The sequence below is a fragment of the Methylobacterium sp. SyP6R genome (assembly GCF_019216885.1).
Lineage (GTDB): Bacteria > Pseudomonadota > Alphaproteobacteria > Rhizobiales > Beijerinckiaceae > Methylobacterium.
The window spans coordinates 4524258-4637185 of record NZ_JAAQRC020000001.1; the positions used below are offsets into that span (position 1 = coordinate 4524258).

Consider the following 112928-nt stretch of genomic DNA (forward strand, 5'->3'; position numbering starts at 1 on the left):
CCCGGGAACCTATTCGACCTGCGACACCACGATCGCAACGGGCTTTCCTATCCTACCCTCCCACCTCATCCTGAGGTGCGAACGCAGCGAGCCTCGAAGGAGGGCTTCAGGGAGCTCGGAGACTTCCGGATCTCGCCTTCGAGGCTCGCTTCGCTCACATCTCGGGATGAGGTCGCGAGTGGAGGAGCCCCATGCCGACGCGCGCTAGCCGCGGCGCTCGGCGTTCCAGCGGCCCTTGCAGGAATTGGAGCCGGAGGTGGTCCAGTTGCCGAAGCCGGTGCCGTCGCCCAGGCGGCCGACGACCTGCGCCGCGGCATCGCCCCGGCTGATCGTCGCCCGCACGGCGCCGCTCGGTTGCACCCGGCCCGACACGGTGAAGTCGCCGCCGCCAGCGTAGCGGGCCTGGCCGTTCTGGATGATGACGCCGTAGCGGTAGGCCTTGTCGCAGGTCCCACTCTCGGTGATGACCTCGACGCTCCAGGTGCCGTCGAAGCGATTGGGTGCCTTGGCGCTGGTTCTGGCAGCGGCCGGCGCCACGGCACCGGCCAGACAAGCTCCCGCCGCGAGGGCGGACACGATCAGCCTCATGATCCTCGTTTCCCGGTTCGGTCTGGCGTCAAACTCGGCAGCAGGCGGTTGGTTGCCGCAATGCAGCGTTTCCGCGCGTTAACCGGCCACACTCACGCGGCCCTCGCTTCCGCCGCCAGGGTCGCCGCCCGCCGCAGGTCGTCGACGAAGCCCACATACGCGTCCTCCCGCGCCCCGTCGGGCAGTCGCAGCAGGTAGGAGGGATGGACCGTGACGAAGCCCCGATACGGCTTGTCGCCGAAACTCGCCGGTCCGCGGGCGCGGGTGATCGGCACCTGCCGGCCCGACAGCGCCAGCATCGCGGTGGCGCCGAGCGCCACGACGACGCGTGGCGCCACGAAGGCGAGCTCGCGTTCGAGCCACCAGCGGTAATGCGCCACCTCGCCGGCGCCGGGCTTCTGGTGGATGCGCCGCTTGCCCCGAACCTCGAACTTGAAGTGCTTGACCGCATTGGTGAGATAGGTCCGCTCGCGGTCGATCCCGGCCTCGCGCAACGCCCGCGACAGGAGCTGGCCCGCCGGACCGACGAAGGGCCGCCCGTGCACATCCTCCTGATCGCCCGGTTGCTCGCCGACGAAAGCGATGTCCGCGCCGAGCGGACCTTCGCCGAGGACGGCCTGCGTCGCGCCCGGCACCAGCGGCTCGGAGGCGCGGATGATTGCGTTCAGCGCTTCCAACGAGTCGGGCTCCTGCGCCGCCATCGCGGCGAGCGCCCGCGCCGGCACGCGCTTCATCGGCGCCTCGGGGGCGCGGGCGATCATCTCGCCCACGCGCCGGCCGGCCTCGCGGACCAAGCCGGGGATCGCCGCGGCCTCGGGCAGGTTGTGCCAGTATTTCTTCGGCATCTCGGCCCGCATCGCCGCCAGGTTGGTGCGGGCAGGATTGAAGGTGCTGGAATAGTAGTCGGTCCAGCCGGCCTCGAAGGCGTCCGCATCCGGCACGTCCTCGCGCCGGCCCGGCGGCCCGAAGGTCAGGGCCCGTCCGTCCCAATGGGCCGAACCGTCCGGCGTCAGGATCGACCAGTCGAAGGAGGGGAAGCGCGCGGAGAAGAACGGCGCCGCCTCGGCCAGGATGTGATGCTCGGGCTCGAACCAGGCGGCGAATCGCTCACGCCCTCCCGCCCCCGCCCCGGCGCGGCGGAAGCGCAGGAAGGCGTGCATCTTGTGCAGGTCGCGCGCCACGCTTTTCCGCATCAGGTACAGGCGATGGACCAGCGGGTCGCTCGCCACCTCGGCAAGATGCCGCTCTCCCCCCGCCACCCGCCAGACCAGCCGGTGCAGAAGCGCATAGCGCTCGGGATCGCGGTGCATGACGACAGATGGGATCAGGGCCGCCACCGCCCGCGGCAGTGCGAGGGCCGGGCCGGGCTCCGTCAGTTCCGCCTCGGCAAACAGCGAGGCAGCCTCACCGTCGATCCAGGTCACCGCCTCCGGTGGGATGCCTGCCGGGACGAGGCGCCGGATCGCCACGCGGAACCCCGCGAGGTCGGCGCCGGCCTGGAGCCGGATGGTGTGGGCGCGCATCCAGAGCATTTTCCGATGAAGTGGAGACCGGTTCGTCGCAGGCAATGCGGCAAACCAAAGACCTAAGCAGATTTCGCAAACGTGGACGCCGGTTTTGCGGAAAAAATCTGCGACAAACAAGGATCTAAGCTGACGAAGCGTCGGCCTGCCAACGCAAGTCTGCTCTAGAGCACTTCACGATCGCGTTGCCATCGCGAAGCTCTCTAGGACTTTGATTTTGCCGCATTTTCTGCGACGAACCGGCATCCACTTCGTCGGAAAATGCTCTAGAACAGGCTCAGCTGGCGCGGCGGCTCGGCGAGACGCGCGCGCAGGTCGAGCCGATCGGTGAGCCGCGTCGGCGCATAATCGGCCGCGATCAGGAACGGCCGGGCCCGCTTGAGACCCGATGTCAGGCGGGCGACATCGTCGAGGCGCAGCGTCGCATGGCGGCGCGCCGCCACGATCTTGTCCACCGCCCGCACGCCGAGGCCCGGCACCCGTAGCAGCATCTCCCGGTCGGCCCGGTTGACGTCGACGGGGAAGCGGTCGCGGTTGCGCAGGGCCCAGGCGAGCTTCGGGTCGACGTCGAGGGCGAGCATGCCGGATTCGGTCGCCCCGGCCACGTCGTCGGGCGAGAATTCGTAGTACCGCATCAGCCAGTCGGCCTGGTACAGCCGGTGCTCGCGCTGGAGCGGCGGCGATTGGCTCGGCAGGATCGAGGCCGCGTCGGGAATCGGGCTGAAGGCCGAGTAGTAGATCCGCTTCAGGCCGTAATGGTCGTAGAGGCGGGCGCTGGTGCGGATCAGCGATTCGTCGGTGCTGGCATCCGCCCCGACGATGACCTGCGTCGATTGCCCGGCGGGGGCGAAGCGGCGCTTCTCCTCTTTGGCCTGCAGGATGCGCTCGCCCATCTGCCCCATCGCGGTCTGGATCGCGGCGCCGTCCTTCTCCGGCGCCAGCCGTTCCAGGCTCGCCTCGGTCGGAAGTTCGAGGTTGATCGAGAGCCGGTCGGCGTAGAGCCCGGCCTGCTCGATCAGCCACGGGCTCGCCTCGGGGATGGTCTTGAGGTGGATGTAGCCGCGAAAGCCGTGCCGCTGGCGCAAGGTCTTCGCCACCCGGATCAGCTGCTCCATCGTGTGGTCGGGCGAGCGGATGATGCCGGAGGACAGGAACAACCCCTCGATGTAGTTGCGCTTGTAGAACTCGACCGTCAGCGTCACCACCTCGTCGACCGAGAACTTCGCTCGTCGCACATTCGAGGAACGCCGGTTGACGCAATAGGCGCAGTCGAACAGGCAATAATTGGTGAGCAGGATCTTGAGCAGCGAGACGCAGCGCCCGTCCGGCGTGTAGGCGTGGCAGATTCCCGCCCCCGTCGTCGAGCCGAGCCCGCCGGCCTCGGCCTTGCGCTTCGGCGCCCCCGACGAGGCGCAGGAGGCATCGTATTTCGCCGCGTCGGCGAGAACCGTCAGCTTCTTCTTGAGGGCGTCATCCATTCCTGCAAACTGGCTTTCGTTCGTGATTTGTTCAAGGTGGAAGGTGCCGTCCTCCCGTGGTCGAAAGCCGCATCAGGGGGCGCAGGAACCCATCGCGCCGCCCCTCGTTGTCTGCCCGATTGGAATTGTTCTGATTTGCAAGGAGGCACACGATGGCGACGAACCCGTCCGCGAACTGCCGCAGCTGCCGCTACTTCGACGACCACAAGCTGAACGGCGCCGCCGCGCAGGGTGAGGAGGGCCTGTGCCGCTTCAACCCTCCCGTGAGCCAGCCCGAGCCGCAGGGACACGGCCTGTGGCCGGTGGTCTCGGCGCAGGATTGGTGCGGGCATTTCTCGCCGGAGATGATGGCGGGCGAGTAACAGCGCTCACGCCCAGGAGTGTCCGGAAGGCCGGTCCCGCGAGGGCCGGCCTTTCTGGTTTCAGGTTCAGGAGAACCCGGGCGAGCCCCGCCGGGTCTACGATCGGGCGCCTGCCGACGGCGGAACCCTCCCATCCCGGATACGTTGCGCAGGCTCTTCAAGTCCCAACGGATGGTTGCCCGATGCCGGACGATGTCACCGCCCTCTCGCGCCGGAGCCTGATGATGGCCGGCGGCGCCACCCTGGTCGGCCTCGGCAGCGGGGCTGCGCAGGGGGCACCCGGGCAAGGTACGCCCGGACCCGAGCGTCCGGTCGATACCGGCAAGGTCGAGAACGGCAAGGTGACGTTTCCGAACTGGCGCGGCCCCTCCGACCGGCCGTCCGCGCCGCCACCGGCGCCGCTGCCGCCGGGCGAGCGGGTCGGCTTCGCGATCGTCGGCCTCGGCCGGCTGTCGCTGGAAGAAATCCTGCCGGCCTTCGGCGAGTGCCGGAAGGCGAAGCCGGTCGCCCTGATGTCGGGCTCGCCCGAGAAGGCCAAGGCGGTGGCGGCGCAATACGGCGTCAAGCCGGAGGCGATCTACGGCTATGACGGCTGGGATGCGCTCGCCCGCAATCCGGAGGTGAAGGCGGTCTACATCGTGACCCCGAACGCGCTCCACCGCGACCAGGTGATCGCCGCCGCGAGCGCCGGCAAGCACGTGCTGTGCGAGAAGCCGATGGCGGTCTCGTCGGGCGAGGCGCGGGCGATGATCGATGCCTGCGCGAGCGCGAAGGTGAAGCTGATGATCGCCTATCGCTGCCAGTACGAGCCCCATAACCGCGAGGTCGTGCGGCTGGTGCGCAGCGCCAAGTACGGCAAGGTCAAGCTCATCGAGGCGACCAACACCCAGACCATGAGCCTGCCCGAGCAGTGGCGGATGAAGGCGGCGTTGGCCGGAGGCGGCGCGCTGCCGGATATCGGGCTCTACTGCCTCAACGGGGTGCGGGCGCTGATGGGCGAGGAGCCGGTTTCGGTCCAGGCGCAGGTCCATTCGCCGGACGATCCGCTCTACCGCGAGGTCGAGGAGACCGTGGCCTTCACCTTACGCTTTCCCTCGGGGGCGCTGGCGCTCTGCTCCACCAGCTACGGCGCGCACGAGACCCGCTCGCTCACCGTGCAGGCCGAGGGCGGCGCGATCCAGCTCCAGAACGCCTTCGCCTACGAGGGCCAGCGCCTATTCCTGAACCATCGCGAGGGCAAGGCCGAGGCGAAGGAGGAGCGGGTGCTCGGCGCCAAGAACCAGTTCGCCCTCGAGATCGACCACATGGCGACCTGCATCCTGGAGAACCGCACGCCCCGCACCCCGGGCGAGGAGGGCCTGCAGGACCAGATCCTGATGGAGGCGATCTACGAGGCCGCCCGCACCGGCAACGCGGTGGCGCTGAAGGGCCCGGAGCGGATCGTCGGCAAGGGCGAAAAGGACCAGGGCAAGGATCAGGCGGGCAAGGCTCTCGACCAGACCCGCGGTCCGGAGCCGGAGGAGGCCGGTTAGGGCATCGTCTGACGGGGCGGGGCCGGTTCGGCGTCGCGGAGCAGCCTGGGCCGTCGCGGCGGGCACCGGCATACGCCCGACCCCCGATCATGGCACGGCCGCGGTCGCCGTCGAGGCGCGCCACGGCACACCCCCGATGCGCTCCTCAAGCTGGACAAGACCCGCCCGCTCCTGCCACTCTCCCGCGAAACAACATTTCGCAGGGTGGAAACTCCAATGATCAGTGCGGATCTGCGCGGGCGCTGCGTGCTCGTCACCGGCGGCGCCTCGGGAATAGGGCTGGCTGCCGTCACGCTGTTTGCCCGCTGCGGCGCCGGCGTGGTGCTCAATCATCTCGCCGAGGATGCCCGCGGGCCGGAAGCCGCCGCGCGGCTGGCGGCCGAGGGCCTGAAGGTCCAGGCGCTCGCCGGCACCGTCTCGGTGCCGGGCGAGGCGGAAGCCATGGTGGCGCGGGGGATCGACGCGCTCGGCGGCCTCGACGTGCTCATCAACAATGCCGGCACCCCGGCCACGACCACGCCGATTGACTTTGCCGACCTCGACGCCATGACCGAGGAGTTCTGGCAGACCATCCTGGCGACGAACCTGATCGGCCCCTATCGCTGCGCCCACGCGGCGGCGCCTGCGCTCCGCCGCGCCAAGGGCGCCATCGTCAACACCGCCTCGGTGGCCGGGCTCGGGCAGCGCGGCTCCAGCATCGCCTATTCGGCGAGCAAGGCGGGGCTCATCAACCTCACCCGCAGCCTCGCCCGGGCGCTCGCGCCGGATGTCCGGGTCAACGCCGTGGCGCCGGGCCTGGTCGAGACGCCCTGGACGGCGCCATGGTCGCAGGAGCGCAAGGCCGATTCCGTCGCCCGTACCCTGCTCGGCCGCATGGCGAAGCCCGAGGACATCGCGCAGGCCATGCTGTTCCTCGCCGCCGGCGCGCCTTACGTCACCGGCCAGACCCTGGCGGTCGACGGCGGCATGCTCTGAGGGAGGGACGGATGTCTCGCAAGACCGTCATCACCTGCGCCCTCACCGGCTCGTTCGATACGCCCGCGAAGAACCCCGCCGTGCCGGTGAGCCCGCAAGGGATCGCGCAGTCGGCGCTCGAGGCTGCCGCGGCCGGCGCCGCGGTGGTGCATATCCACGTCCGCGATCCGCAGACCGCCAAGCCCAGCATGGAGCTTGCCCTCTACCGCGAGGTGGTCGAGCGGATCCGCGACAAGAATGCCGACGTGATCCTCAACCTCACCACCGGGGCCGGCGGGCGCTACGTCGCCGGCGATCCCGACCCAGGCGTGGCGGGCCCCGGCACGACCCTGGCCTCGCCGGAGGCGCGCACCCGCCACGTCACGGCGTTGCGGCCGGAGGTCTGCACCCTCGACGTGGCGACGATGAATTTCGGCGAGCACGCCTTCATGAACACGCCCGCCCATCTGCGGGCGATGGCGGCGCTGATCCGCGAGGCGGGGGCGAAGCCCGAGATCGAGGTGTTCGACCTCGGTCAGATCGAACTGGCTCGCCATCTGATCGCGGAAGGCCACCTCGACTCCCCGCCCTTGTTCCAGATCTGCCTCGGCATCCCGTGGGGCGCGCCGGCGACGCCCGAGACCCTGCTGCAGATGCGCGACCGCCTGCCCAAGGACGCGGTGTGGTCGGCCTTCGGCATCTCGCGGGCCGAGTTCCCGATGGTGGCGCTCGCCGCCACGGCCGGGGGCCACGTCCGTGTCGGGCTCGAGGACAACCTGTACCTGTCGCGCGGCGAGCTCGCCCCGAGCAACGCGGCCCTGGTCGAGAAGGCCGTGAGCCTGCTCGCCCATCTCGATTGCGCCCCCGCCAGCCCGGCCGAGGCGCGGACGATCTTCGGGATCGCGGCCTGATCCGGCGGGCGTGGCCGAAAGGCCACGCCCGCCAGATCGTTGTCCTGTCGCGCCCTTCGAGGCCCTACATCCCGTTCGACCAATCCGGCCGCGTTTTGCACATGGCGGGCCGGAGATAGGTCGGGTTGCAGTTCCGCCGTAAAGATTCCGCACAGGGCTACGCTGTAGCGTCGCCCATCGGGCGGGCATGACTTGCTGGAGAACGGGATCCGCGGCGGCCACCGACCCGAGGCTCGGCGCGCGGCTCCCAAGGGAGTATTGGGGATGATCGGAAGCGGTTACGGGAGGGCGCTCATCGCCGCGGGCCTCGCGGTGCTGGCCGGCGGCGCGCACGCCGCGCAATGCGGCAACTCGGCCGCCGGGTACGAGGCCTGGAAGCGGGAATTCGCCGACGAGGCTCGCGGGCGCGCCAGCCCCGCGGCGATCTCGGCGCTGATGGGCACCTCCTACTCGTCGGCCACCATCGCGGCGGACCGGGGCCAGAAGAGCTTCAAGCTCTCTCTCGACCAGTTCATGGCCAAGCGGGGCGCCGCCTCGATCATCTCCCGCGGCCGGGCGATGAAGCGCTCGCAAGCCGCCCTGTTCGACTCGATCGAACAGCGCTACGGCGTGCCCCCGGGCCCGCTGCTGGCGATCTGGGGCATGGAAACGGCGTTCGGCGCCGTGAAGGGCAACGTCAACACCCTCTCGGCGGTGGCGACCCTGGCCTACGATTGCCGCCGCTCGGCCTATTTCACCGACCAGCTCTACGCCGCCCTGACCCTGGTGGATCGCGGCATCCTGAGCCCGAACACCCGCGGCGCCGCCCATGGCGAGGTCGGCCACACCCAGTTCCTGCCGAAGAACGTCCTGAACTACGGCACCGGCGGCAGCCTCGACAACGCCTCGGTGGCGCTGAACTCGACCGCGAACTTCCTCAAGGCCCATGGCTGGCGCGCCGGCGCCGGCTACCAGCCCGGCGAGCCGAACTTCGCGGCGATCCAGGGCTGGAATGCCGCTTCTGTCTACCAGCGCGCCATCGCGATCATCGGCGCGAAGATCGACGGGGAGTGAGTGGGATTTAAGTGAATCGGCCTCCGGGAACTTGTTCCGGAAGCCGATTTCTCCATAGGCTGTCCAGCCTGACATCCTCCATGTCATTCCGGGGCCGTGCAGCGGAACCCGGAATCCAGACACTCAGGCGGTGGAGGATGAAGCGGAACGAGAGCTGCTTTGTTCTGAACCATCCGCGGTTCTGGATTCCGGGCTCCGCTGCGCGGCCCCGGAATGACATGGTGGTTATGACCATCGTCGATTGCAGACCGAACAGGTCTCTCAACCCCGCGTCGCCCGGTCCGACGGGCCGCCCCGCCCGATCCGCGGCAGGTCGCTCGCGCCGCTGCCCGGCACCACGACGACGCGGCGGACCTCGCCGCGCAGGAAGGCCTGCAGGAAGCGGTCGTAGTTGCGGAACGAGATGCAGCCGTTCGAGGCGCCGCTCGGTCCGAGCATGTAGGTATGGGCGAGCAGCCCGACCCGGTTGTGGATGGCGCCGCTGCCGCCGACCGGGTTGAGCCGGATCGCCCGCACGCCGTGGAACAGGGCCTCACGCTCGGTGAGGTCGTAGGTGCCCGGGGGCGTGGCGCCCCGCATCTTCAGGTGGACGTTGCGGGGATCGTCCATGTGCGGCCCGAGGCCGGAATGCGCCTCCAGCGACTCGCCGCTCGGCAGGGTCACGGTGCGGGCGCTGATGTCGTAGATCGCGATGCCCGGGCTGGCGCTCAGGCGCGGCCGCGGGCTCGGGTCGAGGCCGCCCGGCGCGGCATAGGCGAGGGTCTGGGACGGGGCGCTCGTGCCCCCTCCCCCGAAGATCCGGTCGAACAGCGACGGCTCTTCCGGCAGGGCGGCCTTGAACACGCTCTGGGTCGAGGCCATCGCCTGGTTCTGGCGCCGCGGCAGGCGCGTCGCCAGCACGGTCGGCGCAGGCCGCGTCTCGGCGGGGCGCAATTCGGGCGGGCGCGGCACCGGGAGGGGCACGGCGACGAGCGGCGTGGTGGCGGGCTGCACCGCCTCGGACGGCGCCGCCGGAGGCGGCACCAGGGCGGCCGGCGCGGCCTCGGCGAGGCGCAGAGGCTCGGGGGCAGGCGACGGCGCGGGCGAAGCCGCCGCGAGCTGTTGCGGCGCCTCGGCCGGGAGGTCGCGGGTGAAGCCCGTCGCCTCGCCCCTCAGGGTCGGCAGCGGCGCCAGCATCCAGCCGAGCTCGGCCGGGGCAACCCGGGCTTCGCGCAACGGCGCGGCCGGCTCCGCGGCGATGCCGGCGACCGGCGGATGGGTCTCCTCGCGCGGCACCAGGCCGGCCGCGGCCCCGATCCCGCCGAGGACAGCGGCGATGCCGAGGAGCCGCCGGTTGCGGCGGCGGCGACGGATGGAGCCCGGGGCGAGGCGACCGGACGAATACGCGACGAGGTCCATGCGGCCTGTACTCGATGGCTTGTCCCGCACGGACCCGCACGCTCGGCCGCCGGCGCGCGAGGGCGCAGCGGGCCGGTGAGTTCGGCCGTTTAGGAAAGGATCAACCTTAAGCCCTCGTATTGAGCGGCCTCTTGGTTAATCCCGGCTAAATGACATCGAGGGAATCCGAAGAATTCGTGGCACCGTGATGGCGGCCGGGCCGGCCGGCGTCCGGCCTTGTCCCGAAACGCGACGGCGCGCCGCCCGAGCCGGGCGACGCGCCGTTAAATCCTTGTTCCCGCCGCGGCGGGCGGGCTCACTCCACGGTGACGGATTTCGCCAGGTTGCGCGGCTGGTCGACATCTTTCCCGAGCACCACGGCGGCGTGGTAGGCGAGCAGCTGCACCGGCACCGCGTAGACGATCGGGGCCACCACCGGGTCGAGGTCCGGCATCATCAGGGTGGCGAGCGTGTCGAGGCCGGCGGCGTCGGCGCCGCGGGCGTCGCCGATCAGCACGATCCTGCCGCCCCGGGCCGCCACCTCCTGCATGTTCGAGACGGTCTTCTCGAAGGTGTTGTCGTGCGGCGCGATCACGATCACCGGCACCGCGTCGTCGATCAGCGCGATCGGCCCGTGCTTCAGCTCGCCGGCGGCGTAGCCCTCGGCGTGGATGTAGGAGATTTCCTTGAGCTTCAGCGCGCCCTCGAGCGCCATCGGGTAGGCGGTGCCGCGGCCGAGATAGAGCACGTCCCGGGCCTTGGCGATCTCGCGGGCCAGGATCTCGATCTCGTCCTCGCGCTTCAGGGCCTCGGCCATCAGGCCCGGCACCTTGATCAGCGCGTCGACCAGGCGCTTCTCTCCCGCCGCGTCGAGGGTGCCGCGGGCGCGCCCCGCCGCGAGCGCCAGGCAGAGCAGCACCGTGAGCTGGCACGTGAACGCCTTGGTCGAGGCCACCCCGATCTCGGGGCCGGCGAGCGTCGGTACCACGGCGGAGGCCTCGCGGGCGATGGTCGAGGTCGGCACGTTGACCACCGCCAGGGTGTGCTGGCCTTGCGACTTCGCGTAGCGGAGCGAGGCCAGGGTGTCGGCGGTCTCGCCCGATTGCGAGATGACGATGGTCAGCCCGCCCTTCTCCAGCGGCGGCTCGCGGTAGCGGGTCTCGGAGGCGACATCGATCTCGACCGGCAGCCGGGCCAGCGTCTCGAACCAGTACTTGGCGACGAGGCCGGCATAATAGGCGGTGCCGCAGGCGGTGATCGAGATCCGGCTGAGATTCGCGAAGTCGAAGGGCAAGGCCTCCGGCAGGGCGACCCGGCCGGCGGCGAGGTCGACGTAATGGGCGAAGGTGCGGCCCACCACCTCCGGCTGGTCGTAGATTTCCTTCGCCATGAAGTGGCGATAATTGCCCTTGTCGACCAGGAAGGCCTGCGTGGCGATCTTCTGGCGCGGGCGGGCGACGACGTTGCCGGCCTGATCGCGGATCTCGGCGCCGTCGCGGGTCAGGATGGTCCAGTCGCCCTCGTCGAGATAGGTGATCTCGTCGGTGAAGGGCGCGAGCGCGAGCGCATCGGAGCCGAGATAGGTCTCGCCGTCGCCGAAGCCGACCGCGAGCGGCGCACCGTGGCGGGCACCGATCAGGAAATCCTCCTCGCCGGCGAACAGGAAGGCGAGCGCGAAGGCGCCGCGCAGGCGCGGGAGCGCCGCCTCGACGGCCGAGACGGGGCCGAGGCCGCCGCGCATCAGGTGGGTGACGAGCTGGGCCACCACCTCGGTGTCGGTCTCGGTCTCGAAGACGCAGCCCTCGGCGGAAAGCTCGGCCTTCAGCTCGCGGAAGTTCTCGATGATGCCGTTATGGACCACCGCCAGCCGCTCGGTGGCATGGGGATGGGCGTTGGTCTCGTTCGGCCGGCCATGGGTGGCCCAGCGGGTGTGGCCGATGCCGATCGCGCCGGAGAGCGGGCTCTGGAGCAGCTTCAGCTGCAGGTTCGACAGCTTGCCCTCGGCGCGCCGCCGCTCCAGCCGCCCGGATTCCAGGGTGGCGATGCCGGCCGAGTCGTAGCCGCGATATTCGAGCCGGCGCAGCGCGTCGACCACCTGTCCCGCCACGGCATTCCGGCCGACGATTCCCACGATCCCGCACATGCTCACCGCCTCAACGTCTCGCCCGCAGAGTGTCCCGCTGCGGGACGCCCCGGCCTTTATGCGGAGCATTGCGGCAGGATTCCTGCCGGAGATCTCTCACCGGAGGAGTCCTGCTGCACCGCACCCGCCATGCTCGCCGTCCTTCTAGCGGACCGGCGGGCGACATGGCGAGTCAACTTGCGTAACGGATTATAACGGCCAAGGTTCACGGAGAGGTTTCACGGATCGGCTGCATCGGGCGGCGGCCGGGCGGTGCTCCCGCCCGGCCGCCGGTCCGGTCAGGGCATCATCACGGTGTCGATGACGTGGATGACGCCGTTCGACTGCATCACGTTTCCGATCGTCACTCGGGCGGTGTTGCCCTTGTCGTCGGCGACGAACAGCCGCTTGCCCTTCTGCATCACCGTCAGGTTGTCGCCCTCGACGGTCTTCAGCTCGGCCTGGCCGCCGCCCTTCTTCACCAGGGCCATCAGGTCCTGGGCGGTGTAGGTGCCGGGCACGACGTGATAGGTCAGGATCTTGGTCAGCGTCGGCTTGTTCTGCGGCTGGACCAGGGACTCGACCGTGCCGGCCGGCAGCTTGGCGAAGGCGGCGTTGGTGGGGGCGAACACCGTGAACGGGCCGGGGCCGGCGAGCGTGTCGACGAGGCCGGCTGCCTTCACGGCGGCAACCAGCGTGGTGTGGTCCTTCGAGTTGACCGCGTTCTCGACGATCGACTTCGACGCGTACATCGGCGCGCCGCCGACCATCGGGTTCTTCGCCTGGGCGGCACCGGCCGCCGTCGCCAGCGCCAGGGCGAGGACCAGGGTGCGGGCGTGATTCCGGATCGTCATGGGGGTCGTCCCGTCTCTCGTGTCGGCCCCGCTCTCGTCGGGGTCGAGGGCCGGTACGGAGGGCCGGACGGGAAAGTTTCGGAGGAGCGCGATTTTTTTGCCCGCCCTCGAATTTTCTCGTGCCTATTCGCGGATCAGGCGGCCGCTATAGACCACCGGCCCGGTCGGGGCGCCCGAGGGCGAGCCGCCCGGCGGCTCCACGGTGACGGCAAGGCTCGCCCCCTCGATGAGCCCCCGGTCGCCGGCCGGCAGGGGGAACCGGGTGCCGGCCTCGTGCCGGACGAGGCCGAGCGAGCGGGGCGCGCCCGCCGCCGGCACCACCCAGAGTTCGAGGCTGCGGTCGCGGGGAGCCTCGGCGGCGAGCGGCCGGACCTGGACCGTGCCGGCCCGGGTATCGACCCGCACCACCAGGGCCGGCAATTCGCCGCCCCGGTTCACCACCGCGAGGTACTGCGCCGTCTCGGGACGCGGCGCCAGGCGCTCGACGGCGATGAACACGGCGAGGCCGGCGGCGAGCGCGCCGGCGGCCAGGGCGGCGCGGCGCCAGCGCCGGAGCGCCGGGCGCAAGTCCACCACCGGGGCGGCGGGACGCGGCCCCTCGGCGGCAAGGCGCGCGGCGATGCCCTGCCAGGCGCCGGGCGGGGCTGCGACCTCCGGCACGGCCCCGGTGAGGGGCGCGAGGCGCGCCTCCCAGGCCCGCTCGGCCGCCTGCAGCGCCGGAGAGGTCGCCCGGTCGCGCCGATAGGCCTCGCGCTCGGCCGCGCTCAAGGTGCCAAGCACGTATTCGGCGGCCCGCAGGTCGGGTTCGTCGGAGGCGCCCATCGCGTCGGGAGTGTTCATGCGGCTTCATCCAGGCAGCCCCGCAGCACGGCGAGCCCGCGATGCAGCCAGGTCTTCACGGTGTTGACCGGTCGGTCGTAGCGCACGGCCAGCTCCTCCCGCGACAGGCCCTCGCAATAGGCCCGGACCACGCAGTCGCGCTGCGTCGGCTCGAGCCGGTCGAGGCAGGCGAGGAGCGCGTCGCGGTCCAGGAATTCCGCCTCGCGGTCCCGCGGATCGGCGACGCGCTGGAGCCAGTTCTCGTCCTCGTCGTCGCTCGCCGGCATCGGCACCTCGCCCTTCCGCCGCACCCAGTCGATGGCGCGGTGGCGCGCGATCGCGGCGAGCCATGCCATCGGCCGGCCCGCCTCCGGGGCGTAGCCTCCGGCATGCTGCCAGACCCGCAAGTAGGAATCCTGCAGCACGTCCTCGGCGGCGCCCCGGTCCCGGACGATACGCAGGATCAGGCCGAAAAGTTTCGGGGCCGTGCGCTCGTAGAGCGCCCGCAGGGCGTCCTGCCGTCCCGCCGCCACCCGGGCGATCAGCTCGGCCAGGACAGCGACATCACTTTCGGCGACATCGCGGTCGGCGGGCGGGTCTCCGGGGGGCAGGTCCTCGCCGCGTAGCATCGCTCGTGCCTCCCCCCGGGGGCAGTAACCCCTATCGGCCTCCGCCATAGATCAATCGCGCGCGAAGGACCACGGGGCTGCACGATCTCGCTCCGTCGGATCGACGGTGCGACGCGCGTCTTCCGGTTCGCCCGCGATCTGCGCCATGATGCCGGCGCCCGGGCCCGGACGACGAAGAGGCACCGGCGAGGCAGGAGTGCCATGATCGCCGCAACGCCTGAGGCCACCGCCCTCCCGTTCCCGAAGACGCCGTCCGAGACCATCACGGTCCTGGCCCATTACCACCGGGCCGAGATCGCCCGCATGGCCGGCTGGCGCGACCGGATCGACCGCACCACCAACTGGGCGATCACCGTCATCGCCGCGATGCTGTCGGTCTCGCTCTCGACGCCGACGGCGCATCACGGCGTGCTGCTCTTCGCCATGCTGCTGGTGATGCTGCTGCTCGGCATCGAGGCGAGGCGCTACCGCTTCTTCGACGTCTACCGCACCCGGGTGCGCCAGCTCGAGCGGCACTATTACGCCGAGGTGTTCGCGCCGGGGAGCGTCGTCGATCCCGGCTGGACCCGGATGCTCGCCGACGACCTGCGCCACCCGGTGTTCCACGTCAGCCTGCGCGAGGCCTTCGGCCGGCGGCTGCGGCGCAATTACGGCTGGATGTTCGCGATCCTGCTGCTCGCCTGGGTGCTGAAGATCACCTCGGCGCGCCTCCAGGAGACCGGACCGCAGGCGGGTGTCGCCGAGACCGTCCACGGCATCCCCGAGATCCTGGCCGGGGCCGGCCTCGGGCCGCTGCCGGGCTGGCTGGTGCTCGCGGGGGTGGCCGCGTTCTACGCCTGGCTCCTCGCGGCTGGCCTGCGGGCGGGCCGCCGCGATCCCGACGACGGGTCCGTGCACGTGTGATGCCTGCTTGTTTGCTTCGGCATGCGTTCCCACGCGCGACCTCATCCTGAGGTGTTAGCCCATCGAAGATGGGCTGACCTCGAAGGAGGGCTGCGGGGCTCGCAGCGACATCTGGAGCTCTCCTTCGAACCTGCTTCGCAGCACCTCAGGATGAGGTCGCGAATGGGACGATGGAATTCGACCGTGATGCTTATATCCGAAGTCAAACTGTCTCTGGGTGCGCGTCCTCACCCCTTCGCCGGCTTCGCCCACCCCGCCTTGATCACCTGCCGCCCGCGCCCGATCGCCAGGGTGCCGGGCGGCACGTCCTCGGTGATGACCGAGCCGGAGCCGACGAAGGCGCCGGCCCCGACCGTCACCGGCGCGACCAAAGCCGAGTTCGAGCCGATGAAGGCCCCGGCCCCGATCACCGTGCGGTGCTTGTTCACGCCGTCGTAGTTGCAGGTGATGGTGCCGGCCCCGAGATTGGCGCCCTCCCCCACCTCGGCATCGCCGACGTAAGTCAGATGATTGACCTTGGCGCCGGCCCGGATCGCCGCGTTCTTCACCTCGACGAAGTTGCCGATGCGGGCGCCCTCCTCCAGCACCGCGCCGGGGCGCAGGCGGGCATAGGGGCCGATCTGGACGCCGTCCGCGAGCCGGGCCTTCTCGAGGTGCGAGAAGGCGTGGATGGTGCAGCCATCGCCGACCACCACACCGGGGCCGAACACCACGTGGGGCTCCACCACCACGTCGCGGCCGAGCACGGTGTCGTGGCTGAAGAACACCGTCTCGGGGGCGATCAGCGTGGCGCCCGCCAGCATGGCGCGGCGGCGCAGGGTCGCCTGCACGGCCGCCTCGGCGGTCGAGAGCTGCACCCGGTCGTTCACCCCTTGCGCCTCAGCCTCCGCCACCGGAACCACTGCGACCCGGTGGCCGTCGGCAACCGCCAGGGCGACCGCGTCGGGCAGGTAGTACTCGCCGGCCGCGTTGGCGTTGCCGACCCGCTCCAGCAATCCGAGGGCGTGGGCGCCCGACAGCGCCATCAGGCCGGCATTGCACAGGGTGACGCGGCGCTCCGCCGCGCTCGCATCCTTCTCCTCGCGGATGGCGACGACCCGGCCGTCCTCGACCAGCACGCGGCCGTAGCCGGTCGGGTTCGCGGCCTCGAAGGCCAGAACCGCCACCGCGGCGCCCTCGGCCAGCGGCGCGCGCAGGCGGGCATAGGTCTCAGGGCTGATCAGCGGCGTGTCGCCGAAGGCCACCACCACGTCGTCGGCGCCTTGCGCGAGCACCCGGCGGGCCGCCAGCACCGCGTGGGCGGTGCCGAGGCGCTCGGCTTGCGGAAAGATCTCCGCGCCGGCAAAGCCCGCCACCACCGTCGCGACGTCGCCGCGGCCGGGCTCGACCACCACGGCGAGGCGTCCGGCCCCGGCCTCGGCCACCGCCGCCAGCACGTGGGCGAGCATCGGCCGGCCGGCGATCGGGTGCAGCACCTTGGGCAGGTCGGAGCGCATCCGCGTGCCCTTGCCGGCGGCGAGCACCACGGCGAGGAGAGAGCGCGCCCCTGGGGGCTTCTGGGTCGAGGTCATCGGCGGCCTGTCGCGTCCGGGGGAAGCTGTCTGGTCCCGACCGTCTAGCCGATCGCTGCGTCATAACAAGCGCCGGTGCGGCTTTCCGAAGGGGCACGAGCTTCGCGATTCTTAACCCCCGGTTCAGCCCGGATCGTGGTAAACGGCCGGCGCCCCCTTCCCGCATCCGGACCGGTACCCCTCCCCACGATGACGCAGAGCCCCACCGCCCCGCCCGCCCGCACAGCCCTCGACCGACGCGCGGTACTGGCGCTCGCCGGTGGCCTGGCCGCGACCACGGCGGCGGGCGCGCAGCCGACGGAGCCCGCGCCCCTGTCGGACGGCCAGCGTTTCGATCCCGGACAGGTGGTCGAGCTCGCCCGCGCCCTGGCGAAGAAGCCCTACGCGGCGCCGCAGGCCGACCTGCCCGAGCCGTTCAAGGATCTCACCTACGACCAGTATATCGGCGTGCGGGCACAGCCCTCGGGCCTGCTCTGGGCCGGCGAGGGCCGCGGCTTCGTGGTCGAGCCGCTGCATCGCGGCTTCGTCTTCACCACGCCGGTGGCGCTGCACGCGGTCGAGGACGGGGTGGTGCGCCGCATTCCTTACGACCGCAACCGCTTCAATTTCGGCAAGCTGAAACCCCCGGAGGAGGGCCGCGACCTCGGCTTCTCGGGCTTCCGGCTCTATGCTAGCTTCAACGGCGCGGCACCGTCCGATTGCGCGATCTTCCAGGGCGCCTCGTTCTTCCGCGCGCTCGCCGCCGGCCAGAGCTACGGCGTCACCGCCCGCGCCCTCACGCTCAAGCCCGCCGAGGCGAAGGGCGAGGAATTCCCGCTGTTTCGCGCCTTCTGGCTCGAGCGGCCGGGGGCCGGCACCGGGCAGATCGTGATCCACGCCCTGGTCGATTCCGAATCCGCCACCGCAGCTTTGCGCATGACCCTGCGGCCCGGCGACGCCACCATCGTCGACATCGAGGCGACGCTCTGCCCGCGCACGGCGCTCGAGCATGTCGGCATCGGCGGCATGACCGGCGCCTTCCTGTTCGGCCCGACCGATCGGCGCGGCGTCGACGATGCGCGGCTGGCCGCCCACGAGGTCGACGGTCTCCAGATCCGCAACGGCTGGGGCGAGGCGATCTGGCGCCCGGTGCAGAACCCCGAGACACTCCAGATCTCGGCCTTCATGGACCAGGACCCGAAGGGCTTCGGGCTGGTCCAGCGCGCCCGCGCCTATGGCGATTACCAGGACGACGTGCAGCGCTGGGAGAAGCGCCCGAGCCTGTGGATCGAGCCGCTCGGCAGCTGGGGGCCGGGAGTGCCGCAACATGGCTGGGGCGCCGGCGCGGTGCAATTGATCGAGATCCCGAGCGAATCCGAGGTCAACGAGAACATCCTGACCTATTGGCGCCCCAAGGAGCCGGTCGCCAAGGAGACCGCCTTCAGCTACCGGCAGTTCTGGTGCTGGACCGTGCCGGGCGCGCCGCCGCTCGCCGCCTGTTCCGGCACCCGGGTCGGCAAGGGCGCTGGCGGTAAGCGCCGGCTCTTCCTCGTCGACTTCACCGGGGAGGCGCCGTTTGCCGAGGGCATCGACCCGAACGCGCTCCAGCTCGCCGTGAGCACCGCGCCCGGCACCATCGCCCGCCAGCGGATCTACCCGTATCCGGAGCGCAAGACCGTGCGGGCGGTGTTCGAGCTCGATCCGGGCAACGACACCGCCTGCGAGCTGCGCCTGGTCGTCAAGGCCGGCGACAAACCCGTCAGTGAGACATGGCTGTACCGGTGGACCCCGTGACCCTCGCCCAAAATCTCGACGCCCGAAATCTCGACGCCCCGCCCCACGCCGCCTTCACGGTCGCGCCCGCGGTGCCGGAGGAATCCCCCCTCGCCATGCCGGTGCAGGACCTGCGCCGGTGGTCGGAGGCCGACGCGCACAAGGTCCCCGGCCGCCGCGCTCCTTGGGCGGCGCGTGCCTTCGTCTTCGGCGGCGGCCTGGCGCTGACCGCCTACGGCGCCGTGCAGATGTACGAGGTCGTGTCGGTCGCCGGCTCGACGACCTGGCTGCAATGGCTGCTGCTCGCGCTGTTCACCCTCAACTTCTCGTGGATCGCGCTCGCCTTCACCTCGGGGCTCCTCGGCTTCCTGGCGCTGCTGCGCCGGCGCCGGCCGGAGGTGCCTCACGGTCCGCTCACCACCCGCACCGCCGTGGTGATGCCGGTCTACAACGAGGCCACCGCCCGAACCTTCGCGGCGGTCGAGGCGATCCGCGACTCGATCGAGGCCACCGGCGAGGGTGACGCCTTCGATTACTGGATCCTGTCCGATTCGACCCAGGCCGATGCCTGGGTCGCCGAGGAGCGGGCCTATCTGGCACTCCGCGCCCGCCTCGGCGACGGGGCGCGCCTGTATTACCGCCACCGGCAGAAGAACCACCACCGCAAGGCCGGCAACATCGCCGATTTCGTCACACGGTGGGGCGGCCATTACGACCACATGCTGGTCCTCGACGCCGACAGCCTGATGAGCGGCGACTGCGTGGTGACCTTGGCCCGTGCGATGGAGGCCGATCCGGATTCCGGCATCATCCAGTCGCTGCCCTTGATCATCAACCGCAACACCCTGTTCGCCCGGGTGCAGCAATTCGCGGCCCGCATCTACGGCCCGGTCATCGCCACGGGCCTCGCCCTGTGGTCGGGCCGGGACGGCAATTACTGGGGCCACAACGCGATCATCCGCACGCGTGCCTTCGCCGACCATTGCGGCCTGCCCGACCTCTCCGGCAAGCCGCCCTTCGGCGGCCACGTGCTGAGCCACGACTTCGTCGAGGCGGCGCTGATCCGGCGCGCCGGCTGGAGCGTCTACATGCTCCCCGAACTCCAGGGCTCCTACGAGGAGAGCCCGCCCTCGCTGATCGACGTCGCGATCCGCGACCGGCGCTGGGCGCAAGGAAACCTGCAGCACAGCCGCATCATCGGCACGGCGGGCCTCAAGCTCGCCTCGCGCCAGCACTTCGCCACCGGCATCGCCGGCTACCTCGCCTCGCCGCTCTGGGCGGCACAGCTCGTGGTCGGTATCGCGCTCGCCCTCCAGACCGCCTATATCCGCCCCGAATATTTCTCGACCGAGTTCCGCCTCTACCCGGTCTGGCCGCGCTTCGACCCCGTCCGCGCGCTCCAGCTCTTCGGGATCACGATGGCGATCCTGCTCGCCCCGAAGCTGTTCGGCCTGATCCTCGGCCTCCTCGACGGGAAGGTGCGGCGGGCGAGCGGCGGGGGATTGCGTCTCGTGCTCTCGGCGCTGATCGAGACCCTGCTCTCGGCGCTCATCGCCCCGATCGCCATGCTGGTGCAATCCGGCTCGGTGATCCAGATCCTGCTCCGGCGCGACGCCGGCTGGAACCCTCAGCGGCGCGACGACGGCTCGATCCCGTTCGCGGACATCGTGCGGCGGCACCGTTTCCACACCATCCTCGGTCTCGTCGCGGGCGTCGCGGCCTTCGCCATCGCCACCTCGCTGTTCCTGTGGATGTCACCGACGATCCTCGGCCTCGTCCTGGCGATCCCGATCTCCTGGGCGAGCGGGCAGCTCTTCATCGGCCTGGCGCTGAAGCGCGCCGGCCTGCTGATGACGCCCGAGGAGCGCGAGCCCCCGGCGATCGCCACCGCCGCCAAGGCGATCGAGGCGCGCAACGCGGCGCTCGCCTACGACGATGCCGACGGGTTGCGGGCGCTCCACGCCGATCCGGACCTCCAGGCCGGCCACCTCGCCTTCCTGCCCCCGGCCGAGCGCCGGCCCCGCGGCGCGCCGCAAGCAGACCACGTCATGGCCCAGGCCAAGGTGGTCGAGGCCGAGACCATCGACGAGGCGGCCGACTGGCTGAACGCCAAGGAGAAGATGGTGCTGCTGCACGACCGGGCGCTGCTGGACAGGCTGGCGCGGCTGGGTGGGTAGAGTCCGGTCAGATCGCGCGTATTTGCGCGACCGTCAGAGTGGGAAACTCTTTCATCCCACCCGCGACCTCATCCTGAGGTGTCATACCAACGGTCGTTGAAAACGACCTTTGGTTCCGTTCTCGAATTTTCGCCAAGCCTCTGGCTTGAGATCGAAAATTCGAGATGGGTCAACGGCCCCGTCGATCTCGGGCTTGCCCGAGATCGAATCGATGCGTCAGCATCTTGCGCCGTTGGTATCAGTTCGTCACCGGCTTCGCGGTCCCTGGCGAATGACGCTGTTTCGCTATCCAGGGTGGCAAATGCCAACCTGGATCGTGAGTTTCTATTTAACCCTCCCGCTCGGCCAGGCGCAGGGACCAGATCAGGTTCCCGCCCTCGTCGACCAGCCACAGGGCGTTCACCTGCTCGTCGTCGGGCGTGCTCTCCCGGGCATTGGCGAGGCGAACCGCCTCCTGCCGGTCCGCGGCCTGGATGATCTCGTCGATCAGCGGGGGACCGATCGCCCCGTCCATGGCGCGGACCGCCCCGCGCAGTCGATATGCCGGCATCCGCCCTGTCGCTCCTCGATCGCGTCCCGCTCGATCGCCCACGACTGAGACGCGGGCTGCCCCCGTTTTCGGGCGGGAGCGGGATACATCAAGGGCCGGGCCCTGCCGACGTCGCAAAACTGGCCACCGGTCTTGCGACAAAAATCGGCGGCAACCGGGAGCCCGAGCGGACGAAGCGTGGGCTTGCATACGCTTCGTCCGCTCGGGTGCGGCGCATCGGCGCTGCTCGCACTCAGCCGGTGCGCCGTGCCGTTCAGCGCCCGGCGCAGGCGCTGATCCCGGCGAGTCTCCAGCGCCCGCTGCCGGCGCAGGGCTGTCCGGGGAAAGACGAGGCGCAGGAAATCCCCCCTCCCCGCGGGCGGGGAGAGGAGAGAATTCGCGCTACACCTTTCCCCGGACAGCCCTGCCGCAGAGTGGGGAAAAGCCCGCGCCTCTTCTTTTTTGGGATAGGCCCGGTGGAGGCAAGGCATTCGCCCCGCCTCCTGCCCTGATTTCAGAAGAACCCGAGCTTCTTTGCCGAGTAGCTGACCAGCAGGTTCTTGGTCTGCTGGTAGTGGTCGAGCATCATCTTGTGGGTCTCGCGGCCGATGCCGGATTGCTTGTAGCCGCCGAAGGCCGCGTGGGCGGGGTAGGCGTGGTAGCAGTTGGTCCAGACGCGGCCGGCCTGGATCGCCCGGCCGAAGCGGTAGGCGCGGGTGCCGTCGCGTGTCCACACGCCGGCGCCGAGGCCGTAGAGGGTGTCGTTGGCGATCGAGAGCGCCTCTTCGTCATCCTTGAAGGTCGTGACCGACAGGACGGGCCCAAAAATCTCCTCCTGGAAGATCCGCATCTTGTTGTGGCCGCGGAACACCGTCGGCGTCATGTAGTAGCCGCCGGCGAACTCGCCCTCCTTGACGTTGCGCTCGCCGCCGGTGAGGCATTCGGCGCCTTCCTGCTTGCCGATCGCCACGTAGCTGAGGATCTTCTCCAGCTGCTCGGAGGAGGCCTGGGCGCCGATCATCGTGGCGGGATCGAGGGGCGAGCCCTGGGCAATCGCCTCGACGCGCTTGATGGCGCGCTCCATGAAGCGGTCGTAGATCGATTCGTGCACCAAGGCCCGGCTCGGGCAGGTGCAGACCTCGCCCTGGTTGAGGGCGAACATGGTGAAGCCCTCGAGCGCCTTGTCGAGGAAGTCGTCGTCTTCCGCGGCCACGTCCGAGAAGAAGATGTTCGGCGACTTGCCGCCGAGCTCCAGCGTCACCGGGATCAGGTTCTGCGAGGCGTATTGCATGATGAGGCGGCCGGTGGTCGTCTCACCGGTGAACGCGATCTTGGCGATGCGGGGCGAGGAGGCCAGCGGCTTGCCGGCCTCGAGCCCGAAGCCGTTGACGATGTTGAGCACGCCCGGCGGCAAGAGGTCGCCGATGAGTTCGGCGAGCAGCAGCACCGAGGCCGGGGTCTGCTCGGCGGGCTTGAGCACCACGCAATTGCCGGCGGCGAGCGCGGGCGCCAGCTTCCAGACCGCCATCAGGATCGGGAAGTTCCACGGGATGATCTGGCCGACGACGCCGAGCGGCTCGTGGAAGTGGTAGGCGACCGTGTCGTGGTCGATCTCGGAGAGCGAGCCCTCCTGCGCCCGGACGCACCCGGCGAAATAGCGGAAATGGTCGATGGCCAGCGGGATGTCGGCGTGGGTGGTTTCGCGGATCGGCTTGCCGTTGTCCCAGGTCTCGGCGAGCGCGATCAGGTCGAGGTTGTCCTCCATCCGGTCGGCGATCTTGAGCAGGATGCGGGCGCGCTCGGCCGGGGCGGTGCGGCCCCAGGCCTCCTTGGCGGCATGCGCGGCGTCGAGCGCGCGCTCGATGTCCTGGGCGTCCGAGCGGGCGACCTCGCAGATCACCCCGCCGGTGATCGGCGAGGTGTTCTCGAAGTAGCGGCCCGCCGCCGGGGCGACCCACTGGCCGCCGATGAAGTTGTCGTAGCGGGCCGAGAACGGCGACTTGGTCCTGGCGTCGGCGAAGAGTTCCGGCTTGTTCATGTGTTCCTCCCAGTCGCCCCGCGACGGGGCGTGGTGCACATCCCTCGGCAGCCGGCGTGCCATCCGGGCCCCGGCCGCCCAGCTCCCGCCGCCTGTTCGCTGCAACGATCTGGCGGATCTGGATTTTCTCGCTCGTCGCGCCAAGCCTTCGACCAAAATCCGGCCCCGTCCGGCCACCATCGGCCTGGACCGCGCACGCGACACCTGCGACACCTGTCGCAAACAGCGACACTCCGCCCGCAGGGGCGGTGACATGGGAGGAGGCCGCGCATGCAGAGCCGCGTGACCACGCCCCGCACCCTGCTGGCCGCGCGGCGGCAGGCCTTCGGGCCGGGTGTGGCCGAGCCGCCGCCGCCGATCCTTCGCTCCTGGGAGCGCTGCGCCGCCCTCGGGCTCGATTTCGGGCAGCGCCCCCGGGTCGAGCCGCTGAGCGGCGCCGAGATGCGCGCCGCCTTCGACCGCAGCGAGGCGCTGCGCCAGACCTGCCGGCCCGAGATCGAGGCCCTGCACGCCGATGCGCAGGCGACCGGCAGCCTCGTGATCCTCACCGATGCCGACGGGCTGATCCTCGACACCCTCGGCAGCGATTCCTTCGCCGGCCGCGCCGCGCAGGTGGCGCTCCGCCCCGGGGTACCCTGGAGCGAGAGCCTGACCGGCACCAACGCCATCGGCACGGCGCTGATCGAGCGCCGCCCGGTCGAGGTGCGGGGGGCGGAGCATTACTTCGAGCCGCACCGCATCCTGAGCTGCGCCGCCATGCCGATCCTCGGGGCGGACGGCTCGGTGCTCGGCGTCCTCGACCTGACGGGACCGGCGGCGATCCACCAGGGCCACGCGCTGGGCCTCGTCGGACTCGCGGTCGCCGCCATCGAGCACCGGCTGCTCGCGACGGTGCCGCCGGGCTGCGAGGTGCTGCGGCTCCACCGCGACGCGGGGCTCCTCGGCACCCCGCGCGAGGGCGTGCTGGTCTTCGAGGGCCACCGCCTCGTCGGCGCCAACCGGCACGGGCTGGCGCTGCTCGGCCTCACCTGGGGCGATCTCGGGACCGAGCGGGCCGGCTTCCATGGCGGCGACACCGCGCCCGGCCCACTCGCCCTGCGGGACGCGACCGGGGCCCCGCTCTACGGCCGCCTGCAGGGCGCGCCGGCCTCGATCCGGCGCCGGTCCGCGGCCGAGCCCGCCCGGCAGAACCCCGCGACGCCGAGCCCCACGACGTCGAGCCCCGCGGCGCCGATTCTCGACCCCGGTACCGACAAGCTCCTCGCCCGGGCCGTGCGGCTGATCGATGCCGGCATCCCGGTGGTGGTCGAGGGGGAGACCGGCACCGGCAAGGAGGTGTTTGCCCGCGCCGCCCATGCGGGCTGCGCACGATCGCACAAGCCGTTCGTGGCGGTGAACTGCGCGGCCTTGCCCGAGACGCTGATCGAGGCCGAGTTGTTCGGCTACGAGCCCGGCGCCTTCACGGGCGCGGCGCGCCACGGTGCCAAGGGCCTGCTGCGCCAGGCCGAGGGCGGCCTGCTCTTCCTCGACGAGATCGGCGACATGCCGCTCGCCCTGCAATCGCGGCTGCTGCGGGCGTTGCAGGAGCGCGAGGTGCTGCCCGTCGGCGGCACCCGTCCGGTCCCGGTCGATTTCGCCCTGATCTGCGCGACCCACCGCGACCTGTCCCGCATGGTCGAGGAGGGGGCCTTCCGGGCCGACCTGTTTTACCGCATCGCCCCCTACCGGGTGCGCCTCGCCCCCTTGCGCGACCGGCCGGACCGCCTCGCCCTCGTGCGCGGCCTGTGGGCCCGTACCGACGGCCCGGCCCGCGGCGTGACCCTGTCGCCGGATTGCGAGGCGGCACTCGCCGCGGCGGAGTGGCCCGGCAACCTGCGCCAGCTCGCGGCGTGCCTCAAGGCGCTGGCGGCGCTCGCCGAGGCGGGCGAGGTGCTCGGGCCGGAGGACCTGCCGGAGGGAGTGGCGAAGTCTTCGGCCGTTGCACCGGCGCCCCGACGGGAGCCGGAGGCGGGCCGCCTCGACGCCATCGCGCAGGATGCGATGCGAGCGGCGTTGGCGGCCCATGGCGGCAATGTCAGCCGGGCGGCGAGGAGTCTCGGGGTCAGTCGGAGCACGCTGTACCGGCGGTGCCTGAGGGAGAGGGCGGAGGCGTGAGGCCGCCTCCGTGTCCCTTATGGTGTATATAATGTTTCCAGCGGCGCCTCGTCTCGGTCTATCGGAGTTTTGAGAACGACGTAGCTAAAATACTTGTCGATTCCAATATCCATTTCGATCAATCTCTCCATCGTCGATTGATAATGCTCGATGCCGCCAACCAGGAATTTTATCAAATAGTCGTAGCCGCCGGATATATTGTGGCACTCCATGACCGATTTTTCTTTCTCGATGACGGCCAGGAACCGGGAAAAATCCGAGTGACGATGGTTTTTCAGTGTGATTTCCGTGAAAATCGTCAGGGACTGGCCCAGCTTCGCGATATTGATTTTTGCAAAATAACCACTGATGTATCCCGCGGACTGCAGTTTTTTCACGCGCATGAGGCATGGGCTGGGCGACAAATTGACCAGCTCGGACAGTTCCACGTTGGTAATTCGGCCGTTTCTCTGCAATTCGGCTAGAATTTTGATGTCCATGCTATCGAGCTTCATCGCGTGCGCTCTCTCGTCGGCGGGCGGACATCTCGGGCCGGCGGCATGCTAGAGCATTGTCCGACGAAGTGGATGCCGGTTCGTCGCAGGAAATACGGCAAAATCGAAGACCGAGAGAGCTTCGCGATTGCAAGGCGATCGTGAGGTGCTCTGGAGCAGCGCCAGATCGCATTGCAATCGCACGCTGCTCTGGTCGAGAGTTGCGCAGGCGAGGACATCGCCGGCCTTCAGTAGCCGCACGCCGCCAGCAATTCCTGCCGGCACGCGCTCCTGTCCTGTCGAGAGAAATGAAACAGCCCGAATGTCGCCGTGGGATTGTTGCGCAGGATGTATGACGCCTTCTCGGGATACAGCTTGGATCTCCATTCCGAGATCGTCACCGTCATGGCATTGCGGGCATCGATCAGATCGAGCAGCAGGGCCACCTCGTCCGGCCGCAACGGATCGACCGCGTGATAGGCAGAGAGAAAATCAGCCGCGCACAGCAGCGGTTGCTCGTCTTTCATGAGCTGGAACGACAAGGCAATCGCGATGTCGTAGATCAACGGCGTCCGGACGATGTCGCCGAAATCGATGATGCCGCTGACGGCGTCGTGGTCGTCGGGATCGAGCAGCACGTTGTGGAAGTGGAAGTCGTTGTGGACCACCTGCTGCCGGAGCCCGTCGCCGCTGGCCGCGATCTCGCCGAAGCGCCGGATGGCGTCGCGGGCGAGACGGCGCTTCTCGGGGTCGTCGATGTGGATCGTGCGGTCCTCGATCTCGGCCGCGCGCTTCAGGTCCCAGATGATCGGCCGCCCATCGGCCGGATGCCGGAAATCGCGCAGCGCCCGCGACAGCCGGGCCAGTCCCCGCCCGAACGCCCGGCGTTGCGCGGGGGAGCGCCGGGCGCGGTGGGCGGGAAAGCCCGACAGGAAGCTCTGGAGGCGACCGACATGACGGTGGCCGTCCAGGTCGATCGCCACCTCCGTCCGCCCGTCCGGCGCCGCGACGACGACCGGGACCGGCAAGCCGGGATCGGCCGCGTGGACGTGCTGGAGCGCGCGGTTCTCGAAGGCCAGCACCTCCGGATCGTCGGCCGCGTTCCCGAGCTTGAACACGAAGCCGCGTCCGTCCCGGGCGGCGACGTGGGCGGTCAGGTCCCGCTCGCTCGCCAGGGGCTCGACGCGGTCCACCGCGATCCCGAAGGCGGTGGCGACGATTCCCGCGAGGCGGTCCGCATCCGCCCTTGGCGCCGGCGTCTGGTAGGGAGAGGGGGCGCTCATCGGGCTGCAAGCGCCCGGTCGAGCACCTCGACGAAGGTGTCGGCGTTCTGGCGCGTGAAAACGAGCGGCGGGCGGATCTTCAGGATGTTGTAGCCGGGACCGCAGACGCTGATCAGCACGCCGTCCTGGCGCATCCGGTTGACCACGCGGGTGGTCAGGTCGCGGTCGGGCCTGCGGCTGGCGCGGTCGGTCACGATCTCGACGGCGGAAAAGAGCCCGGCGCCGCGCACGTCGCCCACCGCCTCGTGCCGCTCGCCCACGCGCCGCAGGCCCGCGAGCAGGTAGGCGCCGACGTCGCGGGCATTCGCCATCAGGCCCTCGCGCTCGATGACCTCGAGCACCGCCAGGGCGGCGGCGCAGGAGACCGCGTTGCCCGCGAAGGTGTTGAAGTAGCGGGCATTCCGGCCGAACGAATCGACCACGTCGGGGCGGATCACCACGCCGGAGATCGGCTGGCCGTTGCCCATCGGCTTGCCGAGGGTGACCATGTCCGGCACCACCCCGTGGCGCTGGAAGCCCCACATCGTGTCGCCGGTACGGCCGAAGCCGGGCTGGACCTCGTCGGCGACGAACAGGCCGCCGGCCTCGTGGATCGCGTCCACGGCGCCCTTCAGGAAGGCGGTCGGCTCGGTCAGGATGCCGTCGCTGGTGAACAGGCTGTCGACGATCAGCATCGCCGGCTTGAGGCCGTGGCGGTGCAGGTCGGCGATGGCCCCCCGCACCCCGGCCTCGAAGGTGGCGGCGACGTCGCCGTCGGTCCGGTAGGCGGCGGGGGCCGGCACCCGGCGGACGTGGGAGCCGAGATTGACCGCGTTGCCCAGCGTCGGCGAGTACTCGGAGACCGCCTGGGTCAGGCCGTGATAGGCGAAATCCGTGATGATGATGCCGGTGCCGCCGGTATAGGTCCGGGCGATGCGGGTCGCGAGGTCGTTGGCCTCGCTGCCGGTGCAGGCGAACATCACGTGGCCGAGCGCGTCGGGAAAGGTCGCGAGCAGCTTCTCGGCGTAGTCGAGGATCAGGCCGTGGAGGTAGCGCGTGTTGGTGGCGAGGATCCCGGCTTGGCGGCGGATCGCCTCGACGACATGCGGATGGCAATGGCCGAGCGAGGCGACGTTGTTGTAGGCGTCGAGGAAGGCGCGGCCCTCGGTGTCGTAGAGCCATACGCCCTCGCCGCGCTCGAAATGCAGCGGCTCTTCGTACATCAGCCGGTAGGCCGGACCGAGCACCTTGGCGCGGCGCGCGACCAGCGCCTCGTCCTGCGCCGAGAGCGCAACGCTGCCCGGCACGAAGGCGTTGGGCATGGTCATGTCGACGATCTTGGTCATGGGAGAACTCCAGGACGGGAGGGCGTGGGGTACGCGCTGGTTTTCGGGGCGACGGCCGAGAGCAAGAACCCTCGCCCCCTCTGCGGCAGGGCTGTCCGGGGAAAGACGAGGCGCAGGAAATCCCCTCTCCCCGCGGGCGGGGAGAGGCTTTCGTCCCCCTTGTCGGAGGCGAAAGCCGGAGCGAGGGTGAGGAGGTGTTTCCGGAGAAGCCTCACTCGTCGAGCCCCCTCACCCTCGCCTTCGGGCTTGCCGTGCCCCCTGAACGGCGGCACGGCCCTCTCCCCGCCCGCGGGGAAAGGGGAAACCCGCGCTTTTTCCTTTCGCCGGACAGCCTTGCCGCGGAGGGGGAGGGTTGTTGCGCGGCAGCCATCGCTCCCGCACCATCGGCTTCGTCGGCAGGTGGTCTAAGCAGATTTCGCAAAAGTGGCCGCCGGTTTTGCGGAAAAAATCTGCGATAAACCAAGGATCTAAGCGGACGAAGCGTTGGCCTGCCAACGCAAGTCTGCTTAGGCGAGGCTCGTAAGGTCGTTCAGAGCCCAAGCAGCCCCGGCAAACCACCGAGATCCTTGATCTGGTGGGTGGCGTAGCCGCTGCACAGCGGCTCGTGATTGCGGTCGACGTGGACGCGGGCACCGAAATCCATGTCGGCGGCGGTCATCAGGTCGTAGCGGAACGACGAGGAGACGTGCATCACCTCCTCCGCCTTGGCGCCGAGCTTGTCGAGCATGTATTCGAAGCCCTGCATGTGAGGCTTGTAGGCGCCGGTCTCCTCGGCGGTGATGACGGCGTGGAACGGGGCCTTCAGGCTCCTGATGCCGGCCGGGATCAGATCGATCATCGAGTTGGTGAGGCCGACGATCGGGAATTCCTTGGCGACGCGCATCAACGGCTCGACCACGTCCGGATGCGGACCCCAGCTCGGGATCGCGGCGTAGATCGTCTCGGCGTCGCTGTCACGGTATTCCACGCCGTTGCGCTTGCAGGTGCGGATAAGGGCGTTGGCGACCACGTCCTTGTACGGCTTGAAGTCGTGGAGCACTTCGTCGAGCCGGTAGTTCGAGAAATCCCTGACGAAGCGGCCCATCGCCTCGGGCCGGACGCGATCGGCGTAGAGTCCCCGCGCCGCCGGGGCCATCTCGAAGTAAATCAACGTGCCGTAGCAATCGAAGGTGATGAACTTCGGCTTGAATGAGGTCATCGGATTGGTCCTGAAACAGCGATGAGGCGATGCAGCGCATCAACTGATTTTCAGGATAAGGATCGGGGCGAATACTCGTGCGCTCTTTTCGCGCGCATCGCGGCATGCCGCTGCCGTCGCGCCCCCCGCCGGCGGCAGGTTCTATCACCCCTCGCCGCCGGCCCCGCCCGAGGACCGTCGCTCCCGAGGAGCCAGGGTCAGAGCTGCGGATCCTCCGCCGCCTCCAGCCGCCCGGACGCGATCGCATCCAGGAACAGCCGGTGATCCTCCGCATTCCGCTCGCCGTAGTCCCGCGCCCAGTCCGCGAGGGCCTCGCGGAAATCGGCGTGGCGGTCGCGGCCGCAATAGCCGGCGATGGCCGCAGCATCGCCGGTGCGGGCATGCGCCCGGGCCAGCAGCGCACCGTAAGCCCAGGAGAAGTAGACGAGCGGCTGCCCGCGCATGCAGGTGAGCGGGATCTCGCCCTTCATGTTCTTCATCTGGCGGACGTAGAACGGGCGATCGTCGATCGTGGTCCAGCCGAGCAGCGGGTCGCCGACCGCCTGGAGGAGGCGCTGGCCGTAGATCACCCGCTCGCCTTCGTGCGAGGCGTAGGGTTCGGGCATGCCGGAGACGTACGGCGCGTGGGCGGGGCGAACCGCCTCCTTGACCTGCAGGAAGAGGACGTCCTGATCCGAGTTGCCGCACAGCAGGGCGACGTAGGCCCGGGTGCCGACGCTGCCGACGCCGACCACCCGGTGGGCGACGTCGACGACGTGGTAGCGGCTCAGCATGAACCGGCGCTCCCGCGGCAGGGTCTCGGCGTAGTGCTCGAGCCCGGCCGTCACCGCCTCGCGGGTCTCGTCGTCGACCCAGGTCAGGATCGGCGGGTCGTGGCGCAAGCGCCAGCCGCCATCGACCCGCCGCTCGCCGACCCGGGCGAGCAGGCTCTTGTTGTGGCGCTTGCGCGCCTTCTCGACCGCGCGCTGCACCACCGCGTGCGATTCGTCGTCGATCGTGATGCCGCTGAAATCCAGATCCTCGGCCCGCGCCGCCCGGTGCCAGACGTCGAGGGGCCCTTGTGGCGCCAGCTCGGTCATGGTGTGCTGGTAGCCGTAGGCCGCCGCGGTCACCGCCTCGCGCCGCTCGGACCCCGGCACGTCGAGGTCGCGGGCGGCGACCTCGATGCTGGCGCAGAGCCGCTTCAGGTCCCATTCCCACGGGCCGATCGTGACCTCGTCGAAATCGTTGAGGTCGAGCACGATGTCGCGCTGGGGCGTGCCGAACAGGCCGAAATTCGAGAGATGGGCGTCGCCGTTCATCACCACGTCGATGCCGCTCGTCGGGGTGCGGGCGAGATCCCAGGCCATCACGGTCGCGGCCCCCCGCAGGAAGGCGAAGGGCGAACTCGCCATCCGGGCGACCCGCAGGGGGATCAGCCGCTCCTGGCGCCCGCGTTGAGCCTCCTCGATCAGCCGCACCGGGTCGGGCCTGTCCCTGGGGAGGGGCACCGGGCCGTGGCCGTCATGCGGGACCTTGGCGCGCAGCGCCTTGCCGGCGGCGCGGCGCTTCTCCCACGGCTCGCCGGGCGTGCGCAGGTCGATATGCGGGAAATCGGCCAGCGGCTCCAGCACGATGTCCTCGGCCGGCACGTCGTCGGAACCGGCCTCGTGACGTGTATCGGGAGTGGGTCTATCCATGGGGCGCGGCTCGTCGGCGGACCCGATCCGGGCATGACACTCGAAAACCTTGGCCGTGGGCGATCGTTCCGGACGCCGGATGAAAAGCCGGCGCCGGACGTGTCGTCAGCCTTGATGGTCGCGGGCCTCCTGGATCCGCTGCAGGAGCTCGGCCGCCGTCTCGCCGCGCCGGTCCGGATCGTCGCAAGCGCGGCGCAGGATCAGCCGCCCCTCCCGGGCGGTCAGGTCGTCGCCGAGCGGCATCGCGGCCGGCGCGCAGCCGGGCCGGAAATCGACCGCCAGCCCCTGCGGCCCGCCGGTCAGCCGGGCGATGCCGAGTGCCAGGCAGGCGACGCGTAGGTGGCCGAGGGTGAACAGGGCCTGCACGCCGGTCGGCAGCGGCCCGAACCGGTCCTCGACCTCGCCGCGCAAGGACTCGACCTCCTCCGCCGAGCCGAGGCGCAGGAGGCGGGTATGGAGGCTCAGCCGCAGTTCCGGCTCCGGCACGTAATCCTCCGGCACGTCGCCGGCGAGGCCGAGGCGGATGTCCGGAGCCCAATCCTCCGCAGGCTCGCCCTTGGCGGCGCGAAGCGCCAGCTGGAGCAGGTGCTGGTAGAGGCCGAGGCCGATCAGCTTGACGTGGCCGGCCTGATTCTCGCCGACGAGATCTCCGGCGCCGCGCAGATCGAGGTCGCGGGCGCTGATGGCGAAACCCGCGCCGAGACGGTCGAGAGCCTCCAGCGTGCGCAGGCGCTTCTCGGCCGCCGGAGGCAGCTCGCGGTCGGGCCGGGTCAGCAGGTAGGTCACGCCCCGGCGCTGGCCGCGCCCCACCCGGCCGCGAAGCTGGTGCAGCTGCGCCAGGCCGAAGCGCTCGGCGTCGACGACCAGCATGGTATTGGCCCGCGGCACGTCGAGCCCGCTTTCGATGATCGAGGTGGCGAGCAGCACGTCGCCCTCGCCATCGGCGAAGCGCACCATGATCTCGTCGAGTTCGGCCGGCTTCATCTCGCCATGGGCGACGACGGTCGCGAGTTCCGGCACCAGCCGCTTCAGGCGCTCGGCCACCGGGCCGATCTCCTCGATGCGCGGGCAGACGACGAAGCTCTGGCCGCCGCGGCCCTTCTCGCGCATCAGGGCCGCGCGCAGGGTGTCGTCGTGCAGCGGCGTCAGCAGGGTGCGGATCGGCTGGCGCACCGCCGGCGGCGTCGCGATGACGCTGAGCGACTTGAGACCCACCAGGGCCGATTGCAGGGTGCGGGGGATCGGCGTCGCGGTGAGCGTCAGGACGTGGGCGTCGCCCGCCATGGTGCGCAGGCGCTCCTTCAGGGCGGCGCCGAAGCGCTGCTCCTCGTCGATCACCACGAGGCCGAGATCCGCGAACGCGACGCCGCGGCCGGCGAGCGCATGGGTGCCGACGACGAGGCGGATCGAGCCGTCGGCGAGTCCCTGGCGCACGCGCTTGGCCTCGGCCGGGCCTGCGAGCCGCGAGAGCTGCGCCACCCCGATCCCGAAGCGGGCAAAGCGCCGCTCGAAGGTGCGCAGGTGCTGGCGTACCAGCACCGTCGTCGGTGCCACCACGGCGACCTGCTTGCCGGCAAGGAGTGCCGCGGCGGCGGCGCGCAAGGCCACTTCGGTCTTGCCGAAACCGACATCGCCGCAGACCAGCCGGTCCATCGGCTGCGTGCCCGCGAGATCGGCGAGCGCGCCGTCGACGGCCTTCGCCTGATCGGGGGTGAGGGGGAAGCCGAAGCCGGCGCCGAACCGCTCCATCTCGCGCTCCGGCGGCACCAGGGCGGGGGCCTTGGCCTGGCGGCGTTCCTCCGCCGCCGCCAGCATGGCGCGGGCGGCCCGCGCCAGGCCGGCTTCGGTGGTGAGCCGGCGCTTCGCCCAGGTGCCGCCCTCGAGGGTGTCGAGGGTGACGGCGTCTTCCTCCGAGCCGTAGCGCCAGATCCGGTCGGCCTGGGCCATCGGCACCATCAGGATCGCTTCGTGGGCGAAGCGCAGGCGCAGGGCCTCGGTGCTGCCGCCGTCGCCGGTGGCGATGCGCTCCAAGCCCTCGAAGACGCAGAGGCCGTGGTCGCGGTCCACCGCCACGTCGCCGACGCGCAGATCGACCTCGCCCATCGGCAGGATCACCGGCTGGCCGGCGCTCGGGCGGGCCGAGGTGCCGCCATACACGTCGGGCGCGGCGATCACCGTGATGCCGAGATCCGGCACCCGGAATCCCGCATCGAGGGGAGCGGGCATGGCCAGGATCTCGCCCGCCTTGGCGGCGACCGCCTCCGACCAGTCGGCGACCGGGCGCACGCTGCGCTCCGCCGTCCGCGCGGCCTGGCGCGACAGGCGCTTGAGCCCGGCAGGATCGCCGCCGAGCACCACCCGATCGCCGGCCTTCAGGCGCTCGCGCAGGTAGGCCGAGAAGGCTGCACCCGGCCGGCGCTCGCGCTGGAAGGCCGGGACCGCGACCGATTCCGCGTCGGCATCGCTCGCGACAGCGATCTCGCGGGCCTCCCGCACGTCTTGCCACTCGGCGGGCGTGAGGTAGAGCGGCACCGCCTGCCCACGTGTCGCCACTTCCGGCCGACGCCCCTCGGCGATCTGTTCGAAGAAGGCCTCGGCGCGGGCCTCCGCCCCGGCCTCGACCACCAGGCGGGCCTCCGGCACGTAATCGAGCACGGTCGTGAGCCGGCCGTAGAGGGTCGGGAGCTGGTGCTCCTGTCCGGTGAACGGCCGCAGGCGCAAAGGCGAATCCGGCGCCAGGACGATCTCGGTCGCCGGATCGACCACCAGGGTCTCGACCTCGACGAGGGAGCGCTGCGACACCGGATCGTAGGTGCGGATCGCCACGACCTTTCCGCCCGCATGCTCGATGCGGCAGGGGCGGGGGGCGGCGGCCGGGAAGACGTCGATGGTCCGGCCGCGGAGCGCGACCTCACCGGGCTCGTCGACCCGGTCGTCCAAGATGTAGCCGAGGCGCTGCATCTCCGCCGTGAGGCGGCCGGCGTCAAGAGCGTCGCCGGCCCGGATCTCGACCCGGGCCTCGGCCCAGGTCTCCGGCGGCGGCACGCGCTGGATCAGCGCCGGGGCGGTGGTGAGCAGGATGTCGGGCAGGTGGTCTGCGTCGGTGAGCCAGCGCAGCACCCCGGCCCGGGCGCCCATCGTGCCGCGGGAAGGCGAGGCGCGGTCGAAGGGCAGGCAATCCCATTCCGGATAGATCGCGACGCCGATCCCCGGGCCCAGGCCGCGCAGCAGCGCGGCGATCTCCTCCAGCCGGCGGGTGTCGCGGGCGACGTGGACGAGGGGCCGGCCCCGTTCGCGCAAGGAGAGCAGCGCCACCGCGAGGGCGCCCGGCGGCACCAGCGGCGCTACGGACTCCTCGACTGCCGCCGTCGCGCGCTGCCTTGCCTTGCGCTTTGCCATCGGCCCCCGCTCCCATTCTCTGGACCGGGAAACGCCCAGCGGCTGCGCTGGGTCCAGGCGATGGCTGTCGCATGCACAGGAATGCGGTGGGGGAGTGCGGGGCGCCCTCACTCCACGAAGGGGACCGGGCCCGTATCGGAAAAAAGAAAAAGCGCGGGTTCTCCCGGAGGAGAGGCCCGCGCTCGACCGTCGAAGGATGTCGTCCCGATCGGCCTCGTCACAACCGGTGGCATCGAAGCGGCCGGGACGTCCCTGCCGGCGACAACGCTCGGACCGGCTGGATCAGTAGGTCCGGCCGGGCCGGGGGCGGGATCCGCGCCGGCCGAGATAGGCGATCAGCTTCGGCAGGACGAAGAGCGTGAAGATCTTGCGCAGCATGGCGGGGTCTCCCTTCAGCGGATGGTGAGAGTGTCAGCGCGATCGGCGGACGAGCCAGCCCGCCGCGAAGGCGAGGACGGCGATGCCGACGACCGTGTTGGTGCGGTGCCCTTCGACGTAACGCAGGGCGCTCTGGCCGTAAGCCTCGCCGCGGCGACGAACCGCATGGGCGGCGTGGCGTCCGTCCTCGACGAGGTGATCGGCCCGCTTGCGCGCGGTGTGGGCGAAATCCCCGGCGCGCTCACGCGCCTCCTGTGCGAGATTTTCGGCACGCTCACGCGCCTCATGGGCGAGATCTTCGGCGCGCTCACGCGCCTCGTGGGCTAGATTTTCGGCGCGCTCACGCGCCTCATGGGCGAGATGGCGCCCGTCGTCGACGAAGTCTTCCGCCCGGTCGCGGGCGCGGCCATAGGCGTATTGCGCGCCGCCGGCCACCTGGTTGGCGGCGCCGCGGACCTGGCGGGCGGGGTCGCCGGTGAGGCCGCCGAGCGCGGTCTGGACGCGGCCCTTCAGGTGACGGGACGCCCCGTTGAACTGGTCGCGGTTCATGCTGTCCTCCTGAGTTGAGAGCATTCTCCGACGAGGTGGATGCCGGTTCGCCGTAGAAAATGCGACACGATCAAAGATAGGGAGAGGTTCGCGATCGCAACGCGATCGTGAAGTGCTCTGAGATCTAAGGGTGGAGCGGCGGCGGGACGATCCCGCCGCCCGGTGGAAGATGGTCGGTACTACTTGCGGCCGAGCAGGCTGTCGGCGGCGTTCTTCACGCCGTCCTTGACCTCGCCGACGGTACGCTGGGCCTCGCCCTTCAACTCCTGAGCCTTGCCCTCGGCGATGAGATGGTCGTCGCCCGTGACCTTGCCGATACCCTGCTTGACGTTGCCGACGGCCTCGTTGGCCAGGCCCTTGAGCTTGTCGGTGGTGCTGCTCATCGAAATCTCTCCTGTCGTTCGAGGGGAAGGGAGGGCTCCCGCCTGGGCGGGAGCCGGTCGAGGATCAGACGCGGCGGGCGTCGTAGGCGGTCACCAGCTTCGGGGCGCCGAGGCGGCCGCCGAAGAAGGCGGCGGCGGCGCCGAGCAGCAGCGCGATGGCCGCGTAGAACGCGCCCTGCGTGGCGGCCGACTTGGCGGCGACGGCCGCGGCCTCGGCCTTCTGCTTGGCGGTGGCGACCGCCTGCTCGTACTGCTTCTGGTAGTCGTCGATCTGGGCCTTGGCCTGGTCGGGCGAGATGTTCTGGGCCTTGGCGAGAGCGTCGGCGGCGCGGGTCTTGGCCTGCTCCTTCTGGGCGGCGTCGCCGGTCAGCACGGCACGCACGGCAGCTACGGCGGCGTCACGGGCGGCCTGCGGATCCTGGCCGGCGGCCTGCTGGCGCACCTTGTCCTCGATGCCCTCGAGCGGGTTCTGGACCTTCGACAGCGACGGGGCCGCCGCCTGGGCGGCGGTCTGCACCGTGCCGCCGACGAGGTTGCCGGCGCCGCCGAGCGCGCCCGAGACGGTGCTCAGCGTGCCGCCGACGAGGCCGCTCGCCGCCGAGGTCACGAGGTAGATCACCACGAGCGTCGTTACCGCCCAGGAAACGAGGCCGTGCAGGGCGGCCGCACCCGGCAGCGGCTTGCCGGAGAGCCGGCCCGCGATGGCGCCACCGACCAGCGAGGCGACGATGCCCGAGACCACGAACCACAGGCCCGCGCCCATCGACACGGTCGAGGCGGCCGGGTTGTCGGCGGCGTTCACGCCGACCGAGGACAGGCCGACGCCGACGCCCACGAGGTTGAGGATCACCTGCGTCACGAGCGCGGTCACGGCGCCGGCGAAGATGGCGCCCCAGGAGACCTGGTTGAGCAGGACCGCGCGGGTATCGGCTTGGGCCGCCGTGGCGAGGGGGGAAACGGGGGTCTGGATGGTCACGCTTCTACTCCGAGTCGTTCGAGCATCGTCGTCGAAGGCCTCTCGTGGGACGGCCCCGCGCGGTCTCGCCGCTCCGGGGCCGCCCTTTCACGAGGCGGCCTCGAAGATCAGTCGCGGTTGGCGTTGACGAGGAGGCCGAGGCCGAAGCCGACGAAGCCGGCGATCACCAGCGAGGCGAGCGGGTACTCGGCGACCTGGTGGCCGACCTGCCGGGCGCCGTGGCGCAGGGAGCGGCTGCCGCGCTCGTAGACCTCCTCGGCGTAGCCCTGGGCCTCCTCGGCGTAGCCCTGCGCGTGACCGGCGACATCCCGCGCCCGGTGACGGGCCCGGTCGGCGAGGTCCTCGGCCCGGTCCGCGGCATGGCGGACGGTGTCCCGCGTCCGGTCGGCCGCGTCGCCGGCATAGTCCTGCGCCCGGTCGGCGGCGTGGCGGACGGTGTCCTTGGCCTGGCCGTAGGCGTCCTCCGCCGCGCCCTGCGCCTCCCGGAAACGGCCCTCGGCCGAGTCGCGGTGCGAGCCGGTCAGGTCGCCGACGACGCCCTGGATCTTGCCGCCGAGTTCCTTGGCGGCGCCGGTGATGCGATTGGTATCGACCATGGGTCTCTCCTCTGGTGTTCTTGGGAAAAGGCGGCGCCCCCGAGCGGGGCGCCGGATGACGGGTGTCGTCAGTCCTTGCGAGGTCCGGTCCCCTTACGAGACGTCTCCTCGGCCTTCTGACGCCGGCCTTCGGCTTCGACCCGGACATCGCCGGTGAGCTTGCCGATGGCCTCCTTCACCGAACCCTTGACCTGCTCGGTGCAAGGCTTGCCGGTGGAAGTCTTTGACGCGCGATCGGTCATGAGCACCTCGTCGAGTTGAGAAAACTCCGACCGGCCTGCAGATGTAGGCGCGTCGCGCATCTTCAATGGTAGGAAAATACCGGTATCCTGAACCTCAGCTACCGGATGCCTGGAGCGGGAATCCGTGCTCGCGTCCCCAGAGGATCACCTCCGTGCGGCGGTGCACGCCGAGCTTGCGGTAGAGCGCGGCGCCGTGGTTGCGCACGGTGTTGCGCGACAGGCCGAGCTTGCGGGCGATGCCGTCATCGTCGAGGCCGCTGCAGATCAGGTTGAGGATCTGCCGCTCGCGGAGCGTCAGGTCCGGCACCGCGGCGTCCGGCATCTCGCGGCCCGGGCGGCGCAGGTTGGCGAGCTTCTCGATCAGCCCGCGGCTGAACCAGGAGGTATCGGCCATCACCGTCTCGATCGCGTCGAACAGCTCGCGCTCGGTGTGCTTGCGCTCGGTGATGTCCTGCAGGACCATCAGCACGAACTCGGATTCGCCGATGGTGACCCGCTCGGCCGAGACCAGGCAGTCGAGGTCGGCGCCGTTCTCGTGGCGCAGGCACACTTCCAGTCCCAGCACGTATCCGGCCCGCGCCAGCCCCTCCTCGAACCGCCGTCGCTGCTCGGCCGAGACCCATAGCCCGAACTCCGCCGGGGCCCGGCCGACCACCTTGTCCTCACTGAGGCCGAAGACCCGGCCGAAGGCCTCGTTGATGCTGGTGACCTGAAAGTCGTCGGCGCGGGCGAGCAGGGTCGGGACCGGGGTCAGGCGGAACGCCTTGGCAAAGCGCTCCTCGCTCTGGCGGAGCGCCGTCTCGGCCTTCCGCCGCAGCTCGAGGTCGGCGAAGGTGAACAGCATGCAGGGCTCGTCGCCCATCTCCATCGGCTGGCCGGCCACGATCACGAAGCGGCCGCCGCCATCGGGCAGCTCCAGGCGTGCCTCCATCTGGGGGATGGTGCCGCCCTTGTTCAGCCGCGACACCGCGAGGTCGCGGTTTCGGGCATTGGCCAGCACGTCGACCTCGTAGACGCTGCGGCCGATCACGGCGTCGCGGGTGAAGCCGGTCATCTCGAGGAAACCCGCATTCACCTTGACGTGGCGCAGGTCGGAGAGCCGCGTGATGACCGCCGGGGCCGGGTTGGCGTTGAAGGTGCGCTCGAAGCGCTCCTCGGCTTCGAACTGGTCCGACACGTCCTTGAGGATCAGCGCCAGGCAGCTCGGCTTGCCCTCCCGGTCGGTGGCGACGAGGCTGCGCAGCGAATGCACGAAGCCGACATCCGGCCTGTCGGTGCGCGTCACCTCGACCACCACGTCGTGGAAGCGCTCGCCGGCCACGACGCGCTCGATCGGGTAGCTCTCCGGCGCGCGGTGGTTGCGGTAGCGCAGGGCGAAGCGCTCCCGGTAGGCGTCGACAGTCGGGCCGATCTCGTCCAGGCTCTCGGCGCCGTGCATCGCGAGCGCAGCCTCGTTGGCGTAGGCGATGGTCTGGTCGGGCTCGACCAGGATCACCCCCTCGCTGAGGCCGGCGATGATCTGCCGGAGTTCATGCCTGTCGACGCCTGCGGTCACAGCTCAAGCGATCCTTCATGCTCGCGTCGTTGCCTGTCGAGGCAACGGAGCACAAACGGATCGCGCACCAGCAGGTTCCCGCGGGGAAGCGAGATTCACCGGTAAAATCGTATCATTGACGTAATTGCCGGTGATCAGAAATAAGTCCGCACATCGCCGGACCGGCCTACTACCCCACGGGACTAGCCCGTAGGGACGACCGGTCTAGTCCGATCTGCAGATGGTTGACGGGTCTTTTTCCGTGCAGACAGACCACGAGACGCGCGCGAAGGTTGCCGAGTCGGAGGCTGCCATCGCCGTGATACCGTCGCATCTCGGTGGGCTGCTGCGGGAGTATTATCCCGAGATCGTTGCGCTCGATGCCGGCTCGCGCCTCGGCGAGATGCTCACGCGCCTGACGCAAGCACTTGCATCCGCCGAGGAAGTGCCGGCGGCGTTCGGGCGCGAACTTCTCGGCGCGGTGCCGCGGCTGCGCCGCTACGCCCTGTCCCTCGCCCATCACGGGGCCGACGCCGACGACATGGTGCAGCACACCCTGCTCAAGGCCTGGGAGCACCGGCACCAGTTCGTCCCCGGCACCAGCCTGTCGGCCTGGCTGTTCGCGATCCTGCGCAACGGCTTCTTCAACGGTCGCCGCAAGTACCGTCTCGAAGTGGCGGATCCCGACGGGGCCCATGCCGCCACCCTGGCGAGTGCCGCCGAGCAGGAGCACCGGGGCCGCCTTGCGCGATCTCCAGAGCGCCCTCGACCGGCTGGAGCCGGCGCAGCGCGAGGCGCTGCTCCTCGTCGCGGTCGAAGGGCTGTCCTACGAGGCCGCCGCCGGCATCATCGGCTGCCCGGCCGGCACGGTGAAGAGCCGCGTCAGTCGGGCCCGCGACCGGCTCGGGCAGGATCTCGGGCAAGATCTCGGTCAGGATCTGGAGCGGCGAGGGCCGAACCGGGACGGCCCGGGTCGTAGTCCCCCGAATCCGTCCGGCGCCGCCTGAATGGTGCAGGCCCCCCACCCGTTTCGCCCGACAGGGCGTCCCCCATCGTTCCGGCGCTATCCCCCGAGGCGTCCGGAACGGTCGCGGGCCGGGCACGGCATGGTTCCCCCGTCCGTGCCCGGTTCGTCGCGAGTTCTCCACGACCGGTCCGGCCATGGAGCCGGACGCCCCGATCAGAGGAGATCATGACGCCATCCCGCCGCCCGGTCGGCGCACCGGCCCTGGTCCCGGCCTTCACCGCATCCGTCCCCGCGCTTCCGGCCCCGGCCGCGCCCACGGCGAACCGCTTCGACGGCGCCTGGTCGGTCGTCGCCACCGCCGAGACCGGAAGCTGCACCGGGCCGTACCGCTACCCGATCGTGATTCGGAACGGCATCGTGGACGAGGCCGGGAATCACGGCGTCGACGCGTCCGGACAGGCCATGGCCGACGGCCGCATCACCGGGACGATCCGCAGCGGGCTCGCCAGCGTCGCGCTCACCGGCACCTTGCGCGGCTGCGCCGGCAGCTGGGCTGTCCGGGGAAAATTTGGGGCTGGGTGCCTGCCCTGCCACGCCGGAGGTGATGCGGGAGTTGTCCGGTTGTCGAGACACGAACATCCGGGCAGGACATGCACCCCAGCGATGCCCGCTTCGCCCGGTTGCTGGAAGGCCTCGATCGCCAGCAGACCGCCCAAAGCGTCGCGCGCCACGGCGCCGACGCCTACGACAAGTGCTTCTCCTCCTGTGATCACCCGCTGGTGCTGATCTTCGCCCAGCTCAGCCCCGCCGCCAGCTTGCGCGGCCTGGAGGTCGCCTGGGCTCACGCCGCGGCCCACCCCCACCTCGGCACCGGGCCGCTGCACCGCCCGACCCTCTCGGATGCCAACCAGCGCCGCCCCCTGGCGGTGTTCACCGAGACCTTCGCCCGCCTGGCCGGCCAACTCGACCGCTCCTTGCGCCGCGACCTGCTGCGCCAGGGCTTGTTCGAACCGCAGACCTGGGCCGAGGTCCGGGCCTTGCTCCCGCCAAGACCGGCCTCGACCCCGCGCAGTAGGAGCACGGCCCATGCCTCCTAAGCAGATTTCGCAAAAGTGGCCGCCGGTTTTGCGGAAAAAATCTGCGATAAAACAAGGATCTAAGCGGACGAAGCGTTGGCCTGCCAACGCAAGTCTGCTTAGCTTCCCCGGACAGCCCTGCCGCAGAGGGGAAAAGGGAAAACCCGCGCTACATCCCGTCGTGTAAAATCACCGCGTTTTCCCACTGAAGGACGCCCGCATGGCCGCTCCCCCACCCCGCGTCACCGCCACCCCGGCGGCCCTCGACCTGATCGACACCTTGCGCCGGGAGCACGGCCCGGTCCTGTTCCACCAATCCGGCGGCTGCTGCGACGGCTCGGCGCCGATGTGCTTTGCCGTCGGCGATTTCCTGATCGGCGACGGCGACGTGCATCTCGGCGCGATCGGCGGGGCCGAGTTCTACATCAGCGGCCCGCAATACGCGGCGTGGCGGCACACCCAGCTCATCATCGACGTGGTGCCGGGCCGAGGCGGCATGTTCTCGCTGGAGAACGGCTCTGGGCAACGCTTCCTCCTGCGCTCGCGCGTGTTCGACGAGGCCGAGACTGCGGCGCTGAACGCCTGACGAGGCTGGGCCACGATACAGGGCCACGGCGAGGCCGTGGCGGAGCCGGCGGCGGGCGTGCTAAGCGCGGGGCGGTTCACCCGGAGCAGGCCATGCCGACCCTGACCCATCTCGACGCCGCCGGTGCCGCCAACATGGTCGACGTCACCGACAAGGCCGCGACCGACCGCGCCGCCCGCGCCGAGGGCCTGGTGGTGATGCAGCCGGAGACCCTGCGGCTGATTCGCGAGGGCGACGCCAAGAAGGGCGACGTGCTCGGCACCGCGCGGCTCGCCGGCATCATGGCGGCCAAGCGCACCCACGAGCTGATTCCGCTCTGCCACCCGCTGCTGCTGACCAAGGTCCGGGTCGAGTGCGAGCCCGATGAGGGCCTGCCGGGCATCCGCGTCACCGCCGAGGTCCGGGTGCAGGGGCCGACCGGGGTCGAGATGGAGGCGCTGACCGCCGTCTCGGTGGCCTGCCTCACGGTCTACGACATGGTCAAGGCGGCCGACCGGGGCATGCGGGTCGAGGGCGTGCGGCTGCTGCACAAGAGCGGCGGCCGCTCGGGCGTCTGGGAGGCATCGACCGGCCGGGAGGTCGGCGCGTGAGCGCGCTCCTTCCCGTCGCCGAGGCGCTGGCGCGCATCCTCGCCGATGCCCGGCCCGTCGCGCCCGAGACCGTCGCGATCACCGCCGCCGCCGGCCGCACCCTGGCGGAGGACGTGCGGGCGCTTCGCACCCAGCCGCCCTTCTCGACCTCGGCCATGGACGGCTACGCCGTGCGCGCCGCCGATGTCGCCGGGGCCTCGCCCGAGGCGCCGGTGCGCCTGCGCGTCACCGCCACCAGCGCCGCCGGCCACGGCGCCCGCGGACCGGTGGGCGAGGGCGAGGCGATCCGCATCTTCACCGGCGCGCCCTTGCCGACGGGCGCCGACACGGTGGTGATCCAGGAGGACACGCAAGCCGAGGGCGACACGGTGCTGGCCCGGGCCGGCAACCCGCCGGGGCGCCATATCCGCGGCAGCGGGCTCGATTTTCGCGAGGGCGACCGGCTGCTCTCGGCCGGCGAACGCCTCGACGGCTGGCGGGTGGCGCTCGCGGCGGCAGGCGGGCACCCGAGCTTGAGCGTCCGGCGCCGGCCCCGCGTCGCGGTGCTCGCCACGGGCGACGAGCTGGTCCGGCCGGGCGAGCCGGCGGAATGGGACCAGATCGTCGCCTCGAACGGGCTGGCGCTCGCCGCGATGGCGGAGGAGGCCGGGGCCGAGGCGATCGATCTCGGCATCGCCGGCGACTCGTTCGCGGATCTCGAAAGCGCGATCACCCGCGCCCGCGACGCGGAGGCCGACCTCCTGGTGACGTTGGGCGGCGCCTCGGTCGGCGACCACGACCTCGTCCAGTCGGCGCTGACCCGGCAGGGACTCGATCTCGGCTTCTGGCGCGTCGCGTTGCGGCCCGGCAAGCCGCTGATGCATGGCCGCCTCGGGCCGATGGCGGTGCTGGGGCTTCCCGGCAACCCGGTCTCGTCGGTGGTGTGCGGGCTGCTGTTCGTCCACCCGCTGATTCGGGCGTTGGCCGGCGACCCGCAAGCCGGGGCCGACCGCAGCGAGCCGGCGCTGCTGGGATGCGACCTGCCGGCGAATGACGGGCGCCAGGACTACATGCGGGCCGCCCTCGACACCGCACCGGACCGGCTGCCGCTGGTCCACCCGGCCGCGCGCCAGGATTCCTCGATGCTCTCGGTGCTCGCCCGTTCCGAGGCGTTGCTGATCCGCGCCCCCCACGCGCCGGCCGCCCGGGCCGGCGATCCCTGCCGCATCCTGAGGCTCGACCGAGGTTTGTGACGGAGGGGGGGACACGCGTCCCCGCCCGCGCCGACCGCTTGCCGGAGCCTATTGCTCCTCGGCCCCCTTGCCGCCGGTCTTGCGGTCGTAGGCGGTGATCGCCGCTCGGCACTGGGGCGAGAGCCGGGCGCGGTTACGGGTGAAGCAGCGCTCCACCTCCGGGCTGTCCGGATCGGCCCCGGCGCAGAGTTTGAAGTAGTCGCCGGCACAATTCATCTGCAGGCCCTGATCGTCCCGCTGGGCGAGGGCCGGGGTCGCCGCCAAGGGTGTCAGGACCAGGAGCGTCAGGAAGGCCGCGGCGGCGGCGGGCGCACGAAGCGACGTCGTGTTCAAGGTGTCATTCCCGGGGTTCAAGGCGTCATTCCCGCTGGAGAATCCGAAGGACGTAGGGTAGGTGCCCCGCGCCGCCGGACAAGCGCAGCCAGGTCACACCCGCGTGGGGATGCGCCTCGAAGCTTGTGACGGCCTGTCTGGGCCTGGCCCCTCCCCGCGGGAGCAGTCCCCCGGAATTCAGGCCGCCCCCAGGGGGCGGGCCGCGCCAGATCAGCCTCGCCGAACGCCAATCCAGGCCATGTCACCGCGGCAGGGTGGCGAGTTGAGTTTCGTGTGATCCTACGGACAAGCTGATGCTTTACCGCTACGCTTGGATTAAGATTGGGTGAACGGCGGTTTCAGATCGCATTAAATTCCACGGCTTTATTGCGGCGTCCAACGAAGCGTGAGGCGGCTCTCGATCGGCGCGCCGCGGCTCCGGCAGGCATCCCGCCTCGCCCGGCAGCCCGGCCCCGGCAGCCGCGAGGCTAAGGCGGCGATGCGCGACGACGAGATCGATACCGACGCTCCGGTCGGACCGGAGCCGCGTTCCCGCGGACGGCCGGGTCAGGGGAACGGCCAAGGGAACGGGACGGCAGACGGCAAGGCGCAGGGCGAACTCGACGCCCTCACCCGACGCCGGCTCGGCCGGGCCCTGCGCGCCCACTACGCCGACCTTCTCAGCGCCCCGGTGCCGGAGCGCTTCGCAGCGCTCATTGCCGGGCTCGATGCCGGCACCCCGCCGGCGGCCGCCATACCGGCCGAAACTCCGGCCGAAACTCCGGCCGAAACTCCGGCCGAGGATCCCGGGCAGGAGGATGCGCGATGAACTCCGCCAAGCCCAACCCTACACCTGCGCCGATCGCGCCCGTCGATCCCGAGATGCGGGCGCTGCTCCTCGGGTCGATCCCGGCCTTGCGGGCGTTCGCGTTCTCGCTGACCCGCGACTTCGACCGCAGCGACGACCTGGTGCAGGAGACCCTGGTGCGGGCCTGGACCAAGGCCGACAGCTTCACCCCCGGCACCAACCTCTATGCCTGGCTGTTCACCATCCTGCGCAACCTGTTCTATTCCGAGCAGCGCAAGCGCCGGCGCGAGGTCGAGGATGCCGACGGTGTGATGGCGGGCCGGCTGACCGCCCTGCCCGACCAGGAGGCGCGGGTGGAGCTCTCGGCCTTCCAGGCGGCCCTGAGCACCCTGCCGGCGAGCCAGCGCGAGGCGCTGGTGCTGGTGGGGGCCCAGAACTTCACCTACGAGGAGGCCGCCGAGATCTGCGGCGTCGCGGTCGGGACCATCAAGAGCCGGGTCAGCCGGGCGCGCGTGCGGCTGATCGAACTGCTCGGCATGACCGGTCCCGACGATATCGGCAGCGACGGCGCGACCCTGGCGGCGATGGGACATCCGTGAGGCACACCATCCGTGAGGCACACTGGGCCGGGACGCCGCACCCCTGGAACGGTTTCTCAGGCTCCGTGGTTTCGATGCCCTGACGGCAGGCCCCGGCGGCGTCCGCGCGGACCTGCAGCACTCGCAATCCGTGGAGTTGGTCGATGCCCCGCCCCTACGAAGCCGTCGCGGACGCGATCCGCACCGCCCGCACCATCGTGATGCAGGAGGGCTCGGCCCTCGCCGCGGCCGCGCGGGCCGGGAACGATGCCGCCCTCGAGGCAGCGAGCTGCGACCTCGTCAGCCGGATCGCCCAGGCGATCCTCGACGCCGAGAACGACGCAATGGCCCGCTCCCTCGTCGCCACCGAGCCCTATCCGGAAAAGCGCCTGAGCGCCTGAGCGAGAACGGGGCGGACGTCCTCGTCCGTCCCGGGTCGGCGAGCGAACCAACTCCGGCGCCCGCCGTTGTGCCAACATGCACTCACAACCCTACGTCCCCACGCGCTCTCACTCCCCCACCCTGTCCCCCGTCGCCGGCCTCGCCCTGGCGGGGGCCGCCCTGCTCGGGGCCGGCGCGGTCGAGAACGGGCGCCGCGCCCGCGCCGCCGAACGGGCGACGCCGCCGGTCGGCCGGTTCGTCGAGGTCGGCGGCACGCGGCTGCACGTGCTGGAGCGTGGGAGCGGGCCGGCCCTCGTGCTGCTGCACGGCAACGGCAGCCTGATCCAGGACTGGCTCGTCAGCGGCCTCCTCGACCGGGCGGCGCGGACGCACCGGGTGATCGCGTTCGACCGGCCGGGCTTCGGCTACAGCGACCGGCCCCGCAGCCGGATCTGGACGCCGGCGATGCAGGCCGGGCTGATCCGCGGCGCCCTCCACAGCCTCGGGGTAGAGGAGGCCGTCGTGCTCGGCCATTCCTGGGGGGCGCAGGTGGCGATCGCGCTGGCGCTCCAGGACCCGGCCCGGGTGCGGGCCCTGATCCTCGAATCCGGCTACTACTTCCCCAGCCCCCGCATCGATTCCCTGCTCTTCGTCCCGCAGGGGCTGCCGGGCCTCGGCGACCTCATCAGCCACACGGTCGCCCCGGTTGCGAGCCGCCTCCTCTGGCCTCGCATCCTGGCCCGCCTGTTCGGGCCGAGCCCGGTGCCGGGGCGGTTCACCCGCGACTTCCCGGCCGAGATGGTCCTGCGTCCCTCGCAGCTGCGCAGCGCCGCGGCGGAATCGGCCTTGATGGTGCCGGACGCCTTCGCGCTCCGGCCGCATTACGCGAGCCTGCGGATGCCGGTGACGATCCTGTCCGGCACCGGCGACCGCCTGCTCTCCCATGCCGACCAGGCGGTGGCCCTGCACCGGGAGATCCCCGGCAGCCGCCTCGTGGCTGTGGAGGATGCGGGCCACATGCTGCACCACATCGCCCCCGACCGGGTGCTCGATGCCGTCACCGGCACGTGAACGAGCCCTTGCACGAGAGACCCTCGCACACCCCCTTGAAACCGGACGGCGCCAAACGACTTGACCGTCGTATGACGCGGCGGCAAGTCGCGGACGGCTCCGGTCTCGGCTAGGAGGAGACTCGATCTCCGCCGGCCGCGTGCCGGCGTCTCCCTCCTGTGTGCGGGTTCTTGCGACGTGACGATCCTGAAACGCGCGCGGCGTATCGCCGAGACGGGGCGCCAGTGGTTCGTGCCGCCCCCCGGCCCGGTCGCCTGGGGCCGGCTCTACAATTGCGGAATCCTGGTCTCCCTGAACCCGGAGGCCGATCCGGACGCGGTCGGGCTCACCCTGGCGCAGTCCGGCGAGCGCGAGCACGACCTGCCGATCGAGCGCCGCTTCACGGAAGGCGGCACCGCCTACCTGCATGCCGCCCTCGATCCGGCCCTGCTCGCCGCGCCCGCGACCCTGCGGTTCACCGTGACCGAGCCGGGCCGGGCCGACCAGCAGCGGGTCGCCGTCGGGCCCGGGCGCCACACTCTCCATCTCGACGGCGTCGTCGGCGGCGTGCTCGCCGGCTGGGTCTCGTCGCTCTCCGCCGATCCGCTCCCGCCCGTTCACCTCGTCGTCGACGGCGTGGAGGGGGAGCCGGTCCGGCCCGGGATCTACCGGCCGGAGCTGCGCTTCGGCGGCCGCGAGGGCGGCTGGAACGGCTTCCGCCTCGTCCTGCCACCTTGGGCCCTCGACGGGCAGCCGCATACGATCGCGGTGCGGGCCGGCGACACCGTGGAGAGCGTCGGCGCCTACGCGCCGCGGCTGCGGTCGAGCCTCTACGTCGAGGCGCCGAACCGCGTCACCGGCTGGGTGTTCGACGAGGCCGGACCCGACCGGCCGAGCCTCGTGCGGGCGGTCCGCAACGGCGAGGAGGTGGCGCAGGTGGAGACCCATCCGCGGGCCGACCTGCTGGACCTGTTCGGCCGCCACTCCGCCGCCTTCGCCTTCCCGCCCGGGGCGCTCAAGCCGGGCACCGACATCGCGGTCGGCCCCATCGGCGCGGGCGAAGTGATCGGTCACCTGCGCGGCACGATCGAGCTCGCCCGGGCCGAGGCGCGGGCGCTGCTCCTGCCGGGTGCGCCGTCGACGACGCTCAAGGAGCGCCGCGCGTTGCGCGATCGCCTGGTGGCCGCGGTGCGACCCGGCGGCGGGGCACGCCTCGCCCTCGCCGCGCCGGCCGTGCCGGAGGTCTGGCCCGAGACCGGCCGCACGCCGCCCCCGGCCTGTGCGATCGTGCCGGTCTATAACGGGCTTTCCGACCTCAAGGCCTGCCTCGCCTCGCTGCTGCCGCAGCTCGCGCCTCGGCGGATGCGGGCGCTGGTGATCGACGATGCCTCGCCCGATGCGCACGTCACCCGGTACCTCGACGACCTTGCGGCGGCCCAGCATCCCGGCCTGACGGTCCTGCGCAACCGGGAGAATCTCGGCTTCATCGGCACGGTGAATGGCGGCCTCGCGCTCCTGGAGCCGGGCGAGGATTGCATCCTCGTCAATGCCGATACGGTGCTGGCGCCCCGCGCGCTGGAGAAACTGGCACGGGCCTGCCACCGCGCGCCCGGCATCGCCAGCGCCACCCCGCTCTCGAACAACGCCACGATCCTGGGCTTCCCGGGCATGCCGGAGGCGCAAGGCCCGCTGCTGGGCCTCGGGCCCGACGCGATCGACGCGGCCCTCGAGGCGGCGTCACCCCAGCCGGTCGTCATCCCGACGGGGGTCGGCTTCTGCCTCTACATGAACCGGCAGGCCCTCGACGAGGTCGGCGGTCTCTCGCCCGAATGGGGCCGAGGCTATTGCGAGGAGGTCGATTGGTGCCTCACGGCCCGCGACCTCGGCTGGATCCACGTCGCCGCCACCGATACCTATGTCGAGCACGAGGGCTCGGTCTCGTTCGGCAAGGGGGAGCGGCTCGCGATCCTGGAGCGCAACCACGCCCGGCTCGTCGCGCTCTATCCGGAATACCAGGACGAGGTCGACGGCTTCATCGCCGCCGACCCGCTCCAGCCCCTGCGGCTCGCCGTGCTCGGGTCCCTGCTCGCCGCGCGCATCCGGCGGCTGACCCTGCATGTCGGCCACGGGTTGGGGGGCGGCGCGACGCGCTACATCGACCAGGTCCGCGGTCTCGCCCGGGCGAAGGACCACGAGATCGGCCACCTGGCGCCGATGGGCAAGTATCTCGCCCTCACCCTCGATGCGGCCGGCGCCTCCGTAACCCTGAGGCCGAACGACCTGTTTGGCCTCCTCGACGCCATGGAGGCGGCCGGCATCGCCATCGACCTCCACCTCAATGCGCGTTTCGGCTACGATTCGGGCGTGCTCGACCGGCTGCTCTCCGGCCGGTGGCCCTACGCGGTCACGCTGCACGACTTCCAATGGTACTGCCCGAAGGTGCACCTGGTCGACGGGCGCGATTTTTACTGCGAGGAGCCGCCGCCGGATGTCTGTCGCCACTGCACCGTGCGCGGCGTCGGTTACGATTACGCCGACCAGAATGCCCTGATGGGCGGCGGCCTCGACGGCTGGCTGGCGACGAACGAGCGCATCCTGCGCGGGGCACGGTGCCTGGTGGCGCCTTCCCGCGACACCGCCGAGCGCTACGCGCGCCGCCTCGGCCTATCCGGTATCGCGGTGGTGCCGCATCCCGAGGCGGCCTCCCCCGCCCCCGCGCGGCCGCGCCGGGCGCGCGGGGGCACGGTGCGGGTCGCCCTCGTCGGCGGGATCGGCACGCACAAGGGGTTCGAGCTGGTGGTGGCGCTCGCCGAGCGCGCGGCGCGGGAGCGCCGGCCGATCGCCTTCACGGTGATCGGCAACGTCGCCGACCGGAAGCGGGTGGAGGATCTCCCCAACCTCACCGTGACCGGCGCCTACCGGCCGGAAGAGCTGCCGCAGCTCCTGGCCGAAGCCGATCCGGACTACGTCTTCCTGTCGAGCGTCTGGCCCGAGACCTACTCCTACGTCCTGTCGGAGGTCTGGGCCGCGGGCTACCCGGTCGTTGCCCTCGATATCGGCGCGCCGGCCGAGCGCATCCGGGCGGAGGGCGGCGGGCTCCTGCTCCCGTTCACCCGCGACACCGCGTTCCTGCTCGATGCATTGGTGGCCGCCCGCGGCCAGCTGGCGGAGGTGGCGATCCCGAGCCTGCCCGCGGCGGCGCCGAGCCTCGCGGAGTATCAGGCGGCAATCGAGGGGGCGGCCGGAACGGAGATCGGGCAGGCTGTTTGACAAATTGCTCGCCTGGATCAGCCGACCTCATTCCCCTGGCGACCTCATCCTGAGGTGTCATACGGAATCCGGAAGATCACTTCCGGATTCCGTATCATCAGCCCGCGCGGCGCCTGAGCGAAGCCGATTTCCGCATCGCGAAGCGATCAATCGGAAAGCGTATCAGTCGATCAGAGATCGACTGACCTCGAAGGAGGGCTCCATTTTGCTCGGCGACTTCTGGAGCCCTCCTTCGAGGCTCCCTTACGGTCGCACCTCAGGATGAGGTCGCGGGCGGGACAGGAAACACAGCTCGGCGCGCCGACCCTACACCACCAACCCACCCACCGGCCGCAACGCCTCCGTCCCCGGGAAGACGCTGCGCCCGAGCACCATCGGCGACAGGCCGAACAGGTCGGCGGCCAGGCCCTTGGCGATTGCCCGCACGTCGGTGGTGGGCGCGAGGTCGCGGCCGTCGCGGAGCTGGGCGGGGCCGAGGCCCGGCCAGTCCGCCAGCACCCGGCCGCCGCGCACCGCGCCGCCGAGGAGGAACGCCACCGTGCCGGTGCCGTGATCGGTGCCGATGGTGCCGTTGACCCGGGCGGTGCGGCCGAACTCGGTGACGACCAGGATCGCGGTGTCGGACCACCGCGGCGCCAAAATCTCGGAGAAGGCCGAGAACACGGCGTCGAGCCCGCCGAGCAGCCCGGCGAGGCGGCCGGTGGCGCCGCCCTCGTCGGCGTGGGTGTCCCAGCCGTCGAGGGCGAGCGCCGCGATGCGCGGGCCGTCATCGGCGGCGATCAGCCGGGCCGCCCCCTCGGCGAGGCCGCGCAAGCCCCCGCTGCCCTTCGGCCCGCTCTTGGGGTCACCCTTGGGCTCGCCCTTGGCCAGGGCATCGACGTCGAGGCCGCGGGCAAGCGAGGCGGCGAGTGCGGGGTCGTGCGCTTCATAGAGGCCGAGTACGCGCCGGCCGAGCTCGTCGCTCGCCCGCGGCAGGCGCGGCGGCGCCCAGCCGAGGACCGGGGCGGGCCCGCGCAGGATCAGCGGCGGCGTCACCCCGACGCCGAGCGCCGTGCGGGGCGGGATGCCCTCCCCCGCCGGCAGGGCGGCGACGAGGCGGTTGAGCCAGCCGCTCGCGGTGTGGCCGGGGCCGGGCTGGCCGGTCTCGAGCACGTCCTGCCCGTCGAAATGCGAGCGCTCGCGGTAGGCGGTGGCGGCGGCATGCACCACCATCGCCTGGCGGGCGGCGTAGAGCCGCGCGAAGGTCGGCAGCGCCGGATGCAGGGCGAAGAAACCGTCGAGGGGAAGCGCCGCGGCGGGCCCGTCGCGGGTCAGCGCGATCCCGGGCCGCAGATCCGCATAGGCCGGGTCGCCGAGGGGCGCCACCGCCGAGAGCCCGTCGAGGGCGCCGCGCAGGATCACCACGACGAGGCGGGCATCCCGGGCACCGGGCGCCGCGTAGGCGGTGCGGGGCACGGCGCTCCAGGCGAAAAGCGCGCCCGCGGTGCCGAGGATCGCCCGGCGGCTGGGATGGAACTCGCAGACTTCATCCATGGGGATCACCGTCGCTGGAATTCGGGGGCCATCAGGACGAGGGCGACGCCCTGCGCCCGGCTCTCGGCCCGGCGGAGCGCAGTGCGGGTCTCGTCGGTGGCGAGCGGGCCGAGCACCGCCTCGGCGAGCCCGGTCGGGTCGGTGCCGGGAGCGAGCTGGCCGATCCGGGCGGCGAGGTCGAGCCGCGCCCGCAAGCCCTCCGGCGAGGCCCAGGTTCCGGCATCGTCGGGATAGCCGTTCGGGGCCGGGGCGGACCAGAACGGCTGCCCCAAGGCCGAAAGCGCGCCCATCGCCAGCCGGGGATCCGGCGCGAGGGACAGCCCGCGCATCGCCGCGATCATGAATTCCTGCGGCGAGCGGATCTTGCGCTGCACCGGCTCCCAGGCCTCCGGCGCCTCGATCAGCGCCAGCGTCACCCGCGACAGGTCGCCGTCCTGGTCGAGGAACGTCTGTGCGAGGCGGGCCACCAGCGCGGGGGGCGGATCGTCGGCGACGAAGTGGCGGGCAAGCCGCGTGGCGACGTGGCGGGCGGTCGCCGGATGCGCCGCCAGGTCGTCGAGGGCCATGCGCAATTGCTCGGGCCCGACATCGAGATAGGTGCGTCCGAGCAGCGTCACGGCGCCCGGCTCGTGGGCGCCGCGCCGGAAGGCGGTGGCGCCCGGCAGGCCCTCGGCATTGCCGTCGCGGTGCAGCGACCAGCCGGTGAGGATGCGGGCGAGCGCCGTCACGTCGTCCTGGCCGTAGCCTCCATCGACACCCAGGGTGTGCAATTCGAGGAGTTCGCGGCCGAGATTCTCGTTGAGGCCCTTCTTCTGGCGCTGGCCGGCGGGCGAATTGGGCCCGATCGACGCGATGTTATCGAGATAGATCAGCATCGCCGGATGGGTTGCGGCGGCGAGCAGGAGGTCGCGAAAGCGCCCCAGCACGTGCGGGCGGATCGCCTCGCGCTCGAAGGCGCCGGCGCTGACCCGCAATTGCGGCCCCCGCACCACCGAGACGGTGAAGTGGTTGGCCCAGAACCAGACCAGACGCTCGACGAAGCCGGCCGGCGCGTCCCGCGCCAAAGCGAGTCGGGCCGCCACCTCGGCCTGGTAGGTGCGCTCCTGGACCGCCGGCGCCGGCGGGCCCTCCGGCATCGGTGCGTCCGGGTGGCCCGCCCGGGCGAGCTTTCGCGCCTGCTCCTCGGCGTGGAGGGCGCACAGCAAGGTCGATGCGGAAGCCAGGTCCGGCCCGGCCGGCAGGGGCACGGTGCCGGCCAGGATCTCGCGGCGCAAGATCTCCTCGACCGGCTCCGCCCTCGCCAGGTCGCCCGGCCTGGCGCCGAGCCCGAACCGCCCGAGGGCGAGCGCCGTCCGACGCGGATCGACCGCCATGCCCGTGCCCTCCCGTTTCGTCAGGCGTGATGACGCGCCCGGCTGGCTGAACCGATGCTGAGTGCAGGATGACGATTTCGTAAGGTTGTTTCTGGGGGGAAACGTTTGATTTGTTTGACTGATACGCAATCCGGAAGATCACTTCCGGATTGCGTATCACCAGCCCGCGCGGCGCGTGAGCGAAGCCGATTTCCGCATCGCGAAGCGATCAATCGGAGATCGTATGATGTCATGCCCTGCCCACCCGCAACCTCATCCTGAGGTGTTAGTCGATTGAAGATCGACTGACCTCGAAGGAGGGCTCCAGGAATCGCAGCGGCATCTGGAGCCCTCCTTCGAGGCTCCCTTCGGTCGCACCTCAGGATGAGGTCGCGGATGGGATAGAAAAACCTCGCGCGATGTCACTCTCGCAACTCAATTGAGCTCTCAGTTCGCCAATTCGAGCAGCCGGTCGCAATCGACATGGGCTTCGAGGTGGTCCGCAAGCCGATCGAGCACGCGCTCGACCACCGCCTCGTAGGCTTCCGGCCCCGGCGCGGCGCCGAGGCGGGACAACCACAGGGCGCGCTGGCCCTCGTCGGAAAAAAGCCCGTGCACGTAGGTGCCGTAGATGAGCCCGTCGGCCGAGACCGCGCCGTCGCGGCGGCCATCGGCGAGGCGCAGCAGGGGCCGGGCGCAGTCGGGTCCGTCGGTCTCGCCGACATGCATCTCGTAGCCGGTGAACGGCGTCTCCTCCGGCAGGCTGACCCCGCTCGCCGCCGCCAGCCGCTTCTCGGCGGTGAGCACCGTCTCGACGTCGAGGAGCCCCAAGCCCGCCACCGTGCCGGGCGGCCCCTCGATGCCCTGAGGATCGCTCAACGTCGTGCCGAGCATCTGGTAGCCGCCGCACAGACCCAGCACCCGCCCGCCGCGGCGGCGATGAGCCAGGATGTCGATGTCCCAGCCCTGCGACCGCAGGAAGGCGAGGTCGGGGATGGTGGTCTTCGAGCCCGGCAGCAGCACGAGGTCGGCCTCGGCCGGGATCGGCCGGCCGGGCTCGACCAGCACCACGCTCACCCCGGGCTCGGCCCGCAGGGGATCGAGATCGTCGAAATTGGCGATGCGGGGCAGGACCGGCACCGCCACCACCTTGCCCCCCGGCCGCTCGGCGCCGCGCAAGCCCAAGATATCCTCCGCCGGCAGCTGGGCGGCCTGCGGGAAGTGCGGGATCAGCCCCAGAGCCTCCCAGCCGGTGCGGGCCGCGATCAGGCTCATGCCGTCCGCAAAGAGCGAGGGGTCGCCGCGGAAGCGGTTGACCAGGAAGCCGCGCACCATCGCGGCATCCTCCGGGTCGATGACGGCCCTGGTGCCGACGAGGCTCGCGATCACCCCGCCGCGGTCGATGTCGCCGAGGAGCACCACCGGCGTGCCGGTGGCGCGGGCGAAGCCCATATTGGCGATGTCGCCCCGGCGCAGGTTCACCTCGGAGGCCGAGCCCGCGCCCTCGACCAGGACCAGGTCGGATTCCGCCCGCAGGCGCCCGAAGCTCTCGACCACGGAGGTCAGCAACCGCGGCTTCCAGTCCTGATACTCCCGCGCCCGGACCGTGCCGACCATCCGCCCCTGCACCACCACCTGCGAGCCGATCTCGCTCTGGGGCTTCAGCAGCACCGGGTTCATGTGCACGGAGGGCGGCACGCCCGCCGCCCGAGCCTGGAGCGCCTGGGCGCGGCCGATCTCGCCGCCATCGGCGGTGACGGCGGCGTTGTTCGACATGTTCTGCGGCTTGAACGGCCGCACCCGCAGGCCGCGCCGCGCGAAGGCCCGGGCGAGCCCGGCGACGATCAGCGACTTGCCGACATCCGACCCGGTACCCTGGATCATCAGGGCCTTCGCATTCTCTCGTGCGGGCAAATCGCCTGCGGACATGGCTCCTCGGGGGTTGCCGGCCGGCCCGTGCGGCAGCGCACGGAAAAAATTCAGAAACCCGCCCGGTCAACCGCCAGGTGTGGCGCGCAGGTCATAGGCGTCCGGCCACGCCCAAGCTAGCCTGCGGCCACAATTTCGCTCAACCGGGGCGTACTCCAGTGCTCAAGAAGTTCATGCTCGCCGGCGCCGCCACGTCGCTCCTCGCCGGAGCGGCCTCGGCCGCGGACCTGCCGCGCCGCGTCGCCCCGCCGCCGGTCTTCACCGCGGTGCCGGTTTTCACCTGGACCGGCTTCTACGCCGGCCTGCACACCGACTACACCTTCACCGACCGCCAGCGCATCACCACGATCGGCAACGACGTCGCGCCGACCAACACGATCGGCAACGTCGCGACCCTGCGTCGCCCGCCGGCCGTGCGCAACGAGCAGGACGGGCTGGCCAATATCGGCGGCGGCTTCGGCTACAACTACCAGTTCACGCCGGGCTCGGGCTTCGTGGTCGGCGTCCAGGCCGACTGGGCCTGGACCGACCTCCACAAGAACACCTTCTATCTCGGCCCGCAGCTCGCCGCGAATAACGGCTTCTCCGACCCGAGCGCCTTCCGTCAGGAGCTGTCCTGGCTCGGCACCGTCGTCGGCCGCGCCGGCTACGCCTTCGACCGCGTCTTCGTCTACGGCATGGGCGGCTTCGCCTATGGCGGCGTCGATTATCGCGCCAACTTCTACACCACGGCCGGTGCGAACCCGCCGCTGGCCCTGGCCTATGCCGGCCGCTACAACGACATCGCGACCGGCTACGCCTATGGCGGCGGCATCGAGTACGCCCTGCCCACCGACTCGTTCCTGGCCCGCTACAGCCTGCTCGGCCTGCTCGGCATCCAGTCCCAGGCCGTGACGATCAAGGCCGAGTACCTGCATTACGACCTCGGCAGCCGCAACGTGCTCGTCAACAACACCGCGCTGGCGGTGAATGGCGGCCTCGGTGCCCAGCCGCGCGGCTCCTACACCTCGCGCTTTCACACCGAGGGCAACCTGGTCCGCGCCGGATTCAGCTACAAGTTCAACGGCCTCTGATCGCCCGATCGGCTGAGCCGCATCGGCGGGCCTGAAAAGGCCCGCCCCTCTCGACGGCCGTGGGGCACATCGCCCGGCGGCCGTTTTTGCCTTTGCCGAGAGTGTCGAACGACCTCGGAGGCTGTGTGAGCTGACAGATGCCAACGGTCGTTGAGAACGACCTTTGGTTCCGTTCTCGAATTTTCGCCAAGCCCGAGGTCCCGGACTTCTGGGCTTGGTGTCGAAAATTCGAGATGGGTCGACGGCCCCGTCGATCTCGGCCTTGCCCGAGATCGAATCGATGCATCAGCATCTTGGGCCGTTGGTATGACGGAAACTAAACCCGCGATGTCATCCCGGGGCCGCGCAGCTGAACCCGGCATCCATAACCGCTGACGATGCAGGACGAAGCGGAATGGTTTCCGCTGTTTTCGTCCACTTTCGTCCACGTCAGCGTTTGTGGATCCCGGGTTCTCGACTTCGTCGAGCCCCGGGATGACGGCGAGAGATGTGGGTGTTTGTGCCAGATTGATCGACGCAGCCGCTCAAACAGGCTTTCAGGATGAGGTCGAAGGCAGTCGAGCCCCTGGGCCGGCAGACTTCAGGCGCTCTCGTGTGCCGTCCCGAGTTCAAGGCTTGGCGACGATCCGAGGACGGAACCGACGGCCGTTTCCAATGACCGTCGATATCGGGGCCTGTTCGACTGGCCGACCCGGTCGATCCAGCGCGAACGTCGACATCCCTCCCCGTCATCGCGAAGCCCGAGGCATCCGGAAAACCGGGATGAGGATGCCGCGTGTCGAGACGGTCGATCGGGCGCGCCTTCGCGCCCGCCCCTCACGCCGCGGCCGCGGCCACCACCCGGTTCCGGCCGTCCTGCTTGGCCCGGTAGAGCGCGAGGTCGGCGCGCTTGAGGATCAGGCTCGGATCGCCGTCCTCGGGCTGGCGGGCGGCGACGCCGATCGAGACCGTGACGTCGATGGCGCAGGTGCCGCGCTGGACCTGGAACGCCGCCGCCTCGATCCGTTCGCGGATGCGCTCGGCGACCTGGCGGGCGGCGTCGAGCCCGGTATCGGGCACCACCACCACGACCTCCTCGCCGCCGTAGCGCGCCACCACGTCGATGCCGCGGGTCTGGGCGCGGATGCGGGTGGCGAATTCCCTCAACACCTCGTCGCCGGCATCGTGGCCGAAACGGTCGTTGATCGACTTGAAGCGGTCGATGTCGAGGATCAGCAGGGCCACCGGCCGACCCTGCAAGGACGGCTCGGAGAACAGCCCGGCGAGGTAGCTGTCGAGGTAGCGCCGGTTGTGCAGGCCGGTGAGCCCGTCGGTGACGGCGAGGTCCATCGAGGCCTGGACCGATTCGCGCAAGGAATGCGAGAAGCGCTTGCGCTTCACCTGGGTCCGCACGCGCGCGACCAGCTCGTTGCGGTCGATCGGGCGGACGAGGTAATCGTGCACGCCGAGATCGAGGCCGCGCATGATGCGGGCCCGGTCGTGCGGATCGGCCATCATCACCACCGGCACGGTGCGGGTGCGGTCGAGCGAGCGCAGCTGGCTGCACAGGCGCAGGCCGTCATGATCCTGCAGGTCCAGGCTCACCAGCACCACGTCGTAATCGCCGGTCTTGACCCGATCCAGGGCCTCCTGGGGCGAGGCGACCGCCTCGACGCAATGGTACTGGCCGAGCGCCGCGATCAGCCGCTCGGCGGAGGAGCGGCGGTCCTCGACAACCAGCACGTTGGCATTGTGCCCGGTCTCGGCGGTGGCGGCCGCCAGCGGATCGCCGACCCGCGACGACATGGCGCGGCTGCGCAACTCGTCGGTTACCGCCTTCAGGCGCACCAGGCTGCGCACCCGGGCCATCAGGGCGGTGTCGTCGATGGGCTTGGTCAAAAAATCGTCGGCGCCGGCATCGAGCCCGCGCAGGCGGTCGCTCGGCTGGTCGAGGGCGGTCACCATCACCACCGGCAGGTGGGCCATGGTCGGCGTCGACTTGATCCGGCGGCAGACCTCGAACCCGTCCATGCCCGGCATCATCACGTCGAGCAGCACGATGTCGCACAGGCCCTTCTCGCACACCGCCAGCGCGTCGGGCCCGTTCATCGCCGAGACGACGTCGAAATACTCGACGGTCAATTTCGTCTCGAGCAACTTGATGTTCGGAAAGAGGTCGTCGACGATGAGAACACGTGCCGACATGGGACGATCAGGCCTCTCGCAAGCTCTGGATCAGCTCTGGCGTTCGTCGCCGACATAGGTGCGGACCGTCGCGAGGAACTTCGCGACCGAGATGGGCTTCGACAGGTAGGCCTCGCAGCCGCCCTCGCGGATGCGCTCCTCGTCCCCCTTCATGGCGAAGGCCGTGATGGCAATCACCGGGATGGCCTTGAGCTCGTCATCCTCCTTGAGCCATTTCGTCACCTCGAGGCCCGACACCTCGGGGAGCTGAATGTCCATCAGGATCAGGTCCGGCCGGTGCCGGCGCGCCAGCTCGATCGCCTCGATCCCGTTGGCCGTCTTGAGGGTCGCGTAGCCGTGAGCCTCCAACAGGTCGTTGAAGAGCTTCATGTTCAGCTCGTTATCCTCGACGATGAGCACCGTCTTCGTCATGGCTCACTGTCTCCGGCGCCCCGGCGGCCCGCGTCACACCCCGGCAGAAAAACCGGACCCGCAACACTGTTAAGCGGCACATGTTGATGAAACGCAAATTCGAAGGATTGGCCAGGGGGGGCGATCCCCGTGGCGGAGTGCTGAGCGAATCCGCCGCGGCGGCCTTGGGCGGCCGCGTCTTCGCCTACGTCACCGGCGAGCCCGGCCGATTGCTCCGGTTCATGGAGAATTCCGGTCTCTCGCCGGATGCGCTGCGGCAGGCGGCCGACAGCCCCGATCTCGTGGCCGGCCTCCTCGACCACGTGGTGGCGGACGAGGAGTTGCTGCTCGCCTGCGCCGCGGCGCTGGAGGTGCCGCCCGAGCGGATCACCCAGGCCTGGCGCCGCCTCGGCCCGCCGGATGTCCACGACGATGCCGACAGGGATTCGAGGGAGGATCCTGGCGAGTTCGGGGCGTGAGCGGACAGCCGCTCTGCCGCGATTGCGGGGCGCGCCCGCCGGCCCAGGCACCCCGCTGCCGGGCCTGCGGCTCGCCGCGCCTGCTCGTCCATCCGGAGCGCGACGCGCTCGCCATCGCCCACATCGATTGCGACGCGTTCTACGCCGCGGTCGAGAAGCGCGACGACCCCGCCTTGCGCGACCGGCCGCTGATCATCGGCGGGGGTCGGCGCGGCGTGGTCGCGACCGCCTGCTACATCGCCCGTATCCGCGGCGTGCATTCGGCGATGCCGATGTTCCGCGCCCTCGAAGCCTGCCCGGACGCGGTCGTGCTGCGGCCCGACATGGAGAAATACGCCCGGGTCGGGCACCAGGTGCGGGCGATGATGCAGGACCTGACGCCGCTGGTCGAGCCGGTCTCGATCGACGAGGCCTTCCTCGACCTCTCGGGCACCGAGAGGCTGCACGGGGCCTCGCCGGCCGTAACGCTGGCGGGGTTCGCCCGCCGGGTCGAGGCGGAGGTCGGCATCACCGTGTCGGTCGGGCTCGCGCCCAACAAGTTCCTGGCCAAGATCGCCTCGGACCTCGAGAAGCCGCGCGGCTTCTCGATCATCGGCCGGGCGGAAGCCGAGTCGTTCCTCGCGCCGCGGCCGGTGCGGATCCTGCCCGGCATCGGCCAGGCCGCGGCCGAGCGCCTCGCGTCGCTCGGCATCCGCCTGATCGGCGAGATCGGCCGGGTGGCGCCGGAGCGGCTGCACGCCGCACTCGGGCGCGACGCCGCCCGCCTCCTGGCGCTCGCCCGCGGCGAGGACCGGCGCCCGGTGCAGCCGCGGCGGGAGACCAAGAGCGTCTCGGGCGAGACCACCTTCGCGGAGGATCTGCGCGCCTTCGAGGCCCTGCGGCCGGTCTTGTGGCAGCTCTGCGAGAAGGTCGCGCGGCGCCTGAAGCGGGCGGACCTCGCCGCCGGCAGCGTCACCCTGAAGCTGAAGGACCGGGAGTTTCGCCTGCGCACCCGCACCCGCTCGGGGCTCGCCCCGACGCAGGTCGCCGAGCGGCTGTTCCGCCCGGCCGAGGCGCTGTTGCGCGAATCCTGCGACGGCACCGCCTACCGGCTGATCGGGATCGGGGCCGGCGACCTCTGCGCCGCCGCCCATGCCGACCGGGGCGACCTCGCCGACGTCTCGGCGGTCCGCGAGGCGAGCCGGGCCGCCGCGATCGATGCCCTGCGCGACCGCTTCGGCGCGGCGGCGGTGCAGCGCGGCCTCGGCTTCGCGCCGCAGGCCAAGGAGCCTGGCAAGGCGCCGAGCCGGGATCGCGCGACGAGTACGACGCCGCCCGAGCGGGAGCCGCGCTGACCGTCCCGCCCTGCGAAGCCCCGCTTGCAGCCCTACTTGCAGTCCTTGCTCTCGGGCAAGAGGTCGATGCGCGACAGCTCGCCCTTCAGCGAGAACTCGCCGTAATCGAGGCGCAGCGCGCCGCTGACGCCGTTCTCGTAGAGGTCGAAGGCCAGGACATAGACCGGGGTCCGCTCCCCCTCCCCCGGTGAGAAGTAGCTCAGCGTGACGGGCCAGTGCGGCATCGCCGCCATCGCGCCGTCGCGCAACGCCGCCTCGACCGGGGCGGCGGGCTTCTGCGTCGCGCCGGTCTCGGCCGTCGATCCGGGCTTCGCCGCGACGCGCTGCGGGCCGATCACCGCCAGGGTGTCGTAGACCTTGCGGCCGTCATCCGAGCCGTCGAACACCTTGACGGCGACGGTGGATTGCCCGGCCCGGGCGGCCTCGATCAGACGCCGCATGTGGGCGGCCGGAAACAGCACCTCGCCCGGCACCGCCAGCTCGCCGCGCTTGGGCTGCTTGAGGGTGATGTCGAGCCCCTTGCCACCGCGCTCGGCATTGCCGTCGACGGGGGCCGCGGTCTTGCCGTTGAGGTCGGACTGGGTGCGGAAGCGGAAGCTGCGCCCGTCGCCGCTCTCGAAGGTGGTGTTGCGCAGGTCGGAGGTGCGGGTGCCGCTCTCCGAGCTCTCCAGCACCGTCACCTGCCGGTATTGCAGGGCGAAGCCCTTGCAGGAATCGCCGGTGAAATCGAACACGATCCGGCCGCGGGCGCCCTCGACCGCGCGGGTGCCGGAACTGCCGGACAGGGACAGGTCGTAGACGGCACGATGGGGCGCGAGATGCACCGCCTCCGCCGCCATCGCGGGCGAGGAGAGCGCGAGCAGGACGCACGCGAGGAGTGATCGCATGAGGTCTCCCGGGGCGGCCGTCGGTGCTGGCGTCGGCCCTGTTGGTCGTCTCAAGATAGGCCCCGCCCCGGCCCCCGGCAACGTGCCGGCCGCCGCCGGCGCGGCCGAGGCCGTGGCATCGCTGCCACGCTTGCGGAGGACAGTCGTGACAACCGGGAGTTGGCGGGCGTCGTGGCGCTCTTTCAACCCGAGGCAGCAGCGTGTGGCGGCGCGCCGACGATCTCCGATCTTTCCGGCAAACCATTGTTTTCAAAGGAGTTTGCTTCGAGTTCGACGGGGCCGGGCAAGCCCTGGCGCCCGATCGGCGACACGTTCCGGACGGGCTCGGAGGCCGGCTCCGGCGCGGGGAAAAACCAACTCGGCGGGAGCCGGACTCTTGCGCGGATGTTAGGCCGTCCTGTAGGTTCACCCCCGTCGCCACCGCTCCAGGCGTGGCGGCGATCACCAGCAGGATCGGATGGATTGGACGCGCGGTCGAGCGGCGGACCGCTCGCGGCTGCGTGCCGATTCCATGGGTGATGTCGGGGGAGTGGAGGCGGCGATGATGGATGCGGGTCCGAGCTGGACGAAGGAACGCGTCGAGCTTCTCAAGCGGCTGTGGAGCGACGGCCGCAGCGCCAGCCAGATCGCGGCGGAGATCGGCGGCGTCTCCCGCAACGCGGTCATCGGCAAGGTCCATCGCCTCGGCCTCGCCGGACGCGTGCTGAAGGCCAACGGCGCCGCGCCGGCCGGCGGCCGTCGTCCCCGGCCCGAATCCGGTGCGGCCGCGCCCGTCGCCGAGACTCCGTCGATGCTCGCCCCCGCGCCGCCGGCCCTCGCCCTGGTTCAGCCCGCGCCGTCCTCCGCGACGGTGGCGCTGCCGGAGAGCGCCCGCGTCACCATCATGGAACTCCGGGAATTCATGTGCCGCTGGCCGATGGGCGACCCGTCCACGCCCGATTTCCGCTTCTGCGGCGACCGCGCGATCGCCGGCCTGCCGTATTGCACCCATCACTGCCGCATTGCCTACCAGCCCGCCGCCGAGCGCAAGCGCGAGCGCAAGGTCGTCGGTTTCCGCTAGGGTTTTGGTCTGCGCGGCGCGTCGCGGCTCACCTGCACAGGTCCCTTCGAACGGATTGACGATATCGTTCAAATCCTAACGAATCCTGTCCGCCGCTCGGGCGCGGAACACGACCGTGGCATGAGGCCTGCGGGCATTGGGGTTTTCCCACCCGCGACCTCATCCTGAGGTGTTGGTCCAATCGAAGATGGACTGACCTCGAAGGAGGGCTCCAGGGATCGCTGTGGTCTCCGGAGCCCTCCTTCGAGGCTCACTTCGTTCGCATGCGATCTTCGATCGCCAGCACCTCAGGATGAGGTCGCGGGTAGGACAGGTGATCGCCGGGGATTTCATGCCCCTGTCGTCTTGCGGCGGCGGACGCATCGTAGCCCGCCACCGTGCCGTGACGCGCCTCCCTCACACGGTCTCGCCGCGCCGCCGCCGCTCCGCATCGTCCCAGACGGTGAGCGGCTGGTAGTCGGGCACGAAGCCGAGGCCCTTGCGGGCATCCGACGACACCGCGACCTGCGACGTCTTGACGTCGATCAGCGCCGGGGCGTTGGCGGCCAGCGCCCGCGCGATCGCCGGAGCCAGATCCCCCGGGCGCTCGACCCGCTCGCCATGGGCGCCGAGCGCCCGGGCCATCGCGGCGTAGTCCGAATCGGCCAGCAGCGTGCCGACGACCCGGCCGCCGTAATTGAATTCCTGGTCGTAGCGCTCGATGTTCCAGGCGGCGTTGTTGGACACGATGATGACCGGCTTCGCCCCATGGCGGACCGCGGTGTCGATCTCCATCGCGTTGATGCCGAACGCGCCGTCTCCGGTGACGCAGATCACCTGCCGGTCGGGGAAGGCCAGCGAGGCGGCGGTGGCGTAGGGCACGCCGATGCCGAGGCAGCCGAAGGCGCCGGCATCGAGATAGGTCCGCGCCTCGAGACCGACCCGGGCGAAGCTGAGAAGATCGCCGCCATCGGCCACCGCGATGTAGTCGGGGGACGCCACATGCCGGATCGCCGCGAAGATCGCCGCCGGGTGGATGCGGCCGTCCTCGCCGGTCTGCGGCACCGCCGCACCGGTGGAGCGCTTGAGATGGCGGGCCCGCAAACCCTCCGCCCAGGTCTTGTCGCGGGCGGGCGCGTGGTTGCCGGCGGCGTCCACGATCGCGGCCAGCGCCAGCGCGGGGGTCGCGAGCAGTTCCGGCTCGCCGCGGCGGTTGTCGACGAGTTCGCCTGCCGTGTCGGCGATGCGCACGAAGCGGGCATCGGGAAACACCGCCGGCGAGCCGTAGCCGAGCTGGTAGTCGAGCTTGCGGCCGATCACGAGAACGACATCGGCCTCGGTCATCGCGGCGGCCCGCATGGCCCCCACCGTCGCGGGATGATCGGCCGGGACCAGGCCGCGGCTCTCCTGCGTGTCGAGATAGACCGCGCCCAGCGCATCGAGGAGGCGCACCAGCTCGGGACCGGCCGTCTTGGCGCCGCGGCCGGTCACCACCAGCGGGCGACGCGCCCCCCACAGCACCTCGACGGCCTGGGCGACTCCGGCCGGATCGGGCGGCAGCACCCGCGGCGCCTTGGGCGCCATCCAGTCGTCCAGCACCAGCTGCGGCGGCACGTGGGCGCGCAGCACGTCGGTCGGGATCTCGATGTAGACCGGGCCCGGCTCGCCGAGATCGCCCATGGCGCGGGCGACCGCCTCGTCGAGCTCGCGGATCACCTGGTCGGCGACCCGGGCGGTGCGCGACTGGCGGGTGACGGGCCGCAGGATGTCGACGTGCGGGATGTCCTGGAGCGGCCCGAGATTGGCCTGCGGCCGCGAGGTGCAGCCGCCGATCAACAGCACCGGGACGCGGGCGAGCGAGGCGTTGGCGACGCCGGTGACGCAATTGGTGACGCCGGGCCCGGCGGTCGCCATGCAGACCCCGAGTTCCCCGGTCAGCTCGGCATGGGCATGCGCCATGTGGACGGCGGCGCCCTCGTCGCGCACGTCGACGATGCGGATGCCGAGGCGGGCGCAATGGTCCCAGATCGGCTGGATGTGGCCGCCCTGGAGCCCGAACACCCGATCGACGCCCCGCGCCTTCAGGAACTGCGCGATCCAGGCGGCGCAGGATTGCCCGTCGGCGTTGAGGTCCTGGACGGTGGCCGGTTGGCTCATGGGTTTCCCTCCCGTTCGTGTCGTTGTTCGCGCTTTCGGCGCGCCATGCTCGCCTAGGAACTTGTTCCGGGTGAGGTGGGCATCCTTGCAGAGCGGGTACAAGCGCAACGGCTGAGAGCGTGACCCCCTCCCCCCTCTGCGGAGCAGGTCGGGAGAGGGGAGCCACGCGTCCGGATGAGGCGGAACCGTTCTGACGGGCGCCCTCTGGAACAGCGTCGCGCTGCCCCTCTCGGCGGGACTTCGTGCCGCTGCGCTCGCATCCGCTCGCCACCCTCCTCCGCAGAGGGGGAGGGTCACGCTCTCGGCCGTCACTCCGGCACCGCGCAACCTCCTGTGTCGTGGACCGTAGGAGACTACAGCCCCCTACCCCTCCCCCCGCACCAGCCTGTCCTTCAACTTCCGGTGCAGGTTCTTCCCCGTGGCGGTCCGGGGCATCGCTTCGTCGGCCATGAACGAGACCGTGCGCGGGCGCTTGAAGCCGGCGAGACGGTCCTTGCACCAGCCGAGGATGTCGGCCTCGCTGGCCGAGGCCCCGTCGCGCAGCACGATGACGGCGTGGACGCGCTCGCCCCAGGTCTCGTCCGGCAGGCCGATCACCGCCACGTCGTGCACCGCGGGATGGCCGCCGAGCAGGGCCTCGACCTCGGACGGATAGATGTTCTCGCCGCCCGAGATGATCATGTTGCTCTTGCGGTCGACGAGGTGGATGAAGCCGTCGGCGTCGCGCCGGGCCATGTCGCCGACGGTGCAGTACTCGCCGCGAAACGCCTCCCGGGTCTTCTCCGGCAGCTTCCAGTAGCCGTCGAACAGATAGGGGTTCGAGCAGAACAATTCGCCGGCCTCGCCGTCCGGCACTTCGTTGCCGGCCTCATCCAGCAGCCGGATCGGCGCCGAGCCGACGCATTCGCGGCCGACCGAGCCGAGCTTGGTGAATTGCTCGGGCGGGTGCAGCATCGTCGCCCAGCCGACCTCGGTGGCGCCGTACAATTCGTAGAGCCCGGAATTCGGGAAGAACTCCATCACGGCCCGCTTGGTGTCGGGCCGGGCCGGGGCCGAGGAGATCATCAGCCGGGTGATGCGGGTGAGGTCGTAGCGCGCCTTCGCCGCCTCGCTGAGACCCAGCATCATCGCGTAGTGGGTCGGCACCAGGGAGGTGAAGCTCGCCCCGCCCTCGGAGAGGGCCCGCACGCAATGCTCGGGATCGAAGCTCTTGCGCGAATACACGCTGGTGACGCCGCCGCAATAGCTGAAGGCGCCGAAGAAGTAGAGCGAGTTGGCATGGCAGAGCGGCATGACCAGCAGGGCCGAATCGCGCCGGTGGATGCCGAGCTCGATCTCCGTGATCATCGACAGCATGGCGGCGCCGCGATGCGAGCGGATCGCGCCCTTCGGCTTGCCGGTGGTGCCCGAGGTATACATCAGCATCCACGGATCGGCCGGATCGATCGCGATGCCTGGCTCGTCCTCGCGGGCCTTGCCGATCAGGTCCTCGTAATCCGAGAATCCCGCGGGGCAGGGCGTCCGCCCGAACCACACCACGCGGGATTCGGCGACGGGCAGGTCGGCGCGGATCTCCTCGATCGTGCCGGCCAGTTCATCCTGGAGAATCAGGGCCGATACCTCGGCATCCTCCAGGATGTAGCGGACTTCCCCGCCGACCAGCCGGAAGTTGATCGGCACCGCGACGAGGCCGGCCTTCGCCATCGCGGCGTAGATCTCCAGCCACTCGACGCAGTTATAGGCCAGCACCGCCACCCGCTCGCCCTTCCGGAGGCCGAGGCCCAGGAGGGCGTTGGCGAGGCGGCAGGCCCGGCCGTTCCACTGCCGGAACGTCATCGCGCGCTCGAGGTCGCGTGCGCCGATCCGGTCGGGCTGCAGGCGCGCCTGGACGGCGAGCATCTGTCCGGGCGTGAGCACATCCCTCATCGTGGTCGTCCTCGTCTGGTCTCTCGGCGCGAGATGGGTTGGGTCGATCGTCGTACGGGCCCGTCCCACCCGCGACCTCATCCTGAGGTGCTGGCGATCGGAGATCGCATTCGACCGGAGGGAGCCTCGAAGGAGGGCTCCAGTGATCTCGGAGACATCTGGAGCCCTCCTTCGAGGTCAGTCGATCTTCGATCGACCAACTCCTCCGGATGAGGAGGACGATGGGATCAAAGATTGGCTTCGATACCTTGGAAATAAATTTCTTTGCCTTCTACCCGATATCCCCGGCATATTTCTGCACCAGTGCCCAGGCCTCCGGCCCGAACTTCTCGCGCCATTGGCCGTAGAACTTCGTCGCCTTGAGCGCGGACTGGAAGGACGCCGGATCGGTGGTGTTGAACACGAGCCCCTTTCCTTCCAGCTCCTTCTGCGTGTCGCGGTTGGCCGTTGCGATGTCGTCGCGTTCCCTCAACGCCGCGGCGTTGAGGTGCTTCTCCATGATCGCCCGCACGTCCGCCGGTACGCCCTTCCAGACCCGGCCGCTCGCCATCATCCAGAAGCCGTCCCAGGCGTGGTTGGTGAGCGAGCAGTATTTCTGCACCTCGTAGAACTTGGCGAAGTTGATCAGTGCCAGCGGGTTCTCCTGCCCGTCGGCGATCCGGGTCTGCAGGGCCGAATAGGCCTCGCTCAACGGGATGCTGACCGGCGCGGCGCCGAGTGCGGAGAACATCGAGACCCAGAGCGGTACCACCGGCACGCGGATCTTGAAGTTCTTGAGATCGTCGGGCGTGCGGATCGGCTTGGTGCTGGTGGTGATCTGGCGAAAGCCGTTGTCCCAGGTCGTCGCGAACGGGACGAGGTTCGCCTTCTCGATCGACTTGCGGATGTACCCGCCGACCTCGCCGTCCATCGCGGCCCAGACCTTGTCGTAGCTCGTGAAGGCGAAGCCGATGCCGGTGAGCGAGGTCGCCGGCACCAGGGTCGAGACCACGGTGCCCGGGAAGGTCGCGAGTTCGAGCGCCCCCGAGCGGATCTGGGACAGCATGTCCGAATCGCTGCCGAGCTGGTTCGACGGAAACAGGCTGATCTCGACCGCACCGTTCGTCTCCCGGGCGATGGCGGCGATCGCCTCCTTCAGCCGGACGTTGACCGGATGCGGCACCGGCAGGTCGGTGCCGAGCTTGAAGGCGAGCTTGGCGCCTTGCGCCAGGGCCGGACGCGGGACGCCGGCAGCGAGGCCTGCGGCGGCACCGAGGCCGCAGGTCAGCAGGTGTCGCCGGTGGAGACCTGTCCGGCGAAGCCCCCTGGGGCGGAGATCGGTCATGGCGTTTCTCCCTCGGGAATTCCGAAGCCGGCGGCGTTGCCCGCCTTGCCGTTATTGAATTCGGAATTCGAATTTCGAATTCGGTATTGCACGGGCCTCCGGTTTGCGCAACACGTCGGTGACGAGTTTTTGGCGTGAAGGGGGATCCGGCCATGGCCGGCGAGACGGATGACCGCAGCCCGACGCGCCACCGGCTCGTCGAACAGGTCTACGGTGCGATCTTCAGCGAGATCACCGAGGGGCGGCTGGCGCCGAACACGCGGCTGATCCAGGACGAGCTCGCCGATGCCTACGGCGTGTCGCGCCAGCCGGTGCAGCAGGCCCTGCTTCTCCTACGTAACCACGGCATCGTGCGCGATGCGCCGCGCCGCGGGCTGGTGGTGGCGCCGCTCGAAGCTTCGTTCGTGCAGAACCTCTACGAGGTGCGGGGCGTGCTGGAGGGCCTGACGAGCCGGCTCGCCGCCGAGCGCAACCCGGCCCGCGCCGGCCGGGAAGGCCCGCCCCTGGTGGCGGCCGGGCGCGCGGCGGCACAGGGCGGCGCGGTCGCGGAGCTGATCGCCGCCGACATCGCCTTCCACCGCTTCCTCGGCGAGATCGCCGACAACCCGATCATCGTCGAGACCGCGGCGCCGCACTTCAACCACCTGCGGCGGATCATGGGCGAGGTCCTGCGCGAGGACGAGGCGATGCCGGCTCGCATCTGGGACGAGCACGCGGCGATCCTCGACGCGATCGCGGCCGGCGAGGCCGAAAAGGCCGACCGCCTGTCGCGCCAACACATCGCCCGGGCCGCCACGATCTTCGTGGACCGGCTCAAGGCGCAGGAGGATGCCTTCGCCCAGGAGGCGCGGAGCCGGCGGGTCAGGCGGTAGAGCCGGCCGAGCCTTCCTCCCTCACCCCTCGATGATCGACCGGATCTTGGTCGCCAGCCCCTCGACCGGGAACGGCTTGGTGATCATCTGCATCCCCGGGCCGAGATGCCCGTTGCCGAAGGCGGCGTTCTCGGCATAGCCGGTCATGAACAGCACCTTCAGGTTCGGGCGCACCAGCCGGGCCTGGTCGGCGAGCTGGCGGCCATTGAGGCCCGGCAGGCCGACATCGGTGACCAGAAGGTCGATGTGTGAGGCCGATTGCAGCAGGCGCAGGCCCGCCGGCCCGTCGCCGGCCTCGAGCGTGCGGTAGCCGAGCTCGTGCAGCACCTCGATCACCAGGGCCCGCACGGTCGGGTCGTCCTCGACCACCAGGACCGTCTCGCCGCGCTCGGCTCGCGGCGCCTCGCCCCGGATGTCCGAAGAGGCTTCGATCTCGCCGTGGTAGCGCGGCAGGTAGAGCTTGACCGTCGTGCCCTGCCCGGCCTCCGAATAGATCTTGACGTTGCCCTCCGACTGCTTGGCGAAGCCGTAGATCATCGACAGGCCGAGGCCCGTGCCCTGGCCGATGGGCTTGGTGGTGAAGAACGGGTCGAAGGCGCGGGCGATCACGTCCGGCGGCATGCCGGTGCCGGTATCGGTCACGCCGATGCAGACATATTGCCCCGCCCGCACGCCGACCTCCCGGGCCGCATAGGCATCGTCGAGATGGGCGTTGGCGGTCTCGATGGTCAGGCGCCCACCCTCCGGCATCGCGTCGCGGGCATTGATCGCGAGGTTGAGGATCGCGTTCTCGAGCTGGTTGGGGTCGCACAAGGTCAGCCACAGGCCGCCGGCCACCACCACCTCCAGCTGCACCCGCTCGCCGAGCGTGCGGCGCATCAGCTCGTCCATCGAGCTGACCAGCCGGTTGGCGTCGACGGGCCGCGATTCGAGCGGCTGACGGCGCGAGAAGGCGAGCAGGCGATGGGTGAGCGCCGCGGCGCGCTGGGCCGAGGCCATGGCGAGGCCGGCATAGCGGGTCAGGTTCTCGGTCCGGCCCTCGTTGATGCGGGTCTGCATCAGGTCGAGCGAGCCGACGATGCCGGTGAGCAGGTTGTTGAAGTCGTGGGCAATGCCCCCGGTGAGTTGCCCCACCGCCTCCATCTTCTGCGACTGGCGCAGCTGCTCCTCGGCCCGCTCGCGCTCGGCCACCGCCTCGCGCACCCGTGCCTCCAGGGTGTCGTTGAGCTCGCGAAGGGCCACCTCGGCCTGTTTCGACTCGGTGATGTCGTAGATCACTCCGACATGGCGCAGGCCCGAGGTCTCGGTGTCGCGGATCGCCTCGCCGCGGCGGGCGAGCCAGCGCACCTCGCCGGTATCGGCCAGCCGCACCCGGGTCTCGACCGGCGGTAATTCGCCCTCGTGGCGCTGGTCGGGCGCCAGCAGCGGCGGGTCGCCCTCGACCACCAGCGCGTTGACGGCACTCGCCGCCACGGTGCGGGCCGGCACCAGGCCGAGCAGGCTGCAGAATTGCGGCGAGGCCGCCACGGTGGCGAAGCCCGGCACGTGCTCGAAGGCGCCGACGCGGCCCGCCGACTGGGCGATGCGCAGGCGCTCCTCGACCCGTTTCTGCTCGGTCACCTCGACCAGCACGCCGGTGAAGCGGGCCGGCCGCTCGTCGGCGCCGAAATGGCAGCGGCCGCGGGCATGGACCCAGCGCACCGAGCCGTCCGGCGCGAGCAGGCGGTATTCCTTGTCGAACACCTCGGCCCCGCCGAGGATGCCGCTCACCGCAAGCCGCACCCGCAGGCGGTCGAGGGGATGGATGCCGGAGAAGAACGCGCTCACCGGCAGCGGGCCGGGATCGAGCGGCAGGGTACCGGGCCGCGGCGCGGGAGAAAGCCCGGTGAGCGCGGCGAAGCGCCCGTCGACATGCAGGCGCTTGGCCTGGATGTCCCAGTCCCAGGTGCCGGCGATGCCGGCCGAGGAGAGGGTCAGGGAGAGCTGGCGCTGCGCTTCCGTCAAGCGCCGCTCGATGTCGGCGAGCCGCGTGCGCCCGGCCTCCGCCTCGTGGACATGCGACATGTCCACCTGCGAGGCGAAGAAGTTGACGAGGCGGCCGGCTTCGTCGTGGATCGGGCAGACGAGCAGCTGGTTCCAGAACCGGCTGCCGTCGCGGCGGTAGTTCAGGATCGTGACGCGGACCACGCGCTGCTCGCGCAGGCCCTCGCGGATCGCCGCCATCGCCCCCGGATCGGTCTCGGGCCCCTGCAGGAAGCGACAGTTGCGCCCCAGCACCTCGCGGGATTCGTAGCCGGTGAGCGTCAGGAAGGCCTGGTTGGCGAAGACGACCGGGTTGTCGGGCAGGCGGGGGTCGCTGATGAGCATCGGCTGGCGCGAATGCTCCAGGGCGGTCAGGAGCGGTCCGGCCCGTGTCCGGGCCGCCACGATGGCCGCGGCGAGCAAATCGCCGGTGCCGGTGCCGCCGGGCGCGCTCACGCTGCGTCTCCCGGATGGAGCCCGGCCATCACGCGTCCAGGTCGCCGAGGGCGCGGGCGATGAACTCGTCCACCAGGAGCCGCAGGTTCTCCAGCGACGGCAGGTCCATCAGCATCGCCAGGTAACCGCGGATGTCGCGCTCGCTCACCGAGAAGTCGATGTAGAGGAACAGCACCAGGGATTCCGCGCCCGCCGCCTCGCCGCCTTGCGTCTCGAAGATCCGCGGGCCGTCCCCGCGCAGGATGCCGGGCAGCGACATGGTCAGCGTGCGCTGGAGCATGTTCGCCATGGTGGCGAGGCAGCCGTTGAGGATGATGTTGCCGGTCTCGGCCAGGGCCTCGTCCTCGAGCGCCGCGACCTCCTCGGGCGACAGTTCCTCGCCGGCGACGGCCCGGACCAGTTCGCGGCCGTTCTCCTGCGGGAAGATCAGCAGGGCACGGCCCGCAAAGGCGCCCTCGAAATCCTGATGGACCACCACCAGCGGCGCCGCCTCGCGCTCGCCGATCAGACGCGCGGCGGACTGGCGCGAGACGATCTCGACGGAGGGCACCGAGAGCAGCACCTGGGTGCCGATCATCTGGCGCAGGCTCGCGGCGGCGCGGCTCACCCCGATATTGACGAGTTCGGTGAAGGCGTCCTGCTGCAGCTCGGTCAGGCCGACCGTCGCCCCGTCCTCCATGGCATCCCCGCTCATGCCGGGCCGCCCCGGCGCAGGCGTAAGGCGGCGCCCGAGAGGAACCCCGCCAGCGCGTCGCCGGTGAGGGGCTTGGCCAGGAAGGTCGCCTGGAGCTCGCGGGCGCGGGCGATCACCTCGTCCTGGATGTTGGCCGAGATCACGGCGATCGGCATCCCCGGCCGCCCGGCGCGCAGCTCTGCCGCGAGGGCGAGACCGTCCTTGCCCGGCATGTTGAAGTCGAGGAGCGCCACGTCGACCGACCCGTCGGCCACGACGCCCAGGGCCTCCTCGGCATGGGCCGCCTCGCGCACCGCCCAATCGGGCCTCGCCTGCCGCAGCAACCGTACGGCGACGGCCCGCGCAAGCTTGCTGTCGTCCACCACCAGGACGGTGACGGGCGCGGGGGCGGCCGGGATTTGCGGCGTCGAAGGCTGCGACATGGGCGGCATCTAGGCTGTTTCTGACGAAAGGGAAATGGCTCGCGCCGGAACTCTCGGGGTCGTGACGGCGGATGCGGGACGCGGGCGCACGACCATGCCATAGCCGAAAACTGGTATTGTCGCGCTCGGTTTTTCCGCCGGGCCCGCCATGGCTCAGGAATCAGCCGGCGGCACCAGCAGCGGCGCGAGCCAGCGGGCCGCGAAGGGGTCGCCGCAAGGGCCGTGGAGCGGCGGGCGCAGCCGGAGCAGCACCTGGACCACGGCCGTGTGCAGGCCGGTGCAGGCGCTCCAGTCGACGCCGCCCCCCGGATGGGCGAGGAGCAGGGCGGCGAGGGTCTCGGCTTCCTCCACCGGGCAGGCGCCTTCGAGGCGGATCAGGTCACCGTCGCGGCGCACGCTCATGGTGTCCTCTCCTCTCGCCCGTCATCGATCGGGGTGTCGGGCACAGTTTCAAGAAGGGTTTCAGGCAGGGTCTCAGGATCGAGCACCAGCAGTACCCGCCCGTCGCCGGTGAGCGTGGTGCCGGCGAGGCCCGGCAGGGCGGCGAGGCTCGGCAGCGGCCGCACCAGCCCGTCGAGGCGACCGGCGAAACGCTCGACCTCGACGGCGACGCGCTCGTCGCCGAGCCGCAGCACCGCCAGGTGGGCCTCGGAAGGTGCCGCCTCGCGAGGCAGGCCGAGCAGGTCGGCGAGGTGCAATATCGGCACCGTCCGGTCGCGCAAGGCGGTGACGGCGCCGAGGCCGTGGTCGCGGATGCGCTCCCGCGGGACCCGGGCGACCTCGTCCACCGCCTCCATCGGCAGGCCGTAGAGCTCCGGCCCGATCCCGACGAGCAGCAGCCGGGCGAGGGACTGCGCCCGGGGCAGCGCGAGGCGAACCGTGGTGCCCTCCCCGGGCCGGCTCTCGACGGTGCAGGCTCCGCCGAGGCGCGACACCGCCTCCCGGACAGCATCCATGCCGACGCCGCGGCCGGAAACGGCGCCGATCGCCGCCGCGGTCGAGAAGCCCGGGGCGAAGATCAGGTCGATCACCCCGGCCTCGTCGAGGGCCGCAAGCGCGTCGGGCGTCCTCAGCCCGCGCTCGGCGGCGCGGGCGCGGATGAGGGCGGAGTCGAGGCCGCGCCCATCATCCGAGACCGAGACGACGACCCGCTCGCCCCGGCTCTCGGCCCGCAGGCGGATCCGGCCGGCGGCGGGCTTTCCGGTGCGAGCCCGCGCCTCGGGCGCTTCGATGCCGTGGTCGACGGCGTTGCGCAGGAGATGCAGCAGCGGCTCGAACAGCCCCTCGGCCACGTCCCGGTCGACCTCCGTCGCCTCGCCCTCCAGGCTCAAGCCCACCTCCTTGCCGAGCCCGCGGGCGAGGTCGCGCAGAGGCCGCGGGAAGCGGCGGAAGACCCGGCCGAGGGGCTGGAGCCGCAACGCCACCGCCTCGCGGTGCAGTTCGGCCGAGAGCCGCCCGATGCGCTCGTCGCCGGCGCGTAACGAGGGGAGAAGTGCTGCGAGGTCGGCACCCGCCGCTGCCTCCGAAACGACCTTGGCGACGACCGCGCCGAGGGCCGCCCGGGCGGTGGCGAGGTCGTCGGCAAGCGCCACCAGGGCGTCGATCCGGCCGGCATCGACCCGCAGGGTCCGGGAGGCCGGTTCGGGAGAGAGCGGATCGGGATCGGGAACCGGCTCGCTCCCGGGCATTGCCGCGGGCGGCGCCAGGGTTGCCACGGTGACCTGGTCGCGCACCAGGCGGAACACGGCCTCGACCTCCGCCGCCGGATCGGCGGTGAGCAGCGTCACCGCGAGGTTGCAGGCGAAGGCGTCGACGACCTGCCCCGACGGCCACGGCATGGCGGGAGCGAGATCCAGGGCGAGGAGCCTCGGCAGCCGGCGCACCAGGCCGAGGGGATCGTCACCGGCAAAGAAGCAATCGGCCCGCGGGACGTAGCGCAGGGCGGTGACGGGGCCATCCGGCCGCTCGTGCAAGGTGGCGAGGAGGCCGGCAGCCCAGTCGGGCACCGGGCCGGCCGGGACCGACGCGGGCTCGGCCGGCACCGGCGCCAACAGGCTCCGGTAGCGTTCGACGAGCCGGGCCGCTTCCGCTTCCGTGCCGGCCGGAGCTGAGCCCGTCGCGGCGATCGCCTCGGTCCAGCGCGCCGTGGCGTCGAGGGCGGCGAGCGACAGATCCACGAGGTCGGGGCCGGCGGCGTGCCGGCCGGCACGGGCGGCATCGAGCCCGTCCTCGGCGGCATGGAGCACGGCGAGCATGTCCGGCCAGTCGAACAAGGCCGCCGAGCCCTTGAGGGTGTGGAACGCGCGGAAGATTCGGTTCAGCACGGCGGCCGGGTCGGGAGCGCCGTCGAGCGCCAGCAGGTCCTCGGCTGCGGCCTGGATCAGCTCGCGCGCCTCGGCGACGAAATCCGCCACCAGGTCGTCGGTGGAGGTTGCGTCAGTCATGCGCATCCTCCGGACGCTGGTAGACGATCGCGTCCGGGAAACGGCGGGTGACGAACCGCGACGGGATCCGGGCCATCGATTCGGTGTGGCCGAGGCACAGGAAGCCCCCGGGCCGCAGGGCGGCGAACAGGTTGGCGGCGGCGATCTTCCGGGATTCGTCGTCGAAGTAGATCAGGACGTTGCGGCAGAACACGATGTCGAAGCGCCCTTCCTGCGCCATCCCGGGCCCGTCGACGAGGTTGCGGCGGCTGAAGCGCACCGAGCCGCGCAGCTCCGGCAGGATGCGCCAGAAAGCCTCGTCCTCCCGGATGAAGTAGCGCGACACCAGGGGCGGCGGCAGCCGGCCGAGTGCCCGGGCACCGTAGCGCCCGGCTTGCGCCGCGGCGAGCGCCCGCGTGTCGATGTCCGAGCCGACGATCTCGATCTCCCAGTCGTCGACCGCGGGCCAGTGTTCGAGGAGCCAGAGCGCCACCGAATAGGGCTCCTCGCCGGTGGCGCAGGGCATCGACCAGATCCGGATCGGATCGTTGCGCGCCCGCCCGGCTGTCACGGCCGCCATGAGCGACTCGGTGAGGCAGTGCAGCTGGTGCTCCTCGCGGTTGAAGTAGGTCTCGTTGACCGTGAAGGCGTTGACGAAATGCTGCACCTCGCCGTCCGCGTCGGCGCGCAAGCAGGCGAGATAGGCCGGCAGGGTGGAAAGACCGGTGGCGCGCAGCCGCTCCAGCACCCGGCGCTCGACGAAGGCGCGCCGGTTCTCCGGCACCAGGATGCCGGTCTGCCGGTAGAGCAGGTCGCAGATCCGCGTCAGGTCGGGCTCGGTGAGGATCATGCGACGAGCGCCGTCAGCTCGGCCGCGATAGCCTCCAGCGGGGCGACCACGCTGGCGCCGCCGGCCCGCACCAGCTCCCCCGGCATGCCCCAGACCACCGCCGTCGCCTCGGCCTCCGCGATGGTGCGCCCGCCCCGGGCCCGCAACGCCGCCATGGTGCGGGCGCCGTCGCGGCCCATGCCGGTCATCAGCACCCCGACGAGGCGCCGGGGCGGCATGAGGTCGAGGGCGCTCTCCACCAGGCGGTCGACGCTCGGATGCCAGGGATACTCGGCCTGCGCCGGGGCCGGCGCCGCCATCAGGCCGCCGGGCCGTCGCACGACGATCACGTCGGCATCGCCCCGCCCGACATAGACCCGCCCCGGGATCAGTGGCACCGGCGCCGTCACCTCCTGCACCGAGAGCGCGCTGAGGCCGTTCAGCCGGCGGGCGAGCGGGCCGGTGAAGGTCGCCGGCATGTGCTGGGCGATGACGATCGGCCAGGGGAAGCCGGCGGGCAACTCGCCGAGCAGGGCGGTCAGGGCCGGGGGACCTCCCGTCGAGGCGCCGACGAGGACGAGGCCGCCGGCCGGTTCCGCCGCCACGGCCGGGATCGGGGGGACATCGTCCACCGGGCCGGGGTCGACCGCCCGTGGGGCCGGGCGGGAGCCGGGAGGCGGCGCGAGGCCGGCATGGCGCGCGCGCAGTCGGGCCGCGAGGCCGAGGGCGATGCGCGGCCGGGCCCGGGCCGCCGCCCGCACCGTCCGCACCAGCGCGGGCGCGAAACGGTCGAGCGCCAGCGAGACGGCGCCGGCCGGCTTCTCGATCACGTCGACGGCGCCCCGGGCCAGGGCATCCAGGCTCGCCTCGGCGCCCTCCCCGGTGAGGGAGGACAGCATCACCACCGGGCAGGGCCGCTCCAGCATGATCCGGTCGAGGCAGGCGAGTCCGTCGAGGCCCGGCATAGTCACGTCGAGGGTCACCACGTCCGGCCCGAAACGGGGCAGGAAGTCGAGCGCTTCCAGCCCATCGCGGGCGAAGGCCAGCTCGAAATCGCCCTCGGCGGCGAAGATGGCGCCCAGCACCTTGCGCATCAGGGCCGAGTCGTCGACCACGAGGAGACGGATCATGCCGGCGCCCTCCCGGCGGAAACCGCGCGGCCGAGGAGCGCGGCAGGTTCGATCAACCCCAGGAGCCCCTCCGGCAGTTCCGCCACACGGGTCACCCCATCGTCCCGTGCGTCCGCTACCGGCCGGATCGCCCCGGATGTCGGCCGGACCAGCCGCGCCGCGCCGTCGACCAGCAGGCCCGCCCGCACGCCGCCGGCCTCGACCGTCACGAGGCGCCGGCCACCCGCCTCGCCCCCGGGCGGCAGGCCGAGGCACCGGCGCAGGTCGATGACCGGCAGGGCTCCGCCGCGCATCGCCAGCATCCCGGCGAGGGTGTGGGGCGCCCCGGGCACCCGCGTCAGCGCCTCCGGCGCCCGCTGCACCCCGCGCACCGCCCCGGCAGGCAGGCCGTAGGCGCGCCCGGCGAGGTCGATCACCACCATCGGCTCCGCGCCGGCGACGACGGGAGCGGCCGGCGCCGGGCTCGACTCCGGGTCTTGCGCACCGGCCGGGGCCAGGGCATCGGGCGACAGGAGGCAGACGAGGGTCCCGTCGTCGAGGCGGACGAAGCCGGTCGCCGGGCCGCCGCGGCGCAGGGCCCGGGGCACCGGGTCGATCGCCTCCGGGCGCACCCGCAGAACCGGTCCGACCCCTTCGGCCACCAGCCCGATTCCGCCGAGCACCGCGACCCGGCGGCCCGGTGAGGCCCCGAGCCCGAGCCGGGCCGAGAGGCAGAGGAGCGGCAGAGCCCGCCCGCGCCAGGGCATCGTGCCGAGGTCGGCCCCGTTCGCCGGGTTCGGGGCAACGGGCTCCGGCAGGCGCGTCACCGTATCGACCGCGTCGAGCGGCAAAGCGTAGGAGCGCCCCGCGACCGTGAGCGCCATGAGGCCGACGTCCGGCCGGGGCCCCGGCTCCGCCGTCCCGGCGCGCCCGCCCAGGGCAGGTGACGCGGCCGAGCCCGCCACCCGCCGCGCAAGCAGGCCCGCGACGAGGTCCGACACATCGAGGATCGCCGCCCCGCCCGGCTCCGCCGTCAGACCGACGACGCCGGCCACGAGGAGCCCGACCGGCTCCCCCGCCTCGGCCAGCACCATCCGGCCTGGAGGCGCCGGGCGCGCGGCCGGCGCGAGCAGCCGGGCGAGATCGAGGACCGGAAGCGCCGCGCCGCGCCGGCCGGCGAGGCCGGCAAGCGCCGCCGGTGCTCCCGGCACCCGGGTCAGGGCCGGGACCGGCGCCAGGGCCCGCACCCGCTGCGCCGGGAGGGCGACGCGCGTTTCCTCCGCGTCGAGCGCGACGACGAGGAAGCGGTCCGAGGCCTCAGCCATCCGCGCCCTGCAGCTCGTCGGCGAGCAGCGCGATCTCTTCGACCGCCGCCGCCAGATCCTCGGCCCCGCGGGCCTGCTGACGGGCGGCGGTGGCGGCCTCGGTCGAGGCGCGGTCGGCCTCCTCGGCGGCCGCGGCGATCTGGCGAGCGCCCGCCGCGATGCCGGCGGCGGCGATGAGGATGTCGTCGGCCCCGCCGGCGATCTCGCGGTTCACCCGCTCCAGCTCCGCGATGTCGGCCGCCACCGCGGCGAGGCCCGCGGTCAGGGCCCGGTTCTTCGCCACCTCGGCCTCGGCCGCGGCGACCGATCGCTCGAGAGCGCGGCGCAAGGCGGCGGCGCCGTCCCGAATCGTGCGCACCGTCCCGCGGATCCGCTCGGCGCCCCCGGCGGCGTCGCGCGACAGCGCCCGGATGTCGCCCGAGACCAGGGCGAAGCCCTGACCCGCCTCGCCGGCCCGGGCGGCCTCGATCGCGCCGCTCACCGCCAGCATGCCGATCTGCACCGCCACGAGGGCGATGCCCTCCACGATCGTCTCGATCCGCCCGGTGCCGGCCTCGATCGTGCCGAGGCGGTCGAGGGAGGCCCGCATCCCGTCGAGGGCCTGGCCGACCCCGTCGGCGAGGCCCTCGAGAGTGGCGCGGGACTCGTGCAGGGTCCCGGCGAGGCCCAAGACCTGCGCCAGGGCCTGGTCGGCGCCGGTCCGGGCGCCGGCCGCCGCGCGCTCGATCTCCACCATGGCGGCGGCGGATTGCCGGGCGGCGGCGCTCTGGAGAGCGAGGCCGCGGCTGATCTGGTCGATGGCGGCCAGGATCTGGGCCGCGGCGCCGGACAATTCCTGGATCGAGGCCGAGAGCGCATCGGCGGCACCCCCGATCTCCGCCGCGCCCGCCCGGGCCGGGCCGCTGCCGCGCAGGGTCTCGGCGAGGGCCGCCAGCGCCTCGGCGGTGGTCTGGCCCTGGTCGAGGGCCTCGGTCTGCTGCGCCACGGCGCGTTGCGCCTCCTCGGCGGCGGCGGCCTGCTGCTCGGCCGCGGAGGCGACCTGCTCGGCGCCGGCTTGCGCCTCGCGGGTGGTCGCCTCCGCCCGGAGCGCCGCCGCCAGGATCCCTTGCGCCCCCTCCGCCAGGGTGCCGAGATCACCCCGGGCCGCCTCCAGCTGCCGGGCGACCCGGGCGCCGGAAGACGCCTCGGCCACGGCCCGCGCGGCGGCATCCCGGATCGCCTGCCCGAGCGCCCGGATCTCGGCCCGGATCGCCTCGGCCCGCTCCCGCACCTCCCCGGCGCCGGCCTCCGCGGTCTCGGCGAGCGTCCGGACCTCATCGGCGACGACCGAGAAGCCGCGGCCGTGCTCCCCGGCCCGTACCGCCTCCAGGGCGGCGTTGAGGGCGAGCAACCCGGTCTGGTCCGCGATCTCCCCGACCGTGCCGGTGACGTCGCCGATGCTGGCCGCGGCCCGGTCGAGCTCGTCGACGATGGCGACCGTCATCGCCTGGCGCCCGGCCTCCGCCTCGATCGCCGCGACCGACTGGGTCGCCTGGGCGCCCGCCTCCGCGAGGAGCGCCTGGAACGCGGCGGTGCGCTGGCGCGAAAGGTCGGCGCGCTCCCGCGCCGCACCGAAACGATCGACGATCGCCGCGACGGCGGAGAGGGATTCCTGCGCGGCCCCCGCGGCCTCCTCGGCCCCGCCGGCGATCTGCTCCATCGCCCGGCGCAGCTCCTCGGCCGCGGCGGAGGCTTGCGTGACCCCGGCGGCGAGTTCCTCGGTGGCGGCGCCCAGGCGCTCGGTCGCCTTCTGCCGGCGTGTCCGCGCGCCCTCGCCCGCGGGCATGCCCGTCCGGCCGCGCCGGGGTGGCGGGGCGGGCGCCTGCGCCACGTCCGGCGCCGCGGGCTCGCCGTCCCGGCCGCCCGGCGCACCCGCGAGCTTCGCCTTCTTCACCAATGCCATCGCAGCCTGAAACCCGCTCGCGCAACCGCGCTCGCGCAGGATCGGCGCGCGCGTCAGCCGGTGTGCCGGAGGCGGGCGGCGGGGGCAAGCGCGCGGGAGGTATCGGGTTGGGGAGTATCGCCTGGGTGCACGCGCCGGGCCCCCTCCACTACCCGGCCCAGCCGAGATCCCGGCTGATCGACCCGGCGACCTCCCGGACCGTCCCGGCCAGTGCCTCCATCCGGGCCTCGTCCATGTACTGCACCGTGCTCGTCACGCTGAACGCCGCGACGATCGCCCCGCCGGCGTCCCGGATCGGGGCGGCGACGCAGCGCACCTCGGGCTCGTTCTCCTCCCGGTCGTAGGCGATGCCGCGTGCCGCGTAGGTCCGCATCCGGTCGAGCCAGGTGGCGAGGTCGGGGCTATGGCCGCCCCGCGCATCGCCCAGGCGATAGAAGTCGCGCCAGCGCGCCTCGTCGAGGTCGAGGATCAGCGCCTTGCCGAGGCCCGTCGACCAGACCGGCTGGCGCTCGCCGACCCGCGAGCTGATCTCGATGCGCCGGCGCCCGGGCAGCTTGTCGAGGTACAGCGCCCAGTCGCCTTCCAGCACGCCGAGATGGATCGTGTCGCCGCATTCCGCCGACAGGCGCTCGAGATGGGGCCGCGCCACCCGGGTGACCGGTGCCTCCTGCTGGGCGCGAAACCCGAGTTCGAGGAGCTTCGGCCCGAGCCCGTAGCCCTCCCGCGGCGCGAAGGTGAGGTAGCGCTGCTCGACCAGCGCCGCGGCGAGCCGGTGGGTGGTGCTGCGGGTGGTGCCGAGCCCCGCCGACAGGGCCGCGAGGTCGCGCGCACCGCTCGCCACCGCCTCCAGGATGGCGAGGCCGCGCAGCAGCGTCTGACTTCCCGGCGTGCCACCCGTCTCCCCGGTTGACGGCTTCGATGTCACGGGCGTATCGTCCCACATACAAGAACAAGATCCCAATATATGGGATTGAGTGGTGCGGCGCCAGGGCCGTGCCGGAGGAAACCGCAAACCGCCTCCGTCCCGCCCTGCCCCGCGCCCGAAAAGACCCGCGCGCCGTGAGGGGTGCGCCCGGATTCCAAGGAGGTTCGACCCGATGAAGCTGTTGCGCTACGGCCCCGTGGGCCAGGAGAAGCCCGGCCTGCTCGATGCAGAGGGCCGCATCCGCGACCTGTCCGGCCACCTGACCGATCTCGGTCCGGCGTCGCTCGGGCGTGAGGCTTTGTCCCGTCTCGCGGCGATCGATGCCGCCAGCCTGCCGGTGGTCGAGGGCTCGACCCGTCTCGGTACGCCGGTCGCGAATGTCGGCAAGTTCATCGCCATCGGGCTCAACTTCGCCGATCACGCCGCCGAGTCGAACCTGCCGGTGCCGAAAGAACCGATCGTCTTCACGAAGGCGATCACCTCGCTGTCCGGCCCGAACGACCCGGTGATGCTGCCGAAGGATTCGGTCAAGAGCGACTGGGAGGTCGAGCTCGGCATCGTGATCGGCACGCGCGCCGCCTACGTCGAGGAGGCGCAGGCCCTCGACCATGTCGCCGGCTATTGCCTGATCAACGACGTCTCCGAGCGCGAGTACCAGATCGAGCGCGGCGGCACCTGGGACAAGGGCAAGGGCTGCGACACCTTCGGGCCGGTCGGCCCCTGGCTCGTCACCTCCGACGAGGTCGGCGACCCGCAGAATCTCGACATGTGGCTCGACCTCAACGGCCGCCGCATGCAGACCGGCAACACCCGGACGATGATCTTCACCTGCGCGCAGATCGTCTCCTATGTCAGCCGTTTCATGACCCTGATGCCCGGCGACATCATCACCACCGGCACGCCCCCGGGCGTCGGCATGGGCATGAAGCCGGACCCGGTCTTCCTCAAGGCCGGCGACGTGATGACGCTCGGCATCGAGAAGCTCGGTGAGCAGCGCCAGGACGTGACCGCCTGGCAGCGCCGGGACTGACCGCGATGACGTTTCCCAACCGCTTCGAGGGCCGCACCGCCCTCGTCACCGGCGGCGCCTCCGGCATCGGGCTGGCGGTCGCTGCCAGGCTCAAGGCCGAGGGCGCGACGGTCTCGATCTGGGACCTGAACGAGGAGGCGCTCGCCAAGGCCAAGGCCGAGACCGGCGCCGCCGATACGCGGGCGCTGGACATCGCGGATGCAACTGCGGTCGAGGCCGCGATGCGCGAGACCCTGGCGGCGCTGGGTGGCCGGCTCGACGTGCTGGTGTGCAGCGCCGGCATCACCGGGCCGAACACGGTGCTCCGCGACTATCCCGTCGACGCCTGGCAACGGGTAATCGACGTCAACCTCAACGGCCTGTTCTACTGCAACCGCGCCGCGGTGCCGGCGATGGAGGCGGGCGGCTACGGCCGCATCGTCAACGTCGCGTCGATCGCCGGCAAGGAGGGCAACCCGAACGCGTCGGCCTATTCGGCCTCCAAGGCCGGGGTGATCGGGCTGACGAAGTCGCTGGGCAAGGAACTGGCGAAGTCGGAGATTCGGGTGAACTGCATCACCCCGGCGGCGGTGCGCACCGCGATCTTCGACCAGATGACGCAACAGCACATCGACTTCATGCTGTCGAAGATCCCGATCGGCCGCTTCGGCGCCATCGACGAGGTGACCTCGCTGATCTGCTTCCTGGCGAGCGAGGAAGCGTCGTTCTCGACGGGGGCTGTGTTCGACGTGTCGGGTGGTCGGGCGACGTATTGAGACTGTCGCCCTCGCTCAGGCGAGGGCGATGCCCCACCGTGCTGCAAAGCTCTAGAGCACTTCACGATTGCGTTTTAATCGCGAAGCTCTCTAGGTTTTTGGTTTTGCCGCATTTTCTGCGACGAACCGGTATCCACTTCGTCGGAAAATGCTCTAGGCTTTTACGGTCGCCGTGAAATCAGACCACTGCTCGACCCGAAACGCCCGTATATCTCTCACGCATTGCGGGAACCACGGCAAGGCTTTGAGTGCCGTGATAGCCGCAAACAGCTTGGCCAGGTCTTCGGTCTTGCTGACATAGAGACTGCCCTGGATCCAGTCGAAGCCATGAATTGCGAGAGTGGATCGAATGTCCGCGTAGGCCTGCGCGACGCCTCGCGGGTGATGCGTCTGGGTTTCGGCCACCACGAGGTCGAACGCGATGGCAAACATCAATGCTCCCTGGGATCGTCGAGAATGTCCGTAAAGCGATAATCCAGCTCCTCGCCTGTCTCGACGAGTCGCACTCGCATCAGGCAATCATCGTCGCCCAGCATCTGGCCGACATCCACGATCTCATAGACCGGGCCGGTCACGCCGAAGCGCCGCCACGTTCCGATCAGGTTCTGCGGCTGCGGCAGGGGCGAGGATCCGATGCGGCGTTCCATGCCGCCATCGTACCCGATCGGGGCACGCGATGCCACGTCGCGGCCTGCCGAACTCAACACAACCATGCTGTCCGCATCGCCCCCGGCCCGCCCTACGCGCCGCCCGGCGATCCATCGGGAGGACCCCCGTGACCACTGCATCCATGACCGCAACCGCGGGCGCCGCCGCGCCGCCGAGCGGGGACGACGCCCTGCGCCAGCGCGTCCTCGCCAAGCTCCGGCCGCGCATCGTGCTCTATTGCTTCGTCCTGTTCATCATCAACTACCTCGACCGGGTGAATGTCGGCTTCGCCGCGCTTCACATGAACAAGGATCTGGGGCTGTCGGCCACCGCCTACGGGCTCGGCGCCGGCATCTTCTTCCTCGGCTACATCGCCTTCGAGGTGCCGAGCAACATGATCATGCACCGGGTCGGGCCCCGGCGCTGGATCGCCCGGATCATGGTGAGCTGGGGCCTCGTCTCCGGCGGCATGGCCTTCGTGCAGGGGGAGTGGAGCTTCTACGCCATGCGCTTCCTGCTTGGCCTCGCCGAAGCCGGCTTCGTGCCCGGGATCCTGCTCTACCTCACCTACTGGTACCCGGCCCGCGACCGCGCCAAGGCGACCGCCGGCTTCATGACCGCGACGGTGCTCTCGAGCGTCATCGGCGCACCGCTCTCCGGCTGGATCCTGTCGGCCAACCCGACCTGGTTCGGGCTGGCCGCCTGGCAATGGCTGTTCATCCTGGAGGCCGCGCCGGCGGTGGTGCTCGGCGTGGTGACGTTCTTCTACCTCGTCGACCGGCCCGAGGACGGGCGCTGGCTCGATGCGCAGGAGCGCACCTGGCTGATCCGCACGCTCGCCGAGGAGAACCGCCAGGTCGAGAGCGTCGGTTCGCACGAGTTCCGGGCGATCTTTCGCGATCACCGGGTGTGGCTGCTCACCCTCGTCTACATGTTCAACGCGGTGGCGGTGTACGGTGTGGTCCTGTGGCTGCCGCAGATCGTGCGCAGCATCGGCGGCCTCTCCGATTTGCAGACCGGTTTCGTTACGGCGATCCCGTTCGTCTTCGCGGCGATCGGCCTCGTGGTGGTGGCGCGCTCCTCCGACCGCACCGGCGAGCGCAAGTTCCACACCGCCCTCTCGGCGCTGATCGGCGGCCTGTTCCTGGCCGCGAGCGCGGTGGCGCCGACGCCGTTGCTGAGCCTGCTGCTCCTCTGCGCCGCCGCCTTCGGGGTCTGGGCCTTGCTCGGCGTGTTCTGGGCCCTGCCGACCCAGTTCCTCACCGGGGCCGCCGCCGCCGGGGGCCTCGCGATGATCAACGGGCTTGCCCAGATCGCCGGCTTCGGCGGGCCCTACCTGGTGGGCTGGATCCGCGACGCGACCCAGAGCTTCACCCCTGCCCTGCTGGCGCTCTCGGCCGGACCGGTGATCGCCGCCCTGCTGTGCCTCGCCGTGCGGGTGCGGCGCGAGCCGGCGGCCTGACCCCCGTGCGCCGCGCGGGCTCCCGGGCCCGCGCGGCGTCTCCTATGCGAAAAGGTCCCGCCGCATCAGCGCGTACATCTTGTCGCGATGGGCGACCGTCTCGACCGTGCGCCAGCCGATCCGGGCGTAGATCCCTTCGGCGGTGCGGGTATAGAGCCACAGGGTCGCGACGCCGAGGGACGCGGCGTACGCCTCGACCGCGGCGACCAGCCGGGCGGCGTGGCCCCGGCCGCGGGCATGGGGCACGACGAAGACGCCGGCGAGCCAGGGGGTCAGGTCGGGCCGCGTGTCGAGGTCGTGTGCCGCGAGGCTCGCCATGCCGACGGGCTCGTCGTCGACGAGGAGGACGAAGGTGCGGGGCATCGGCCCGGGGCCGGCGGCGCCCTCGGATTCAGCGGCCGTCACCTCGGCGAGGCTGCGTCCCTGGCCCTGCGCGAAGGCCTCCCAGCGCCAGCGCGCGGTGACGGGCATGAGGTCGGGCCGCTCGGTGTTGGTGACGATGGCATGAGGCATCGGGCGCTCCCCGGGACCGGCCGTGCTTCGCCCGATCGCGTCGCGTCCGTCAATGCCGGACGTCCTCGGTGCCACCCGCCGCTAATGCCAGCCTTGCCCGAAGCGGCCGGTCGAGTGCAGCAGGGTGTGCCCGCATTCGAGGCAGAGGTAGCGGGTCTCGACGCCGCCGCCGAACGCCTCGACGACGGGCGTCGAGGCCACCACCATCAGGCGGGCATGGGGCCGCTCCTGCCAATGCGCGCGCATCTGGCCGCAGCAGGCCCGGCAGGCCGCGTCGTCGGCGCTCATCGGGGGCGGTGGCCCGAACCGGGCCTGGAAACTCTGCTGGGCCATGCGGCGTCGATCTTGTGCGGTTCAAGCCGCATCCGAAACGATCCCGGATGGGAAGGTCCGTCGGCCCCACGGGATCAGCAAGAACGGGACCGGCGGGAGCGGTGAAAACCGGGCGGGCGGCCGTCCGCTCGGGGTTGATCGGGCGGTAGCGCAGCGGCCCGACCGATACGGCCCAGCCTCATCCGCGTCACTCCGCCAATCGGACGATAGCACTGTTTCGCGGGATTGCGGCAAGACTGTGCGGAATGCAGCCCTGCACGCGGCGGCGGGTCTCCGGGAACCGTGACGTGAGGCGCCGGTTGTCCCGCCGCCGAAGGAGCGGGCCTTCGTCGTGGAAGGAGCCGGTTCGTGGTGCGTCGCCGGATCGCCATCGGGCTCGGAGGGGCTTTTCTCCTCGCGGCGATCGGGTTCGCGGCCGCGTCCTGGCGGCCTGCCCTCGCGCCCGGCGGGCCGACGCCGGCCGAGACCGCGCCCGAGCAGGTCCGCAAGGGCGCCGTCCTCGCCTCGCTCGGCTACTGCGCCTCCTGCCACACCGCGGAGGATGGCCGGCCCTATGCGGGTGGGCGCGGCGTCGGTACCCCGTTCGGGACCATCTACGCCACCAACATCACGCCGGACCCGGAGACGGGGATCGGCCGCTACACGCTCGCCGCCTTCACCCGGGCGATGCGCGAGGGCGTCGACCGCGAGGGGCGCCACCTCTACCCGGCCTTTCCCTACACCCATTACGCCGGCCTGACCGACCCGGACGTCGCCGCCCTCTACGCCTTCGCGATGACCCGCGAGCCGGTGCGGGCCGAGGCGAAGGCCAACGCCCTGCCCTTCCCGTTCTCCTGGCGCCCGCTCCTCGCCGGCTGGAAGCTGCTGTTCTTCCGCGAGCCCAACATCCCGGCCGATCCGCGCCGGGACGCGGCGTGGCACCGCGGCGCCTATCTCGCCGAGGCCCTGAGCCATTGCGGCGCCTGCCACAGCCCCCGCAACCTGCTCGGCGCCGAAGTGAGGACGAAGGCCTATTCCGGCGGGGAGGCCGACGGCTGGTGGGTGCCGCCCCTCGACCGCTCCTCGCCCGCGCCGCTCCCCTGGGGCGAGGCGGATCTCACCCGCTACCTCGCCGAGTGGGACCCGCTCCATGGCGGGGCCGCCGGCCCGATGCGCCCGGTGGTCGAGGCCCATCGGACCGTGCCGGCCGACGAGATCCGGGCGCTCGCTTCCTACGTCGCGACGCTCTATGGCCGCGGCCCCGCCGGCAGCCGCACCGGCCCTGTCGACCGGGCGATGCCGGCCGACGATCCGGCGTTCGCCCGGGGTGCCGCGACCTATGCGGGCGCCTGCGCGGTCTGCCACGAGAGCGGCGGCGGTGCCGCCGGCGGCGTGCCCTACACCACCTCCTCGCTCGGCCACCGCACCACCTTGCGGGCACCCGATCCCCGCAACCTGATCCTGGTCCTTCGCGACGGCATCGCCCCGCGGGAGCACGCGCCGGGGCCGATCATGCCGGCCTATGGGACGACGCTGACGCCGGACCAGACGACCGATCTCGCCGCCTATTTGCGCGCCCGTTTCAGCCCCGACGGACCGTGGCCCCGCCTCGGCGAGACGGTGCGGGACCTGATGCGCCAAGCCCCCCGCCCCGGCGCCCGGGCCGAGTCAGCGCCTTGACGAGGAGACGCCGATGCCGATCCTGACGGTGAACGGACGCACGCAGAAGGTCGCGGCCGAGCCCGAGACCCCGCTCCTCTACGTTCTGCGCGACGAACTGGGGCTCATCGGGGCCAAGTTCGGCTGCGGGCTCGGCCAGTGCGGCGCCTGCACGGTGGAGGTCGAGGGACGCGCGGTCCTGTCCTGCCTCACCCCGATCGGCGTGCTGGAGGGACGGTCCGTCACCACCGTCGAGGGGCTGGGATCGCCGGAGAATCCGGGCCCGCTCCAGGCCGCCTTCATCGCCGAGAACGCGGCGCAATGCGGCTACTGCATCGCCGGCATGGTGATGCGGGCCCATGCCCTGCTGCGCTCGAATCCGCATCCGAGCGACGCCGAGATCCGCGACGGCTTGCGGCTCAACCTGTGCCGCTGCGGAACCCATATGCGGATCCTCGCCGCCGTGCGCCGCGCCGCCGGCCGGGACGCCGGGCATCCGCCCGCCTCCACGGGAGCGACGCCGTGACCGCGCTCACCCGGCGCACGCTCCTCGTCGGCGGCGCGCTCCTCGTCGGGATCGGGCTGCCGCGTCAGGCCCGGGCGGCGCTTCCCGGCAGCCTGGCGCAAGCGCCGCGGATCGATGCCTGGATCCGGATCGGCGAGGACGGAGCCGTTACGGTGATGACCGGCAAGGCGGAACTCGGCCAGGGCCTCAAGACGGCTTTGATCCAGGTCGCCGCGGAGGAGCTGGGACTGGAGCCCGCCTCGATACGCCTCGTCACCGCCGATACCGAGCTGACCCCGGACGAAGGCTATACCGCCGGCAGCCACTCGATGCAGGATTCAGCCACCGCGATCCGGCACGCCGCCGCGGCCGCGCGGGCCCTGCTCCTCGACACCGCCGGGCGCCGTCTCGGCCTCCCGCCGGACGGCTTGCGAATCGACGGCGGCGCGGTGGCCGCGCCGGACGGGCGGCGCCTCCCGCTCGCCGAGGTCGCCCCGGAGGTCGAACTCGACGCACCGGTGCCCGAGAGGGTCTCCCTTCGCGATCCGGCGACTTACACCCTCGTCGGCCAGCCGCTGCCGCGGGTCGACATCCCCGCCAAGGTCGCGGGCGGCGCAGCCTATGTCCAGGATATCCGCGCGCCGGGCATGGTCCATGCGCGGATCGTGCGCCCGCCTCGCCCCGGCGCCCGGCTCGTGAACGTCGACGCGGACGCGGTCGCCTCCCGCCCCGGGGTGATCCGGGTGCATCGCGACGGCAGTTTCCTGGCGGTGCTAGCCGAGCGCGAATACGCCGCCGTGACGGCGATGCGGGCGCTCGCCAAGGGAGCGGTCTGGCAGGGCGGCACGCCGGTGCCGGAGCCGGACGCGCTCTTCTCCGACCTCGCCGGGATGCCGGCGAAGCGGACGCTCATCCACGCGGCCGGCCTCGATGCGCCGGTGCCGCCGGGACGCCGGATCGCCGCGCAGTACCGCCGGCGCTACCAGATGCACGGCTCGATCGGCCCGTCCTGCGCGGTGGCCGAATTCGACGGCAGCCGCCTCACCGTGTGGTCGCATGCGCAAGGGATGTTCCCCCTGCGCAAGGCGCTCGCCGAGATGCTGGCCTTGCCCGAGGAGCAGGTTCGCTGCATCCACGTCGAGGGTTCGGGCTGCTACGGCCATAACGGCGCCGACGACGCCGCGGGCGACGCGGCGTTGCTCGCCCGCGCCCTCCCCGGCCGGCCGGTGCGGGTGCAATATACCCGCGAGCAGGAGCACCTGTGGGAGCCCTATGGCGGCGCGATGATGACGGAGGCCTCCGCCGTGCTGGGGCCGGACGGGCGGATCGCCGACTGGGATTACGCGGTGCGCAGCCCGACCCACCTCACCCGCCCGCCGGGTGCGGGCCAGTTGCTCTCGGCCCGGATGCTGGAGACGCCTTTTGCCGCCCCACCCCCGAAGGCGCTGCCGCAGCCCGAGGGCGGCGGCGACCGCAACGCCATCCCGCTCTATCGTCTGCCCCGGGCCCGGGTGGCGCACGACTTCGTCTCCGACATGCCGCTCAGGGTCTCGGCCCTGCGCAGCCTCGGCGCCTACATGAACGTGTTCTCGATCGAGAGTTTTTGCGACGAACTCGCCGATGCGGCGGGCGCCGATCCGGTCGCGTTCCGCTTGAAGCATCTCGACGATCCGCGGGCCCGCGCCGTGATCGAGGCCGCCGCCTCCCGCTTCGGCTGGGGGCAGGCGCTCCCGAAGGGCCGCGGCGCCGGCTTCGCCTTCGCGCGCTACAAGAACCTCGCGGCCTATTGCGCGCTCGCCGTCGAGGTGGAGGTGACGCGCGAGAGCGGCCGGGTCCGGCTGGTGCGGGCGCAAGCTGCGGTCGATGCCGGCCAGGTCGTCAACCCCCACGGCATCCGCGACCAGATCGAGGGCGGGATCATCCAGGCGATGAGCTGGAGCCTGTTCGAGGCGGTGGCGCACGATGCGGAGGGGCCGACGAGCCGCGACTGGAGCACCTACCCGATCGCCCGCTTCCCCGACATTCCCGAGCGCCTCGACGTCCACCTGATCGACCGTCCCGGCCAGCCTTTCCTCGGTGCCGGCGAGGTCGCGCAGGGGCCGACGGCGGCGGCGCTCGGCAATGCGATCCGGCGGGCGGCGGGGGTGCGCCTGCGCGAATTGCCGATGCGACCGGAGATGGTGAAGGCGGCGATCGGGGTGTGATCCCAACGATCGCAAGACAACGGCCGTTGGCCGCGGTCGCGATACACGACAAAACTGGCACCGTCGCAGCTGCCTGTCCCACCCACGACCTCATCCTGAGGTGTTAGTGGATCGAAGATCGACTGACCTCGAAGGAGGGCTCCAGACATCTGCGAGCTTCCTGGAGCCCTCCTTCGAGGCTGCTACGCAGCACCTCAGGATGAGGTCGTGGATGGGAAAACAGGTCGTGCCCGAGATCGACATCAACGCGTCGACGTCTTGGGCCGTCGGCATGACCCTCGGGCAACTCCGTCGCTCAATCGCGGTCCAGAACTTCCTTCGAGGCGACGGTGGTGTCGTCCTTCAGGTGGTAGACCAGCGGCACGCCGGTATGGAGTTCGAGGCCGGGAATCGTCTCGGTGGTGAGGCCGTCGAGCACCATCACCAGGGCGCGGAGCGAGTTGCCGTGGGCCGCGACCAGCACGCGCTCGCCGCGCATCACCCGAGGCAGGATCTCCCGCATCGTGTAGGGCAGCACCCGGGCCACGGTGTCCTTCAGGCTCTCGCCGCCGGGCGGGGGCACGTCGTAGGAGCGGCGCCAGACATGCACCTGCTCCTCTCCCCACTTGGCGCGGGCATCGTCCTTGTTGAGGCCCGAGAGGTCGCCGTAATCGCGCTCGTTGAGGGCGGCGTCGGCGTGGGTCGGCAGGCCGGACTGGCCGAGCTCCTCCAGGATCAGCGCGCAGGTGCGCTGGGCCCGGGTAAGGTCCGAGGTGAAGGCGACGTCGAACTGCACGCCCTTCGCCTTCAGCCGTCGCCCGGCCGCCCGCGCCTCCTCGACGCCGAGCTCGGTGAGCCCGGGATCCTTCCAGCCGGTGAACAGGTTCTTCAGGTTCCACTCGCTCTGGCCGTGGCGCGCGAGGACGAGAAGACGCTCCATGATGCGTATCGCTCCGTGATCTCAAGGAAACAGGGTTTCAGAGGCCCAGCACGTCGTCCATGCCGTAGAAGCCGGGCTCGCGGGATTGCGCCCAGAGGGCGGCCTTGACGGCACCGGCGGCGAAGAGGCCGCGGTCGCTCGCCAGATGGGTGAGTTCGATGCGCTCGCCGGCACCGGCGAAGATCACGCTGTGCTCGCCGACCACGCTGCCGCCGCGGAGCGTCGCGAAGCCGATCGTCCCGGGCTCGCGCGGGCCGGTATGGCCGTCGCGCACCGCCACCTTGCGCTGGCTGAGCGCCACGCCCCGGCCTTCCGCCGCCGCCTCGCCGAGCAGCAGCGCCGTGCCGGAGGGCGCGTCCACCTTGTGGCGGTGGTGCATCTCCAGGATCTCGATGTCGAACTCGTCGCCGAGGGTGGCGGCCACCTTGCGCACCAGGCCGGCCAGCAGGTTGACGCCGAGCGACATGTTGCCCGACTGCACGATCCGGGCGTGGAACGCCGCCGCCTTGAGCTTGGCGAGATCGTCCGGCGACAGGCCGGTGGTGCCGACCACGTGGACGATGCGGGCCTGGGCGGCGAGTTCGGCGTAGAACACCGTCGCGGCCGGTGCCGTGAAGTCGAGGACGCCGTCGGCCTCGGCGAAGACGGGAAGCGGATCGTCGGTGACCGCGACGCCGAGCGGCGGCAGCCCGGCGAGCACGCCGGCATCCTGGCCCAAAGCCGGCGAACCCTCGCGCTCGATCGCCCCGGAGAGCGTGCAGCCCTCGGTCTCGGCCACGGCCTGGATCAGCATCCGCCCCATGCGCCCGGAGGCGCCGACGACGACGAGACGCATGGGTCACGATCCTTGTCTTGGCGGCCTCCGGCCGCACTCGCCTCGTATGGGCGGCTCACGGCCGCACGTCCGGGCCTCGTACAGGGGTCGGCGGGTGCTGCCAAGGCGAGCCCGGAAGAAAGCGCAACCCGGCCGAAAGACCGAGAGCCGAGAAAGACGCTCCCGGGGATATGCGCCGGACCACGATGGCCCCATCTTATCCCGCAGTGCAGCAATCGCGCCGGAGATCCCATGGCCTTTCGGTTCGTTCCCGGACGCACGACCCGCCGCGCCGCCAGCGGCGCGGTGCAGGTCCTGCGCGCCACCGCCAAGGCGAATGCCGCCGCGGCGCGCCGCACCGGCGCCCTGATGCAGCGCGGCGCCGAGGCGCTGAAGAAGGACGAGCCGGCGCACAGGCCGCCGGGGCGCTTCATCGAGGTCGACGGGGTGCGGGTGCACGCGATCGTCCGCGGCAAGGGCCGGCCGGTGGTGCTGATCCACGGCAACGGGACGATGGCGGAGGATTTCGTCATCTGCGGGCTGGTGGAGCAACTGGCCAAGCATTACCGCGTCATCGCGATCGACCGGCCGGGCTTCGGCCATACCGAGCGGCCGCGGCACTGGGTCTGGACCGCCGCCGCGCAGGCGCGGCTCGTCGGGCACGTGCTCGCCGCCCTCAACGTCGAGCGGCCGGTGGTGGTCGGCCATTCCTGGGGCACCCTGGTGGCGCTGGCCCTCGCCATCCACGAAGGCCTCGACCTGCGCGGGCTGGTGCTGCTCTCCGGCTATTACTATCCGGGCCGGCGGGCCGACGTGGCATTGATCTCGGCCCTCGCCGTGCCCGGCCTCGGCGACGCGGCCCGCGCCCTGACGCCGGGAGCGGTCGGGCGGGCGCTGGCGCCGCAGGTCTTCCGCCACGTCTTCAAGCCGCAAGCCGTGCCGGCCCGGTTCACCGCGCGCTTTCCCGTCGCGCTCTCGCTCTCGGCCACGCAAGCGCGGGCGAGCGCCGAGGACACCGCCAGCATGAACGCCGCCGCCGCCCTGTCGCAGCCCCATTATGCGGCGCTGCGCCTGCCGGTGGCGATCCTGTCGGGGGACGCCGATGCCGTCGTCGACCCGGCCGAGCAATCCTGCCGCCTGCACGCGGAGGTGGCGGGCAGCACCCTGACCCTGCTGCCGGGCCAGGGCCACATGATCCACTATTCGGCCAAGGCCCGGATCCTGCGGGCGATCACGGCGCAGATGGCGCTCACGGGCCGGCGGCTGTCCTGGCAGTCGCGATGAGCGGTCCCAGCACGTCGGTGATTCCGGTCAGCGTGATCTGGGTGCCGACGCAGAGGAGCAGGAAGGCGGCGAGCCGCCCGAGCACCCGGGCCCGGGCGTGCCCGAGCCGCTCCACCAGCCGGTCGGCGGAGGCATAGGCCAGCAGCACCATCAGGGCGATGACCAGCGAGGCCGCCGAGGCGCCTGCGAGATAGGCGATCCGGTCGACGCCGCGATCCGGCCGGCCGGCGCCGAGCGCGATCGCCACCGCGATGGTGCCGGGCCCGGTGGTGAAGGGCAGCGTCAGGGGAAAGAACGCGATCTCGGCGAGCGCGGTCGGCTCGGGGCCGTCCTCGCTGCCCTGGACCGGCTCGGCCTGGGCGGTCTTGCGCGCCTCGCGCTGCTCGGGCGCGGCCAGAAGGCTCCAGGCCTGCGCCGCCACCACGAGGCCGCCGGCGATGCGCAACGCCGCGAGCGAGATGCCGAAGAAGCTGAGCACCGACGCCCCGGCCCAGAGCGAGACCAGCATCACGGCGGCCGCGTAGACGCCAATGCGGCGCGACAGCCACGTGCGCTCGTCGTGGCTGCGGCCGGCCGTCACCTGCGCGAAGATCAGCGCCGCACCGGGCGGGTTGACGATCGAGAACAGGGCCGAGAAGGCCAAGAGGAAGCTCTGAGCTGCGGCCTCCGCGCCCGGAAACGGCATCACGCGCCACCCGGTACCGGGGCGGGCACCGGCACCGGCACCGGCAGCACCCGGGCACGCAGGCGCGCCGCCTTGCGGGCCTGGACCGCCACCGGACGGTGGAGCTGCTTCGTCGCCTCGACCACGTGCAGGCCGGCGAAGGGCAGCGACAGGCCGGTGCCGACCCGCTCCCAGGCGCTCGCGGTCTTCACGGTGAGCCAGCCCTCCACGGGCGGCACGTAGAGGGTCTCGGCCCAGTCCTCGGGGGAGAAGAGCGTCTCGCGCATCAGGCGTCCGAGCTGCGAGCGGCTGTAGGGCTGGCCGTGGCCGAAGGGCGTGGCGTCCCGCCGCGCCCACAGGCCGCGGCGGTTGGGAACCGCGACGATCAGCCGGCCGCCGGGGGTGAGCACGCGCCAGACCTCCTGCATCAGCTCGGCCGGGCTCTCCACCGCCTCGATGGCGTGGATCAAGAGCACCCGGTCGAGGGCCGAGTCGGGCAGCGGCATCATGGTGGGATCGACGAGGCAGGAGGCCGAGCGGCCGGAACCCGGCCAGTTCGTCACGCCCTGCGTCGCCGGCATGAAGGCCATGGTCCGCTCGGCGGCGTGCCGCACCGGGCCGAGATAGGGCACCGCGTAGCCGAGGCCCATCACCCGGAGTCCTGAGACCGAGCCGAGCATGCGGTGGACCGTGCGGCCGACGAGACGCTGCGCCACCGCCCCGAGGGGGCTGGCGTAGAAGGCGCGCAGGTCGGTGACGTCGAGGCTCATCGGGTCTCGGGGTCGAGGGGCGGCGGGCGTGAGCGCGCTCATGCCGTGGAAACCATGAATGGGGAGTGGCGCGAAGCGCGGCAAGGCGTCAACCCCAAGGCGTCAACCCCGAGGCTTGCCCCCCGACGGCGACCCCGTGCACGCCCCGCTCTTCGCGCCGGCCCGGTCGCGCGGGCGTGGATTCGCCCTATCTCGCTGCAGGAGATTCCCGCCGGGAGCCCGGCGAAGAATCCTGTCCCGTGAATCCTTCGAGGAGGCGCCGCCATGCCCGAGATCCGCCCCGAGATCCGCACCTTCCTGTGCCGAAGCGACAATATCGGCGTGCTGATGCGCGACCCCGAGACCGGCGCCTGCGCGGCGATCGACGTGCCGGAGGCGGCGGCCGTGCTGCGCGCCCTCGACGAGACCGGCTGGCGCCTCACCGACATCCTGGTCACCCACCGTCACGGCGACCACGTCGAGGGCATCCCCGAGGTGAAGGCGCGGACCGGGGCCCGGGTGACGGCCCCGGCGCGGGCCGGCAACGCGGTACCGCAAGTGGATGCGACCGTGCGCGAGGGCGACGTGGTGACGGTGGGCTCGCTCGCCGCCGCCGTGTGGGAAACGCCCGGCCATTGCGACGACCACGTCACCTACTGGTTCGAGGCGGCGGGCCTCGCATTCGCCGGCGACACCCTGTTCACCCTCGGCTGCGGCCGGGTGCTCGAAGGCCCGCCCCAGGTGCTGTGGCGCTCGCTGTCGCGCTTCCTGCCCCTGCCCGACGAGACCGTGATCTATTCCGGCCACGACTACGTGCTGTCGAATGCCCGCTTCGCGCTGGCCGCCGAGCCGGGAAACCGCAACCTCGCCGACCGGGCGGCCCTGGCCGAGAAGGCCAGGGCGGAAGGGCGCTTCCTGGTGCCCACTACCCTTGGCGAGGAGAAGGCCACCAACCCGTTCCTGCGCGCCACCGAGCCGGCGCTCGCGCGTGCCGTCGGGATGGAGCCCGGCGCCGACCCGGCGGCGGTATTCACGGCCCTTCGCGAATGGAAGAACCGGTTCTGACGACGATGCAAAACCTCACCGCCCGGAATCTCACCGCCCTGGAGGTCGTGCGCCTGCTCGACCTCAAGCCCCATCCGGAGGGAGGGCATTACCGCGAGACGTTCCGCGATTCCCGCGAGATCGACGGGCGTCCCGCCTCGACGGCGATCTACTACCTGCTCGATATCGGCGAGACCTCGGAATGGCACCGGGTCGATGCGACGGAGGTCTGGCTCTGGCATGCCGGGGCGCCGATGGTCATCACCACCAGCCCCAACGGCCACGATGCCGAGGCGCGTCATCTCGGTCCCGACCTCGCCCGGGGGCAGCGGCCGCAGATCGTGGTGCCGGCCCATCACTGGCAGACCGCCACCAGCCTCGGCGCCTGGACCCTGGTGAGCTGTACCGTGGCGCCGGGCTTCCGCTTCGAGGGTTTCGAGATGGCGCCGCCGGACTGGCGGCCGATGCCGCGCTGAAGGCCGGACCGGGAGCCTGCAAGGCTCCCGGCCGCTCCCGTTTTCGAAAGCCGTCCCGCTTAAGGGCGAGCGACGCGGACGCGATCCGGCGCCACGAGAGCCTGCCGGGAGACGGGCCGTGAGACGGATGGTGCGGAGAATAAGACGCCGGGTACGGTATCGCTTATTCCCAATACATACAGTCTGTGCCTTGGACAAAATCACCTATTTCCAAATCGTAAACGTTTCCATCTTGTAGAGTCCAAGTCCGGCGTTTGACAAAACCGATGAGTGTTGCAGAAAAATCATATCGTGCCTCTGCGACATCGGGCATATTGCCGATCGTGACACTCCACTATCGGTTGTACCAATGAACAAGTTCCTGGCCGGCCTGGCCGCGTTCACCGCCCTCACCTCGGCAGCCGCCGCGGCCGACCTGCCGCGCCGCGCCGCCCCGCCGCCGGTCTTCACCCCGGTGCCGGTCTTCACCTGGACCGGGTTCTACCTCGGCGTGAATGCCGGCTACGGCTTCGACGCCAACAGCCGCAGCACGTCCCGGTACAACCTTCCGGCCGGATCGGTGATCGGCTCGGAGACCACCAACGGCGTCGTCAGCCTCAACACGAACCGGACCGATAATTCCGGCTTCACCGGCGGCGCGCAGATCGGCTACAACTACCAGTTCACGCCGGGCTCGGGCTTCGTGGTCGGCCTCGAGGCCGACGCCCAGTATGTCGACTTCGCCCGTCGCACCCGGGGCACGCTGAACTACGGCTTTGCCGGCAATACCGGCCTGGCCTTCGCGCCGCCCGCGGCCACCGTCTTCACCAGCGGCAACGGCCTCGACTATTTCGGCACCGTCCGCGGCCGCCTCGGCTACGCCTTCGACCGCACGCTCGTCTACGGCACCGGCGGCTTCGCCTACGGCTCGGGCAGCGAGGACCAGAACTTCGCCGGCGGCCGCTTCCGCGACAGCTTCCGCACCGGCTACGCGGCCGGCGGCGGCATCGAGTACGCGCTGCCCACCGACTCGTTCCTGAACTTCTTCCGCTCGAACGCCGTCACGCTGAAGGTCGAAGGCCTCTACGTGAACCTCGACAGCAAGAAGGACGCCTTCCGCGGCTTCTACGATCTCGGCACCAACGCCGTGTACCTGCGCGGTGCCGCCGCCAACACCGAGTTCGCCGTCGTCCGCGCCGGCCTGAACTACAAGTTCGGCTCGTACTGAGACCCGGCTCACGCATCGTCCGACGCACCGGCTTCCGGTTCGTCTCAGGACTGCGGCAGGGTCGACGACGACAGACCGGCGCCCGATCATCATGACCGGGCGCCGCACCAAGCCCAACGATCTCCCGCCAGCTCGACGGCGAGTTGGCGGCCTTCAAGACCGGCAGGAGGGCCACGCGATCTGACCATGAGTGTCGGATCGACCTTACGGATCCCCAGCCCCGATCAACTGGCCCGCAAGGTCGCCCCCCGGATGCAGCCGCTGCATCCGGGGGTTTGGTCGTCGGATCGGCCGCTATTCCTGAGCCCTCGGACCGGGCCCCGCCGCCCGGATCCGCTCAGCAGACCTGGCTTGGCGTGCAACGCTTCGTCCGCTCAGGTTCTTGTTTTATCGCAGATTTTTTCGCCGAACCGGTGACCACTCCGGCGAAATCCACTTAGGAACCACTCTCGACCGCCGCATCCCGCGCGTTCCCCGCCCGCGTCGCCACGAGCGCCCCCGCCACGATGAGCCCGCAGGCCAAAGCCAGCGACCAGGTCGCCGGGGCGTAGCCGGCGGCGACGAGGATCAGGGTGGAGAGCACCGGGGCGGCGTAGGAGCCGACGCCGAGGAGGCGGATGTCGCCGCGCTTCACGCCGATGTCCCAGAGATAGAACGCCGCCCCGACCGGGCCGAGGCCGAGCGCCGCCACCGCCGCCCATTGCGCCGGATCTTGCGGCCACACCGTGCGCTCGAAGGCGAGGTGGCAGACGAGGCTCAACGCCGCGGTGGCGAGGCAGAAGCCCGCCACCGCATCGGTCGGCACCGCCCCGACCCGGCGCGACAGGACCGAGTAGCCCGACCACAGGAAGGCGCAGGCGAGCGCCGCCGCGTAGCCCGGCAGCGCGGCGGCCTCGAAGCTGAGCGACCCGCGGCCGAGGAACAGCGTGACCACCCCGGCAAGCCCGAGCAGCGCTCCGGCGAGATGCGCCGCGCGCAAGCCCCCCTCGCCCGGCAGCAGGGCGGAGAACAGCACGATCAGCAGCGGCCAGAGATAGCTGATGAGCCCGGCCTCCGCCGGCGGCGCGAGGCGCAGGGCCGCGAAGTACAGCGCGTGGTAGCCGAACAGCCCGACGATTCCGAGCGCCCAGATCGGGAGCGGCTGGCGTAAGGCGGCGAGGCCGGAGGGCCGCGCGATCCAGCTGGCGCAGCCCAGCAGCCCGCCGACCAGGAAGGTCATGGCGGCGAGCTGGAACGGCGGCACCGCGCCGGAGGCTGCGGTGAACAGGGCGAGCAGGGACCAGAGCAGGATGGCGCCGGAACCGATCAGGGTGGCGGAGCGGATCGTCATGGATGTAGCCCTACCACGGCCGGCTCTGCCGGCTCACCCGGAAATCGGATAGGACGGGCGCCGTCCGCCAGCGGAGCGCGCCCGTGATCGAACTCGCCCCCGGCCTGATCCACCACCCGGGCTATCTCGACGCCGCGGCGCAGGGTGCGCTCGCGGCCGACCTCGCGGCGATCTTGCGCGAGGCACCGCCCTTCACCCCGACGATGCCGCGCACGGGCAAGCCGTTCTCGGTGCGGATGTCGAATTGCGGCCCCCTCGGCTGGGTCTCCGACCGGGCCGGCTACCGCTACCAGGCGGCGCATCCGGAAACCGGCCGGCCCTGGCCTTCGATGCCGGCGGCGGTCCTGCGGGCCTGGTCCGAACTCGCCGGCTGCCCGGCCGAGCCGGAGGCCTGCCTCGTCAACCTCTACGCGCCCGGTACCCGGATGGGACTGCACCAGGACCGGGACGAGGCGGAGTTTTCGGCTCCCGTGCTCTCCCTGTCGCTGGGGGCCACCGCCCTGTTCCGCTACGGGGGGCTCCAGCGCTCCGACCCGACCCGCTCGGTGCGGCTCGCCTCCGGCGACGCCCTGGTGATCGGCGGGCCCTCGCGCCTGGTCTTCCACGGCGTCGACCGTCTCCTGCCGGCCGACCTGCTGGCATCCGCCTCGGAACCGGTCCTGCCCGAGGCCGTGGCGCCGGGCGGGCGCCTCAACCTGACCTTGCGGCGCGTCACGGAGATCCGTCGCGCTTGCGGCCGCGCTTGACAGAGCGGCGCGCACGGCCGACGCATCCGGCGACGGTCCTGCCGCCCGATCCCGGGCGGCGTCTCTTACGAACCGAGACGAGTCTGATGGCGACGAGTCCCCTGCCGCTGCGCGTTGTGGCCCTTCTGTCCTGCCTTGCCGGCCTGCCGGCCGGGGCGTGGGCGGCCGATCCGGTCTATCCGCCGGGCTCGCGCTTCGGCTTCGAGCCGGCCAAGGAGATGGTGGTGTCGCGCCGCTTCACCGGTTTCGAGCGGGAGGGCGGCGGCGCCACGGTCTCGGTGGTCGAGCTGCCGGCCCAGGCCTACAAGGACCTCACCACCAACTTCACCGACGAGAACCTGAAGAGCCAGGGCCTGGTGGTGAAGACCCGCGAGACGCTGAAGCTCGCCGACGGGCGCGAGGGTCTGCTGGTCACCGGCGAGCAGCCGATCGAGCAGCCCGCCGGCGCGCCGGCCCTGCACAAATGGGTCTTCCTCGTCTCGGATCCGACGGTCACCGGCATCGTCATCGGCCAGACCCTGCCGACGGCCGAAACCGACAATGCGATGCGCGCGATGCTGACCAGCGTGCGGGTGCGCCCGGCCCTCACCCTCGACCAGCAGGTCGCGGCCCTGCCCTTCCGGGTCGTCGACACCGCGGGCTTCCGCCCGGTGCGGGTGCTCGGCGGCAACTCGGTGCTCTATACCGAGGGGCCGAAGGACCAGATGATGAACCTGGAGCAGCCGATCCTGGTGCTCGCCGAGGCGGTGCAGCCGGCGCCAGGCGCCGAGCAGCGCGACGCCTTCGCGAAGGCCGCGCTCTACTCGAACCAGACCATGAAGGACTTCGCGATCGAGCGCTCGCAGAGCTTCCGCCAGAACGGCGCCGACTGGCACGAGATCGTGGCCCGGGCCGTCGACGTGCCGTCGGGCACGCCCGTGGTGGTGTCCCAGACCATCCGCTTCCAGCCCGACGGCTATTTCCGTGCCGTCGGCGTGGTCCGCGCCCAGGACCGTGAGGCGATCCTGCCGCGCTTCCGCAAGGTGGTGGACGCGATCGCGTTCTGATCACCCTCCCGTCCGCGGCCCCTGGCGAGGCCGCGGACGGGATGCCGTCAGAGCCGCGCCCGCGGATCGTGCCGGGCGAGGCGATCGAGCAGGAAATCCACCTCGGCCTTCGCCGTCGCCGAGAGGCCGCCGCCGGGCTTGCGCTGGGCGTCGGAGGCCAGGATGCCGCGGCGCATCAGCACGTATTTGCGCACGGCCAGCCCGAGGCCCGGCTGCTGCTCGTAGCGTAGCAGCGGCAGGTGGGCGTCGAAGATGTCGTGGGCGCGCTCGCGCTCGCCGGCCGCGGAGAGCCGTACGACATCCACCAGCATCTCCGGGAAGGCGTAGCCGGTATTGGCGCCGTCGGCGCCGCGCTCGCACTCGAAATCGAGGAACAGGCCGCCGTTGCCGCACAGGATCGAGAGCGGCCGCAGCGAGCCGTCGCGCTGGAAGGCCCGCAGCGCCGAGATTTTTTCCAGCCCCGGCCAGTCCTCGTGCTTGAGCATGACGCAGTTCGGGTTGTCGGTGACGATGCGGCGGATGACGCCCGGCGTCATCACCACGCTCAAGGTCAGCGGATAGTCTTGAATCACGAACGGCACGTCCGGCCCGATCACCTCGGCGGCCTGGGCGTAGTAGCCGACGATCTGGTCGTCGGTGCGCAGGGACGAGGGCGGCGCGATCATCACGGCGGCGGCGCCCGCCTCCATCACCGCCCGGGTCAGCGACCCCATCGCGGCGAAGCCCGGAGCCGAGACGCCGATGACGACCGGGAGCTTGGTGCGCCGGATCACCCGCGAGGCCACAGCCACGGCCTCCGCGCCGTCGAGCTTGGGCGCCTCGCCCATGATGCCGAGCACGGTGAGGCCGGTGGCGCCGATCTCGCCGTAGAAATCGGTCATCTTGTCGATCGAGGCCTCGTCGATGCGGCCGTCCGGGTGGAACGGGGTCGGGGCGATGGGGAAGACGCCCTTCGCGTCGGGGGTGAGCCGCATGTCGTTTCCTCTCGTGTTCGCCGGACGATAGGTCGTGGCTGCGGCCCCGCGCAACCGCCGCGCGCGCTCGCCGCCCGCACGAATCATGCAAGGCCGGGGCTCCGGAATCGCGCTTGCCGCCGGGCGCCGCGCGGTGCTTCAAGGACGGCTTGTTCGTGACCGGCCGCGCCGTCGGCCCCGCGAGAGGAAGACCCGCATGTCCCGCATCGTCTACGTCAACGGCCGCTTCGTCCCCTTCGAGGAGGCGACGATCCCGATCATGGACCGCGGGTTCCTGTTCGCCGACGGGATCTACGAGGTGAGCGCGGTGCTGAACGGTCGCCTCGTCGACAACGAGGCCCACCTCGCCCGCCTCGACCGCTCGCTCTCCGAGATCGGCATCCGCAATCCCCACACCATCGCCGAGTGGACGCGGCTCGAGGAAGAGCTGGTCACCCGCAACGGGCTCAGCGAAGGCCTCGTCTACATGGAGGTCACCCGCGGCGTGGCCGAGCGCGACTTCGCCTTTCCGCCCGAGGGCACGCCGCCGACCGTGGTGATGTTCACGCAGGCCAAGACCGTCTCGTCGAACCCGCTCGCCGAGCGCGGCGCCAAGGTCATCTCGGTCGAGGATCTGCGCTGGAAGCGCCGGGACATCAAGTCGGTGGCGCTGCTGGCCCAGGTTCTGGCCAAGCAGCAGGCCGCCGCGGCCGGCGTCGCCGAAGCCTGGATGCACGAGGACGGCCTCGTCACCGAGGGCGGGTCGTCCACCGCCTTCATCATCACCGAGGATGGCCGCATCGTCACCCGCCCGCTCTCGACGGCGCTTCTGCCCGGCATCACCCGCCGGGCGGTGATGCGGCTCGCCGAGGAGAACGGCCTGACGGTGGAGGAGCGCGCCTTCTCGATCGAGGAGGCGCTTCAGGCCTCCGAGGCGTTCTTCACCTCGGCCTCCGCCTTCGTGATGCCGGTGGTCGAGATCGACGGCCAGCGCGTCGGCGGCGGCCAGCCCGGCCCGATGACGCGGAAGTTGCGGGAGCTGTACCTCGACATGGCGAAGGCGGGCTGAGCATCCATCCGGCCGGCCGCGGATCCCTGAAGCGGTCGTTGGATCGGGGATCGAGCCGACCTCGGAATGCTCGGGATAAACCTGGGCATCTCCCTATTCGGCCATCCGCGTGAGGCGGATCGCGGTCACGTCGGTATCGTTCGCCGATACCTTCCGCTTGACGGCGCGTATCGTTGTGCGATACCAATCGCCGATAAGGGGCCGCACCCTGATCCGCAGCTTTGCCAATGGTCGGACCCGAGACGTGTTCGAGGGGCGGCAGCCGAAAGGTATCCCCGCGCACATTCTCAAGACGGCACGGCGCAAGCTCAACTATCTCGACGCAGCGACCTCCCTCGATGCGTTGAAGGTTCCACCAGGCAACAAGTTGCATCCATTGCTCGACGAGCGCGCCGGGCAGCACGCCATCTGGATCAACGACCAGTTCCGCTTGTGCTTTCGCTGGACCGAGACTGGTCCGGAAGATGTAGAGATCGTGGACTATCACTGACTACCACTGTTGGGGCTGCGCCCCGCTCCTCTGGAGACAAGGTGGCATGAGCACCGAGTACGAAACCGATACCATCCTTCCGCCGATGCACCCCGGCGAGGTGCTGCGGGAGGAGTTCATGGTTCCGCTGAACCTGACGGCGTATGCGATCGCGAAGGCGTGCCGCGTGCCGCGCACCCGGATCGAGCGCATCGCCCGTGAGGAGATCGGCATCACCGCCGATACGGCCCTGCGGCTCGGGCGCTACTTCGGCATGGACCCGCAGGTGTGGGTGAATCTTCAGAGCCGCTTCGATCTTCTGACGGCCCGCAACGCGATCGGTGCGGACATCGATGACATCCGCCCGCTGGAACGAGAGGCGGCGTGAGGCGCTACCGCTGGGAGCCGAAAGGCGGCAGCGAATCAATTGAGGGTCCGGTTGCAAAGCCAAGCGGAGCCGGAACCCACGGGTGCCGGCCCGGTTTCCCTGAGGAGACTCCATCCTCAGGAGAACCCCCATGACCAAGCTGATGCGCGGCGGGCTGGCGATGCTGGCGATCGTCGCAGGCGCGACCGCCGCCCTCGCCCAGTCGCCCGAGGTGCCCCTGAAGGGGCGCGACCGCGACCCGAACCTGCCGCCCCTCAACCAGACCATCCCCGAGAAGGTGCGGCCGGGCGACGCGACCTCGAACGCCGACAAGTCGGACACCACCGGCTCGACCCTGAGCGACAAGCTCCAGCGCTCGGACGGCGTGATCAAGCCGCCGGCCACGGGCACGCCGGACATGGCGGTGAAGCCGCCGGAGCCGACCCCGAACTCGACCCCGGTGATCAAGCCGGGCGAACTGCCGGGGCAGGGCCCGAATACCGAGGCCAAATAACGTTGTGCAGGGCGGTTGTTCCGGCCGTCGCTTGATTTCCCGGCCGGGATCGCCGAAGAGCGCATACGCGTGACACCATCCGCAAGCCGATCAGCCCCGCGCCTCACACGCGCCGGGGCTTTTCGCGCGGCGGGCAGGGACGGGTATTTGTGATATGGCGAACGTCGTCGTCGTGGGCGCCCAGTGGGGCGACGAGGGCAAGGGCAAGATCGTCGACTGGCTCTCGGAGCAGGCCGACGTCGTGGTGCGCTTCCAGGGCGGGCACAATGCCGGCCACACCCTCGTCATCGACGGCGTGACCTACAAGCTGTCGCTCCTGCCGTCCGGCGTGGTGCGCGGCGGCACGCTGTCGGTCATCGGCAACGGGGTGGTGGTCGATCCCTGGCACCTCATCGAGGAGATCGCCAAGATTGGCCAGCAGGGTGTGGCGATCACGCCGGAGAACCTTCGCATCGCCGACAACGCGACGCTGATCCTGCCGCTGCACCGCGAGCTCGACCATTTCCGCGAGACCTCGAACGCGGTCCTGAAGATCGGCACCACCAAGCGCGGCATCGGCCCGGCCTACGAGGACAAGGTCGGCCGCCGGGCGATCCGCGTCGTCGACCTCGCCGATGCCGAGATGCTCGACGCCAAGATCTCGCGCCTGCTTGCCCACCACAACGCCCTGCGCCGGGGCCTCGGCATCGACGAGATCGACGGTGCGGCGCTGAAGGCCGAGCTGCTCGCCATCGCGCCCAAGATCCTGCCCTTCGCCGATACGGTGTGGGCGCTCCTCGACGATGCCCGCCGCTCCGGCAAGCGCATCCTGTTCGAGGGCGCGCAAGGCGCGCTCCTCGACGTCGACCACGGCACCTATCCCTACGTGACGTCCTCCAACATCGTGGCGGCGCAGGCCGCGACGGGATCGGGCCTCGGCCCAGGGGCGATCGGCTACGTGCTCGGCATCGTGAAGGCCTACACCACCCGGGTCGGCGAGGGGCCGTTCCCCACGGAACTCACCGACGCGATCGGCGAGCGGATCGGCGAGCGCGGCCGCGAATTCGGCGTCGTGACCGGGCGCAAGCGGCGCTGCGGCTGGTTCGACGCCGCCCTGGTGCGCCAGACCGTGCGGACCTCAGGGATCGACGGCATCGCGCTGACCAAGCTCGACATCCTCGACGGCTTCGAGACGATCCAGATCTGCACCGGCTACCGCCTCGACGGCCGCGAGATCGACCACCTGCCGGCGAGCCAGGCCGACCAGGCCCGGGTCGAGCCGATCTACGAGGCCTTCGAGGGCTGGAGCGAGACCACCGCGGGCGGCCGCTCCTGGGCCGACCTGCCGGCCCAGGCGATCAAGTACGTGCGGCGGATCGAGGAGCTGATCGGCGCGCCGGTGGCCCTGCTCTCGACCTCGCCGGAGCGGGACGACACCATCCTGGTCCACAACCCCTTCGAGGATTGAGGGGAATTCGGCGCGACGTCAGGCGGGCGAAGCTTGACGCCCGCCGCCCCGCACGACAAGGCATGCGGCGACCATGGCCGATTACTATCCCCTGCTCGCCCGCGCCCTCGAGGCCCTGCCCGACCGTTCGCCCGATCTGCGGCACACGGTCTATGAGCGCGCCCGCGCGGCGCTGATCGGTCAGCTCCGCTCCCTCGATCCGCCCCTGTCGGAGGCCGACATCGAGGCGGAGCGCGTCTCCCTCGACCGGGCGATCGCCCGGCTCGAGATCGAGCACGGCGGTCCTCCGGAGCCCGCGGCCCCGGAGCCGCCGCCGCGGGAAGCCCCCCAACTGCCCGAGGCCACAACGCCGCCGGGGGTGATGCCGCCGGACGCCCATGCGGCTCCGGAGACCGCCACGCTCTCGGACCCGTCCCGCGCTGCCCCTCCCGAGCCGCCGGCCCCGCACCACGCCGACGCCCTGCCGGAGGCCGGCCCGCCGGTGGAGCTGAAGCTGCCGCCGACGCGGCCGCGGAATCCGGAGCCGGTCGAGGAGCCGGGGACCACGGAGACGGGCCCTGCCGCCCCGCAGCGCCCGCGCCTCGACGTGGTGGCCCCCAAGCGCGACCGATCGCGGCTGGTGCGCAACGGCATCGTCGCGGCGGTCCTAGCGACGGTCGTCGGCGCCATCGCGGTCACCGCCTGGTCCTTGCGCGACAACCCCGCCGCCCTGCCGACGGGCTTTGCCGAGAACGGCCCCAACCGTCCGGCCGAGGCCCAGGATTCGAAATTCGCCGACCGGGTCGGCGGCGAGCGGGTGCCCCTGGCCGCCTCGTCGCCCGCGCCGGCCCCGGCGGCCGCCGCGCCGCAAGGCAGCGCTCCCCGTCCCTCGCCGACGCCCGACATCGCGGTGGCGCAGCGCGGCACGCTCTACGAGGAGAATGGCGGCCAGGGCGCCGCCCCGAAGGCGATCCAGGCCCGGGTGGTCTGGCGCCTCGACGCCGTCAATGCCGGCCAGGGCCAGCCGCTCCAGACCGTGGTGCGGGGCACGGTCGACGTGCCCGATGCGGGCCTGAGCCTGGCGATGGTCCTGCGCCGCAACACCGACGCGACCCTGCCGGCGTCGCACATCCTCGAGCTGACCTTCACCTCGACCGACCCGAACCGCACCGTGCGCGATGTCGGCCTGATCCAATTCAAAGACGACGAATCCGGCCGCGGCTCCCCGGTCTCCGGCCTGCCGGTACCGGTGCGCGACAACCTGTTCCTGATCGGCCTTTCGAACCTGAAGGCCGATATCGAGCGCAACACCGACCTCCTGCTCAAGCGCAACTGGATCGACCTGCCGATCCGCTACGCCAACGGCAACCGTGCGATCCTGACCTTCGAGAAGGGCAATGCCGGCGAGAAGGTGTTGCGGGAGGCGTTTGAGCAGTGGCAGCAGTAGAATTTTTTCGTCTGATTTTGCCTCGATACCTCTCTCGCGTAAGGAATTTCGGGGCATCATACGACTTCCGGAGGATCGCTTACGGATGTCGTATCACAAGCCCGTGCGGCGTCTGAGTGAAGCCGATTTCCGCATCGCGAAGCGACCAGTCGAAAATCGTATCGCTGCGAAGGAGTAACACCTGACGAAATGTTTTGGTTTCGTCAGGCGCACCTACCTGAATTCGAGGCAAATTCAGAGGATGAAATTCAACTTAGCATTTATCATCCCTGATTTCGGGCGCGTTGAGGCAAGCCCTGACAAATTTTCTATCTTCAATGGGTTGGTTGAAAACCAGTCCCGGACGACGTGACCAATTGATGTCATCAACAAAGCTCAATTTGACTTCGGAGTCTGCGTTGCAAGACCTCAACGGCGCTACCAACGGGCCGCTATTGTTCCAGCCTGCAAAATCGACATTAAAACAATAATTTTTTGGCATTGTCGCGGTGCTGTCATCAATAACAGCCAGAAGTGTATGTATAGTTCGAGATTTTCCCTTCCCGATCAACGTTCCACCGATCATAAGCTTGACCTGAATTCCAACGAAGAGGTCGACGGGACTGGAGCGCTTGACATGTCCTGACCATTCTACAACAGTTCTTACACGATTGCGGCCATGATAATTTCTGTTTGCAAGCACGCCGCGCAGTTCATCCGGACTGAATACGACACTGCGAACGTCAGAGAGAACATTCTTTTTTTCAGTTCGGCCACCCCCGTCAGCGTTCTCGATAAATATCGCTATTGTTTCCACCTGTCCCGCAGTATCCCATTCGACTTTTAATGGATCCAAGTCTACGAGAATGCCACTCGAATCGGGGCCATTAGATGACACTGCGCCCGGCGGTCGTGGATTGACACTCAACGGCTCAGGTCTACTGGCGAAATAAATGCCGCATCCTATCAACAATGCACAAACAACAAGAACAGCAAACGTTATCGCATATTGAAGATATACTATGTGCCGTATGACTTTGATATCTTGCTCGTTGACTGCCTTCCGCGCATCGGCATCCTCACGTAGTAATTTTTCAATGCGCGCCGGGGTCAGCGACGCATAATCCTTGACGTCCACGTTCGGGGCCGCACGCAGCTTTTCAATAATTGACTTTATTATATCTCCACCAATGCGATACTGACCAGCCCATAAATAGGCAAATAATCCCGCCACACCCAGCACAGCGGGAAGTCCCTTTAGAAACGTAATCACGTCCATGGAATGCCCCAGAGTTGATGCGGCAGAATCGACGCATCCGAGTAGATGGTGCAGAAAAAGCGATATGACCAGCGTCCAGACGACATTTCGGCTGAAAACTCGCACCCAATAACGGACGCATGAATTTTCAAACAAAACCCCCTCTACATCCGCATAATGGCTTCATAAATTGCCGTGAGTTACATTATATTCAAAAAAATATAAATTAACCATAGATATAATAGACCAATATCACTATGATTGCGACCTTCAGGACATCGAGGTTCGAATTTGCCAAATCCGTCAAGGCAATCTTACCCAGCGTTAGAACGCCGCAGACAGAATTTTCGTTCCGGTTTGGCTGAAAGTGCACAGCGCGGCATGACACGCTTACTTACGGGTTCAATTTCACGGCAACCCGTTTTACCCGGACAATCTTACCTGAGGCAGCCCGCATTCGCTGCGATCCATGACTACGCCGCTCTTCAGACCCTCCTGACAGTCGGTCTCCTCACCCCCCAGCCTTGACTTGCGCCGTCTCTGCTTCTTCGCCGGCAGCCCTGCGGCATGCCGATCGACTTGACGATGTCCTGCTGCTACCGAGTGTGCGCTTCCGCGGCATCGCCGCTGCGCGGTCAAGGCGGTGCCGGTCGACACACTCGCCGTGACGCCAATCCTCTGGCCTCTCGTCGTCATCGGCCTCTTCCCGGTGCTAGATGTCCTGATCAGAGTCGATGAGCTTGCCGCCGATCGCAAAATCCGCGATGCGCATGCATGGCCACCTGCTTCCGGGACGGGTGGGTGAGCACGGTTCGGCATACTAAGCTGGAGCGCCGACCCGGACTCTCACGCTGGCCGGCGACGCCGATTCGTGTGATCGCCCGCCCCACCGATGGCGGTCCCCGCCCTGACCCGCACCCCCATGACCCTCGCCCCATGACCCTCGCCCCATGACCCTCTCGCCATGACCGGCGCCATCCTGCTGGCCCTCTTGCCGGTCGTCCTCCTCACCGCCCTCGGCCTCACCTTGCGCCGCCGCCAATTCCTGGCCGAGAGCTTCTGGCCGCAGGCCGAGCGGCTCGGCTACTTCGTGCTGCTGCCGAGCCTGTTCTTCCACAGCCTCGCCACCGCGCGTGTCGAGGCGGTGCCGGTCGGCGCGCTCGCCCTGACGCTGATCCTCTCGACCGTGATCGTGGCAGGCCTCCTCCTCGCCCTGCGGCCGCTGCTCCGCGTCGACGGGCCGGCCTTCACCTCGGTGTTCCAGGGCAGCGTGCGCTTCAACAACTATGTCGGCGTGACGCTCGCCGCCGGGCTGTTCGGGACGCAGGGGATCGCGCTCGCAGCGATCTGCAACGCGGCGATCGTGCCGACGGTCAACATCCTGTGCGTGCTGGTCTTCGCCCGGCATGGCGCGGCGCGGCTGACGCCGCGGGGCATCGCCCGGCAGCTCGCGACCAACCCGCTGATCGTGTCGTCCCTCGGCGGGATGGCGTTTCAGCTCCTCGGCTGGGGCATTCCCGTCGGCCTCGAGCCGGCGATGCGCACCCTCGGCGCCGCCTCGCTGCCGATCGGCCTGCTCTGCGTCGGGGCGGCGCTCGATTTCTCGGGTGCGCGGACTTGGCTCGGGCCGGTGGCCGCCGCTTCGGCGATGAAATTCCTCGCGATGCCGGCCGCGACCGTGCTGGTGGCGACGGGCCTCGGACTGCACGGGCCGGCGCTCACCACGGCCCTGCTGTTCCAGGTCCTGCCCACCGCCTCCTCGGCCTACATCCTGGCGCGCCAGCTCGGCGGCGACGCGCCGCTGATGGCCGGCATCACGGCAGTGCAGACCGTGCTGGCGCTGGTGGCGATGCCGCTGGTGCTGATCGGTCTCTCGGCAGTCGGGGTCGTGCCGGCCTTTTAGGCCGGCACCCCCGCCCGCGGCGCCTCGCGGGTGGCAAGGTTGCGCTTGACCGCATCCTGCACCTTCTCGAAAGCCCGCACCTCGATCTGCCGCACTCGCTCGCGGGAAACGCCGAACTCGCTGGACAGATCTTCCAGCGTGATCGGGTCGTCGGCCAGCCGCCTTGCCTCGAAGATGCGGCGCTCGCGCGGGTTGAGCACGCCGAGCGCGTCCTTGAGGGCGGCGAGGCGGTTCTGCCCCTCCTGCTCGCGGGCGAGCACGGTCTCCTGGGTCGGGCTGTCGTCGACGAGCCAGTCCTGCCATTCGCCCTCGCCTTCCTCGCGCAAGGGCGAGTTGAGCGACGCATCGCCGCCGAGGCGGCGGTTCATGTCGATCACGTCCTGCTCGGGCACGCCGAGGCGGGTGGCGATCTGCTTGACCTGGTCGGGGCGCAGGTCGCCCTCGTCGAGGGCGGAGATGCGGCCTTTGGCCTTGCGCAGGTTGAAGAACAGCTTCTTCTGATTCGCGGTCGTGCCCATCTTCACGAGCGACCACGAGCGCAGGATGTATTCTTGAATCGCCGCCTTGATCCACCACATCGCATAGGTGGCGAGGCGGAAGCCCTTGTCGGGGTCGAAGCGCTTGACGGCCTGCATCAGGCCGACATTGCCCTCGGACACCACCTCGCCGATCGGCAGGCCGTAGCCGCGATAGCCCATGGCGATCTTGGCCACGAGCCGCAGGTGGGAGGTCACGAGCTTGTGGGCGGCGTCACGATCGCCGTGTTCGCGCCAGCTCTTGGCGAGCATGTATTCCTGCGTCGGCTCCAGCATCGGAAACCGACGGATCTCGTCGAGGTAGCGCGACAGGCCCCCTTCGTTGGCGAGCACGGGAAGTGCAGCAGCCATTCCAACCTCCTGAAAGCTCCCCGCGAAGACATGGGCGAGCGCGAACGACCTCCCGTTGGCCGGTCGTTCGATCTGCCATCATAGCAGAGAGCGGTCCGGCCCGGTAGCGACGGGTGTCGCCACCAACGCGTGAAGGGACGTTTTGTGCTGCCGTGGCGGTTCGCCGCGTGCGGTGCCGCACTGCCCTAGAGTGAGCCGACCTCGGCCCCCTCGTCAATGAGACGTGCGGGGTGGGCGCCGTCATCCCGGCGCGGGGCCCGTTTAGGGCGTCAGCGCTGCGATCAGCCGGGCCATGTCGGGCGGCGGCTGGCTCTCGAACCGCAGCGACTCTCCGGTGCGGGGATGGCGAAAGCCGAGGAGCGCGGCATGCAGGGCCTGCCGGCCGAGCGCGTCGAGGGCCTGGCGCGCCTCGGGGTCGAGGCGGTTCGCCTTGGTGCGAAAGGCCGCGCCGTAGACCGTGTCCCCGAGCAGGGGGTGGCCGCGATGCGCGAGATGCACGCGGATCTGGTGGGTGCGCCCGGTCTCGAGCCGGCAGCGCACCAGGCCGACCGGCTCCTGCATCCCGAGCATGGCTTCGATGCGGTAATGGGTGATCGCGTGGCGGCCGCGTCCCTCGCGCACCACCGCGATCTTCTCGCGATTGCGCTCCGAGCGGGCGAGCGCCGCATCGATCGTGCCGGAGGCGGGGTCGGGGTAGCCCCAGACCAGCGCCAGATAGGCCCGCGCGAGAGGCCCGGTGCGGCCGTGATCGGCGAATTGCGCCGAGAGGTCCTGGTGGGCGAGGTCGGTCTTGGCCACCACCATCAGGCCGGTCGTGTCCTTGTCGAGGCGATGCACGATGCCGGGCCGCGCGACCCCGCCGATGCCCGACAGGCTCGCCCCGCAATGGGCCAGCAGCGCGTTGACGAGCGTGCCGCTGTCGTTGCCCGCCCCCGGATGCACCACGAGCCCCGCCGGCTTGTCGATCACGATCAGGTCGTCGTCCTCGTAGACCACCGCGAGGTCGCGGGCCTCCGGCTCCGGCTCGGCCGGGCGCGGCGGCGGCACCGTGACAGCGACGCGCCGGCCGGGCGCGACCTTGGCGGAGGGATCGCCGATGGGCGCGTCCTCCAGGGTCACCTGGCCCTCGCGGATCAGCGCCTGCAGGCGGCTGCGCGACAGATCCGGCCACAGCCGCGCCAGCGCCCGGTCCAGCCGCTCGCTCCCCTCGCCCGACGGGATCACGCCCTCCCGCAGCTCCGCCTCGCTCAAACCGTCTCTCCTGCCGTCCCGTCTCTTTCGCCTCGTGCGAAAACCGAGCCGGAATACGATTTCGGGCTTGTGCCCGTCCAGGCCCGTGGCTATACAGCCGCCATCCCGCCCGGCAAGCTCCCATCGTCTAGCGGTCTAGGACGTCGCCCTCTCACGGCGAAAACAGGGGTTCGAGTCCCCTTGGGAGCGCCAGGGCCGGAGATTTCTTCGAGATATCTGGCGCTACGCTGATTGATTGGCCGGCAGAAGCTCGAACTCTGCTTCCTTCGCGTAGCATGATCCGTAAAGGCCGATCGAGGTGCCGAAGGCGACCTCGATGTCGCCCTGAACGGGACCGTTACAGGTTAGCCATTCGGATCGGCTCGGAGTGACGGGCAGGCGCCGGATCGTCAGCTCCGAGATGATGGACCCCGCGTCGCCCGTCAGCCTCAGACCGGTGACGCGACGCAGATGGATCACCACCTGCGCGTGCCGGTCGAGGATGAAATAGCCCCTCTCGTCGGTCTGGTCCGTCATCCGGAACGCCCTGAGCGTGAGCGATGCGTTGCCGGCGGCGATGGCGACGCCGTCCAGCGTGGCGTCGTGAAAGCTCGGGCAGAACCCGAACCAGTCGATCACCGCCTGTCCACCCGGGAGGGTCGCGAAGAGCGCCTTGTCGGTGGGGTACCACGCGCGATCGTCGTCCATGCCTGTTGCGACTCCGTCGCCTCGGATAGATTCGGAAGCTCGCAGCCTGTTTGAGCAACTGCGCCAATCGATCTGCGCACACGCGGACATCTCACCATGTCATCCCAGGGCTCGTCGAAGACGAGAACCCGGGATCCATAACCGCCGAGGTGACCATAAAGAGCGATAGGCGTTCCGCCGCGTCCTGTACCGTCGGCGTTTATCGATCCCGGGTTCCGCTACGCGGCCCCGGGATGACGCGGAGGCTTTGGATTGCGTCAGTCAGCTCGACAAGACGTCAATGCCCGTGCCCGTGCTCCGGCAGCGTCAGCCCGAAATGGCTCACCAGGTCCTGCACCTGCGCCGGGGTCAGGTGGCGCGGGTTGAGGTTGCGCAGGAGCAGGTAGAGCTTGGCGGTCTCCTCCAGTTCCTCGGTGGCGAAGACCGCGGCTTCCAGATTGTCGCCGGCCACCACCGGACCGTGATTGGCGAGCAGCACCGAGGAATACTGCCCGGCGAGCCCCCGGATCGCATCCGCCACCGCCGGGTCGCCGG

99 protein-coding genes, 1 tRNA gene and 3 pseudogenes (1 of these 103 only partly in view) are annotated in these 112928 nt (G+C 70.7%); 45 read left to right on the top strand and 58 right to left on the bottom strand.

Annotated features, from left to right (window positions below):
- Window positions 1-204: 204 nt before the first annotated feature.
- The 3 genes from HBB12_RS20820 to HBB12_RS20830 all read right to left on the bottom strand — a co-directional run bounded on the left by HBB12_RS20820 (window position 205) and on the right by HBB12_RS20830 (window position 3589).
- Window positions 205-588, bottom strand: a complete 384-nt coding sequence (locus HBB12_RS20820) for a hypothetical protein (protein WP_236991094.1) — start codon at window positions 586-588, stop codon at window positions 205-207.
- 92 nt (window positions 589-680) lie between these two features.
- Window positions 681-2111, bottom strand: coding sequence for a UdgX family uracil-DNA binding protein (locus HBB12_RS20825; RefSeq protein ID WP_236991095.1), 1431 nt, complete (start codon window positions 2109-2111; stop codon window positions 681-683).
- Between the two features lie 266 nt (window positions 2112-2377).
- Window positions 2378-3589 carry a putative DNA modification/repair radical SAM protein gene (locus tag HBB12_RS20830; RefSeq protein WP_236991096.1) on the bottom strand — a complete coding sequence of 404 codons (1212 nt, stop codon included), beginning with the start codon at window positions 3587-3589 and terminating at the stop codon, window positions 2378-2380.
- A 152-nt stretch (window positions 3590-3741) separates the two neighbouring features.
- Between HBB12_RS20830 and HBB12_RS20835 the strand changes: the two genes are divergently transcribed.
- The 5 genes from HBB12_RS20835 to HBB12_RS20855 all read left to right on the top strand — a co-directional run bounded on the left by HBB12_RS20835 (window position 3742) and on the right by HBB12_RS20855 (window position 8401).
- The gene (locus HBB12_RS20835) at window positions 3742-3951 is read left to right on the top strand and encodes a hypothetical protein (protein WP_109972454.1); all 210 of its coding nucleotides are present in this window, start codon (window positions 3742-3744) and stop codon (window positions 3949-3951) included.
- A gap of 182 nt (window positions 3952-4133) precedes the next feature.
- Window positions 4134-5483 carry a Gfo/Idh/MocA family protein gene (locus HBB12_RS20840; protein WP_236991097.1) on the top strand — a complete coding sequence of 450 codons (1350 nt, stop codon included), beginning with the start codon at window positions 4134-4136 and terminating at the stop codon, window positions 5481-5483.
- Between the two features lie 216 nt (window positions 5484-5699).
- Window positions 5700-6458, top strand: coding sequence for an SDR family NAD(P)-dependent oxidoreductase (locus HBB12_RS20845; protein WP_236991098.1), 759 nt, complete (start codon window positions 5700-5702; stop codon window positions 6456-6458).
- 11 nt (window positions 6459-6469) lie between these two features.
- Window positions 6470-7348: a beta-keto acid cleavage family enzyme gene (locus HBB12_RS20850; protein ID WP_236991099.1), complete on the top strand. Its 879-nt coding sequence runs from the start codon at window positions 6470-6472 to the stop codon at window positions 7346-7348.
- A gap of 264 nt (window positions 7349-7612) precedes the next feature.
- A complete protein-coding gene (locus HBB12_RS20855) occupies window positions 7613-8401 on the top strand; it encodes a lytic murein transglycosylase (protein WP_236991100.1) in 789 nt (262 codons plus the stop codon).
- A gap of 261 nt (window positions 8402-8662) precedes the next feature.
- On the opposite strand, the gene HBB12_RS20860 is transcribed toward HBB12_RS20855, so the two are convergent.
- From HBB12_RS20860 to HBB12_RS20880, 5 genes are all read right to left on the bottom strand, one after another.
- Window positions 8663-9799, bottom strand: coding sequence for a DUF2778 domain-containing protein (locus HBB12_RS20860; RefSeq protein WP_236991101.1), 1137 nt, complete (start codon window positions 9797-9799; stop codon window positions 8663-8665).
- 295 nt (window positions 9800-10094) lie between these two features.
- On the bottom strand, window positions 10095-11921 hold the full coding sequence (gene glmS, locus HBB12_RS20865) for a glutamine--fructose-6-phosphate transaminase (isomerizing) (protein WP_236991102.1): 1827 nt from the start codon (window positions 11919-11921) through the stop codon (window positions 10095-10097).
- Between the two features lie 278 nt (window positions 11922-12199).
- The gene (locus HBB12_RS20870; protein ID WP_236991103.1) at window positions 12200-12754 is read right to left on the bottom strand and encodes a fasciclin domain-containing protein; all 555 of its coding nucleotides are present in this window, start codon (window positions 12752-12754) and stop codon (window positions 12200-12202) included.
- Between the two features lie 123 nt (window positions 12755-12877).
- Entirely contained in the window at window positions 12878-13594 is a 717-nt protein-coding gene (locus tag HBB12_RS20875) for an anti-sigma factor (RefSeq protein ID WP_236991104.1), read from the bottom strand.
- A complete protein-coding gene (locus tag HBB12_RS20880; RefSeq protein ID WP_236991105.1) occupies window positions 13591-14202 on the bottom strand; it encodes a sigma-70 family RNA polymerase sigma factor in 612 nt (203 codons plus the stop codon). The genes HBB12_RS20875 and HBB12_RS20880 overlap by 4 nt, the downstream gene beginning before the upstream one ends.
- Window positions 14203-14403: 201 nt before the next feature.
- Here HBB12_RS20880 and HBB12_RS20885 point away from each other — a divergent pair, with 201 nt between their 5' ends.
- Window positions 14404-15105 (top strand): DUF2270 domain-containing protein, encoded by a 702-nt coding sequence (locus HBB12_RS20885; protein ID WP_236991106.1) that lies wholly within the window; start codon window positions 14404-14406, stop codon window positions 15103-15105.
- Window positions 15106-15332: 227 nt separating this feature from the next.
- Here the strand turns inward: HBB12_RS20885 and glmU are convergent, their stop codons facing one another.
- Window positions 15333-16676: a bifunctional UDP-N-acetylglucosamine diphosphorylase/glucosamine-1-phosphate N-acetyltransferase GlmU gene (glmU, locus tag HBB12_RS20890; RefSeq protein ID WP_236991107.1), complete on the bottom strand. Its 1344-nt coding sequence runs from the start codon at window positions 16674-16676 to the stop codon at window positions 15333-15335.
- Window positions 16677-16865: 189 nt separating this feature from the next.
- Between glmU and HBB12_RS20895 the strand changes: the two genes are divergently transcribed.
- Together HBB12_RS20895 and mdoH are read left to right on the top strand one after the other, a co-directional pair.
- Window positions 16866-18449: an OpgD/OpgG family glucan biosynthesis protein gene (locus tag HBB12_RS20895; protein WP_236991108.1), complete on the top strand. Its 1584-nt coding sequence runs from the start codon at window positions 16866-16868 to the stop codon at window positions 18447-18449.
- Entirely contained in the window at window positions 18425-20605 is a 2181-nt protein-coding gene (gene mdoH, locus HBB12_RS20900; RefSeq protein ID WP_442919299.1) for a glucans biosynthesis glucosyltransferase MdoH, read from the top strand. The genes HBB12_RS20895 and mdoH overlap by 25 nt, the downstream gene beginning before the upstream one ends.
- Before the next feature lie 328 nt (window positions 20606-20933).
- Here the strand turns inward: mdoH and HBB12_RS20905 are convergent, their stop codons facing one another.
- Together HBB12_RS20905 and adh are read right to left on the bottom strand one after the other, a co-directional pair.
- Entirely contained in the window at window positions 20934-21155 is a 222-nt protein-coding gene (locus HBB12_RS20905; protein ID WP_236991109.1) for a hypothetical protein, read from the bottom strand.
- A 493-nt stretch (window positions 21156-21648) separates the two neighbouring features.
- Window positions 21649-23172: an aldehyde dehydrogenase gene (gene adh, locus HBB12_RS20910; RefSeq protein WP_236991110.1), complete on the bottom strand. Its 1524-nt coding sequence runs from the start codon at window positions 23170-23172 to the stop codon at window positions 21649-21651.
- A 270-nt stretch (window positions 23173-23442) separates the two neighbouring features.
- Between adh and HBB12_RS20915 the strand changes: the two genes are divergently transcribed.
- On the top strand, window positions 23443-25326 hold the full coding sequence (locus HBB12_RS20915; protein WP_236991111.1) for a sigma-54-dependent Fis family transcriptional regulator: 1884 nt from the start codon (window positions 23443-23445) through the stop codon (window positions 25324-25326).
- A gap of 17 nt (window positions 25327-25343) precedes the next feature.
- On the opposite strand, the gene HBB12_RS20920 is transcribed toward HBB12_RS20915, so the two are convergent.
- The 12 genes and pseudogenes from HBB12_RS20920 to HBB12_RS20975 form a co-directional block, all read right to left on the bottom strand.
- Window positions 25344-25820, bottom strand: coding sequence for an Lrp/AsnC family transcriptional regulator (locus tag HBB12_RS20920; RefSeq protein WP_236991112.1), 477 nt, complete (start codon window positions 25818-25820; stop codon window positions 25344-25346).
- A 227-nt stretch (window positions 25821-26047) separates the two neighbouring features.
- Window positions 26048-27082 (bottom strand): phosphotransferase, encoded by a 1035-nt coding sequence (locus HBB12_RS20925; RefSeq protein ID WP_236991113.1) that lies wholly within the window; start codon window positions 27080-27082, stop codon window positions 26048-26050.
- The gene (locus tag HBB12_RS20930; protein WP_236992852.1) at window positions 27079-28389 is read right to left on the bottom strand and encodes an aspartate aminotransferase family protein; all 1311 of its coding nucleotides are present in this window, start codon (window positions 28387-28389) and stop codon (window positions 27079-27081) included. The genes HBB12_RS20925 and HBB12_RS20930 overlap by 4 nt, the downstream gene beginning before the upstream one ends.
- Before the next feature lie 547 nt (window positions 28390-28936).
- The gene (locus HBB12_RS20935; protein WP_236991114.1) at window positions 28937-29605 is read right to left on the bottom strand and encodes a haloacid dehalogenase type II; all 669 of its coding nucleotides are present in this window, start codon (window positions 29603-29605) and stop codon (window positions 28937-28939) included.
- A 197-nt stretch (window positions 29606-29802) separates the two neighbouring features.
- Window positions 29803-31284, bottom strand: a complete 1482-nt coding sequence (locus HBB12_RS20940) for a DUF2252 domain-containing protein (RefSeq protein ID WP_236991115.1) — start codon at window positions 31282-31284, stop codon at window positions 29803-29805.
- A 105-nt stretch (window positions 31285-31389) separates the two neighbouring features.
- Window positions 31390-34683 carry a DEAD/DEAH box helicase gene (locus tag HBB12_RS20945; RefSeq protein ID WP_236991116.1) on the bottom strand — a complete coding sequence of 1098 codons (3294 nt, stop codon included), beginning with the start codon at window positions 34681-34683 and terminating at the stop codon, window positions 31390-31392.
- A gap of 738 nt (window positions 34684-35421) precedes the next feature.
- Window positions 35422-35610 (bottom strand): annotated as a pseudogene (locus HBB12_RS34530) (CsbD family protein); the annotation flags it as partial.
- A 179-nt stretch (window positions 35611-35789) separates the two neighbouring features.
- Window positions 35790-35993, bottom strand: coding sequence for a CsbD family protein (locus HBB12_RS20955; RefSeq protein WP_236991118.1), 204 nt, complete (start codon window positions 35991-35993; stop codon window positions 35790-35792).
- Between the two features lie 64 nt (window positions 35994-36057).
- Complete coding sequence (locus tag HBB12_RS20960; protein WP_236991119.1) at window positions 36058-36969, bottom strand: PhnA-like protein; 912 nt, start codon at window positions 36967-36969, stop codon at window positions 36058-36060.
- A 107-nt stretch (window positions 36970-37076) separates the two neighbouring features.
- Window positions 37077-37565, bottom strand: a complete 489-nt coding sequence (locus HBB12_RS20965) for a CsbD family protein (protein ID WP_236991120.1) — start codon at window positions 37563-37565, stop codon at window positions 37077-37079.
- Between the two features lie 68 nt (window positions 37566-37633).
- A complete protein-coding gene (locus HBB12_RS20970; protein ID WP_236991121.1) occupies window positions 37634-37807 on the bottom strand; it encodes a CsbD family protein in 174 nt (57 codons plus the stop codon).
- A 94-nt stretch (window positions 37808-37901) separates the two neighbouring features.
- The gene (locus tag HBB12_RS20975) at window positions 37902-39362 is read right to left on the bottom strand and encodes a helix-turn-helix transcriptional regulator (protein ID WP_236991122.1); all 1461 of its coding nucleotides are present in this window, start codon (window positions 39360-39362) and stop codon (window positions 37902-37904) included.
- Between the two features lie 382 nt (window positions 39363-39744).
- Between HBB12_RS20975 and HBB12_RS34535 the strand changes: the two are divergent.
- The 6 genes and pseudogenes from HBB12_RS34535 to HBB12_RS21010 form a co-directional block, all read left to right on the top strand.
- Window positions 39745-39948 (top strand): annotated as a pseudogene (locus HBB12_RS34535) (RNA polymerase sigma factor); the annotation flags it as partial.
- A gap of 136 nt (window positions 39949-40084) precedes the next feature.
- Window positions 40085-40348, top strand: coding sequence for a sigma factor-like helix-turn-helix DNA-binding protein (locus tag HBB12_RS20985; RefSeq protein WP_236991123.1), 264 nt, complete (start codon window positions 40085-40087; stop codon window positions 40346-40348).
- A 610-nt stretch (window positions 40349-40958) separates the two neighbouring features.
- Window positions 40959-41294: pseudogene (locus tag HBB12_RS34540) on the top strand (DUF4372 domain-containing protein); the annotation flags it as partial.
- Window positions 41295-41604: 310 nt separating this feature from the next.
- Complete coding sequence (locus HBB12_RS21000) at window positions 41605-41970, top strand: DUF779 domain-containing protein (protein ID WP_236991124.1); 366 nt, start codon at window positions 41605-41607, stop codon at window positions 41968-41970.
- Window positions 41971-42062: 92 nt separating this feature from the next.
- Window positions 42063-42560 carry a cyclic pyranopterin monophosphate synthase MoaC gene (gene moaC, locus HBB12_RS21005; protein WP_236991125.1) on the top strand — a complete coding sequence of 166 codons (498 nt, stop codon included), beginning with the start codon at window positions 42063-42065 and terminating at the stop codon, window positions 42558-42560.
- Entirely contained in the window at window positions 42557-43792 is a 1236-nt protein-coding gene (locus HBB12_RS21010; protein ID WP_236991126.1) for a molybdopterin molybdotransferase MoeA, read from the top strand. The genes moaC and HBB12_RS21010 overlap by 4 nt, the downstream gene beginning before the upstream one ends.
- 48 nt (window positions 43793-43840) lie before the next feature.
- Here the strand turns inward: HBB12_RS21010 and HBB12_RS21015 are convergent, their stop codons facing one another.
- Window positions 43841-44125, bottom strand: coding sequence for a hypothetical protein (locus HBB12_RS21015; RefSeq protein WP_442919300.1), 285 nt, complete (start codon window positions 44123-44125; stop codon window positions 43841-43843).
- Window positions 44126-44510: 385 nt separating this feature from the next.
- On the opposite strand from HBB12_RS21015, the gene HBB12_RS21020 reads away from it, so the two are divergent.
- The 5 genes from HBB12_RS21020 to HBB12_RS21040 all read left to right on the top strand — a co-directional run bounded on the left by HBB12_RS21020 (window position 44511) and on the right by HBB12_RS21040 (window position 50191).
- A complete protein-coding gene (locus HBB12_RS21020; protein ID WP_236991127.1) occupies window positions 44511-44933 on the top strand; it encodes a NepR family anti-sigma factor in 423 nt (140 codons plus the stop codon).
- Window positions 44930-45511 carry a sigma-70 family RNA polymerase sigma factor gene (locus HBB12_RS21025; RefSeq protein WP_236991128.1) on the top strand — a complete coding sequence of 194 codons (582 nt, stop codon included), beginning with the start codon at window positions 44930-44932 and terminating at the stop codon, window positions 45509-45511. Before HBB12_RS21020 ends, HBB12_RS21025 begins: the two co-directional genes overlap by 4 nt.
- A gap of 143 nt (window positions 45512-45654) precedes the next feature.
- The gene (locus HBB12_RS21030) at window positions 45655-45891 is read left to right on the top strand and encodes a hypothetical protein (protein ID WP_236991129.1); all 237 of its coding nucleotides are present in this window, start codon (window positions 45655-45657) and stop codon (window positions 45889-45891) included.
- Between the two features lie 76 nt (window positions 45892-45967).
- On the top strand, window positions 45968-46942 hold the full coding sequence (locus tag HBB12_RS21035) for an alpha/beta fold hydrolase (RefSeq protein ID WP_236991130.1): 975 nt from the start codon (window positions 45968-45970) through the stop codon (window positions 46940-46942).
- A gap of 177 nt (window positions 46943-47119) precedes the next feature.
- Complete coding sequence (locus HBB12_RS21040) at window positions 47120-50191, top strand: glycosyltransferase (RefSeq protein ID WP_236991131.1); 3072 nt, start codon at window positions 47120-47122, stop codon at window positions 50189-50191.
- A gap of 306 nt (window positions 50192-50497) precedes the next feature.
- On the opposite strand, the gene HBB12_RS21045 is transcribed toward HBB12_RS21040, so the two are convergent.
- The 3 genes from HBB12_RS21045 to HBB12_RS21055 all read right to left on the bottom strand — a co-directional run bounded on the left by HBB12_RS21045 (window position 50498) and on the right by HBB12_RS21055 (window position 54960).
- The gene (locus tag HBB12_RS21045) at window positions 50498-51724 is read right to left on the bottom strand and encodes a DUF1501 domain-containing protein (protein ID WP_236991132.1); all 1227 of its coding nucleotides are present in this window, start codon (window positions 51722-51724) and stop codon (window positions 50498-50500) included.
- A gap of 5 nt (window positions 51725-51729) precedes the next feature.
- The gene (locus HBB12_RS21050) at window positions 51730-53097 is read right to left on the bottom strand and encodes a DUF1800 domain-containing protein (protein WP_236991133.1); all 1368 of its coding nucleotides are present in this window, start codon (window positions 53095-53097) and stop codon (window positions 51730-51732) included.
- A gap of 426 nt (window positions 53098-53523) precedes the next feature.
- Complete coding sequence (locus HBB12_RS21055; RefSeq protein ID WP_236991134.1) at window positions 53524-54960, bottom strand: cobyric acid synthase; 1437 nt, start codon at window positions 54958-54960, stop codon at window positions 53524-53526.
- A gap of 203 nt (window positions 54961-55163) precedes the next feature.
- Between HBB12_RS21055 and HBB12_RS21060 the strand changes: the two genes are divergently transcribed.
- Window positions 55164-56078 carry an outer membrane protein gene (locus HBB12_RS21060; protein ID WP_236991135.1) on the top strand — a complete coding sequence of 305 codons (915 nt, stop codon included), beginning with the start codon at window positions 55164-55166 and terminating at the stop codon, window positions 56076-56078.
- An 816-nt stretch (window positions 56079-56894) separates the two neighbouring features.
- On the opposite strand, the gene HBB12_RS21065 is transcribed toward HBB12_RS21060, so the two are convergent.
- Both HBB12_RS21065 and HBB12_RS21070 read right to left on the bottom strand, forming a co-directional pair.
- Window positions 56895-58262, bottom strand: coding sequence for a PleD family two-component system response regulator (locus HBB12_RS21065; RefSeq protein ID WP_236991136.1), 1368 nt, complete (start codon window positions 58260-58262; stop codon window positions 56895-56897).
- 30 nt (window positions 58263-58292) lie between these two features.
- Window positions 58293-58673: a response regulator gene (locus HBB12_RS21070; RefSeq protein WP_203156831.1), complete on the bottom strand. Its 381-nt coding sequence runs from the start codon at window positions 58671-58673 to the stop codon at window positions 58293-58295.
- 137 nt (window positions 58674-58810) lie between these two features.
- On the opposite strand from HBB12_RS21070, the gene HBB12_RS21075 reads away from it, so the two are divergent.
- Together HBB12_RS21075 and HBB12_RS21080 are read left to right on the top strand one after the other, a co-directional pair.
- The gene (locus HBB12_RS21075) at window positions 58811-59131 is read left to right on the top strand and encodes a DUF3572 family protein (protein ID WP_236991137.1); all 321 of its coding nucleotides are present in this window, start codon (window positions 58811-58813) and stop codon (window positions 59129-59131) included.
- Entirely contained in the window at window positions 59128-60465 is a 1338-nt protein-coding gene (locus HBB12_RS21080; protein ID WP_236991138.1) for a DNA polymerase IV, read from the top strand. Before HBB12_RS21075 ends, HBB12_RS21080 begins: the two co-directional genes overlap by 4 nt.
- A gap of 32 nt (window positions 60466-60497) precedes the next feature.
- Here the strand turns inward: HBB12_RS21080 and HBB12_RS21085 are convergent, their stop codons facing one another.
- The gene (locus HBB12_RS21085) at window positions 60498-61352 is read right to left on the bottom strand and encodes a cell envelope integrity EipB family protein (RefSeq protein ID WP_236991139.1); all 855 of its coding nucleotides are present in this window, start codon (window positions 61350-61352) and stop codon (window positions 60498-60500) included.
- A gap of 541 nt (window positions 61353-61893) precedes the next feature.
- Here HBB12_RS21085 and HBB12_RS21090 point away from each other — a divergent pair.
- Window positions 61894-62412 (top strand): GcrA family cell cycle regulator, encoded by a 519-nt coding sequence (locus tag HBB12_RS21090; RefSeq protein ID WP_236992854.1) that lies wholly within the window; start codon window positions 61894-61896, stop codon window positions 62410-62412.
- 396 nt (window positions 62413-62808) lie between these two features.
- On the opposite strand, the gene HBB12_RS21095 is transcribed toward HBB12_RS21090, so the two are convergent.
- The 3 genes from HBB12_RS21095 to HBB12_RS21105 form a co-directional block, all read right to left on the bottom strand.
- Window positions 62809-64548, bottom strand: coding sequence for a 2-hydroxyacyl-CoA lyase (locus HBB12_RS21095; RefSeq protein WP_236991140.1), 1740 nt, complete (start codon window positions 64546-64548; stop codon window positions 62809-62811).
- 363 nt (window positions 64549-64911) lie between these two features.
- Window positions 64912-66474 (bottom strand): class I adenylate-forming enzyme family protein, encoded by a 1563-nt coding sequence (locus HBB12_RS21100; protein WP_236991141.1) that lies wholly within the window; start codon window positions 66472-66474, stop codon window positions 64912-64914.
- Between the two features lie 271 nt (window positions 66475-66745).
- Window positions 66746-67798 carry a TRAP transporter substrate-binding protein gene (locus tag HBB12_RS21105; protein ID WP_236991142.1) on the bottom strand — a complete coding sequence of 351 codons (1053 nt, stop codon included), beginning with the start codon at window positions 67796-67798 and terminating at the stop codon, window positions 66746-66748.
- Between the two features lie 134 nt (window positions 67799-67932).
- On the opposite strand from HBB12_RS21105, the gene HBB12_RS21110 reads away from it, so the two are divergent.
- A complete protein-coding gene (locus tag HBB12_RS21110; RefSeq protein WP_336886943.1) occupies window positions 67933-68670 on the top strand; it encodes a GntR family transcriptional regulator in 738 nt (245 codons plus the stop codon).
- A gap of 21 nt (window positions 68671-68691) precedes the next feature.
- Here the strand turns inward: HBB12_RS21110 and HBB12_RS21115 are convergent, their stop codons facing one another.
- The 10 genes from HBB12_RS21115 to HBB12_RS21160 all read right to left on the bottom strand — a co-directional run bounded on the left by HBB12_RS21115 (window position 68692) and on the right by HBB12_RS21160 (window position 80817).
- A complete protein-coding gene (locus HBB12_RS21115) occupies window positions 68692-71148 on the bottom strand; it encodes a PAS domain S-box protein (RefSeq protein WP_272913291.1) in 2457 nt (818 codons plus the stop codon).
- A 28-nt stretch (window positions 71149-71176) separates the two neighbouring features.
- Window positions 71177-71842, bottom strand: a complete 666-nt coding sequence (locus HBB12_RS21120) for a chemotaxis protein CheX (RefSeq protein ID WP_236991143.1) — start codon at window positions 71840-71842, stop codon at window positions 71177-71179.
- Complete coding sequence (locus HBB12_RS21125; protein ID WP_236991144.1) at window positions 71839-72264, bottom strand: response regulator transcription factor; 426 nt, start codon at window positions 72262-72264, stop codon at window positions 71839-71841. Before HBB12_RS21125 ends, HBB12_RS21120 begins: the two co-directional genes overlap by 4 nt.
- Window positions 72265-72417: 153 nt before the next feature.
- Window positions 72418-72666 (bottom strand): hypothetical protein, encoded by a 249-nt coding sequence (locus tag HBB12_RS21130; RefSeq protein WP_236991145.1) that lies wholly within the window; start codon window positions 72664-72666, stop codon window positions 72418-72420.
- Window positions 72663-74708 carry a chemotaxis protein CheA gene (locus HBB12_RS21135; RefSeq protein ID WP_236991146.1) on the bottom strand — a complete coding sequence of 682 codons (2046 nt, stop codon included), beginning with the start codon at window positions 74706-74708 and terminating at the stop codon, window positions 72663-72665. The genes HBB12_RS21130 and HBB12_RS21135 overlap by 4 nt, the downstream gene beginning before the upstream one ends.
- On the bottom strand, window positions 74701-75537 hold the full coding sequence (locus HBB12_RS21140; RefSeq protein WP_236991147.1) for a CheR family methyltransferase: 837 nt from the start codon (window positions 75535-75537) through the stop codon (window positions 74701-74703). Before HBB12_RS21140 ends, HBB12_RS21135 begins: the two co-directional genes overlap by 8 nt.
- Window positions 75534-76646, bottom strand: a complete 1113-nt coding sequence (cheB, locus tag HBB12_RS21145; RefSeq protein WP_236991148.1) for a chemotaxis-specific protein-glutamate methyltransferase CheB — start codon at window positions 76644-76646, stop codon at window positions 75534-75536. Before cheB ends, HBB12_RS21140 begins: the two co-directional genes overlap by 4 nt.
- Window positions 76643-77950, bottom strand: coding sequence for a chemotaxis protein CheW (locus HBB12_RS21150; protein WP_236991149.1), 1308 nt, complete (start codon window positions 77948-77950; stop codon window positions 76643-76645). The genes cheB and HBB12_RS21150 overlap by 4 nt, the downstream gene beginning before the upstream one ends.
- Entirely contained in the window at window positions 77943-79892 is a 1950-nt protein-coding gene (locus tag HBB12_RS21155; RefSeq protein WP_236991150.1) for a methyl-accepting chemotaxis protein, read from the bottom strand. Before HBB12_RS21155 ends, HBB12_RS21150 begins: the two co-directional genes overlap by 8 nt.
- Before the next feature lie 148 nt (window positions 79893-80040).
- Window positions 80041-80817 (bottom strand): IclR family transcriptional regulator, encoded by a 777-nt coding sequence (locus HBB12_RS21160; protein ID WP_236991151.1) that lies wholly within the window; start codon window positions 80815-80817, stop codon window positions 80041-80043.
- 172 nt (window positions 80818-80989) lie between these two features.
- Here HBB12_RS21160 and HBB12_RS21165 point away from each other — a divergent pair, with 172 nt between their 5' ends.
- Both HBB12_RS21165 and HBB12_RS21170 read left to right on the top strand, forming a co-directional pair.
- Window positions 80990-81847: a 2,4-didehydro-3-deoxy-L-rhamnonate hydrolase gene (locus tag HBB12_RS21165; protein ID WP_236991152.1), complete on the top strand. Its 858-nt coding sequence runs from the start codon at window positions 80990-80992 to the stop codon at window positions 81845-81847.
- A 5-nt stretch (window positions 81848-81852) separates the two neighbouring features.
- A complete protein-coding gene (locus tag HBB12_RS21170; RefSeq protein ID WP_236991153.1) occupies window positions 81853-82602 on the top strand; it encodes an SDR family NAD(P)-dependent oxidoreductase in 750 nt (249 codons plus the stop codon).
- Between the two features lie 153 nt (window positions 82603-82755).
- Here HBB12_RS21170 and HBB12_RS21175 read toward each other — a convergent pair whose 3' ends face one another.
- Both HBB12_RS21175 and HBB12_RS21180 read right to left on the bottom strand, forming a co-directional pair.
- Window positions 82756-83034, bottom strand: coding sequence for a virulence factor (locus tag HBB12_RS21175; RefSeq protein WP_236991154.1), 279 nt, complete (start codon window positions 83032-83034; stop codon window positions 82756-82758).
- Window positions 83034-83249, bottom strand: a complete 216-nt coding sequence (locus HBB12_RS21180) for a DUF5397 family protein (protein WP_236991155.1) — start codon at window positions 83247-83249, stop codon at window positions 83034-83036. Before HBB12_RS21180 ends, HBB12_RS21175 begins: the two co-directional genes overlap by 1 nt.
- Window positions 83250-83392: 143 nt before the next feature.
- Between HBB12_RS21180 and HBB12_RS21185 the strand changes: the two genes are divergently transcribed.
- Window positions 83393-84712: an MFS transporter gene (locus HBB12_RS21185; protein WP_442919374.1), complete on the top strand. Its 1320-nt coding sequence runs from the start codon at window positions 83393-83395 to the stop codon at window positions 84710-84712.
- A gap of 42 nt (window positions 84713-84754) precedes the next feature.
- On the opposite strand, the gene HBB12_RS21190 is transcribed toward HBB12_RS21185, so the two are convergent.
- Together HBB12_RS21190 and HBB12_RS21195 are read right to left on the bottom strand one after the other, a co-directional pair.
- The gene (locus tag HBB12_RS21190) at window positions 84755-85225 is read right to left on the bottom strand and encodes a GNAT family N-acetyltransferase (protein WP_236991157.1); all 471 of its coding nucleotides are present in this window, start codon (window positions 85223-85225) and stop codon (window positions 84755-84757) included.
- 81 nt (window positions 85226-85306) lie between these two features.
- On the bottom strand, window positions 85307-85558 hold the full coding sequence (locus HBB12_RS21195; protein ID WP_236991158.1) for a hypothetical protein: 252 nt from the start codon (window positions 85556-85558) through the stop codon (window positions 85307-85309).
- A gap of 348 nt (window positions 85559-85906) precedes the next feature.
- Between HBB12_RS21195 and HBB12_RS21200 the strand changes: the two genes are divergently transcribed.
- From HBB12_RS21200 to HBB12_RS21210, 3 genes are read left to right on the top strand one after another with little or no spacing between them, the layout of a single operon-like run.
- Window positions 85907-87217, top strand: coding sequence for a c-type cytochrome (locus HBB12_RS21200; RefSeq protein WP_236991159.1), 1311 nt, complete (start codon window positions 85907-85909; stop codon window positions 87215-87217).
- Window positions 87218-87230: 13 nt separating this feature from the next.
- The gene (locus HBB12_RS21205; protein ID WP_236991160.1) at window positions 87231-87722 is read left to right on the top strand and encodes a (2Fe-2S)-binding protein; all 492 of its coding nucleotides are present in this window, start codon (window positions 87231-87233) and stop codon (window positions 87720-87722) included.
- Window positions 87719-89905: a xanthine dehydrogenase family protein molybdopterin-binding subunit gene (locus tag HBB12_RS21210; RefSeq protein WP_236991161.1), complete on the top strand. Its 2187-nt coding sequence runs from the start codon at window positions 87719-87721 to the stop codon at window positions 89903-89905. The genes HBB12_RS21205 and HBB12_RS21210 overlap by 4 nt, the downstream gene beginning before the upstream one ends.
- Before the next feature lie 295 nt (window positions 89906-90200).
- Here HBB12_RS21210 and HBB12_RS21215 read toward each other — a convergent pair whose 3' ends face one another.
- Both HBB12_RS21215 and dapB read right to left on the bottom strand, forming a co-directional pair.
- Complete coding sequence (locus tag HBB12_RS21215) at window positions 90201-90824, bottom strand: 2,3-bisphosphoglycerate-dependent phosphoglycerate mutase (RefSeq protein ID WP_236991162.1); 624 nt, start codon at window positions 90822-90824, stop codon at window positions 90201-90203.
- Window positions 90825-90861: 37 nt separating this feature from the next.
- Window positions 90862-91659 carry a 4-hydroxy-tetrahydrodipicolinate reductase gene (gene dapB, locus HBB12_RS21220; protein WP_236991163.1) on the bottom strand — a complete coding sequence of 266 codons (798 nt, stop codon included), beginning with the start codon at window positions 91657-91659 and terminating at the stop codon, window positions 90862-90864.
- Window positions 91660-91890: 231 nt separating this feature from the next.
- Here dapB and HBB12_RS21225 point away from each other — a divergent pair, with 231 nt between their 5' ends.
- Complete coding sequence (locus HBB12_RS21225) at window positions 91891-92922, top strand: alpha/beta fold hydrolase (protein ID WP_236991164.1); 1032 nt, start codon at window positions 91891-91893, stop codon at window positions 92920-92922.
- Here HBB12_RS21225 and HBB12_RS21230 read toward each other — a convergent pair.
- Both HBB12_RS21230 and HBB12_RS21235 read right to left on the bottom strand, forming a co-directional pair.
- A complete protein-coding gene (locus tag HBB12_RS21230) occupies window positions 92888-93610 on the bottom strand; it encodes a MarC family protein (protein WP_442919301.1) in 723 nt (240 codons plus the stop codon). The genes HBB12_RS21225 and HBB12_RS21230 overlap by 35 nt on opposite strands.
- Entirely contained in the window at window positions 93607-94356 is a 750-nt protein-coding gene (locus HBB12_RS21235; protein WP_236991166.1) for a class I SAM-dependent methyltransferase, read from the bottom strand. Before HBB12_RS21235 ends, HBB12_RS21230 begins: the two co-directional genes overlap by 4 nt.
- Window positions 94357-94620: 264 nt before the next feature.
- Between HBB12_RS21235 and gloB the strand changes: the two genes are divergently transcribed.
- The 3 genes from gloB to HBB12_RS21250 all read left to right on the top strand — a co-directional run bounded on the left by gloB (window position 94621) and on the right by HBB12_RS21250 (window position 97062).
- Entirely contained in the window at window positions 94621-95400 is a 780-nt protein-coding gene (gene gloB, locus HBB12_RS21240; protein ID WP_236991167.1) for a hydroxyacylglutathione hydrolase, read from the top strand.
- A gap of 5 nt (window positions 95401-95405) precedes the next feature.
- Window positions 95406-95855 (top strand): cupin domain-containing protein, encoded by a 450-nt coding sequence (locus HBB12_RS21245; protein WP_236991168.1) that lies wholly within the window; start codon window positions 95406-95408, stop codon window positions 95853-95855.
- A gap of 349 nt (window positions 95856-96204) precedes the next feature.
- On the top strand, window positions 96205-97062 hold the full coding sequence (locus HBB12_RS21250; RefSeq protein WP_236991169.1) for an outer membrane protein: 858 nt from the start codon (window positions 96205-96207) through the stop codon (window positions 97060-97062).
- 436 nt (window positions 97063-97498) lie between these two features.
- On the opposite strand, the gene yddG is transcribed toward HBB12_RS21250, so the two are convergent.
- A complete protein-coding gene (gene yddG, locus HBB12_RS21255; protein ID WP_236991170.1) occupies window positions 97499-98392 on the bottom strand; it encodes an aromatic amino acid exporter YddG in 894 nt (297 codons plus the stop codon).
- Between the two features lie 83 nt (window positions 98393-98475).
- On the opposite strand from yddG, the gene HBB12_RS21260 reads away from it, so the two are divergent.
- Both HBB12_RS21260 and HBB12_RS21265 read left to right on the top strand, forming a co-directional pair.
- Window positions 98476-99138, top strand: coding sequence for an alpha-ketoglutarate-dependent dioxygenase AlkB (locus tag HBB12_RS21260; protein ID WP_236991171.1), 663 nt, complete (start codon window positions 98476-98478; stop codon window positions 99136-99138).
- Between the two features lie 86 nt (window positions 99139-99224).
- The gene (locus tag HBB12_RS21265; RefSeq protein ID WP_236991172.1) at window positions 99225-100184 is read left to right on the top strand and encodes a hypothetical protein; all 960 of its coding nucleotides are present in this window, start codon (window positions 99225-99227) and stop codon (window positions 100182-100184) included.
- 47 nt (window positions 100185-100231) lie between these two features.
- Here HBB12_RS21265 and HBB12_RS21270 read toward each other — a convergent pair whose 3' ends face one another.
- Complete coding sequence (locus tag HBB12_RS21270) at window positions 100232-101158, bottom strand: dihydrodipicolinate synthase family protein (RefSeq protein ID WP_236991173.1); 927 nt, start codon at window positions 101156-101158, stop codon at window positions 100232-100234.
- Between the two features lie 196 nt (window positions 101159-101354).
- Between HBB12_RS21270 and HBB12_RS21275 the strand changes: the two genes are divergently transcribed.
- The 6 genes from HBB12_RS21275 (at window position 101355) to HBB12_RS21300 (ending at window position 106429) form a co-directional block, all read left to right on the top strand.
- Window positions 101355-102206, top strand: coding sequence for a D-amino-acid transaminase (locus tag HBB12_RS21275; RefSeq protein ID WP_236991174.1), 852 nt, complete (start codon window positions 101355-101357; stop codon window positions 102204-102206).
- A 109-nt stretch (window positions 102207-102315) separates the two neighbouring features.
- Window positions 102316-102696 (top strand): type II toxin-antitoxin system RelE/ParE family toxin, encoded by a 381-nt coding sequence (locus tag HBB12_RS21280; RefSeq protein ID WP_336886944.1) that lies wholly within the window; start codon window positions 102316-102318, stop codon window positions 102694-102696.
- 46 nt (window positions 102697-102742) lie between these two features.
- A complete protein-coding gene (locus tag HBB12_RS21285; RefSeq protein WP_203156743.1) occupies window positions 102743-103063 on the top strand; it encodes a HigA family addiction module antitoxin in 321 nt (106 codons plus the stop codon).
- Between the two features lie 130 nt (window positions 103064-103193).
- Window positions 103194-103556: a hypothetical protein gene (locus HBB12_RS21290; protein WP_236991175.1), complete on the top strand. Its 363-nt coding sequence runs from the start codon at window positions 103194-103196 to the stop codon at window positions 103554-103556.
- 154 nt (window positions 103557-103710) lie between these two features.
- Complete coding sequence (locus HBB12_RS21295; protein WP_236991176.1) at window positions 103711-105003, top strand: adenylosuccinate synthase; 1293 nt, start codon at window positions 103711-103713, stop codon at window positions 105001-105003.
- Window positions 105004-105076: 73 nt separating this feature from the next.
- Complete coding sequence (locus HBB12_RS21300; RefSeq protein ID WP_236991177.1) at window positions 105077-106429, top strand: histidine kinase; 1353 nt, start codon at window positions 105077-105079, stop codon at window positions 106427-106429.
- 253 nt (window positions 106430-106682) lie between these two features.
- Here the strand turns inward: HBB12_RS21300 and HBB12_RS21305 are convergent, their stop codons facing one another.
- Window positions 106683-107687, bottom strand: a complete 1005-nt coding sequence (locus tag HBB12_RS21305) for a hypothetical protein (RefSeq protein WP_236991178.1) — start codon at window positions 107685-107687, stop codon at window positions 106683-106685.
- 943 nt (window positions 107688-108630) lie between these two features.
- Between HBB12_RS21305 and HBB12_RS21310 the strand changes: the two genes are divergently transcribed.
- Entirely contained in the window at window positions 108631-109569 is a 939-nt protein-coding gene (locus tag HBB12_RS21310) for an AEC family transporter (RefSeq protein ID WP_236991179.1), read from the top strand.
- Here HBB12_RS21310 and rpoH read toward each other — a convergent pair.
- Window positions 109566-110456 (bottom strand): RNA polymerase sigma factor RpoH, encoded by an 891-nt coding sequence (gene rpoH, locus HBB12_RS21315; RefSeq protein WP_236991180.1) that lies wholly within the window; start codon window positions 110454-110456, stop codon window positions 109566-109568. The genes HBB12_RS21310 and rpoH overlap by 4 nt on opposite strands.
- 261 nt (window positions 110457-110717) lie before the next feature.
- Window positions 110718-111707 (bottom strand): RluA family pseudouridine synthase, encoded by a 990-nt coding sequence (locus tag HBB12_RS21320; protein ID WP_236991181.1) that lies wholly within the window; start codon window positions 111705-111707, stop codon window positions 110718-110720.
- 116 nt (window positions 111708-111823) lie between these two features.
- Here HBB12_RS21320 and HBB12_RS21325 point away from each other — a divergent pair.
- A tRNA-Glu gene (locus HBB12_RS21325) sits at window positions 111824-111899 on the top strand.
- Between the two features lie 30 nt (window positions 111900-111929).
- Here the strand turns inward: HBB12_RS21325 and HBB12_RS21330 are convergent.
- Both HBB12_RS21330 and otnC read right to left on the bottom strand, forming a co-directional pair.
- Window positions 111930-112394 (bottom strand): immunity 50 family protein, encoded by a 465-nt coding sequence (locus tag HBB12_RS21330; protein WP_236991182.1) that lies wholly within the window; start codon window positions 112392-112394, stop codon window positions 111930-111932.
- Between the two features lie 277 nt (window positions 112395-112671).
- A protein-coding gene (otnC, locus tag HBB12_RS21335; RefSeq protein WP_236991183.1) for a 3-oxo-tetronate 4-phosphate decarboxylase crosses the window boundary here: on the bottom strand, window positions 112672-112928 show its 3' end. The gene runs 424 nt beyond the window's last position; only the last 257 of its 681 coding nucleotides appear in the window; its start codon lies beyond the right edge, outside the window — the gene reads right to left on this strand; the stop codon is at window positions 112672-112674.

What these genes read in the sequence shown, in the direction of transcription:
- HBB12_RS21310 (WP_236991179.1), top strand. Translation starts at nt 108,631, where the DNA reads ATGACCGGCGCCATCCTGCTGGCCCTCTTGCCGGTCGTCCTCCTCACC.
- HBB12_RS21175 (WP_236991154.1), bottom strand. Translation starts at nt 83,034, where the DNA reads ATGTTTGCCATCGCGTTCGACCTCGTGGTGGCCGAAACCCAGACGCAT.
- HBB12_RS20970 (WP_236991121.1), bottom strand. Translation starts at nt 37,807, where the DNA reads ATGACCGATCGCGCGTCAAAGACTTCCACCGGCAAGCCTTGCACCGAG.
- HBB12_RS21105 (WP_236991142.1), bottom strand. Translation starts at nt 67,798, where the DNA reads ATGACCGATCTCCGCCCCAGGGGGCTTCGCCGGACAGGTCTCCACCGG.
- HBB12_RS21125 (WP_236991144.1), bottom strand. Translation starts at nt 72,264, where the DNA reads ATGTCGCAGCCTTCGACGCCGCAAATCCCGGCCGCCCCCGCGCCCGTC.
- HBB12_RS21215 (WP_236991162.1), bottom strand. Translation starts at nt 90,824, where the DNA reads ATGGAGCGTCTTCTCGTCCTCGCGCGCCACGGCCAGAGCGAGTGGAAC.
- HBB12_RS20905 (WP_236991109.1), bottom strand. Translation starts at nt 21,155, where the DNA reads ATGCCGGCATATCGACTGCGCGGGGCGGTCCGCGCCATGGACGGGGCG.
- HBB12_RS20825 (WP_236991095.1), bottom strand. Translation starts at nt 2,111, where the DNA reads ATGCGCGCCCACACCATCCGGCTCCAGGCCGGCGCCGACCTCGCGGGG.
- HBB12_RS21150 (WP_236991149.1), bottom strand. Translation starts at nt 77,950, where the DNA reads ATGGCTGAGGCCTCGGACCGCTTCCTCGTCGTCGCGCTCGACGCGGAG.
- HBB12_RS20880 (WP_236991105.1), bottom strand. Translation starts at nt 14,202, where the DNA reads ATGCTACGCGGCGAGGACCTGCCCCCCGGAGACCCGCCCGCCGACCGC.
- HBB12_RS20955 (WP_236991118.1), bottom strand. Translation starts at nt 35,993, where the DNA reads ATGAGCAGCACCACCGACAAGCTCAAGGGCCTGGCCAACGAGGCCGTC.
- cheB (WP_236991148.1), bottom strand. Translation starts at nt 76,646, where the DNA reads ATGATCCGTCTCCTCGTGGTCGACGACTCGGCCCTGATGCGCAAGGTG.
- HBB12_RS20855 (WP_236991100.1), top strand. Translation starts at nt 7,613, where the DNA reads ATGATCGGAAGCGGTTACGGGAGGGCGCTCATCGCCGCGGGCCTCGCG.
- HBB12_RS21205 (WP_236991160.1), top strand. Translation starts at nt 87,231, where the DNA reads ATGCCGATCCTGACGGTGAACGGACGCACGCAGAAGGTCGCGGCCGAG.
- HBB12_RS21000 (WP_236991124.1), top strand. Translation starts at nt 41,605, where the DNA reads ATGGCCGCTCCCCCACCCCGCGTCACCGCCACCCCGGCGGCCCTCGAC.
- HBB12_RS21285 (WP_203156743.1), top strand. Translation starts at nt 102,743, where the DNA reads ATGAGCACCGAGTACGAAACCGATACCATCCTTCCGCCGATGCACCCC.
- HBB12_RS21225 (WP_236991164.1), top strand. Translation starts at nt 91,891, where the DNA reads ATGGCCTTTCGGTTCGTTCCCGGACGCACGACCCGCCGCGCCGCCAGC.
- rpoH (WP_236991180.1), bottom strand. Translation starts at nt 110,456, where the DNA reads ATGGCTGCTGCACTTCCCGTGCTCGCCAACGAAGGGGGCCTGTCGCGC.
- HBB12_RS21035 (WP_236991130.1), top strand. Translation starts at nt 45,968, where the DNA reads ATGCACTCACAACCCTACGTCCCCACGCGCTCTCACTCCCCCACCCTG.
- HBB12_RS20875 (WP_236991104.1), bottom strand. Translation starts at nt 13,594, where the DNA reads ATGAACACTCCCGACGCGATGGGCGCCTCCGACGAACCCGACCTGCGG.
- HBB12_RS21245 (WP_236991168.1), top strand. Translation starts at nt 95,406, where the DNA reads ATGCAAAACCTCACCGCCCGGAATCTCACCGCCCTGGAGGTCGTGCGC.
- HBB12_RS20945 (WP_236991116.1), bottom strand. Translation starts at nt 34,683, where the DNA reads ATGGCAAAGCGCAAGGCAAGGCAGCGCGCGACGGCGGCAGTCGAGGAG.
- HBB12_RS21045 (WP_236991132.1), bottom strand. Translation starts at nt 51,724, where the DNA reads ATGGATGAAGTCTGCGAGTTCCATCCCAGCCGCCGGGCGATCCTCGGC.
- HBB12_RS21090 (WP_236992854.1), top strand. Translation starts at nt 61,894, where the DNA reads ATGATGGATGCGGGTCCGAGCTGGACGAAGGAACGCGTCGAGCTTCTC.
- HBB12_RS21165 (WP_236991152.1), top strand. Translation starts at nt 80,990, where the DNA reads ATGAAGCTGTTGCGCTACGGCCCCGTGGGCCAGGAGAAGCCCGGCCTG.
- HBB12_RS20885 (WP_236991106.1), top strand. Translation starts at nt 14,404, where the DNA reads ATGATCGCCGCAACGCCTGAGGCCACCGCCCTCCCGTTCCCGAAGACG.
- mdoH (WP_442919299.1), top strand. Translation starts at nt 18,425, where the DNA reads ATGGCTGTACCGGTGGACCCCGTGACCCTCGCCCAAAATCTCGACGCC.
- HBB12_RS21190 (WP_236991157.1), bottom strand. Translation starts at nt 85,225, where the DNA reads ATGCCTCATGCCATCGTCACCAACACCGAGCGGCCCGACCTCATGCCC.
- HBB12_RS21025 (WP_236991128.1), top strand. Translation starts at nt 44,930, where the DNA reads ATGAACTCCGCCAAGCCCAACCCTACACCTGCGCCGATCGCGCCCGTC.
- HBB12_RS21135 (WP_236991146.1), bottom strand. Translation starts at nt 74,708, where the DNA reads ATGACTGACGCAACCTCCACCGACGACCTGGTGGCGGATTTCGTCGCC.
- HBB12_RS20915 (WP_236991111.1), top strand. Translation starts at nt 23,443, where the DNA reads ATGCAGAGCCGCGTGACCACGCCCCGCACCCTGCTGGCCGCGCGGCGG.
- HBB12_RS21170 (WP_236991153.1), top strand. Translation starts at nt 81,853, where the DNA reads ATGACGTTTCCCAACCGCTTCGAGGGCCGCACCGCCCTCGTCACCGGC.
- dapB (WP_236991163.1), bottom strand. Translation starts at nt 91,659, where the DNA reads ATGCGTCTCGTCGTCGTCGGCGCCTCCGGGCGCATGGGGCGGATGCTG.
- HBB12_RS20860 (WP_236991101.1), bottom strand. Translation starts at nt 9,799, where the DNA reads ATGGACCTCGTCGCGTATTCGTCCGGTCGCCTCGCCCCGGGCTCCATC.
- HBB12_RS21295 (WP_236991176.1), top strand. Translation starts at nt 103,711, where the DNA reads ATGGCGAACGTCGTCGTCGTGGGCGCCCAGTGGGGCGACGAGGGCAAG.
- HBB12_RS20920 (WP_236991112.1), bottom strand. Translation starts at nt 25,820, where the DNA reads ATGAAGCTCGATAGCATGGACATCAAAATTCTAGCCGAATTGCAGAGA.
- gloB (WP_236991167.1), top strand. Translation starts at nt 94,621, where the DNA reads ATGCCCGAGATCCGCCCCGAGATCCGCACCTTCCTGTGCCGAAGCGAC.
- HBB12_RS20850 (WP_236991099.1), top strand. Translation starts at nt 6,470, where the DNA reads ATGTCTCGCAAGACCGTCATCACCTGCGCCCTCACCGGCTCGTTCGAT.
- HBB12_RS21195 (WP_236991158.1), bottom strand. Translation starts at nt 85,558, where the DNA reads ATGGCCCAGCAGAGTTTCCAGGCCCGGTTCGGGCCACCGCCCCCGATG.
- yddG (WP_236991170.1), bottom strand. Translation starts at nt 98,392, where the DNA reads ATGACGATCCGCTCCGCCACCCTGATCGGTTCCGGCGCCATCCTGCTC.
- glmU (WP_236991107.1), bottom strand. Translation starts at nt 16,676, where the DNA reads ATGACCTCGACCCAGAAGCCCCCAGGGGCGCGCTCTCTCCTCGCCGTG.
- HBB12_RS21085 (WP_236991139.1), bottom strand. Translation starts at nt 61,352, where the DNA reads ATGCGATCACTCCTCGCGTGCGTCCTGCTCGCGCTCTCCTCGCCCGCG.
- HBB12_RS21290 (WP_236991175.1), top strand. Translation starts at nt 103,194, where the DNA reads ATGACCAAGCTGATGCGCGGCGGGCTGGCGATGCTGGCGATCGTCGCA.
- HBB12_RS21095 (WP_236991140.1), bottom strand. Translation starts at nt 64,548, where the DNA reads ATGAGCCAACCGGCCACCGTCCAGGACCTCAACGCCGACGGGCAATCC.
- HBB12_RS21265 (WP_236991172.1), top strand. Translation starts at nt 99,225, where the DNA reads ATGGCGACGAGTCCCCTGCCGCTGCGCGTTGTGGCCCTTCTGTCCTGC.
- glmS (WP_236991102.1), bottom strand. Translation starts at nt 11,921, where the DNA reads ATGTGCGGGATCGTGGGAATCGTCGGCCGGAATGCCGTGGCGGGACAG.
- HBB12_RS21250 (WP_236991169.1), top strand. Translation starts at nt 96,205, where the DNA reads ATGAACAAGTTCCTGGCCGGCCTGGCCGCGTTCACCGCCCTCACCTCG.
- HBB12_RS20965 (WP_236991120.1), bottom strand. Translation starts at nt 37,565, where the DNA reads ATGGTCGATACCAATCGCATCACCGGCGCCGCCAAGGAACTCGGCGGC.
- HBB12_RS21305 (WP_236991178.1), bottom strand. Translation starts at nt 107,687, where the DNA reads ATGGACGTGATTACGTTTCTAAAGGGACTTCCCGCTGTGCTGGGTGTG.
- HBB12_RS21070 (WP_203156831.1), bottom strand. Translation starts at nt 58,673, where the DNA reads ATGACGAAGACGGTGCTCATCGTCGAGGATAACGAGCTGAACATGAAG.
- HBB12_RS21055 (WP_236991134.1), bottom strand. Translation starts at nt 54,960, where the DNA reads ATGATCCAGGGTACCGGGTCGGATGTCGGCAAGTCGCTGATCGTCGCC.
- HBB12_RS21050 (WP_236991133.1), bottom strand. Translation starts at nt 53,097, where the DNA reads ATGGCGGTCGATCCGCGTCGGACGGCGCTCGCCCTCGGGCGGTTCGGG.
- HBB12_RS21330 (WP_236991182.1), bottom strand. Translation starts at nt 112,394, where the DNA reads ATGGACGACGATCGCGCGTGGTACCCCACCGACAAGGCGCTCTTCGCG.
- HBB12_RS21120 (WP_236991143.1), bottom strand. Translation starts at nt 71,842, where the DNA reads ATGAGCGGGGATGCCATGGAGGACGGGGCGACGGTCGGCCTGACCGAG.
- HBB12_RS21140 (WP_236991147.1), bottom strand. Translation starts at nt 75,537, where the DNA reads ATGATCCTCACCGAGCCCGACCTGACGCGGATCTGCGACCTGCTCTAC.
- moaC (WP_236991125.1), top strand. Translation starts at nt 42,063, where the DNA reads ATGCCGACCCTGACCCATCTCGACGCCGCCGGTGCCGCCAACATGGTC.
- HBB12_RS20930 (WP_236992852.1), bottom strand. Translation starts at nt 28,389, where the DNA reads ATGACCATGCCCAACGCCTTCGTGCCGGGCAGCGTTGCGCTCTCGGCG.
- HBB12_RS21270 (WP_236991173.1), bottom strand. Translation starts at nt 101,158, where the DNA reads ATGCGGCTCACCCCCGACGCGAAGGGCGTCTTCCCCATCGCCCCGACC.
- HBB12_RS21275 (WP_236991174.1), top strand. Translation starts at nt 101,355, where the DNA reads ATGTCCCGCATCGTCTACGTCAACGGCCGCTTCGTCCCCTTCGAGGAG.
- HBB12_RS20840 (WP_236991097.1), top strand. Translation starts at nt 4,134, where the DNA reads ATGCCGGACGATGTCACCGCCCTCTCGCGCCGGAGCCTGATGATGGCC.
- HBB12_RS20895 (WP_236991108.1), top strand. Translation starts at nt 16,866, where the DNA reads ATGACGCAGAGCCCCACCGCCCCGCCCGCCCGCACAGCCCTCGACCGA.
- HBB12_RS21065 (WP_236991136.1), bottom strand. Translation starts at nt 58,262, where the DNA reads ATGTCGGCACGTGTTCTCATCGTCGACGACCTCTTTCCGAACATCAAG.
- HBB12_RS21180 (WP_236991155.1), bottom strand. Translation starts at nt 83,249, where the DNA reads ATGGAACGCCGCATCGGATCCTCGCCCCTGCCGCAGCCGCAGAACCTG.
- HBB12_RS21235 (WP_236991166.1), bottom strand. Translation starts at nt 94,356, where the DNA reads ATGAGCCTCGACGTCACCGACCTGCGCGCCTTCTACGCCAGCCCCCTC.
- HBB12_RS20870 (WP_236991103.1), bottom strand. Translation starts at nt 12,754, where the DNA reads ATGACGATCCGGAATCACGCCCGCACCCTGGTCCTCGCCCTGGCGCTG.
- HBB12_RS20830 (WP_236991096.1), bottom strand. Translation starts at nt 3,589, where the DNA reads ATGGATGACGCCCTCAAGAAGAAGCTGACGGTTCTCGCCGACGCGGCG.
- HBB12_RS21300 (WP_236991177.1), top strand. Translation starts at nt 105,077, where the DNA reads ATGGCCGATTACTATCCCCTGCTCGCCCGCGCCCTCGAGGCCCTGCCC.
- HBB12_RS21130 (WP_236991145.1), bottom strand. Translation starts at nt 72,666, where the DNA reads ATGAGCGTGCGCCGCGACGGTGACCTGATCCGCCTCGAAGGCGCCTGC.
- HBB12_RS20940 (WP_236991115.1), bottom strand. Translation starts at nt 31,284, where the DNA reads ATGGATAGACCCACTCCCGATACACGTCACGAGGCCGGTTCCGACGAC.
- HBB12_RS20820 (WP_236991094.1), bottom strand. Translation starts at nt 588, where the DNA reads ATGAGGCTGATCGTGTCCGCCCTCGCGGCGGGAGCTTGTCTGGCCGGT.
- HBB12_RS20925 (WP_236991113.1), bottom strand. Translation starts at nt 27,082, where the DNA reads ATGAGCGCCCCCTCTCCCTACCAGACGCCGGCGCCAAGGGCGGATGCG.
- HBB12_RS21100 (WP_236991141.1), bottom strand. Translation starts at nt 66,474, where the DNA reads ATGAGGGATGTGCTCACGCCCGGACAGATGCTCGCCGTCCAGGCGCGC.
- HBB12_RS21155 (WP_236991150.1), bottom strand. Translation starts at nt 79,892, where the DNA reads ATGGCATTGGTGAAGAAGGCGAAGCTCGCGGGTGCGCCGGGCGGCCGG.
- HBB12_RS20835 (WP_109972454.1), top strand. Translation starts at nt 3,742, where the DNA reads ATGGCGACGAACCCGTCCGCGAACTGCCGCAGCTGCCGCTACTTCGAC.
- HBB12_RS21185 (WP_442919374.1), top strand. Translation starts at nt 83,393, where the DNA reads ATGACCGCAACCGCGGGCGCCGCCGCGCCGCCGAGCGGGGACGACGCC.
- HBB12_RS20845 (WP_236991098.1), top strand. Translation starts at nt 5,700, where the DNA reads ATGATCAGTGCGGATCTGCGCGGGCGCTGCGTGCTCGTCACCGGCGGC.
- HBB12_RS21030 (WP_236991129.1), top strand. Translation starts at nt 45,655, where the DNA reads ATGCCCCGCCCCTACGAAGCCGTCGCGGACGCGATCCGCACCGCCCGC.
- HBB12_RS20935 (WP_236991114.1), bottom strand. Translation starts at nt 29,605, where the DNA reads ATGACCTCATTCAAGCCGAAGTTCATCACCTTCGATTGCTACGGCACG.
- adh (WP_236991110.1), bottom strand. Translation starts at nt 23,172, where the DNA reads ATGAACAAGCCGGAACTCTTCGCCGACGCCAGGACCAAGTCGCCGTTC.